The organism is Paenibacillus qinlingensis (genome assembly GCF_031455095.1).
Lineage (GTDB): Bacteria > Bacillota > Bacilli > Paenibacillales > NBRC-103111 > Paenibacillus_E > Paenibacillus_E qinlingensis_A.
The window spans coordinates 1-115,343 of sequence record NZ_JAVDSB010000005.1; the positions used below are offsets into that span (position 1 = coordinate 1).

Annotated in this window: 101 protein-coding genes and 1 riboswitch (1 of these 102 running past the window's edge); of the genes, 65 read left to right on the forward strand and 36 right to left on the reverse strand. The window is 46.7% G+C overall.

The features are described from left to right. Positions 1-237 precede the first annotated feature (237 nt). The 5 genes from J2736_RS15830 to J2736_RS15850 all read left to right on the forward strand — a co-directional run bounded on the left by J2736_RS15830 (position 238) and on the right by J2736_RS15850 (position 5,066). Entirely contained in the window at positions 238-999 is a 762-nt protein-coding gene (locus tag J2736_RS15830; protein ID WP_310499569.1) for a DeoR/GlpR family DNA-binding transcription regulator, read from the forward strand. A 182-nt stretch (positions 1,000-1,181) separates the two neighbouring features. Then, a complete protein-coding gene (locus J2736_RS15835) occupies positions 1,182-2,213 on the forward strand; it encodes a 2-hydroxyacid dehydrogenase (protein ID WP_310499570.1) in 1,032 nt (343 codons plus the stop codon). Positions 2,214-2,246: 33 nt separating this feature from the next. After that, entirely contained in the window at positions 2,247-3,716 is a 1,470-nt protein-coding gene (locus tag J2736_RS15840; RefSeq protein ID WP_310499571.1) for an FGGY-family carbohydrate kinase, read from the forward strand. A gap of 1 nt (position 3,717) precedes the next feature. Then, complete coding sequence (locus tag J2736_RS15845; protein WP_310499572.1) at positions 3,718-4,326, forward strand: histidine phosphatase family protein; 609 nt, start codon at positions 3,718-3,720, stop codon at positions 4,324-4,326. 29 nt (positions 4,327-4,355) lie between these two features. Further along, positions 4,356-5,066 (forward strand): glycerophosphodiester phosphodiesterase, encoded by a 711-nt coding sequence (locus J2736_RS15850; RefSeq protein ID WP_310499573.1) that lies wholly within the window; start codon positions 4,356-4,358, stop codon positions 5,064-5,066. 58 nt (positions 5,067-5,124) lie between these two features. Here the strand turns inward: J2736_RS15850 and J2736_RS15855 are convergent, their stop codons facing one another. Continuing rightward, positions 5,125-5,421, reverse strand: coding sequence for an AbrB/MazE/SpoVT family DNA-binding domain-containing protein (locus tag J2736_RS15855; protein WP_310499574.1), 297 nt, complete (start codon positions 5,419-5,421; stop codon positions 5,125-5,127). 312 nt (positions 5,422-5,733) lie between these two features. On the opposite strand from J2736_RS15855, the gene J2736_RS15860 reads away from it, so the two are divergent. The 9 genes from J2736_RS15860 to J2736_RS15900 all read left to right on the forward strand — a co-directional run bounded on the left by J2736_RS15860 (position 5,734) and on the right by J2736_RS15900 (position 21,406). Beyond that, positions 5,734-8,913, forward strand: a complete 3,180-nt coding sequence (locus tag J2736_RS15860) for a glycosyl hydrolase (RefSeq protein ID WP_310499575.1) — start codon at positions 5,734-5,736, stop codon at positions 8,911-8,913. Positions 8,914-9,174: 261 nt separating this feature from the next. Then, on the forward strand, positions 9,175-10,959 hold the full coding sequence (locus J2736_RS15865; RefSeq protein WP_310499576.1) for a discoidin domain-containing protein: 1,785 nt from the start codon (positions 9,175-9,177) through the stop codon (positions 10,957-10,959). A gap of 112 nt (positions 10,960-11,071) precedes the next feature. Further along, positions 11,072-11,230: a hypothetical protein gene (locus J2736_RS15870; protein WP_310499577.1), complete on the forward strand. Its 159-nt coding sequence runs from the start codon at positions 11,072-11,074 to the stop codon at positions 11,228-11,230. Further along, positions 11,227-12,918: an extracellular solute-binding protein gene (locus J2736_RS15875; protein WP_310499578.1), complete on the forward strand. Its 1,692-nt coding sequence runs from the start codon at positions 11,227-11,229 to the stop codon at positions 12,916-12,918. The genes J2736_RS15870 and J2736_RS15875 overlap by 4 nt, the downstream gene beginning before the upstream one ends. 22 nt (positions 12,919-12,940) lie before the next feature. Continuing rightward, on the forward strand, positions 12,941-13,846 hold the full coding sequence (locus J2736_RS15880; RefSeq protein ID WP_310499579.1) for an ABC transporter permease: 906 nt from the start codon (positions 12,941-12,943) through the stop codon (positions 13,844-13,846). Between the two features lie 60 nt (positions 13,847-13,906). After that, a complete protein-coding gene (locus tag J2736_RS15885; protein ID WP_310499580.1) occupies positions 13,907-14,797 on the forward strand; it encodes a carbohydrate ABC transporter permease in 891 nt (296 codons plus the stop codon). A gap of 110 nt (positions 14,798-14,907) precedes the next feature. Continuing rightward, positions 14,908-16,707, forward strand: coding sequence for a sensor histidine kinase (locus J2736_RS15890; RefSeq protein WP_310499581.1), 1,800 nt, complete (start codon positions 14,908-14,910; stop codon positions 16,705-16,707). Beyond that, a complete protein-coding gene (locus tag J2736_RS15895; protein WP_310499582.1) occupies positions 16,700-18,382 on the forward strand; it encodes a response regulator in 1,683 nt (560 codons plus the stop codon). Before J2736_RS15890 ends, J2736_RS15895 begins: the two co-directional genes overlap by 8 nt. A 39-nt stretch (positions 18,383-18,421) precedes the next feature. Then, positions 18,422-21,406, forward strand: a complete 2,985-nt coding sequence (locus tag J2736_RS15900) for a family 78 glycoside hydrolase catalytic domain (RefSeq protein ID WP_310499583.1) — start codon at positions 18,422-18,424, stop codon at positions 21,404-21,406. 43 nt (positions 21,407-21,449) lie between these two features. Here J2736_RS15900 and J2736_RS15905 read toward each other — a convergent pair whose 3' ends face one another. The 3 genes from J2736_RS15905 to J2736_RS15915 all read right to left on the reverse strand — a co-directional run bounded on the left by J2736_RS15905 (position 21,450) and on the right by J2736_RS15915 (position 24,825). Then, positions 21,450-22,406, reverse strand: coding sequence for a sugar-binding transcriptional regulator (locus J2736_RS15905; protein WP_310499584.1), 957 nt, complete (start codon positions 22,404-22,406; stop codon positions 21,450-21,452). Positions 22,407-22,528: 122 nt separating this feature from the next. Next, positions 22,529-24,196, reverse strand: coding sequence for an MORN repeat-containing protein (locus J2736_RS15910; RefSeq protein ID WP_310499585.1), 1,668 nt, complete (start codon positions 24,194-24,196; stop codon positions 22,529-22,531). 242 nt (positions 24,197-24,438) lie between these two features. Then, the gene (locus J2736_RS15915) at positions 24,439-24,825 is read right to left on the reverse strand and encodes a DUF4280 domain-containing protein (RefSeq protein ID WP_310499586.1); all 387 of its coding nucleotides are present in this window, start codon (positions 24,823-24,825) and stop codon (positions 24,439-24,441) included. Positions 24,826-25,078: 253 nt separating this feature from the next. Here J2736_RS15915 and J2736_RS15920 point away from each other — a divergent pair, with 253 nt between their 5' ends. The 10 genes from J2736_RS15920 to J2736_RS15965 all read left to right on the forward strand — a co-directional run bounded on the left by J2736_RS15920 (position 25,079) and on the right by J2736_RS15965 (position 40,612). Next, complete coding sequence (locus tag J2736_RS15920) at positions 25,079-28,384, forward strand: stalk domain-containing protein (protein WP_310499587.1); 3,306 nt, start codon at positions 25,079-25,081, stop codon at positions 28,382-28,384. Positions 28,385-28,400: 16 nt separating this feature from the next. After that, positions 28,401-31,169, forward strand: a complete 2,769-nt coding sequence (locus J2736_RS15925; RefSeq protein WP_310499588.1) for an adenylate/guanylate cyclase domain-containing protein — start codon at positions 28,401-28,403, stop codon at positions 31,167-31,169. A 15-nt stretch (positions 31,170-31,184) separates the two neighbouring features. Continuing rightward, the gene (locus J2736_RS15930; protein WP_310499589.1) at positions 31,185-31,688 is read left to right on the forward strand and encodes a GNAT family N-acetyltransferase; all 504 of its coding nucleotides are present in this window, start codon (positions 31,185-31,187) and stop codon (positions 31,686-31,688) included. 30 nt (positions 31,689-31,718) lie between these two features. Continuing rightward, positions 31,719-34,778 carry a HEAT repeat domain-containing protein gene (locus J2736_RS15935; protein WP_310499590.1) on the forward strand — a complete coding sequence of 1,020 codons (3,060 nt, stop codon included), beginning with the start codon at positions 31,719-31,721 and terminating at the stop codon, positions 34,776-34,778. A 31-nt stretch (positions 34,779-34,809) separates the two neighbouring features. After that, positions 34,810-35,226: an ATP-binding protein gene (locus J2736_RS15940; protein ID WP_310499591.1), complete on the forward strand. Its 417-nt coding sequence runs from the start codon at positions 34,810-34,812 to the stop codon at positions 35,224-35,226. Beyond that, complete coding sequence (locus tag J2736_RS15945) at positions 35,223-35,558, forward strand: STAS domain-containing protein (RefSeq protein WP_310499592.1); 336 nt, start codon at positions 35,223-35,225, stop codon at positions 35,556-35,558. Before J2736_RS15940 ends, J2736_RS15945 begins: the two co-directional genes overlap by 4 nt. Positions 35,559-35,634: 76 nt before the next feature. Then, the gene (locus tag J2736_RS15950) at positions 35,635-37,062 is read left to right on the forward strand and encodes a PP2C family protein-serine/threonine phosphatase (protein WP_310499593.1); all 1,428 of its coding nucleotides are present in this window, start codon (positions 35,635-35,637) and stop codon (positions 37,060-37,062) included. Positions 37,063-37,129: 67 nt separating this feature from the next. Continuing rightward, positions 37,130-38,092 carry an eCIS core domain-containing protein gene (locus J2736_RS15955; protein ID WP_310499594.1) on the forward strand — a complete coding sequence of 321 codons (963 nt, stop codon included), beginning with the start codon at positions 37,130-37,132 and terminating at the stop codon, positions 38,090-38,092. A 43-nt stretch (positions 38,093-38,135) separates the two neighbouring features. Then, the gene (locus tag J2736_RS15960; protein ID WP_310499595.1) at positions 38,136-40,076 is read left to right on the forward strand and encodes a hypothetical protein; all 1,941 of its coding nucleotides are present in this window, start codon (positions 38,136-38,138) and stop codon (positions 40,074-40,076) included. Between the two features lie 14 nt (positions 40,077-40,090). Then, the gene (locus tag J2736_RS15965; RefSeq protein ID WP_310499596.1) at positions 40,091-40,612 is read left to right on the forward strand and encodes a YbjN domain-containing protein; all 522 of its coding nucleotides are present in this window, start codon (positions 40,091-40,093) and stop codon (positions 40,610-40,612) included. 67 nt (positions 40,613-40,679) lie between these two features. Here the strand turns inward: J2736_RS15965 and J2736_RS15970 are convergent, their stop codons facing one another. Further along, entirely contained in the window at positions 40,680-41,363 is a 684-nt protein-coding gene (locus tag J2736_RS15970; protein WP_310499597.1) for a hypothetical protein, read from the reverse strand. A gap of 128 nt (positions 41,364-41,491) precedes the next feature. Between J2736_RS15970 and J2736_RS15975 the strand changes: the two genes are divergently transcribed. Further along, a complete protein-coding gene (locus J2736_RS15975) occupies positions 41,492-41,962 on the forward strand; it encodes a GNAT family N-acetyltransferase (protein WP_310499598.1) in 471 nt (156 codons plus the stop codon). Between the two features lie 189 nt (positions 41,963-42,151). Here J2736_RS15975 and J2736_RS15980 read toward each other — a convergent pair whose 3' ends face one another. Together J2736_RS15980 and J2736_RS15985 are read right to left on the reverse strand one after the other, a co-directional pair. Beyond that, positions 42,152-42,460 (reverse strand): DUF1330 domain-containing protein, encoded by a 309-nt coding sequence (locus J2736_RS15980; protein ID WP_310499599.1) that lies wholly within the window; start codon positions 42,458-42,460, stop codon positions 42,152-42,154. Between the two features lie 186 nt (positions 42,461-42,646). Next, entirely contained in the window at positions 42,647-43,522 is an 876-nt protein-coding gene (locus tag J2736_RS15985) for a LysR family transcriptional regulator (protein WP_310499600.1), read from the reverse strand. Between the two features lie 404 nt (positions 43,523-43,926). Here J2736_RS15985 and J2736_RS15990 point away from each other — a divergent pair, with 404 nt between their 5' ends. From J2736_RS15990 to J2736_RS16015, 6 genes are all read left to right on the forward strand, one after another. Then, positions 43,927-45,108, forward strand: coding sequence for an MFS transporter (locus J2736_RS15990; protein WP_310499601.1), 1,182 nt, complete (start codon positions 43,927-43,929; stop codon positions 45,106-45,108). A 100-nt stretch (positions 45,109-45,208) separates the two neighbouring features. Beyond that, complete coding sequence (locus tag J2736_RS15995; RefSeq protein ID WP_310499602.1) at positions 45,209-46,000, forward strand: SDR family oxidoreductase; 792 nt, start codon at positions 45,209-45,211, stop codon at positions 45,998-46,000. Between the two features lie 35 nt (positions 46,001-46,035). Beyond that, entirely contained in the window at positions 46,036-46,377 is a 342-nt protein-coding gene (locus J2736_RS16000) for a nuclear transport factor 2 family protein (protein ID WP_310499603.1), read from the forward strand. Between the two features lie 496 nt (positions 46,378-46,873). Then, the gene (locus tag J2736_RS16005) at positions 46,874-47,383 is read left to right on the forward strand and encodes a hypothetical protein (protein ID WP_310499604.1); all 510 of its coding nucleotides are present in this window, start codon (positions 46,874-46,876) and stop codon (positions 47,381-47,383) included. A 145-nt stretch (positions 47,384-47,528) separates the two neighbouring features. Further along, positions 47,529-47,789: a hypothetical protein gene (locus tag J2736_RS16010; RefSeq protein WP_310499605.1), complete on the forward strand. Its 261-nt coding sequence runs from the start codon at positions 47,529-47,531 to the stop codon at positions 47,787-47,789. Next, positions 47,786-48,004: a hypothetical protein gene (locus J2736_RS16015; RefSeq protein WP_310499606.1), complete on the forward strand. Its 219-nt coding sequence runs from the start codon at positions 47,786-47,788 to the stop codon at positions 48,002-48,004. The genes J2736_RS16010 and J2736_RS16015 overlap by 4 nt, the downstream gene beginning before the upstream one ends. Positions 48,005-48,096: 92 nt before the next feature. Here the strand turns inward: J2736_RS16015 and J2736_RS16020 are convergent, their stop codons facing one another. Next, on the reverse strand, positions 48,097-48,981 hold the full coding sequence (locus J2736_RS16020; protein WP_310499607.1) for a pentapeptide repeat-containing protein: 885 nt from the start codon (positions 48,979-48,981) through the stop codon (positions 48,097-48,099). Positions 48,982-49,110: 129 nt separating this feature from the next. On the opposite strand from J2736_RS16020, the gene J2736_RS16025 reads away from it, so the two are divergent. The 4 genes from J2736_RS16025 (at position 49,111) to J2736_RS16040 (ending at position 52,765) form a co-directional block, all read left to right on the forward strand. Beyond that, the gene (locus J2736_RS16025) at positions 49,111-49,536 is read left to right on the forward strand and encodes a GTP pyrophosphokinase (RefSeq protein ID WP_310499608.1); all 426 of its coding nucleotides are present in this window, start codon (positions 49,111-49,113) and stop codon (positions 49,534-49,536) included. A 113-nt stretch (positions 49,537-49,649) separates the two neighbouring features. Further along, on the forward strand, positions 49,650-50,870 hold the full coding sequence (locus J2736_RS16030) for an ATP-binding protein (protein ID WP_310499609.1): 1,221 nt from the start codon (positions 49,650-49,652) through the stop codon (positions 50,868-50,870). A gap of 233 nt (positions 50,871-51,103) precedes the next feature. Further along, on the forward strand, positions 51,104-52,174 hold the full coding sequence (locus tag J2736_RS16035; RefSeq protein WP_310499853.1) for a low temperature requirement protein A: 1,071 nt from the start codon (positions 51,104-51,106) through the stop codon (positions 52,172-52,174). Positions 52,175-52,216: 42 nt separating this feature from the next. Next, a complete protein-coding gene (locus J2736_RS16040) occupies positions 52,217-52,765 on the forward strand; it encodes a GNAT family N-acetyltransferase (RefSeq protein WP_310499610.1) in 549 nt (182 codons plus the stop codon). A 266-nt stretch (positions 52,766-53,031) separates the two neighbouring features. Here the strand turns inward: J2736_RS16040 and J2736_RS16045 are convergent, their stop codons facing one another. Further along, a complete protein-coding gene (locus J2736_RS16045) occupies positions 53,032-54,357 on the reverse strand; it encodes an MFS transporter (RefSeq protein WP_310499611.1) in 1,326 nt (441 codons plus the stop codon). Positions 54,358-54,525: 168 nt separating this feature from the next. Here J2736_RS16045 and J2736_RS16050 point away from each other — a divergent pair, with 168 nt between their 5' ends. Together J2736_RS16050 and J2736_RS16055 are read left to right on the forward strand one after the other, a co-directional pair. Next, positions 54,526-54,804: an autorepressor SdpR family transcription factor gene (locus J2736_RS16050; RefSeq protein WP_310499612.1), complete on the forward strand. Its 279-nt coding sequence runs from the start codon at positions 54,526-54,528 to the stop codon at positions 54,802-54,804. Further along, the gene (locus J2736_RS16055; protein ID WP_310499613.1) at positions 54,801-55,439 is read left to right on the forward strand and encodes an SdpI family protein; all 639 of its coding nucleotides are present in this window, start codon (positions 54,801-54,803) and stop codon (positions 55,437-55,439) included. The genes J2736_RS16050 and J2736_RS16055 overlap by 4 nt, the downstream gene beginning before the upstream one ends. A 68-nt stretch (positions 55,440-55,507) precedes the next feature. On the opposite strand, the gene J2736_RS16060 is transcribed toward J2736_RS16055, so the two are convergent. The 3 genes from J2736_RS16060 to hflK form a co-directional block, all read right to left on the reverse strand. Next, positions 55,508-56,491 carry a bile acid:sodium symporter family protein gene (locus tag J2736_RS16060; protein WP_310499614.1) on the reverse strand — a complete coding sequence of 328 codons (984 nt, stop codon included), beginning with the start codon at positions 56,489-56,491 and terminating at the stop codon, positions 55,508-55,510. 212 nt (positions 56,492-56,703) lie between these two features. Continuing rightward, the gene (hflC, locus tag J2736_RS16065) at positions 56,704-57,576 is read right to left on the reverse strand and encodes a protease modulator HflC (protein ID WP_310499615.1); all 873 of its coding nucleotides are present in this window, start codon (positions 57,574-57,576) and stop codon (positions 56,704-56,706) included. Then, on the reverse strand, positions 57,573-58,598 hold the full coding sequence (hflK, locus tag J2736_RS16070) for an FtsH protease activity modulator HflK (RefSeq protein WP_310499616.1): 1,026 nt from the start codon (positions 58,596-58,598) through the stop codon (positions 57,573-57,575). Before hflK ends, hflC begins: the two co-directional genes overlap by 4 nt. A 182-nt stretch (positions 58,599-58,780) precedes the next feature. Beyond that, positions 58,781-58,879: riboswitch (TPP riboswitch) on the forward strand. Between the two features lie 145 nt (positions 58,880-59,024). On the opposite strand from hflK, the gene J2736_RS16075 reads away from it, so the two are divergent. The 8 genes from J2736_RS16075 to J2736_RS16110 all read left to right on the forward strand — a co-directional run bounded on the left by J2736_RS16075 (position 59,025) and on the right by J2736_RS16110 (position 65,852). Then, positions 59,025-59,645: a thiamine phosphate synthase gene (locus J2736_RS16075; RefSeq protein ID WP_310499617.1), complete on the forward strand. Its 621-nt coding sequence runs from the start codon at positions 59,025-59,027 to the stop codon at positions 59,643-59,645. After that, positions 59,646-60,872, forward strand: coding sequence for a glycine oxidase ThiO (gene thiO, locus J2736_RS16080; RefSeq protein WP_310499618.1), 1,227 nt, complete (start codon positions 59,646-59,648; stop codon positions 60,870-60,872). Next, positions 60,856-61,059, forward strand: a complete 204-nt coding sequence (gene thiS, locus J2736_RS16085; protein WP_310499619.1) for a sulfur carrier protein ThiS — start codon at positions 60,856-60,858, stop codon at positions 61,057-61,059. Before thiO ends, thiS begins: the two co-directional genes overlap by 17 nt. Positions 61,060-61,063: 4 nt before the next feature. Beyond that, positions 61,064-61,831 (forward strand): thiazole synthase, encoded by a 768-nt coding sequence (locus J2736_RS16090; protein ID WP_056608186.1) that lies wholly within the window; start codon positions 61,064-61,066, stop codon positions 61,829-61,831. A 209-nt stretch (positions 61,832-62,040) separates the two neighbouring features. Then, positions 62,041-62,883 (forward strand): bifunctional hydroxymethylpyrimidine kinase/phosphomethylpyrimidine kinase, encoded by an 843-nt coding sequence (gene thiD / locus J2736_RS16095; protein ID WP_310499620.1) that lies wholly within the window; start codon positions 62,041-62,043, stop codon positions 62,881-62,883. After that, a complete protein-coding gene (gene thiE / locus J2736_RS16100; protein WP_310499621.1) occupies positions 62,880-63,557 on the forward strand; it encodes a thiamine phosphate synthase in 678 nt (225 codons plus the stop codon). The genes thiD and thiE overlap by 4 nt, the downstream gene beginning before the upstream one ends. Positions 63,558-64,121: 564 nt before the next feature. Further along, on the forward strand, positions 64,122-64,733 hold the full coding sequence (locus J2736_RS16105) for an ArsR/SmtB family transcription factor (protein WP_310499622.1): 612 nt from the start codon (positions 64,122-64,124) through the stop codon (positions 64,731-64,733). 3 nt (positions 64,734-64,736) lie between these two features. Then, positions 64,737-65,852 (forward strand): aminopeptidase, encoded by a 1,116-nt coding sequence (locus J2736_RS16110; protein WP_310499623.1) that lies wholly within the window; start codon positions 64,737-64,739, stop codon positions 65,850-65,852. Positions 65,853-65,923: 71 nt separating this feature from the next. On the opposite strand, the gene J2736_RS16115 is transcribed toward J2736_RS16110, so the two are convergent. Both J2736_RS16115 and J2736_RS16120 read right to left on the reverse strand, forming a co-directional pair. Continuing rightward, entirely contained in the window at positions 65,924-66,313 is a 390-nt protein-coding gene (locus tag J2736_RS16115; RefSeq protein ID WP_310499624.1) for an MmcQ/YjbR family DNA-binding protein, read from the reverse strand. Positions 66,314-66,348: 35 nt separating this feature from the next. Continuing rightward, on the reverse strand, positions 66,349-67,287 hold the full coding sequence (locus J2736_RS16120; RefSeq protein WP_310499625.1) for an AraC family transcriptional regulator: 939 nt from the start codon (positions 67,285-67,287) through the stop codon (positions 66,349-66,351). 57 nt (positions 67,288-67,344) lie between these two features. On the opposite strand from J2736_RS16120, the gene J2736_RS16125 reads away from it, so the two are divergent. Further along, the gene (locus J2736_RS16125) at positions 67,345-68,196 is read left to right on the forward strand and encodes a sugar phosphate isomerase/epimerase family protein (RefSeq protein ID WP_310499626.1); all 852 of its coding nucleotides are present in this window, start codon (positions 67,345-67,347) and stop codon (positions 68,194-68,196) included. A 345-nt stretch (positions 68,197-68,541) separates the two neighbouring features. On the opposite strand, the gene J2736_RS16130 is transcribed toward J2736_RS16125, so the two are convergent. The 12 genes from J2736_RS16130 to J2736_RS16185 all read right to left on the reverse strand — a co-directional run bounded on the left by J2736_RS16130 (position 68,542) and on the right by J2736_RS16185 (position 83,413). Further along, positions 68,542-69,270 carry a nucleoside phosphorylase gene (locus J2736_RS16130; RefSeq protein ID WP_310499627.1) on the reverse strand — a complete coding sequence of 243 codons (729 nt, stop codon included), beginning with the start codon at positions 69,268-69,270 and terminating at the stop codon, positions 68,542-68,544. Position 69,271: 1 nt separating this feature from the next. Next, the gene (locus J2736_RS16135; protein ID WP_310499628.1) at positions 69,272-69,949 is read right to left on the reverse strand and encodes a sulfite oxidase-like oxidoreductase; all 678 of its coding nucleotides are present in this window, start codon (positions 69,947-69,949) and stop codon (positions 69,272-69,274) included. A 33-nt stretch (positions 69,950-69,982) separates the two neighbouring features. Next, positions 69,983-70,906 carry an ABC transporter permease gene (locus J2736_RS16140; RefSeq protein WP_310499629.1) on the reverse strand — a complete coding sequence of 308 codons (924 nt, stop codon included), beginning with the start codon at positions 70,904-70,906 and terminating at the stop codon, positions 69,983-69,985. Beyond that, the gene (locus J2736_RS16145) at positions 70,890-71,957 is read right to left on the reverse strand and encodes an ABC transporter permease (RefSeq protein ID WP_310499630.1); all 1,068 of its coding nucleotides are present in this window, start codon (positions 71,955-71,957) and stop codon (positions 70,890-70,892) included. Before J2736_RS16145 ends, J2736_RS16140 begins: the two co-directional genes overlap by 17 nt. Next, on the reverse strand, positions 71,950-73,449 hold the full coding sequence (locus J2736_RS16150) for an ABC transporter ATP-binding protein (protein ID WP_310499631.1): 1,500 nt from the start codon (positions 73,447-73,449) through the stop codon (positions 71,950-71,952). Before J2736_RS16150 ends, J2736_RS16145 begins: the two co-directional genes overlap by 8 nt. A 91-nt stretch (positions 73,450-73,540) precedes the next feature. Further along, the gene (locus tag J2736_RS16155; protein WP_310499632.1) at positions 73,541-74,566 is read right to left on the reverse strand and encodes a BMP family lipoprotein; all 1,026 of its coding nucleotides are present in this window, start codon (positions 74,564-74,566) and stop codon (positions 73,541-73,543) included. A 258-nt stretch (positions 74,567-74,824) separates the two neighbouring features. Further along, positions 74,825-75,382: an MFS transporter gene (locus J2736_RS16160; protein WP_310499633.1), complete on the reverse strand. Its 558-nt coding sequence runs from the start codon at positions 75,380-75,382 to the stop codon at positions 74,825-74,827. Position 75,383: 1 nt separating this feature from the next. After that, positions 75,384-76,814, reverse strand: coding sequence for an FAD-binding oxidoreductase (locus J2736_RS16165; protein ID WP_310499634.1), 1,431 nt, complete (start codon positions 76,812-76,814; stop codon positions 75,384-75,386). Between the two features lie 527 nt (positions 76,815-77,341). Then, positions 77,342-78,217, reverse strand: coding sequence for a carbohydrate ABC transporter permease (locus tag J2736_RS16170; protein ID WP_310499635.1), 876 nt, complete (start codon positions 78,215-78,217; stop codon positions 77,342-77,344). An 18-nt stretch (positions 78,218-78,235) separates the two neighbouring features. Next, positions 78,236-79,204, reverse strand: coding sequence for an ABC transporter permease (locus J2736_RS16175; protein WP_310499636.1), 969 nt, complete (start codon positions 79,202-79,204; stop codon positions 78,236-78,238). 108 nt (positions 79,205-79,312) lie between these two features. Then, positions 79,313-80,953, reverse strand: coding sequence for an extracellular solute-binding protein (locus J2736_RS16180; RefSeq protein ID WP_310499637.1), 1,641 nt, complete (start codon positions 80,951-80,953; stop codon positions 79,313-79,315). A 147-nt stretch (positions 80,954-81,100) separates the two neighbouring features. After that, positions 81,101-83,413, reverse strand: coding sequence for a helix-turn-helix domain-containing protein (locus J2736_RS16185; protein ID WP_310499638.1), 2,313 nt, complete (start codon positions 83,411-83,413; stop codon positions 81,101-81,103). Between the two features lie 257 nt (positions 83,414-83,670). Between J2736_RS16185 and J2736_RS16190 the strand changes: the two genes are divergently transcribed. From J2736_RS16190 to J2736_RS16205, 4 genes are all read left to right on the forward strand, one after another. Beyond that, positions 83,671-84,336, forward strand: coding sequence for a TVP38/TMEM64 family protein (locus tag J2736_RS16190; RefSeq protein ID WP_310499639.1), 666 nt, complete (start codon positions 83,671-83,673; stop codon positions 84,334-84,336). A 43-nt stretch (positions 84,337-84,379) separates the two neighbouring features. Beyond that, entirely contained in the window at positions 84,380-85,072 is a 693-nt protein-coding gene (locus J2736_RS16195) for a phosphatase PAP2 family protein (protein WP_310499640.1), read from the forward strand. Positions 85,073-85,125: 53 nt separating this feature from the next. Further along, positions 85,126-85,821 carry a class I SAM-dependent methyltransferase gene (locus J2736_RS16200; RefSeq protein WP_310499641.1) on the forward strand — a complete coding sequence of 232 codons (696 nt, stop codon included), beginning with the start codon at positions 85,126-85,128 and terminating at the stop codon, positions 85,819-85,821. A 134-nt stretch (positions 85,822-85,955) separates the two neighbouring features. Then, the gene (locus tag J2736_RS16205; protein ID WP_310499642.1) at positions 85,956-86,987 is read left to right on the forward strand and encodes an LLM class flavin-dependent oxidoreductase; all 1,032 of its coding nucleotides are present in this window, start codon (positions 85,956-85,958) and stop codon (positions 86,985-86,987) included. Positions 86,988-86,996: 9 nt separating this feature from the next. Here J2736_RS16205 and J2736_RS16210 read toward each other — a convergent pair whose 3' ends face one another. Then, positions 86,997-87,305, reverse strand: a complete 309-nt coding sequence (locus tag J2736_RS16210; protein WP_310499643.1) for a hypothetical protein — start codon at positions 87,303-87,305, stop codon at positions 86,997-86,999. 117 nt (positions 87,306-87,422) lie between these two features. On the opposite strand from J2736_RS16210, the gene infC reads away from it, so the two are divergent. Further along, complete coding sequence (gene infC, locus J2736_RS16215) at positions 87,423-87,911, forward strand: translation initiation factor IF-3 (protein WP_310499644.1); 489 nt, start codon at positions 87,423-87,425, stop codon at positions 87,909-87,911. Between the two features lie 516 nt (positions 87,912-88,427). Here the strand turns inward: infC and J2736_RS16220 are convergent. Then, complete coding sequence (locus J2736_RS16220) at positions 88,428-89,282, reverse strand: C39 family peptidase (protein ID WP_310499645.1); 855 nt, start codon at positions 89,280-89,282, stop codon at positions 88,428-88,430. Positions 89,283-89,442: 160 nt separating this feature from the next. On the opposite strand from J2736_RS16220, the gene J2736_RS16225 reads away from it, so the two are divergent. Continuing rightward, complete coding sequence (locus J2736_RS16225; protein ID WP_310499646.1) at positions 89,443-90,690, forward strand: M48 family metallopeptidase; 1,248 nt, start codon at positions 89,443-89,445, stop codon at positions 90,688-90,690. Between the two features lie 75 nt (positions 90,691-90,765). On the opposite strand, the gene J2736_RS16230 is transcribed toward J2736_RS16225, so the two are convergent. The 4 genes from J2736_RS16230 to J2736_RS16245 form a co-directional block, all read right to left on the reverse strand. Beyond that, positions 90,766-91,908: a conserved virulence factor C family protein gene (locus tag J2736_RS16230; protein WP_310499647.1), complete on the reverse strand. Its 1,143-nt coding sequence runs from the start codon at positions 91,906-91,908 to the stop codon at positions 90,766-90,768. Between the two features lie 111 nt (positions 91,909-92,019). Beyond that, positions 92,020-92,607: a guanylate kinase gene (locus J2736_RS16235; RefSeq protein ID WP_310499648.1), complete on the reverse strand. Its 588-nt coding sequence runs from the start codon at positions 92,605-92,607 to the stop codon at positions 92,020-92,022. A gap of 155 nt (positions 92,608-92,762) precedes the next feature. Next, on the reverse strand, positions 92,763-94,844 hold the full coding sequence (locus J2736_RS16240; RefSeq protein WP_310499649.1) for a DEAD/DEAH box helicase: 2,082 nt from the start codon (positions 94,842-94,844) through the stop codon (positions 92,763-92,765). A gap of 210 nt (positions 94,845-95,054) precedes the next feature. Then, positions 95,055-95,750, reverse strand: a complete 696-nt coding sequence (locus tag J2736_RS16245; RefSeq protein WP_310499650.1) for a hypothetical protein — start codon at positions 95,748-95,750, stop codon at positions 95,055-95,057. A gap of 278 nt (positions 95,751-96,028) precedes the next feature. Here J2736_RS16245 and coxB point away from each other — a divergent pair, with 278 nt between their 5' ends. From coxB to J2736_RS16310, 13 genes are all read left to right on the forward strand, one after another. Beyond that, on the forward strand, positions 96,029-97,045 hold the full coding sequence (gene coxB / locus J2736_RS16250; protein ID WP_310499651.1) for a cytochrome c oxidase subunit II: 1,017 nt from the start codon (positions 96,029-96,031) through the stop codon (positions 97,043-97,045). Positions 97,046-97,072: 27 nt separating this feature from the next. Further along, entirely contained in the window at positions 97,073-98,947 is a 1,875-nt protein-coding gene (gene ctaD / locus J2736_RS16255; RefSeq protein WP_310499652.1) for a cytochrome c oxidase subunit I, read from the forward strand. Further along, a complete protein-coding gene (locus J2736_RS16260) occupies positions 98,944-99,558 on the forward strand; it encodes a cytochrome (ubi)quinol oxidase subunit III (RefSeq protein WP_310499653.1) in 615 nt (204 codons plus the stop codon). The genes ctaD and J2736_RS16260 overlap by 4 nt, the downstream gene beginning before the upstream one ends. Beyond that, on the forward strand, positions 99,559-99,876 hold the full coding sequence (locus J2736_RS16265; protein WP_068663240.1) for a cytochrome C oxidase subunit IV family protein: 318 nt from the start codon (positions 99,559-99,561) through the stop codon (positions 99,874-99,876). A 99-nt stretch (positions 99,877-99,975) separates the two neighbouring features. Then, on the forward strand, positions 99,976-100,833 hold the full coding sequence (locus tag J2736_RS16270) for a cytochrome c oxidase assembly protein (protein ID WP_310499654.1): 858 nt from the start codon (positions 99,976-99,978) through the stop codon (positions 100,831-100,833). 17 nt (positions 100,834-100,850) lie between these two features. After that, positions 100,851-101,306 (forward strand): DUF420 domain-containing protein, encoded by a 456-nt coding sequence (locus J2736_RS16275; protein WP_310499655.1) that lies wholly within the window; start codon positions 100,851-100,853, stop codon positions 101,304-101,306. A gap of 228 nt (positions 101,307-101,534) precedes the next feature. Continuing rightward, positions 101,535-103,151 carry an extracellular solute-binding protein gene (locus tag J2736_RS16280; protein WP_310499656.1) on the forward strand — a complete coding sequence of 539 codons (1,617 nt, stop codon included), beginning with the start codon at positions 101,535-101,537 and terminating at the stop codon, positions 103,149-103,151. Positions 103,152-103,229: 78 nt separating this feature from the next. Then, the gene (locus J2736_RS16285; protein WP_397340866.1) at positions 103,230-104,186 is read left to right on the forward strand and encodes an ABC transporter permease; all 957 of its coding nucleotides are present in this window, start codon (positions 103,230-103,232) and stop codon (positions 104,184-104,186) included. 10 nt (positions 104,187-104,196) lie between these two features. After that, positions 104,197-105,078: a carbohydrate ABC transporter permease gene (locus J2736_RS16290; protein ID WP_310499657.1), complete on the forward strand. Its 882-nt coding sequence runs from the start codon at positions 104,197-104,199 to the stop codon at positions 105,076-105,078. A 146-nt stretch (positions 105,079-105,224) separates the two neighbouring features. After that, complete coding sequence (locus tag J2736_RS16295; RefSeq protein ID WP_310499658.1) at positions 105,225-107,585, forward strand: helix-turn-helix domain-containing protein; 2,361 nt, start codon at positions 105,225-105,227, stop codon at positions 107,583-107,585. Between the two features lie 33 nt (positions 107,586-107,618). Further along, positions 107,619-109,244 carry an extracellular solute-binding protein gene (locus tag J2736_RS16300; protein WP_310499659.1) on the forward strand — a complete coding sequence of 542 codons (1,626 nt, stop codon included), beginning with the start codon at positions 107,619-107,621 and terminating at the stop codon, positions 109,242-109,244. 99 nt (positions 109,245-109,343) lie between these two features. After that, a complete protein-coding gene (locus J2736_RS16305) occupies positions 109,344-110,249 on the forward strand; it encodes an ABC transporter ATP-binding protein (protein ID WP_310499660.1) in 906 nt (301 codons plus the stop codon). Beyond that, positions 110,242-111,519 carry an ABC transporter permease gene (locus J2736_RS16310; RefSeq protein WP_310499661.1) on the forward strand — a complete coding sequence of 426 codons (1,278 nt, stop codon included), beginning with the start codon at positions 110,242-110,244 and terminating at the stop codon, positions 111,517-111,519. Before J2736_RS16305 ends, J2736_RS16310 begins: the two co-directional genes overlap by 8 nt. A gap of 143 nt (positions 111,520-111,662) precedes the next feature. Here the strand turns inward: J2736_RS16310 and J2736_RS16315 are convergent, their stop codons facing one another. The 4 genes from J2736_RS16315 to J2736_RS16330 all read right to left on the reverse strand — a co-directional run. Continuing rightward, complete coding sequence (locus J2736_RS16315; protein ID WP_310499662.1) at positions 111,663-111,863, reverse strand: hypothetical protein; 201 nt, start codon at positions 111,861-111,863, stop codon at positions 111,663-111,665. A gap of 844 nt (positions 111,864-112,707) precedes the next feature. Next, positions 112,708-113,385, reverse strand: coding sequence for a TIGR00266 family protein (locus J2736_RS16320; protein ID WP_310499663.1), 678 nt, complete (start codon positions 113,383-113,385; stop codon positions 112,708-112,710). 50 nt (positions 113,386-113,435) lie between these two features. Beyond that, the gene (locus J2736_RS16325) at positions 113,436-114,635 is read right to left on the reverse strand and encodes an MFS transporter (RefSeq protein ID WP_310499664.1); all 1,200 of its coding nucleotides are present in this window, start codon (positions 114,633-114,635) and stop codon (positions 113,436-113,438) included. Positions 114,636-114,695: 60 nt separating this feature from the next. Next, positions 114,696-115,343, reverse strand: partial view of a helix-turn-helix transcriptional regulator gene (locus J2736_RS16330; RefSeq protein ID WP_310499665.1) — the 3' portion only. It continues 243 nt past the right edge of the window; the window shows 648 of its 891 coding nt (coding positions 244-891); its start codon lies beyond the right edge, outside the window — the gene reads right to left on this strand; the stop codon is at positions 114,696-114,698.

Here is a 115,343-nt window from a genome sequence, read left to right on the forward strand (position 1 = left end):
TGCGGCACCTTCTCCGGAATAATCGGATTAGGTGCCGCATTTTTATTTTCTCGCTTGAATTTACTCAAAAACCTTAAGTTTTTCAGTGGCCTCCTCTAGGGGCAGGGCCTTGTTTGTGCTTGTTCCGTGTATCTTGACAGCATAATGATTCATCGTTAATCTAAAAGAAACAAATTTGCGCACAAATTACTGCTAAATGAGCAGATTATATAGGGATTTGTGAGGAGGGACCATCCGTTGTTAGCGGCAGAACGAAAATATCGCATCGTGGATTACGTCAAACAACATCGTGTCGCGACAATTGCTGAGCTGGCATTAGCATTTAATGTTCATGACGCGACAATTCGGCGAGATCTGGAGGAAATTGAACAGAAGGGGTTGCTCAAGCGAACACATGGCGGTGTAACCTTTGATCAGTGGACGCAGGATGAGCCTTCTTTTAATGAACGGGCCGTCCAGCAATTAGATCAAAAGATGCGGATCGGGAAGATGGCAGCAAGCCTGATTCAAGATGGGGAACACGTAATAATTGATTCCGGCACGACGACGCTTCATATTGCCAAGCATCTTGTTCATCGTTCGAATATTACCGTCGTGACCAACGACATGAACATTGCTATGGAGCTGCGCGAAGCATCGGGAGTCAAGGTCATTATGACAGGCGGGGAGCTGTATCCGTCTAGCTATATGTTCAACGGGATGTTTACCGATCATGTCCTGAAGTCGCTTCATGTGCAGAAAGCGTTCCTCGGCACGCCGGTCATCCATCCGAAGCATGGGTTGATGCATCCGGAGGCACAGTTAGTGCCGACCAAGCAAGGCATGATTGCTGCAGCTGAGCGAATTATTGTCGTTGCGGATGAGAGCAAGATCGGCAATTTGTCGCTCCATACCGTTGCGCCGATAAGCGGAGTGCATACGCTGATCACTTCTGAGGGAGCTCCGGACAAAGCCATAAATCAGTTTCGCGATAGCGGCGTCGAAGTCATGTTGGCTTAAGACGGCGCGTAGCATCGTTTGTATTGAGCGCCCTCGCGGGTGCTTTTTTTTATTTAGCTGAACTAGAAAAAATGATTGTACAGCCAAAGGTTATCTGCTACAATCCAAATAAGCAAATGAGTTATTTTTGAGCAAATGTCCATATATACGAATAACCGAATAGCAAGAAAGGATGATTGCAGATGAACATTCTTGTCACAGCCCCTTATACGGAGGAGCAATTAAAGGTCGTTGAGCAGTTCGGAAAGGTACATTTCAGACCTTGGAAATCAAACGGCAGAGCCTTCCACGCGAATGAGCTGATTGAATTGCTGCAGGAAACGAATGCGGATGCCCTCATTACCGAACATGATCACGTGGATGCTTCCGTCATTGAGGCTGTTGATCTGAAGTTTATCGGTGTCTGCAGAGGGACGCCGTCGAATGTGGATGTTGCAAGCGCAACGCGCAAAGGAATTCCTGTATTCAATACGCCGGCTCGCAACGCACAGGCTGTAGCGGAGTTGGTAGCCGGTTCGCTGATCGTATTCTTGCGGAAATTGCGTGAAGCAGAGTACTGGCTCAAGTCGAAAACATGGAAATCGGATGCGCATGAATCCTATCTTCATTTTCGAGGGCATGAGCTGCGCGGAAAAACCATCGGCATGGTAGGCTTCGGAGGTGTTGGGCAGCGAGTTGCCGAAGTATTGAGAGGTTTTACCTGTGAGATCCAATATTACGATCCCTATTTGCAAGAATCACCGAATCCAGCGTATACCGCTCGTTCCTTAGAGGACGTGTTTGCAACTAGTGACATTGTGTCGATCCATCTTCCCGTTACGGCAGATACGATCGGGATGATTGACGAACAGCTACTCAGCCTGATGAAGCCTGATGCGATACTGGTAAACAGCGCTCGCGCGGCTGTCGTGAACCGAGACGCTCTGTTCGCGGCCTTGCAAGACAAGCGTATTGGTGGAGCTGTGCTGGATGTGTTCTATCACGAACCGCCAGATGAATCGGATTATGCGTTGATTGAACTACCCAATGTGTATGCGACACCGCATATTGCTGGCGCCTCCTATCAAGTGGATGGCTATAGCATCGTTATGATGAATGAAGCGCTTGAAGCATGGTTCGGGCAGGGGAATCGACGAATCCGCCAGTTAGTTAACAAATCGATTCTGGTTGAACCGATCGAACATGAACATGCAGCCAAAGCAGTTGGCGGCTAATATGCTTGTGGTCCGTATAGAGGAGGAAAAAATGTGAACAGCAGCAAACTCGTTTTTATCGGAGCTGATATCGGTTCGCAGGGTGTGCGTGTTATGGCACTAGATGAGCAAGGGGAGCTGCTTGCCGCAGATGCGGTGACATTCGAGCTCGCCAATACGCGGGAGGAGCAGTCGCCAGCACTTTGGTGGGAGGCTTTGACGGGATGCTTGAGTCGAATCGTTCACGATTTGAAAACGTTACATGCAGGCATATCAATTGAAGCCTTATCGGTGACATCCACCTCGGGAACGATGATTCCTCTGGATGAGCGGAACGAGCCGCTGGGCCCGGCGCTGATGTACAGCGATCCTCGGTCGCAGCTGGAAGCGAAGGCTTGCACCCTTGCTGCGCAAGGTGATCCGTGCGCGTATACCACATTTCATGCCTCCTCTGGATTGCCAAAAATCATCTGGTTTGGCAACCAGTATCCGCACCTGATGGAACGGACGAAACGTTGGGTACATGCTGCTGATTATCTGATTGGCAAGCTAAGCGGTGTATGGGGAGTTACCGATTATACGAATTGCTTGAAAACGGGATATGACTTAGTTCGCGACCGTTGGCCGTCCTATATAAGTGAGAAGCTGGGCATCCCGTCCGAATGGCTGCCTACCGTTGTAGCCCCGGGCACTGTGCTCGGCACGATTAGCGTTGAAGCGTCGCAGTTGACAGGTTTGCCTGCGCAAGTTCGCATCGTTGCGGGCATGACGGATGGCTGCGCCTCACAGATCGCCTCGGGTGCGATTCGACCTGGTGAATGGAATACAACGATTGGAACGACGATGGTTGTAAAAGGTGTCACACAGCAGCCGATCCTAGATCCGCTCGGTAGATTGTATAACCATAAGCATCCGCAGGGCTTTTGGATGCCTGGCGGCGCAAGCAATACAGGAGCCGATTGGGTCTCGCGCGATTATCAAGGGGCGGATCTTGCCGTCTTGAATCAACGGGCCGGCGAGATGACGCCGACACCTTGGGTCGCCTATCCACTTCGCCAGAAGGGGGAGAGGTTCCCCTTTGTTGCTGAGGATGCCTGCGGCTTTGAGCCACAGGGGCTTACACCTGAGCAGCGATTTGCTGCTCGGATGGAAGGAGTCGCTTATTTGGAGCGGCTGTCGTATGACATTATCGAAGGATTGTCGGGGGAACGCTTGTCAGCGATTTATACAGCAGGCGGCGCGAGTAATAGCCTTGTCTGGTTACAGATTCGAAGCAGTGTGAGCGGCAGGCCCATTCAAAAGATGAAACATACCGAAGGTGCGGCAGGCGCTGCTGTTCTAGCTGCCTCCCAAACGCGGTTTTCAAACTTAGAAGAAGCGGGAAGCGCGATGATTCGCCCAGCGTTGACCGTGGAACCAGCCGCCCCTTCAGTTTGTGAGCAGTATGAGATGAGATACAAGCAGTTTGTACAGCAATTACGCGATAATGGATTTTATCATGAGGGAAAGGTTCAGGTGGGATAAAATGACTCGGTTTTATGTGATGCGTCACGGAGAAAGCGAATGGAATCGTGATGGCCGCTACTGCGGGATTTCGGAGATTCCTCTTTCAGCTGGAGGGATGAAACAGGCGGAGCAGGCGGGCGAGTTCCTTCGAGCCGTGAAGATCGATCATGTCTACGCATCCCATCTGGAGCGCGCAGCTCAAACTGCTCAGCCTGCGGCAGGCCATCGAAAGCTGCGCATTCGTCAAGATAAGCGGCTGTCGGAGATTGATTTTGGCTTATGGGAGGGGCTGCAGCTAGAGGAAATTAAGTCCCGATATTCCCAGGAGTGGCAGCGTTGGCTGGATGACCCTACCGAAGTTTTGGCTGGCGGAACAGGAGAGTCTGGACAAGTTGTGTTTGATCGGATGCATCACTTTTTTACAGAGAAAGCAGTAGAGCACCCGGGTGAGCAAATTCTTGTTACCGGGCATAGCACAGCGATCCGTATTTTCATTGCTGGCTTGCTGTCCATGCCGCTGAAAGCGTACCGAAAGCTGCCTACTGAAAATGCAGGCATTGCCGTGCTGGACGCGAAGGGCGACGATTTTCAACTGATCAGATTGAACTGCCGTTTTGATGCATTTTAAATACCTATATCGGGAAGGAATGACTGCTCATGACGATTAAAGGAATTGCACACCGTGGCTACCCTGTCAAATATATTGAAAATACGCTGCCTTCGTTTCAAGCAGCTTGTGAGTTAGGATTTTCACAGCTAGAGTTGGATGTTCACTTAAGTAAGGACGGCGTGCCTATCGTGATGCATGATAAAACGCTCGACAGGCTGAGCGATGGTAAAGGCTATATCAAGGACTATACAGCGGAGGAGCTGCGCCAATTTCGGATCAGCGGTACGGAAGTGATTCCAACGTTGGAGGAAGCACTGCTTCTGGTTAAGGATCGCTTAATTGTCAGCATCGAACTGAAACAGGAGGGCGAACTCTATACGGGGCTGGAAGAGGCAGTTCTGGAAGTTGTTCGTCGCACAGGGATGATAGAGCAGGTTTATGTGATTTCCTTTGATCATTTCTCTGTCGCTCGGATGAGAGAGCTGGATGCAGATATCCCATTAGGATTAGTGTTCCATGGCAGCATGCCTTATGTGTTCCCTTTTATGAAAGAGATCAAAGGTCAGTATTTGGCTGTTAAGCTGTCATTTCTCACGGAACGGTATGCTCGCATGATTGAAGAAGCGGGAATTCAATTGGTGGTCTGGCCGGTCGACCGTCTGGATGAGATGGAGATGGTTGCGAAGAAATATCCTTCGGCCATTATATGTACGAATGAATTGGAGCGGTGGAAGTCGTTTGTTGAGAATCGTTCATAGTAGTCCATGAACAAAGGCGGTCAGCTTAATGGCCGCCTTTAGAATTTGTTTTGGTCTCTTAGTCCAATCCGGCATTTTTCCTTGCCATCTTAATAAATTCCGCTTCATTATCAATAGAAATTGTTTCCCAAGTATCGGAATTATCAACTTCTGCAAGCCGTTGGCGATACAGCTTATAGATCTCCATATCCTCTTTTGGCACGCTCACAACAGGTGTCCCAATTAACACTCCATCGATCACTTTAAAATCGATTTCATCACCAATATCAGCATGAATTGCATCAAGTATTTCTTTTTTTATAGTAATCTGTCCCTTTTTACGTATTGTAACTTTAGATCTTACCTCGTCAGCCATAATAGCAGTCCTCCTCATGTCGGATTCTATTATTGACATTATATCCACTTCCCTTCATATTGATTCTTATTTTCCTACTTTCCTACTTTTCTACTTTCCTATTATACATCATTTAACTATCAACTTCATTGCTTGTTATTTTATTTGGAAAGAGAGGCCGTATTTTCATTGAAAAATGACACGGAAACTAGGGAATTTCCACTATGGCCGCTCGAGCGGTTTCGATAGACTTAAGGGGAGAAGACAGATGAGACGTGCTCATCTCGAAGTTGGATTTCCCTGAGATATCTACATAAAAGGAGAGAAACTAGCATGACGTTACCTGACTTGAACCAATTCGCAGATCCGCCGGCCCTGTACAAAAGCGCACCTCTTTGGGTGTGGAACGACGAGATGACGGAGGCACTCATTCGCACACAGTTGCTTGAATTAAAAGAACATGGCTTTGGCGGTGCCTTTGTCCATCCTCGTCCGGGGCTCATTACACCCTATTTATCCGAGGAATGGTTTGAGTTGTGGGCCATCGCGTTGCAAGAATCCGAAAAGTTGGAATTGAAGCTGTATATTTACGATGAAAATTCATATCCGTCTGGCTTTGCTGGAGGCCATGTGCCGTCTGAGCTGCCAGATTGTCTGGCCAACTCGGTGAATATGCGTGAGCTGGATTTAACAGACAGCAAGTCAACGCTGCCAGTCGTCTCCGGGATGCTGAATCGCCCAGGGCATCCGATCCGAGCGTTCGCCATGAAGGAAAGCGCTGAGGGGAACGGGACACTAGAAATTGCCCATGATGTCACAAACATCCCTTCTTCCGAGTGGGGACAGTATGGCGAGAAGTTTCTGTGGTTTGAAATTGGCAAGCCAGAGACAAACTCATGGCTCGGCGGTTTTGCATATACAGATTTAATGCGCCCTGAAGTGGCGCAGGTCTTCCTTGATAGCACGTATGAAGCGTATCGCAGTCGATTTGGCGACAAGTTTGGCAGCAGCATTCCTGCCATCTTCACGGATGAACCGGAAATCTCACCAGGTAATCTATTTCAAGCTGGCAACAACTTTTTGCCATTCAGTTATTGGTTTGCTGGCCGCTTTGAAGAGCGGAACGGGTATGATTTAAAGGACCACTTACCTTGCTTGTTCAAAGACGTTACTGGTCCTTCACTTCGCCGAGACGCTCAAAAGGTTCGCTACGATTATTACGACACCATTCGTGAATTGTGGGTGGAAAACTTCCTTCAACCTATTTATGAATGGTGTGCGAAGCATGGAATTGCTTGGACAGGGCATTATTTGGAGCATAACTGGCCCTATCCGTGGGGCAGAACCTCTCCAGCAGTGATGTCACTCTATGAATACATGCAGTGGCCAGGGATTGATATGCTGCGCTCCAATTTGTTGAGGAAGAAAGATCAGGAAGGCATGGAACCACTCATGCTAACGATTAGGGAAGTCCACAGCGTCGCCAATCAGTTAGACAAAGAGCGTGTTCTTTGCGAAGCTTATGGCGCTGGCGGATGGGATTCGGATTTTCGTGATTACAAACGAATTGGCGACTGGCTGGTTGTTCACGGTATTAACTTTATTAATCAACATTTAACGTTCGTTACGTTGTCGGGGGCACGTAAACGTGATCATCCCCAATCCTTCGACTGGCGTCAGCCATGGTGGGAAGAATATGGGAAGATGAACGACTACTTCGGACGCCTAACCTATATGCTTTCGCAGGGGAAGACGAACAATCGCATTCTGTTCTTAAATCCTGTGACGAGTGTTTTCATGGAATCGCCGGAATCTCAGAAGGGAGGCCTTAGTCTCCAGGCAGCTCCGCCACAGAACCCAGATATGTCTCTGCATCTGGAAGTTGTACAAGGCTTGTGCGATCGGCAGTGGAACTATGATTTCGGCGATGAGTTCATTATGGAGCGGCATGGCCAAGCTGAAGCTGGTAAGCTTCAAGTTGGCAATCGCCGATACGATGTTGTTATTTTCCCGGATAGTATGCGGAATATGAAAGCTTCGACTTTAAAGCTGCTTGAAGCCTACTTGCAGTCAGGTGGGCGTGTGATTGCGATGGCAGAGCCGTCAAGTTTTATTGATGGTGAGGCTTCGGAAGTGGCGCTCAAGCTGGCATCCTACCCAGGATGGCTGACAGCGTCGACGCTAGATGACATAGATCATTTACTACGTGAAATACTTCCGATGGATATCGAATGGGTTAACGAGACTCCGCTTCCAGTCGGCGTCCACCATTTGCGTCGGGATTACGACGATGGAAGTTCCGCTTATTTTATCGTCAATAGCAGCCCGGAGGCTGTTGTCGCTGATTTGAAGCTGCGCGGTAAGGAAGTCGAAGTTCGTGACGCTTGGAGCGGGAATGTTGTAGTACCTGCTTACGTACGGGAAGGTGAGTTCGTGCGTCTGACGATTGAACTGCCAGAAGAAGGATCACATCTATTGGTTGTCAGGAATGTAGTGAACGGAGATGCTGATCTACTTGCAGCGCAAGAGGTTACGTCTAACGCGAACACGGCTAGTTGGTGCACAGTCTCCGCACAGACGTCCGTCCAGCTGGAAACAGACAATGTGTTGACGCTGGACTACTGCGATATTCAAGTGGGCAGTAAATCGTACGAGAACATCAACACGGTTCATGGTCAGCGTCTGATCTATGAGCACCATGGCTTTGAAACGAACCCATGGGATAATGGGGTGCAGTTCAAACGCAGGCTGCTCGACCGCAATACGTTTGGAGCTGGTACTGGCTTTACAGCAACATATCGCTTCCACGCAGATACGGCAGGTTTAGTTGGCCCGATCCAGTTCATGGCGGAGCGTGGCCGTTCTTATCAGTTGTCCGTCAATGGCACTCCGATTAATTGGAATGAGGCGAGTTGGTCGCTAGATCATCATTTTGATGCTGCGGAAATTTCAGGTGCCATTGTGAACGGGGAAAATACAATCACGCTGCAAGTAACTCCATTCGATATTCGCCTAGAATTAGAAGCGGTTTACTTGTTAGGCTCATTCTCGGTCATCAGCACCGAAGGCAAATGGACAATTACTGAACCCAAAACGCTCGGTTTAGGAGCGTGGAAAGATCAGGGCTACCCGTTCTACAGCAACAGTGTGGTGTATGAAAAACAAATCCAGGTGCCATCGTTAGGCCACGCTTATCGAGTTCACCTTCCCGAGTGGGGCGGGGCTGTGGCATCGCTGCACGTGAATGGGCAATTCGCTGGCTTATTTGGTGCCGGACAAGGAGATTCCCATGAGGTCAGTCACCTTCTCCGTGAAGGAACCAATACCATTGTAGTTCGCGTTTCAGGTAACCTCAAGAACATGCTTGGTCCGCATCATGAGCCAGACGGTGTGCGGAAAAGTGCATGGCCACGCAACTTTAAAAAGGCGCCACTCTATGGTCCGCCAGCTGCCGAAAGCTACGATACGCTTGCTTTCGGATTATTAGCCGATTTTGTTGTCGAAATGAGCTGAATATTAATTTCCATTTGTTTAGAACCGTGTAGTCAGGCTACACGGTTTCTATGAATTGAGCAAATGTTCATAAATAAACAAATGATTGAAAAATCCAATACAATCAAATACAATGAAAGCGTAATCATTCTGCAGCTGACGGTTGGAGCTGCAAAATTCTTTTTAAAATCGAAAGGGGTGGTTCAGCAAGCAATTGTGCAGGTAGAAGCAAGAGATAGGCTCGATCGTCCATGCAAAACAAACTTAAAGGAGGAAATAAAATTGAAAAAGAAATATGTGTCCCTAAAGCTTTCCGTTGGTATGCTTACGCTCATGTTAATGTCTGCACCGCAAAGCGCCTTTGCCTGGGGAGGCGTAACGACAGCTGGCGCTTCGCTTACGAACAGTAACAGCTCGGGCCATGGGAAGTTAGCGACAGATGCTTATAATGATACACGTGCAGCCGCATTCAAAACGTATATGACCTCCATACCAGATACAGGTTACGGGTTGATGCAGGCAAGATTGTTAAAATATATGGCAGAAGGCGATGTGGCAGCTGAAAAGGCTTGGGTTGCTCATTTGGATGATGGGGGCGATGCCGATGTGCCTATAACGCTAGACATTGATGAAAAGGATACGAATGATGGCGTCATCCACGTAGCAGCACATGCGGTGACCAACTTGAAATATGATGCACGTCTTCATAATGCTCTTGAGATGTTGAAGCTGGCTGTGTACTGGAAAAATCAAAATCAAAAGCCAGAGCTGCAGTTTAGACTGCTGGGGAATGGGGCACATTTGTTACAAGATTATTTTGCCCATTTGAATGCCGGTAGAGATGCAGGCAATCCACATAATATTGATGCCAACCTGAAGGTGGATAACGATGGGGATGGCGTGGCAGAAACATCGGTAGGCGCCGATACGGTCATGGATAGTCTCAATTGGGATAATCATTCTGACCACAATAGCGGGCTTCCATACGATATGCGTATCCAAGACGCGTTTGAAGTGGATTTTTGGCACAAAGATACGAATTGGGCGAATAATTATCGGTATAAACAATCGGTAGAGCTAACGATTAATTATTTCAATGCTTTTATGGCCGGGACACACGCTGATTTTGAAAAAACACTGGATCAAGGGTACGTGGTCAACGGAACCACGACAACGTACATTGACTACATTAGCAAAGTAGTGATTGATAACACGAATACGTATGCCACGTATGATTCGCCATGGACGGCATCAACGAGCACTGCGGGGTATTGGGATACTGATTATGCAACGGACGGCACGAGCGGAGCAGATGCATCCACGAGATGGGCGAAATTTTCGACGCCAGATGCAAATTCTTGGTACACTTTTAAGCCGGGCAAATATAAAATTTACATGAGATGGACGGCAGGCACAAACAGGCCAGATGCTGCGCCACTAGAGATCGCGTATAACGGTGGCGTCGACACGTCTAAAACGGTAAATCAACAAGTCAATGGCAGTCAGTGGAACTATATTGGTACTTATGATTTGGCGGAAACAGGCAGCTATGTGAAGCTATTGGCGACAGATGCTGGGACTACAATAGCGGACGCCGTTATGTTTGTTAAAACGGTGGAAAGCGATCCAATCGCTAGTCTCACTGCCTCCAGTTCGCACGAGGGAAATGGTTGGACCGTTAACAATGTAAAGGATGGCTTCCGATCCTCGTTATCAGGCATACTGGGCTGGAGCAGCCAGAATAGCACGTCTACGAATCATACGGAATGGATGACAGCGGATCTTGGCAGCAGTCAATCCATCAGCCGAGTCGATCTGTATCCAAGAAACGATGGCACGAATCTGGGCAGCTGCTTCCCAATTAATTTTACCATTCAAGTATCCTCTGATAATGTGAACTGGACGACAGTGACGACCAAGACCAATTATGCCAAACCAGGTAATAAGGTGCAGAGTTTTGCATTCACTTCCCAATCAGCAAGATATGTGAAAATAACAGGAACGAGCTTAAGAACCGATTCGTCTGGTGCATATAGAATGCAATTTGCAGAAATAGAAGTGTACTAAACTTCAAAAAACAGCCTAAAAACATGTTAATCATGTAAAGGGCTGTTTTTTTCATAAACAGAAGATTCATTCAGTTGTATACTCAAGAAAGCAACGTAGAACAAGTTGAAATATGACAATGAAACTAGGGAGTTTCCCCTATGGAGCCGAAGTTGCTTTTGCTAGACTAAAAGTAACAGAAGACGTGGGCTTGGCTGCCGTGAACGGCGCCGTAAGCACGCAGCTGTCCAGCTCTGGATTGAGATTATTTACATGGAGGGGTCACATTTGAAAAGCTTAATTAGCAAAAAAAGTACGCTGTCGTTACTCATAACAACACTTACGTTAGCTTCTACGCTCTCCGCTTGCTCAACAACAACAGACACCACTACCGATAAACCGGCTTCATCCGCAGCTCCGGCAGCAACCAAGCCTGCAGGCAACGCAGCTGAGCAAAGCCCTGAGGGCAAATACGATCCACCGATTAGCGTATCCATGGTGCGTGACATGCCAGGCGGTCTTACATTTCCGCAAGGGGATTCATTAGATAGCAACGTCATGACGAAGCTATTGGAGCAAACATACGGAGTTAAAATTGAGAATAAATGGGTAACTGACGGTGTGACCTATAACGATAAGTTAAACGTGGCTATTGCGTCGGGTGACTTACCGGATATTTTCCGAGTGCAGCCCATCCAGCTGAAGCAGCTTGCAGATGCCGGCATTATCGCTGATTTAACCGATGTGTACAAGAAAAACATTACCCCGCTTGCAGATGAGAAGCTACGAACGGATAAAGGTGTGGGCCTAGCCTCAGCTACGTTAGATGGTAAGCTAATGGGGATTCCTTATGTGAATGCAGCCATTGAGGGTGCACAGATGCTGTGGGTTCGCAAAGATTGGCTAGACAATCTTGGACTAACAGAGCCGAAAACGATGGACGATGTTTACAAAATATCAAAAGCTTTTAAAAACAACGATCCTGATAAAAATGGCAAAAGCGATACGTTTGGCCTTGGCTTTTACTCAAATATTTTCGGTGGATTTGGCGGTATGACGGGCTTCTTTAACGGTTTCCATGCCTACAAAAACATGTGGGTCAAAGATCCAAAAGGCGGCAACGAGCTCGTTCAAGGTAACCTTCAGCCAGAAATGAAGCAAGCGCTTGCCAAGTTGCAGGAGTTGTACAAATCCGGTGAAATCGATAAAGAGTTTTCCGTGAAGACGGCGGACCAATTGCTGCAAGATATCGTGGCTGGGAAGATCGGTATGTTCTACGGAGCGTTCTCTGAGCCGCTGAATAAGCTTAACAAGGCTGTGACGGCTGATGCGAAGCAAGTATGGGAAATGTATCCGCTGCCTTCCGTTGATGCTAAACCTGCGTTAGCGCAAGTGACGGCGATGCCGGCGTACTACTGGGTTGTAAATAAGAAAAGTAAGAATCCAGCAGCTGCGATTAAAATGATGAATTTATATGTTGAGAAGATTTTTGGGAAAACGGCTGACTTTAAGTTCATGTATGACGGGAATTTCGCCGTGTATCAATATCAGGACGTGAAAACGTTCGGTGCTACGAAAAATCTTGATCATTTCTTAGCGATTAAGGCTGGCTTAGCAGGCGACATGAGTAAGCTGAATCCGGAAGGTAAAGGCTATTTCGATCAAGTGAAGCAGTATCAAAGCGGTGACAAGACGATGTGGCGTTATGCGAAAATTTTTGGACCTGATGGTTCGGAAAAGGTCATCAACAAGTACGTAACGGAAAATCAGTTGTACTACGATCAATTTACGGGCATCCCATCGGAGTTAATGGTTGAGAAAACCGGTACGCTTGGTGATGTGACGAACGAAACGTTCATGAAAATTTTGCTCGGCGAATCCCCTGATCTGTTTGATAAATTCGTAGCGAATTACAATAAGCTCGGCGGTACGGATATTACGAAGCAAGTGAATGATTGGTACGGTAAGCAAAAGAAATAATTAAACGCTTGGAGTGATAGCCATGTGGAGCACACGAAAATCGATTTATTCACGCTGGCCTCTACATCTCATGCTGCTGCCCGGATTGGCGCTGTTGTTCGTGTATCATTACATTCCGATGCTAGGCGTATCGTTAGCTTTTCAAAATTTTAAGCCGACGCTAGGATTGTTTGGTTCCAAGTGGGTGGGATGGGATAACTTCACCTATATGATGGCATTGCCCAATATTTATCGGGTCATTTGGAATACGTTATACATTTCCGTGCTCAAGGTGATTGCGGGGCTGGCATTTCCGATTATTATTGCATTGCTACTGAATGAAATTCGCACCGTATTCGTGAAGCGCAGCATCCAGACGCTGATTTATTTACCGCACTTTTTGTCCTGGATCATTCTAGGCGGCATTCTGATCGATGTATTATCGCCCTCAACGGGTATTGTGAATGGCGTGTTGAAAGGGCTCGGTTTCGAGCCCGTTTTCTTCCTAGGGGAACCGAAGACATTTCCCTATGTACTCGTTACGACGGATGTGTGGAAGGAATTTGGCTTTAACACCATCGTCTATTTGGCTGCAATTACGGGTATTAATCCAAATCTATATGAAGCAGCTGTTGTGGATGGAGCGAATCGTTGGAAGCAAATTCTGCACATTACGATACCGGGCATCCTCCCGGTAATCGTTCTGCTCGCAACGCTGAGCCTTGGGCATATTTTGAATGCAGGGTTCGACCAAGTGTTCAATCTATACAATAAGGCCGTCTATGAAACCGGGGATATCATCGATACACTGGTGTACCGCATGGGGATTCAGCAGGCGAAATATTCACTTGCTACGGCGGTCGGGCTATTCAAGTCAGTCGTGTCATTTATCCTTATCTCCGTATCGTATATGTTAGCCTACCGATTTGCCAATTATCGCATATTCTAAAATGACAGAAGAAGAAGCAAGCTTTCCCTCCGGAAAGCACCGAGAGGAGGCGACGATCGATTGATTCAGGATACATCTCTATCCTCTAGAATATTTACAATTTGGAACTATGCGTTTCTAATTGGGCTTTCGTTAGCTTGTGTATTTCCAATTGTGCACATATTTTCCATATCTTTAAGTTCGGATATTGCTGTTGCAGCGGGGCATGTGAAGCTGTGGCCTGTGGATTTTACAACGAATGCCTATCGCATTGTCCTTGGGAAGGTTGAATTCCTTCGCGCAATTGGCATAACGATGCAGCGAGTTTTACTCGGTGTAACGCTTAATATGCTCATGGCCATTCTGATGGCGTATCCACTCTCGAAGGAGAGTAAAGTATTTCCAATGCGAACGCTATATGCCTGGATCGTCGTAATTACGATGCTATTCCACGGCGGGCTGATTCCGACCTTTATGACCGTGAGAGCAACTGGGATTTTAGATACGATTTGGGCGCTCGTTTTGCCTAACGCGGTTCCCGTCTTTAACGTTCTGCTGCTGCTCAACTTTTTTCGCAGTCTGCCGAGAGAGCTGGAGGAGGCTTCGATGATGGATGGAGCGGGCCATCTGGTTACACTGCTTCGCGTCTACCTACCACTATCGCTTCCAGCCCTCGCGACCATCGGCTTATTTAGTACAGTCGGACACTGGAACGCTTGGTTTGACGCTATGATTTATATGAATACACCGTCGCACTATCCGTTGCAGACTTACCTTCGAACCATCGTTATTGATCTCGATCTGACCTCATTGACTGGGACGGGAGATACGCTTAAGGAATATGACAAAATCTCGGCAAGGACGGTGCGGGCCGCCCAAATTTTCTTGGGTGCATTACCGATTTTGATGATTTACCCCTTCCTGCAGCGTTACTTCACGAAGGGGATCGTAATGGGAAGCGTTAAGGAATAAATCTCGTTAGGAGCGGGGAAATCTCTTCGATCTTTAAGCAGAGCAGGAGCTTCCTTCATGTGTGTGGAAACCATAGAAAGCAATTTTTGTGGAGAAAGTTGAAGGGAGTTATGACATTGCGACACTTGCAAAAGCTGTTCAAACTGTATCCGAAGCTGATTCTGTCCTTTCTCATTGTCCTGACGCCTGTATATGCCATCAGCCTGATGATGAATAATTACGCCGAGCGTAATGTGCAGGATAAAATAGAAGAGTCTATGAAATCCAGTGTTAATTTTTATATTCGTCAACTAGAAAGCGACTTCAACCGTATCATTCGGATGCAGGAAGAATTCGTTAACGATCGAGACGTTGGTTTGTTAAGCGGCGCTGGGGAAATATTTAACGACTTTGACTGGCGAAACGCTGTCATTAATACGAGGAGTCGCTTAACTAGCTTGCGCAATTTGAATAGCTACGTACGGGAGGCAAGTATTTACTTACCTAGCGAAAAAAGATTGATTTCCTCCGCTGCCGCTTATGGGCAACTGAGCGAGGTGGAGTATGACTTGTTAAAAAGTGCGAGCCGACAAGTTGGCAACCCGTTCGTTTACGGCGATGATCGCTTGTATGTGAGCTTTCCCTTTTCTAATTTGGCGTTAATTAACGGTCGCGAACCTCGTTTTCTTGTCAGCGCCGAGATCGACGGCACTGCCGTCGGCGATGTCTTAGATACGATGAAGATCGACGGCAACGGCGGTGCGTTTGTAGTCGGGCACGATGAAAATTGGCTGCTCCACGGTAAAACAAGCAGTACAGACTTTATGCACGCCATAATGGACAGCTTGCAGCTGAGCCGTGCTGAAGGTGAAAAAGTGCTTCGTATTGATGGTCAAACCTATTGGGTTAATATTGAAAAATCGCAGAAGCTAGGCTTTTCTCTGATTATGTATATGCCTGAAACGCAAATGCTGGGAGCTTTGAAGCAGTTCCGAGTCTGGTTCTGGGTGTTGTCTGTCATTTCGGTACTGATTATCATTGTGTTCTCTTATTGGATCTTCTTGCAAATACATCAGCCTTTACGTCGATTAATTCAAGCTTTCAGAGGTCTTGAGAATGGCACTCCCGACAAAGAACTTGTTTACAAGCGATCGGATGAATTTGGTTACTTGTATCAGCAGTATAACCATTCCGTTAGCCGGATTAAAGAATTAATTCATGAAGTGTATGAACAGCAATACCGAGCCAATTTATCCGAGCTGCGACAGCTGCAATCGCAAATCAATCCGCATTTTTTATACAATAACTTTTTTATTTTATACCGTATGGCCAAAAATGAAGAAAACGATAATATTGCTCGTTTCACTTCGTACTTGGGTAAATATTTCCAGTTTATTACCAGGACGCAAAAGGGGCAGATTAGCCTGGCGGAAGAGACAGCTTTTTCACAAACCTATGTAGATATTCAATCGTTCCGTTTTGAGGATCGTATTATTGCCCGTTTTGCTGAACTGCCTGAACATTATGCCAATGTGGAAGTGCCGAAACTCATCTTGCAGCCGATCATTGAGAATGTCTACCATCACGGTTTAAGCAATACGCTGGAAGGCGGCTTGTTGGAGGTACGCTTCAAGGAAGAAGGCAATAAACTGTTCATTATTGTGGAAGATAATGGAGAAGAAATGCAGCAAGCCGACTACGACGAACTGCAACACAAACTGCAGGCATCTTCAGGATGGAGCAATGTTGAAACGACTGGCGTCATCAACGTTCACCGCAGATTGCGGCTTGAATTTGGCGAGGAAGGCGGTGTGGTTTTTAACCGCAGGCCTGGTGGAGGAAATCAGGTTATTCTATGCATTCCGCTTGTCCAGGAGCATGCCGACAAGATAGCAATCAGCGAGAAGGGCAGGGAGTCAATTCATGTATAAGCTGTTAATCGTGGACGATGAGCCGAGAATCGTAAACGGCCTGTATGAGCAGTTCTTGGATTGGGGAGATGTTGAGCTTGAGGTGTATCGCGCTTATTCAGCAGTCGAGGCTTTGCGTATTGTCAGTGCTGCGAAGATGGATATCGTTCTTTCCGATATTCATATGCCAGGGATGAGTGGGTTGCAGCTGCAGCCCAAAATTATGGAGCTGTGGCCTCGTTGCAAAATGATTTTTTTAACTGGTTATGGCGACTTTGACTATATCCAATCTGCGATGCGTCATGGCGGTGTGGATTATATTCTGAAAATAGAAGGCGACGAGCCGATCTTCGCAGCCGTGCGCAAAGCGATCGCTCGTCTGCAGGATGAATTAGAAGTAGATCGGATCATTCAAGGAGCCAAGCTTCAAGTGCGTGAATCGCTTCCCTTGCAGCGGAAGGAGCTGCTCATGGGGTTGCTGGAGGGAGAGTTCGAGCCGAGGGGGACAACCCTGACGCGGATGAGAGAGCTTGAGATACCGCTAGATTTTAAAGAAGAGGTGCTCCTTGTTGCAGGGCGGATCGATGCTTGGCGGCAAGACGTCGTCAGTTCATACGACAAATCCCTATTCGTTTATGGGGTGCAAAATATTGCTGATGAATATTTAACCCCATTAACAAAAGCATCCTGCAGTTTGCGTGGTTCGGAGTTCGTTTGGTTTATTCAGCCTGCGGCCTCAGAGCTGCACGAGGTGGAGGAGCGTTGGCGCAACTGCGAAATGTTCGTACGCGACACATTGTCGGACATTCAGGCCAGCTGCGCGAAGCTGCTCGATGTGCAGCTATCGTTCGCGGTCAGCGCGGCTTCGTGTGAATGGGAAGACCTGAGCATACAGCATCTCAAGCTGCAGCAGATGTTCCGCCAAGGACTTGGCGAGGGCAAGGAAGTGTTGTTGTTTGAGCCGAAAACGGTAATGTCCGAAGCGGGGGAAACGAGCAGAACGATAGACATAGCCGCACAAGCGGATGGAGCACTTTTGAGTCAAAAAATGAAAAAGCTCGAATGGCACCTAGAAAGTGGGCAGAAGGAAGAATTCATTCCGTTATTCGGGGACATTACTCGTACGCTTGAAGCGCTTGCTGCCACTTGTGGTGAGGGGATGCCGCTCATTATTGAATTTCGGTACGCGCTGAGCGGCATGTTCTTGACGTATCTGAATCGTCGGGGTTTATTTGCCGAAGTGTCACGACGGATGAGAACGGAACCACTGCTTAACATCTCGTTGCTCCCTGTATGGCGCGAAGCGGAAGCCTATTTAGCTGAATTGTCCGAGCTGCTATTCTCGCTGAAGCAAAGTGAGCAGAAGGATCGCGTTTCTCAAATTGTTGCCGCCGTCAACCTATACATTGAACAGCACATTAGCGAACCGTTATCGCTTGATATATTAGCGGATCACGTCTATCTGCATCCAACGTACTTGTCCAGATTATATAAAATTTCCGCTGGAATTCGAGTCACCGACCGGATTAAAGAGCTGCGCATGAAACGGGCAAAAGAACTGCTCGCGAACACGCGGCTTAAAGTCCATGAGGTCGCTGTAGATGCAGGGTTTGAGTCCGCCCATTATTTTGCCAAGGTGTTCAAAAGAGAAATGAATCTTACCCCGCAGGAATATCGCACGATGGTAACGGAGTGATTCGCGGTGTAAGGACATCAAGGGGGATAGCAAGTAAATATGGCTATATCGTCAAAGGACTGGCAGGCCTCATGGATTTGGTGTGATGGCGAAGAAAGCCCGCGCAATGAATGGCACTGTTTTCGCAGGACATTCGATGTGCCGGCGTCAGGTTGGCGGGAGGCTGACATCTCCGTCACCGCTGATTCACGCTATGCGCTTTATATAAACGGAACGTTGATCGGACGAGGACCCGTTCGCAGCTGGCCGCACGAACTAGCTTACGATACGTATGATATCCGCCCTTGGCTAAAGCCTGGTGAACCGAATTCGGTTGCACTCCTGGTGATGCATTACGGGCTTTCTACATTTTCTTATATTCGCGGGCGCGGGGGTCTGTTAGCCCAGATCGATTGGACTTCAGGTGAAGGTGAGAACCAAGATGAAGGCTGGATTGGGACGGATGGTGCTTGGAAAACGGAACGGCACAAGGGCTATCAGACGCGTTCGCCAAGGATGTCGTTGCAGCTTGCCTTTGCTGAGTGGGTTGATGTTGGGATTTGGGATGAGCAGTGGTGCCAGTCAGCTTATGACGATCGCGATTGGGCGAACGCCTTTGTGATTGGCGAGGTAGGCATGGCGCCCTGGGTGGAATTAACCCCTCGGGATATTCCATATTTAACAGAGGAACGCATATACCCGTCTAGAATTGAATCCCTACATCAAGTAACTCCGCTGCCATGGACCGCTTATTTAGATGCACGTTCAATTCTCGTAAGTGATAGCACGCATGGTAATTCTACGGTATACGCAGGGCATGTGGGTACGACCATTCGCATGTCAGAACAAGCGAGCATCACGATCGGCTTTGCGTATGTACCGCCTTTCTTACATGCGGTTTGTGTGGATGGCATTCGGTATCCGAAGTCGAGTCTCAGGGGGCAAGGCAGTCAGGATCTCTATTTGGATGTGGATCTGATAGAAGGTGAACACTTGCTGTTATTTGAGCTGGCTGGCTCAGATCATGGCAGAGGAATATTTATGGGGATTAACTGCGAGGTACCGTTTGAAGTGATTTCCCCTGTAAATGCTGGCGAGGCGTTCTCGCCTTTTATCTCCATCGGAGCTGTAGAAAACTATGAATATATTGATCATGTGGTCGATGAACAGCAAATGGCTCAGGATCGACTTATTCAAGCGTGTGCAGGTAAAGAAGATTTGGTCGCAGGGCTGGACGACAGTAGTAAACGATTATATGAAGCTTTTTGCAGCATTAGCACTTCCAGTTCAATCAATGAAATAGTTAAGCTAGGAGTCCCGATCGCACCAGCTTCGCTGGCCTTTGTCAGCCCTGAATCCGTCTACACATTGACGGCTTGGAAAAAGCATGCGATTCAGAAGCCAGTTCCTGCGAGTTTACAGCAAGCGGTCATGGCGCATGTCGGATATGCAGAAGTTCCAACCTTTGGGGAAGATGATACAGAGTTTATTATTGATTTTGGCACGGAATGGTCAGGCTATCTTTCATTTGAAGTGGAAGCAGATGCAGGGACAGTGATGGATTTCTTCGGTGTTGAATATATGCAGGAAGGTAACGTCCACTACACGCATTACTTGGACAACTCGCTGCGCTACGTCTGCCGTGAGGGTAGACAAACGTACACCTCTCAAGTACGGCGAGGCTTTCGGTATGTGATCGTTACCGTACGCAAAGCGCAGCGTCCCGTACGATTATACAGCGTGAACGTTTTGCAAAGTAACTATCCAGTAGCCGAGGTCGGACAGTTCCGCTGTTCGGATGCCAGATTGAACGAAATATGGGAAATGAGCCGCCATACCGTCAAGCTATGTATGGAGGATACGTATGTCGACTGTCCGGCATATGAACAAACGTTTTGGGTTGGAGACAGCCGCAATGAAGCGTTAATTACCTATTATTTATATGGCGCAGAGTCTTTGGTCAAGCGTTGTTTGAATCTTGTGCCTGGTTCAAGGGGGCAGACGCCTCTTTATGCAGATCAGGTACCTAGCGGCTGGAATAGTGTTATTCCGAATTGGACTTTCTTCTGGGTGATCGCCTGCCACGAATATGTGATTAGAACCGGCGATTTGGATTATGCACACGAGATATGGCCGCATGTGGCATATACGCTGGAGCACTATGAACAGTTATTGGATGTGAACGGACTGTTAACCATGCAGGCATGGAACTTCTTAGATTGGGCGCCCTTGGATCAGCCCCGTAACGGTACCGTGACCCATCAAAATATGTTCCTCGTTAAAGCTTTCCAATCCGCATCACAGCTATCAGCTTTGGCTGGGATGGCGTCAGTAGGAGAGCGATTCACACAAACAGCGGATGCGCTGCGACAAGCGATCGAGACACATCTATGGTCAGAGGAGCGACAGGCCTATCTGGACTGTGTGCATAGCGATGGACGACGTTCGGAAGTTTTCAGTATGCAAACGCAAGTCGTCGCGTATTTGTGCGATATTGCGAGCAATGAGCGTAAAGCGAATGTGGAGCGATACTTAGAGTCGCCGCCTGAAGCGTTCGTCAAGATCGGCAGCCCATTCATGTCATTTTTCTATTATGAAGCATTACTCAAAATGGGGAACATGCGTAAGCTGGTGGATGATATCCGTCTGCAATATGGGCGTATGTTGGATTATGGAGCCACGACCTGCTGGGAGACATACCCGAAAACGGATGGTCCTGATCCTACGCCAAGCCAATTAACGCGTAGTCATTGTCACGCTTGGTCGTCAGCACCTGGGTATTTCCTGGGAAGTGCCGTATTGGGAGTAACTTGTGAGCAGACAGAGCAGATAGGCTGGCGCGATGTGGTTATTCAGCCTAACCCATGTGGGCTTACATGGGCGAAGGGGAGCGTTCCGCTGCCCGAAGAAGGGCGTATCGATGTCTCTTGGAAAATTCAAAGTGATGGCCGGATTTATATTAAAGCATGGGCTCCAGCCGAACTGAACATATCGATCCTGCTTCCCGAAGGGATGGAAGGAGCAACCGAGCTGCACGTAGTGTAGCTCGGTTTGTTTATTAAATTTATGTTGGGGAGGCGAAGCTAAGTTATTCGGTTGCCAGCAGCTCGCGCGCGGTCTCTTCGGTTGTAATCAGGACATGAATAAGCTGACCCTGCAAGGCACCTTGAATCGCCTTCTTCTTGCTCACCCCATGAGCAACGCCGATGCGAAGCTCAATTTGCTGAAACTCTTCAGGGGTGGCGCCAACGACACGGCTGCTAAGACTAGGTTCGGAGAACACGCCTTTTTCATTATAAAAATGAAAGATTAGATCGCCAACGCTGGAAGCGGACAGCGCTTGACTGCCTAAACCTGGTACCAGATTTGACGTAATAATGGTGGCATCTTCACCGGTATGGCCAATTCCGACGACAGCGGCGTCTATCTTCTTAATTTCAGAAACTATTTCTTGTATGCTTGGGTCTTGTAAAAAGCTATTTTTGACTTCCACGTTAACGGCGATCGCAGGCGCGGGGAGCAAGATAGGTCTGCAGCGAAGCGATTGCGCCCATAATTGAATAACGGTTGCAGCGGGAACGAGCTCTTCTTTGGCGCCGGACCCGCCGGAAAGCTGGATCACCTTTAAGCCAGGACGCGGATCGCACAAATGCATTTGAGTGCCAACGGCATGCAAGGTTTTCCCCCAACCTAGACCGATGGAACCGTGTGTAGGAAGGATAGAATTCAAATATTGGCTAGCGAGTACCTCGAAGGAAGTGCCTGATTCGTCAGAGCGAAAAATGACACAATCCTTCATCTTGAAGCGTTTCATAAGTTGGCTTTCCAAATCTGTATGACGGCAGCCATCCAGATCGGAGCGGATTTGAAATTGCACAATCCCTCGCTCTCTGGCTTCGCTCAGGAAACGAGCTACAGAAGAACGGCCAATGTTCAATTGCTCGCAAATTTCCTGCTGACTCATTTCGAGTACGTAATACATACGGGAAATTCTCTCTAGGAAGCTTTCTTTTGACAAATGCTCGTTATTCTGTGTTTTCGTCATGAGTGAGTGGCCCCGTTTCAATTATGGACATAAGTTTCATTTCTAATCAATTGCTCGAGTTAACTGAATCATATCACAAAAACCCCGAAGTGACGATATGGGGCAAGTCACTTCGGGGTCGTTTATTTGGTGGAGCTCACCTGCAGCAGGTGAGCTTCTTTCGTTGCGTTGAAATGGGTGAGTGTAAATAGATAATCACCTTTAAAGTAACTATTCTTATAGGCGCCAGCACCAGCGCCAACCTCCAGCTCCATCACACTGTAGCCAGCTTCGTTTGGCTCAGTCAGCTTTTTGAAGGCCTCGATAGCTGGTTGCAGCAGCGCCAAAGGCTTCGAGCCCCAGATGCTAAGCGATGTGACGACCGCTTCCTTCGGGTTTGTCTTCGACGGCTCTACCAGCAGCGACAGCTGGTAGGCCGGGTAGCTCAGCAGCAGCTTCACGCCGACTGGCGCTGCTGCGCCCGCATTCGTGCCAGCACCTGCGGCTGGCACAACAACCCCGCCGGCGCCGTCAGCGGCCGGCTCTACACCGGAGGCGTCTGCGACCGCCGCCTCCTGGCCCGCGAGCATGACGCTGTCATCCTGCAGCGTCACTTCCGCCGGTTTGCCCAGCAAGTCTTCGACTTTCTTGCTGGACAAACCGATGAAGCTCGGCAGGCTGATCGCGCCGCCTGCCCAGAAGCTACGCAGCAGTGGCGCGCCGTCTGCGTCAAACAACGTGCCAAGGCCGTCATAGACGCCAGCCTTGAAATCGCCTTTATAGACGAGTTTGCCCAACTCGTCATAGGCTTCCCCGGCGCCGGTTAAGGCGCCGCTCTGGAACGCGCCCTTGAGGCGCGGTACGCCTTTTTCATCAAAAGCCACACCTTCTCCGCCATACTGGCCTACAAGGAACTGACCTTTATATTTCATCATGCCGCTAGGGTAGAACTCCGTACCATCTCCCGAATAGCTGCCATTTTTAAAGCTGCCCTCGTAAAGGAGAATGCCCTTCGCATCATACAACTTACCGGCCCCGTTATATAGACTAGCCGAGAATTCACCTTCGTATTGAGCAATGCCTCCGGAGGAGAAAAGCTTTCCTGCCCCATTGTACATGCCCCCGTTGAAGCCTCCTTCATAGAGCAAATCACCGCTCGGAGCATATAATTTGCCGGCACCGCCGAATACCCCGTTTTGAAACTCACCGATGTACACGACTTTCTGTTTTTCATTATATAGCGTACCCGCACCGTTATAGGCATCAGCGGTAAAAGCTCCTTTGTACAGGAGATGCCCTTGCTCATCATAGAGCGTACCATTTCCGGATTTCAGACCTTTTTCATAATCCCCCTCATACGCGAGAAGGCCATTGGCATGATACAGTTTACCTTTTCCTGAATAAAGACCATCCACCAGATCACCTACGTAGCGTGCTTCTTTTTTGGGATCGACAATTTTGCCATTCCCAGAAAAAGTGGTGAGCTTAGGGGTGTTTTCTTGGAGTACAGGTACACGATTAAACCATTTATTCACGATCTTAGGCGGGCGAATGAAGATGAAGAAAATAAGAACTAGAATGAACAATACGATGAAAATAAGCAGTCTCTTAGAGATGTAGTAGGAGCCGATCAATACGTAGTTTTTCAGAGAGGATTCACGAGTTTGAAGCATCACTCGCATCATTTGTTGAAATTTAATAATCGCTAACTTAGGCAGCCTTCCAACGGTTAAGATGGCTTTCATAATATGTCCGATGAAAGGTGCTACGATAGGCTTCAGCACTTTTTCAATCGTTTTGATCGGCTCCAATGCGTTCACTCCTTATTTCATTAGTGTCTCCAGCAAGTACCCGGTTGCATCAGCATCCTAGGCATATCTCATGGTTTCTTGTGAGAAAGCTCTCTCACGGCTATCCCCTTCGCTCAGTTCCGAAAGCGTCGATTCATCTCCTGAGCCAATGGGATAGTGGCCATAATGAGACTGTCGATTGGAGCAGGGGCACGTTCGGACCATCGGAGCGCACGTTAAGGCCCGGCTCGGACCTCAAATATCTACGGTACCTGAATCGTCATTTGACCAGGCTGCTGTATGGAAATAACGCCGCCCCAATTGCACATGCATTTGGAACTGTTATTTAAAGCTGGCATGTTGGCGACAAGAACAGTGGGAGATCCGGGTGCCCAAGGTGCTGCTGTGACAGGGATGCAAGGCATTGGTGTCAATACGCCAAGAGCTGCGGCTGTCGCCGCTGCAACCATTGGATTCGATGGTGAGTTGCACATACCGAACGGTAAAATATTTACCATGGGCTTATTATCCATGATGTTGGCGATAGGCATCGCGGTCATAACCATATTGGCAGGAAGTACCATTAATGAGCCAGGTGCAGCACCGAACGTGCATTGCAGCATCGCACCGCCGCATACTAGATTCCCCATTGTAGCAGCCCCTTCCTTAAAAAATTATTTCCCGTGCAATATTCGGCAAATTTCGCTTATCTCATTCTTTTATACTACTAGAAAAGGTTATAAGCGGCAATCTAATCCTATCTTCGATTATTTTCGCTATTTTTCCCTAAAGAATGGATGCGAGAGTCGTAGAGATATTGTACTATAAAGAGAGAGAAGTACGTGAGCGGAGGGGTTTATCCTGATTGGTTTAAAAATGGTGAAAATAGGGCTGGCTTGCCTGTTGGCAACATCCTCAATAATCGCTGTAAGTGTTCATGCAGAAGCCGCTGGGGTCAAGGCTTTAACCATGCGGGAGGCTATTGATCAAGGGCTTAAAAGGAATACCCAGCTTCGCGATGCCAGAACGGATGTTCTGAAGAAGCGGATTGAATTAGAGCAAGCTCAGCATACGGTAAACAATGAAGAAGCCAAAGCTTCCGGATTATTCGCCAAGCCTCATAATTTAAGTCAGGATATAAGCACGCGTTTGAAGGTGCCAGATGCGAGGTCGCAGTTGTTTATCGCGCAAGAAACATTGCGGCAGCAATCAAATACAGCGCGATATGACATCGAGAAGGGCTATTTAACGGCCTATCAAGACTCTGTGGCGGAGGAGCGTTCTCGTAAGAAATATGAAGAAGCGAGAAAAGCGGTAGATACGGTAAAGACGAAGCGGAAATATGGTCTGTCCGATGCAGCTGAACAAGACAAAGTGGACAAAGCGCTTGAGAAAGCGGCGTCCGATTACAAACAAGCGCAATTGACGGCAAAGTCGAGCCGGTTGGCTCTAGGTAAATTACTTCAGCTTGATATGGAAAATAAAGTGGATCTCTCCTTCCGGCCTGACTACGCGGATTTAAATCAAAAGAGGCTTCCTACTTACATTGCTATGGGTCAAAAATCGACCATAAGCCTCTTAAGAGATACAGAAACTCGGCGTTTGGCGGATGAAAAGCTGAACACGACTCGCAATTTATATAGCAGTAAATTTGGTCCGGCTCGCATGAGGGTGATGGATGGGTTATTCAAAGAGAAAGAAATGGATATGGAACTGTTTCAAGCGAGCTATGATGAAACGCTTGGACGAGTGAAAGAGGATTGGCAGGGCTTTTTTATGCTACTGGGGTTCATTCCAATTCCCAAGTCATTGCTGCAAGGTGAATTTGATGGACTGCGTTATTTAGATGACCTAACGAATGCGTTGCCTTTAGCGACGATGGAACAGAATAAGGCGCAGCTGCAAGAAGTCGAAAGCCGAAACGCAGTTATTGCGGATATTAGGCAATCGTTTTTAGAGGCGAAGGGAGCCGAAGAGGGCTATGCGCAAGCGCTGCGTGATCGAGATAATGCCGTTGCAAATTTGGCGAAGGCGAACCAAAAGCTCAAGCTAAGCTTAATGAAAGCAGAGGAGCTGCAGCTGTACAAGGATGCGGTTGAGCAAGCGGATCAACAGATTGTGGCTGCACAGATTGCTTATAAAATGGCGCTCGGCAAGCTCGATTTAGGAACAGGCGGAGCTGTGAATCGTACGCTTCGCGAAGGGATACTGCCGTATCGTGATATCGATGATGGCTTGTCGCCAATGAAACCGGAAAAGCCCAAAGCACCTGTAGGTACTTGGAAGTTAAAGCCAGCGGTGGGGCAATTGCTTAGCGATTTCAGCATTAGTGTAAGCAAAAAGCTGGGTGCTACGGATTACGCCATTTTTACTAAAACGGGTAAACGTGTTGGGAAACTGACTAAGATTAATAAGTCTGTTCGTAATTTAACACTGAAATTCAGTCAAATAGATCAGCTGAAGGTCGTGCTTTATAAGAAAGGAAAAGTGATTCAAACACTGCCACTGGATGGCAAAGGAAGCACCGGACAGTTGGTTGTTCCAAGCACGGAGGACGGTGCGAGCACAGGTGACGGTAGTGGGACTGTCGGTGGCGAAGGTGGTACAGGCACTACTGGAACTGACGGTCAGGCAGGAAGCGACGGAAGTACTGGAAACACAGGTATAGACGGGAATTCAGAGAATACCGGAGAAGGAGAAGGAGAAGGCGCAGATGGTGAGGAAGGTTTGGGGACAGTCATTATTGGTTCCTATAAAGTAAAGCTGGAAGCCTTAACGCCAGCAGCTTTTCAAGCAGCTACTGCTACGATGGCAACATCCGGACAAGGCATGGTGTATCAATCTGATGCACCTGGTGCTGCTTGGATCGGCATGGACGATGCGTTAGATCCTGAAGATTTAACCAACCCATCTAGTTCATCTGTCCTATCCCAAAAGGCTGTAGATGCGCTTAAGGTGACGGTTGAAATCAAGGAGCCTGGCACGATTGCATCGTTAGAGACACCTGAACAGCTGCAAGGCAAGATAGATACGTTGAAACAAGATATTGAGAAGCTAGAGGCTGCTAAGAAAGATGCTGTAGCAGCTATGAAGTTGAATGACATCGCGGATATTGCTGTGCAACTGGAGGATGCGAAAGCCCAGCTAGGCATGCTGGAGGCGCTGCTCAAAGGCGACACCAAAGCCGCACTCGCGCAGATGGCGCTCGTGAACAACCCGGACGCGCTGATCGCAGCGCTGTCCGAGGAAACATCGCCGGCTGAGCCTGGCGATGGCGGTACTGGCGGCGAAGGAACCCCCGCCGCCGGGGATCAGGCCAGCGAGGATCAGCTGGCCTCCAAAGCCGAGCTCCAGCAGCAGAAGCTGGAGCAAGCCCTCGCCGCCGGCGAGCCGGAAGCCGCTGCAGCCATGCTGCAGCAGCTTCTCGCGACGCAGGCGCAGCTCGTGGATGCGCAAGTAGGCGCATCCGAGGGTCTGGCTTCGCTCGAAGCAGCGAAGCAGAAGCTTGAGGCTGCGCTGAGCGCAGCGCAGGCGCAGCAGGACACGGAGCGGGTGGCGACGCTGACCCGCTCGCTCGAAGCCGTCGACGCAGCGAAGCTGTCGACGCAGAAGGCTGCGCTGTTCGCGAAGCTGGACGCGGTACAGGCCTTGCTGGCAGAGCTGCCAGCGGATTCGGCCGTACAAGCGCAGCTGGAACAGCAGGTCGAGAAGCTGCTAGGCGAGCTTCAGCTCCAGGAGAAGACGAAATACGCGCCTGAGGAGCTGCAAGAACTTGCAGCAGTCGCCGAAAGCTTAGCGAGCATAACATCCATCCCTGCTACGGCTGATTCGGCAGAGATTCCTGTCACGATTCAACCTCTTTCGTCAGAAAACGTGCTTTCTTCCAATATTTCTATCAAATTCACGGCTCCGCCTGTTATAATAAATGGACAAGCCTATTTACCTATACGAGCTGTTTCCGAATCGTTCGGAGCGGCGGTAGATTGGGACCCTGAGAGTTTTACAGTCACCGTGAGTACGGAATATACAACAATTACGAGTTCAATTAACCAAGTTACCGCCTATATGGATGGGCAACCTATCGTGATCGATGGGCCATCCTTGCTGCTAGATGGTAGGACCTATGTGCCATTAAGATTTATTTCCGAGTCTTTAGGCCTGGGTGTTGACTGGAACGCAGCGATGCAAATCATTCAGATTACCAATTAAGAGGAGATTACAAGCGATGAAGAAATCGATTGCGGCATTGCTGCTCGTCTTGCTGCTACTAGGTGCTGCAGGTACTTATCTGGGCACGCATCAAGAGAGCATCCAGCTGTGGCCTTGGAAAAAAAGCATGCCTTTCGATGGATTATCGAAGGCCATCTCAGACTCACAAAATAACTTATTCGTCATCGATAACGCCAAAAAAACGATTCACAAATTGAATGCCCAGGGTATTCTCCAGTTCTCCATTACAAGTGATACTGGGAAAAATGGAGAAGTGTATCGTTTTAACGATATGGCCGTTGATGATCAAGGGTATTTGTATACGATTCGTACCTTGTTAGATCCCTATGGGATCGCGGTGAAATCCGAACAGATTGTACGCTACAATCCAAATGGTGAATTTGATCGCAGTCTATTCACACAGGAGTATAGCGATTCACAGAACAAAAGATACCGACTTGGCTCTTTGCGCAATGTGCAAGTGCATGAGGGCATGGTGTACTTTTTTAACGATGAAGTGAAGAAATTATCCTTGTATGAAACAACCACAGGAAATAGTTCTACAACAGAGCCTAAGCTTATGTATACGATTGCGCTTCCTGAGAACAAGTACGTATCAGAAGCAGATGGATTTAAGTTAGGAAGCATCTATTATTCCACGCGCAGTGGTGAGATTTATCGTGCTATGAGCGATGGCCGCTCCGAGTTAATCTATCCGCTTCCCGGGGTAGATCGCACACGACGCAATTTCCCAGAAAGCTTGCACTTGGATAATCAGGGACGGCTCATTTTTATAGATTTTAATTCACGTATGATTACAAGGCTTGATCCGCAACAACCGTATGTATTAGAGGCACTTGTTGACGATGAGAAAGCCAAGGCAAGTGGTGCAGAGCTTGCTTTTGACACGACAGCTAGCAGTATTGGTCCGGATGGCAGCCTCATTATCGTAGAGTCTGCTCAAATCAATCGCCGACTGCCTGATGGTACGATCACACCTGCACTTATTGAAGCGGAGTTTAGTCAGTCTGCTCAAAACCATGCAATTCTGGTCTGGTCGATTGCTGTAGTCTTCATTTTACTGGTGCTGTATGCGATTAGAATTGTGTTTGTTCACCTGTTTAAGAGACGCTTGCCGCTTATGATGAAGCAAGTTTTCATTTTAATACCGGTCGTAGCTGTCGCCATGATTCTTCTCTCTACCGTTATTTACAACAGTTTCTCGAAGAAAATGGAAGAAGAGACGTTCAGTGAGCTGATATTGCTTGCCAAGAATGGTCAAAATCTGGTGGATGGAGATAAGTTGGAAAGCCTCACCTCTCCTCTAGACTATCGAAGCACGATTTATCAGTCGTTCCGCAAGAAGATACAATCTGTCTTCGAGAATAATGCGACTGATGATAACCAAGGATTTTACAAGGCTGTATACAAATATGAAGATGGCGTCATTTATCGTATTTTGGAAGACGATGATGGTATGCATATGTTTAATCCATTCCAGCAAACACCAGAGAATCAACAGGTTGTACTCGAAGGTAAGCCAGCAACAGGCCAATGGGAGGATTTCTCGGGAGAATGGCGCTATGCCATTGCACCAATTTTCAACTCAGCGGGTAAAATTGTTGGTGTTTTTGAAACAAGTAAGAATTTAGATGGGTTGCTAAAGCATCGCCAATCGGTCCTGAATTCGATTATTCGCAATATTGCTCTTATCTCGGTTGGTTTATTGCTGGTGCTTGTGCTAATGACGTATGTTCTTCTCTCTTCCATTCGCAAGCTGCGCAATAGCGTTGGTGAAATTGCCAAAGGAAATTGGGATACGGTTGTCCAAATCAATTCACGGGATGAGGTGTCGGACCTGGGAGACAGCGTCAATACGATGGCTGCTCGGATTCGAGATTACATCACCAAGGTTGAGAATTTCAGTCAGTCCTATTATCGATTCGTTCCACAACAGTTCTTGCGTTTCTTGAACAAAGAAAGCATTCTAGATGTCGAGCTTGGGGATCAAGTAGAACAGAACATGTCGATTTTGATTTTTAACGTTCGAGGATTTTACCAAATATCCAAAAAGCTGTCGCCAGAAGAAAATTTTAATTTTGTTAATTCCTTCCTCAAACGATTTGGTCCGTATGTCCGCAAGCACGAAGGGCTTATGAATAAATATTTGGGGGCAGGATTTATGGCTCTTTTCCCAAATCAGGCTGATGAAGCGCTGCTCGCTTGTGTGGAGATGAGGAAGGAGCTAGATACATACAACGCGCATAGAATAAAAGTGGGGTATTCGCCGATTGATTTCGGTATCGGTTTACATAAGGGGCCTCTTCGTCTTGGTATTATTGGAGAGGAACAACGATTGGAAGGAAATGTAATTTCCGATGGTGTAAACCTAGCGACCATGTTAGAGAAAATGACGGATCCGTTAGGATCATCCATTCTGATCACGGATTCCGTGATTAAGTCCTTGGTTAAGTCTTCTGACTTCCTCTATCGCGATCTTGGTTTGATACAAGTAGATGGTGTGAAAGAGCCACTTCACTTGTTTGATGTTTATCAAGGTGATGCAGATACGATACGCGCTTTGAAAGAGAAGACGAAAGCCTTGTTCGAGCAAGCGGTTATGTACTATCAGGTCGGACGTTTCTATGACGCTCGTGAAGCTTTCCTAATGGTCATTAAGCAAAATCGTCAAGACAAAGCAGCGCAATTGTATTTCTACATGTGTGATGAATACTTCCAACATGGTACGACAGGTGAATGGAATGGAACACTATCGGTTTCATAAAGAGGAGATTGTGACATGCAAGTGAGTCATTTGACTGTACATGAATTAACAACGGAGCAGGATGCTTTACGCATTACTGATTTCTATTTATCGCCAGTATCTTTTGATGATCAGCATCATACCCCAGGCGAACTGGAGCATTTCCGTCATGCGCCAATGCTAAGCTTAACCCAGCGCAATCACCGGCATTGGTTTATTGAAAATGAAGATGGTGAAATCATCGCGGTAACGAGCTGCAAAGAGAATGAACATCAGTCAGGCGGATTCCTGTGGGATTACTTGGCTGTGCATCGTGAATATCGTAGACATGGATTTGCGAAGGTGTTATTTCAAGCATTAGAGACGTTTGCCCGTGCCGCACAGGGGCGTTACATTTTAACCTACACCTGTGACTTGCCCGAATATATCCCGATTCAAAAGATGTTTAGAGCCAATGGCTTCGAATTAATTGGTACGTATCCAAATTATTACTATGAAGGTGAAGCTAGATTGGCCTTCTACAAACCACTGTCCCCTTGACAGATAGACTAATAGATTGGACCTGATGAGATGCAAGGAACCTTAAGAGGGTGGATAGGGCTGCGCACGGAAGACAGTCGGAAGCTTTGGATGATGCTGCCGATCTTTTACTTTAGCGGCATTGCAGAATCCTTGAATTACACGGCATTCATGGCACTTTTTAATCAACGCTTCGGTGTGCAATATTTGCCCTATATTTATATGGTGGAAGCCGCTATTATGCCGCTCGAAGGCTGGCTCCTAGCCAAGCTGGCGAACCGTCTGCCAAAGGCTAAGATGATGAGTACGCTATACGTCATCCTGATGGGTCTGCTCTTCCTGAATGGTGCCGTATTGCTTGGATTTAAGCTCGGAGGCATTGACTATCGCTATTACTATCCGATTCTATTCCTCACTTCAAATTTTGTCGTGAGACAACTTACTTTGCTCCTATGGAGTACTGCTTTCGACTTGTGTCCTACCCAACAGGCGAAACGACTTATGCCTGTGTTCATCGCTGCGACAACGACGGGGGGAATTACAGCAGGCTTACTCGCTCACCAGCTAGGGAAACTTCTAGGTACGGAAGCGGTGTATGCACTAGCCCCTATACTCATGGTGTTCGGTTTTGTCTTTTTCCGTCGAGCGCTTATGCGATATTTAGTCCCGTTAACCTTAAAGGAAGACAAACGACTGAATAAAGTGCAGTTGGTCTCGAGCGCAGAGGAAGAGAAGCAGCAGTCCTCCGGCTACTATGCGAAGCAAATGCTGAAAAGTCCTTTTCTGCTATGTGCCGTTGCACTCATGACACTGATGCCCGCCGTTTATTTTATGATGGAGTATCAATACTTCACAGCTGCGGAGTCGAAGTTCTCTAACGAAGGGGATTTAACCTCATTCTATGGCTTAATTACGGCCATTCAGTTTACGTTCTGTTTGTTATTACAAACGGTATCAACGCGCTTAATGAACTGGTTAGGCGCCAGTAATATGCTACTAGGCATCACACTGCTCTTCTTTGGCGGTTTTGGGCTTACAGCGTTATTCATGAATCAATCGCTTGGCTTAGTGATGGTTTCGGGATCATATGCGGTTTTCTATATTTTGTTGTATTACATTGCAGAGCCTTGTTATCAGCTTTTCTTCAAAATGATGCCGATGACCAAACGGGATGGCTACCGTTATTTCGCACAAGGGGTTGCTGCTTCTGGCGGTATACTCATTGGTTCGCTTTTCTCCGTGCTGCATTCGTTCGGTCTCCTTCAATTGTCGCCTCTTGCCTGGCTTGGTGTCGTGATCGCAGGGATATTGGTCGTTGTAGCTTGGTTCGGTAGAAATCTGTATATTCGGGAATTGGTCAAAAGCGTACAATCTTTGCATGGTGATTTATCGGAGATTGCGAGCTCTTTTATCGGGGGCATTCGCAGTTCCAAGGCTTTATCGGCAATTCTGGCCTATTTGAAGCATCCCAATGATTACGTGCGGGAGCTAGCCTTAGAAATTATTGGTAAAGCGAAGGACTCGGCATTCCTGCCTCATTTGATCCAAATGATTGGAGAAGAGAGCTCGCGGATTCGCATTGCGGTATTACGTGCGATGAACTTGCAGGGGGCGACGATTCAGGACCTCGTGCAGGTGGCTTCCTTTTTGGAAGATGAGGATCCAGAGGTTAGGGCTGAATGTGTGAAGTTAATTTCGAAAGCTTCTCATTTGAGAAGCCAATCTCATTTCTTTATCAGAGTGAAGCTGCTCGATCATCACCCGAAAGTGGTACATGAAGGCGCCAAAGCCTTGTATGCGCTGGAAAGTGAAGAGAGCTTTGCGGCCTGTGATGAAGCGATTATCAAAATGCTGGATACCGGCGGAGAATGGGCTGTCTATGGCTGCCATACCGTAGCCGATCTGAAGCTCGATTCCTATGCAGCTTGGGTCATGTCCTTACTCGATGAGGAACGTCCTGCTGTGAAGGTGGCAGCTGCGCATTGTCTAGGTAAGCTTCAACACGTCGAAAGCATTCCAGTCATGCTGGGGATGGTATCCATGGCAGATCAGGAGCTGCTCAAAGCCATTCTGCAAGCCTTCGTGGATATGGGCAAGAAAGCATTGCCTACACTACTTGAGTACAGTCACCATCCGAATCCTTTTATATGGAATGCCATAGTCACAACACTCGCTGAGCTGTTGGAGGAAGACAAATTGCGTTCCTTGCTGGTGGAACTTTGCGTGCAGCGACTGCAAGCATCGACACAAGAACGAGTGCTGCCGATTGCGCTCGAGGAGCTTGGTCTCATGGGGCTTGCTGAACTAGCGAAGGAGCGCTGTGGTGAGCTCCATGATGCGCTTATAGACGGGGCATGGTCAGTCATGGCTAAGCTCGTTGATGAGCGGATTATTATGACGCTGCGTGAAGCCATTCAAGATGCGAATGTCGAACTCCGTGAGAATGGTTTAGAAGTTCTTGCAGAAGGACTCGGCGATCGCAAATTGGCCTATGCTTTATTAGACCAATTGAAACAAGAAGGCGTGGCAGTTGTCATGGAAGAATTACAGCCGCTGGTGCTGCTTCAAGAGGCTACAACATGGTCAGACAGCTGGCTGAAGGATATTGCTATCTACGCACTAAGTGCATTGGAGCGTGCAGATATGAAGGAAGAACGTAAGTTTTTAACGATGCTGGATAAAGTGATCTTTTTGAAGCAAGTCAGCTTATTCGCGGACTTGTCCGTTGATGAGTTAGGTTTAATTGCGGGAATTGCGACAGAAGAAGTTCATGAGGATTTAACCTATTTATTGCGGCGGGGAGAACCCAATGCGGCCATGTATCTTCTCATTGAGGGCCATGTGGAATTAAGTAATGAGACGGGAGTCGGCGAGACTGCGACGATTGGCGTTTTGGGACCTAAGCAAGCGGTAGGCGAAACAACGGCCTTAGACGGTTCGCCATCGTCTGTTACGGCACAAGCGATATTTGATGAGGTACGCGTCCTCACTTTGCAAGGAGAGAGTTTGTCTCGGTTAGTGAGACTGTATCCGGAGATCGGGATCGGGATGCTTCACGCTTCAAGTGCAAGAGTACGATTGCTGGAAAACATGCTTTTGAAAATGTCGTAGGAGTGATTGTGTGAGTAAGGAGTCCATCGTATTGAGCAACGATTTACAAGAGCTAGAACGTCTAGCAGCCTTTATTCAGGGCTTAGCAGGGACCCTCGGTATGGATGAGAAGTCCCTGTTTCAAATCAATTTGGTCTGCGATGAGCTTGTAACAAACATTATTCTTTACGGCTACCCTTCTGGGTCAAATGGGATGCATACGATTCGCCTTGATGTTGGGCCAACCCCAGACGGTTGGGAGCTCTGTCTGACGGATCGTGGCATTCCTTTTAATCCTTTGTTAAAAGCGACCCCTCGCACTGATTTAAGCATTGAGGAACGCGGGATCGGCGGTCTGGGTATCCATTTCGTCAGGCAGGTGATGGACGAGCTTCATTATGAACGTTTGAATGAGGAGAATGTACTGCTAATGAGAAAAAATCGAATCCAAGAGGAGGGTGTTTCATGAACATTACCGAGCAGCAGCAAGGTGATATTATGCTAGTTAGCTTACAGGGCAGATTGGATGGCAATACATCCGCAAGTTTGGAATCTGCTTTTGCCAAGTTAGTTGAGCAAGGCAACGGTAAATTCGTATTTAATCTGCAAGGGCTGGAGTATGTCAGCAGTGCAGGCTTAAGAAGCTTGCTATCGGCTGCTAAGATGGTCAAAGTCATTCAAGGCAAGCTTGCACTAGCGCGTATGAACGAGCATGTAAAAGAAGTTTTTGATATGTCGGGTTTTAGCAGCATTTTTAAACTGTATGAGACAGAAGATGAAGCTGTTAATGCCATTAAATAATGAGTTGTGCGGTGCTCCGCGAAATCGGAATCGTTAAACTGACTAATGGATGGAATCGGGAAGGAGGCTGAGCTGGATGGAAGTTATACTAGGCATGTTGTGTTTTCTGGCTGTCATCCAGTGGCAGCAAGCGAATCGCAAACGTCAAGCAGCAGAGCTGGAGCTTCAGCGGACGATGCAGCTTTTTGATGTGAGCCTGGAAGTGAACTCAACGATTCGCAAACAAGATCTATTAGTCAAAATCATGGAAACCTCATCCCGAATCATGAATGCGGAGGCATCCTCCGTAATTCTAGTTGATGAGGAAAAGGGCGAACTGTTTTTCGACCTTGCGCTTGGTGAAAAAGGGGACGAGGTGCGTGAAATCCGCCTCAAAATCGGCGAAGGCATTGCAGGCTGGGTCGCGCAGACTGGGAAGTCGGTCAAGATTGACGATGCGGCAGGGGATGAGCGCTGGTCGTCTAAGGTCGCAAAGCGCGTTGATTATCCTACACGTAATATGCTCTGTGTTCCACTTGTCAGCAAAGGGAAGATCATTGGCGTGTTGCAGGTTCTGAACAAACGGGGCGATGCACCGTTCACGGATCGTGATTTGCAGCTACTAGAATCCATTGCTTCACCCACGGCGGCTTCGCTCGAAAATGCCATGCTGTACGATGCTTTGGAGAAGTCCATACATGCATTGAAAGTAACGACGGCAGCGAAGGAACGCATGGAGAGTGAGCTGCGGATCGCAACCGATATTCAAATGGGGTTTCTTCCTCGTAAGGGTTTAAGCTTGGCGTATCGTGGTGTGGATGCTGAGATTGGAATAGGAGGCAATGGCATGCTTCTTCATGCCCAGGCGGAGGCGCAGGCGATTATTCGACCAGCGCGCGAAGTCGGCGGTGACTTTTATGATTATTTTCGCATCGACGAGAATCGCATATTCTTTGTGCTTGGGGATGTCTCTGACAAAGGAATCCCAGCCGCTCTATTCATGGCGGTGACGATGACACTACTCAAAGGTAAAATGTCCGCTGAGTTGACGCCAGGCGATCTACTAACAGCTGTCAATCAAGAGCTCTATAAGGATGACTCCACGATGTTTGCGACGATTTTCTGTGGCGTACTGAACGTGGCGACAGGACAGCTTCTCTATAGTGACGGCGGTCATTGTCCGCCATACATCGTGAGGGCTAGCGGTGAGGTAGAGCTTTTGAAAGGGAAAAAGGGACTTCCGCTTAGCGTCATGGACGACATGGTGTATATGGATAACGAGGTGACGCTAGATCTAGGAGATCGCATCATTGTGTATACGGATGGCATTACGGAGGCGGAAGACCGACTGCAACATCAATATGGCTTTGCCCGACTCCAAGATGTATTGGTGAGGGAACAAGGCAGTAAGCCTGAACATTTGCTCGGTCAAATGGTGATGGATGTGGATCTATTCGCAGATGGCGCTGTCCAATCGGATGATATTGCCGTGCTCATTATTGATCGCAATCCGATCAAAGAGTAAACTCCGCTGAAAAGCGTTGTGATAAAGTTTTATGTTTCCATTAAAAGCTCGCTAGGAGGGTTATGCCATGCAAAAATCCCATATTAACCGGCAACCAGATTCTTCTTTGCATACGAATCAAAAAAACAATAAAACAAATTCTTCCGTATCTTCCGATCTGATGAATATTCAACGATCTATCGGCAATCGCGCCGTTGGCAATATGTTGACGATTCAAACGAAAATGACAGTTGGTCCAGCTGGGGATGCGTATGAGCAAGAAGCTGATCAGATGGGCAAACAAGCGGCTGACCATATTGCTGCGTCAGATAGTAGTGGAGCCTCGAAGCCAGATGTTCAACGCTCAGAAGGCGGCGAGTCGGAGGATGAAGAGCTGCAGATGAAGCCATCATCGGAGTCGATTCAGCGCTCAGAGGGCGGCGAATCGGAGGATGAGGAGCTGCAGATGAAGCCATCATCGGAGTCGATTCAACGCTCAGAAGGCGGCGAATCGGAAGATGAAGAGCTGCAGATGAAGCCATCATCGGAGTCGATTCAGCGCTCAGAGGGCGGCGAGTCGGAGGATGAGGAGCTGCAGATGAAGCCATCATCGGAGTCGATTCAGCGCTCAGAAGGCGGCGAGTCGGAAGATGAGGAGCTGCAGATGAAGCCATCATCGGAGTCGATTCAGCGCTCAGAGGGCGGCGAGTCGGAGGATGAAGAACTGCAGATGAAGCCATCATCGGAAGGTGGTTTTGAAGCGGATGCAGGGATTGAATCGCAGATTAAAGCGAAGCAAGGCAGCGGCAGTAAAATGGATGCAAGTATTCAAGCGAAGATGGAATCGGCCTTTAAGGCAGATTTTAGCAACGTAAATATACATAATGATTCAGAGTCATCCAAGATTAATCGATCTATAGGGGCAGAGGCTTTTGCTACTGGAAATGATGTTTTTTTCCGTGAAGGTCGATACAACCCAGACACACGTGAGGGGCAAGAATTGTTAGGTCACGAATTAACTCATGTTGTTCAACAACGAGGCGGCAAGTAGCACGAACAAGAATGATTATATGCAGTAAAGGAGTTAATCCGGGATGCCTCAAGGAAAGCAAGGTCAAACCAAACCAGCAAGCCCCTCACATCAGCATGGACAGCACATGCAAGCGGCTAACTCAAATGCGAGTCCCTCCCAAATGTCACCTATGGGGACAAACATGTTTATGCAGATGCAGCGCACGGTTGGTAATCGTGCTACACAAGTGTACGCGAATCAGATTATTCAGCGTAATCCTGCGCCGCAACCACAAGTACCAGTGCCCGTCGTGGCACCAACAGTTGCCTTCCATCGCCGCAGGTCAGGTACTGCGGCACCTCCAGTGCCTATAGTGCAAACGCCAGCGCCTACTAATGTAGTAGCACCGCAAGGGACGTCAACAGCACAAACGCCAGCGCCAACTACGGTGGTTGCACCACAGTCTACGTCTACCACCCAGACACCAGCTCCGACAACGACGAGCACAACGCAAACACCGGCGCCAACACAAACAGGGACTGTACAGACACCAGCTCCAACCGTGCAAACGCCAACGATACCTTCCGCTTCTACTTTGCATCCGACAGGTGACGATACCAAGGATAATGCAGACATGACATCTGGGGTCGGCGGAACGTTCTCTGACAGCTTTGGTAAACGTGCCGATGATTTGAAAGAATCGTACGACAAGACGAAGGATGCTGGAACGGCGCAACAGTCAGCTACGATGGGTGCAGTAGCATCAACCGCAGATCTTGTGAGTGGGCCTTTCCAAATCATGAGCGCAATTCGAGAGACGCTCGCTGTTTCAGGAGATACGAACCGAACCGGTCATAACAAACGTTGGCAGTACGCAGGTACAGGAACGTCAATGATCGAATCGACCGGTAAAATGGTCAGCGGCGGAACGGGTCTAGTGGATAAGGCTGCCAAATCAACAGGGCATACCAAAGGGATTGGCAATTCTTCCTCTGCCAGCGATTATACGGGCACAGTAGCGGAAGCGATCTCCGCAGTCAAAAATACGATTATGGCCGTTAAAGGCATTTATGATATGTACAGCAAGGCCTCCGAAAATGGCGGGCTCGATAAGGGCGAGAAAGCAAGAGGGACGCTCGAGATTATTAGTAATGCGATCCAAGCTGCGCAATCTGGTATCAAAGTGGCGAAGGGTATTATGGAGATCATGGAGACGAGTACGGCCAGTTTGACAGCTGTTATTCCAGGCGTCAGTATTGCCGTAAGCGGTGTGAAAATTGCTATCAAAACGGTTGATGTGATCAAAGCTGGTTTGAACCGCAGCGCCATGACTACAATGAAACGTGATTTCAAAGGCAAAGCAGAGTATGCCGATATTCTGAAAGAAAAACGTTGGTACACGCGAAATGCTGGTGTGGACAAAGCGAAGCTGGCTGCTAAAAAGGTGCAGTTAAATGCTGACATTGCGTCAGGTGATCCAGCTAAAGTGGCAGCAGCCAACCAACAACTTGATGAAATCGCTCAATACGAATTAGCGAAAGAAATGAAAAATATTAACGTGAAGCGAACAGATCGTGGAGCTATTCAAATTGGGCTTGAGCTTACGAAGATTGCCGCCGATATTGCGACACTCACTGGGGTAGGTGCTCAAGTAGGTACGCCGCTGAAAATCGTTGCCTCAGGTATTGGTGCAGCTATGCCAATTGCCAGAACATTGAAGCAAGCTGGGCGTGATCGCGCATCGAAAGCAGGCGCATGGGGAATTACTAAGGCAGTCTTCAACGCGGATAAATCAACCGAGAAGAAGCTGGAGAAACGTGCGCATGATACAGATCTTATCTTTGATATGTTTGCGAAGCTCCCAACGTACGACGAAACGGATGCTGCTATAGTTACTCGATATAATCAAGTAAATAGCTTTGTAGAAGCGGCTGGCATCAGTCTTTATACGTTAGAAAAGTTCAAAGGTGATCCAACTGAGTTGAAAAAAGCCATTGTTGAAGCAATGGGCAAGAGAGAATAGGAGATTGAACACATATGTTAACTGAGCTTGCACATGCTCGCCATTTGGCGCAATTAGGGCAATTGAAAGAGGTTTTGGATGAAGCAGAGCTCGCTACGAACTTATTAGAGAAATCCGAAGCGATTCCGCTTCATGTGCTTATGGCAGGATTTCAAGAGGATAAGAAAGGACGGGATCGCTTCCTTCACTTTAGTTTCTTACCATTGAATGATGAGGAAATAGTTGCGATTCAACTGTTGCAGATCTACAGTACACTGCCGTTTCATCTTCAAGCAGGTGCTCGTGAAGAGGTAGCCTCGCTCTTACTAGAAATCAATACGCGCTTACCAATCGGTCACTTTGGCGTGAATGAGGAAGGCGAAATCCACTATCGTTATGTGTATAGCCTATCAGCTTCTCGTACGTTTGAAAGTGATGAAGTACTAGAGATTCTTACTTTATTTGTGTACATGTGTGATATGTTTGCAGAGCATATTGAGCAAGTTGCCACGGGTGAAGCGAAAGCTGAGGAAGTTATCACGGCTTTGAGATCTTAGAATAAAAGAACGACCTCCAGCCCTATTAAGGTTGGAGGTCGTATTCATTTCCTCGGAAATATTCGACTTATTTCACCTTGTTTTGCAACAGCTCAACGAATTGCTTGCCGACATCTCCCATTTGACCGCCTGCAGGGCGATTGCCGCCACCGAAGCCGCCATTCTGTCCACCGCCAGCGCCATTATTTGGTTTTGGGCTGCCAGATGGCTGACCACTCGCTGTAGGCGAAGCGGAAGCATCGGGTGACTGTGCTTTGCCAGCGTCACCGGAGCCGCCATTCCGGTTAGGGCGTTGCCCATTTTGCCCAGCATTGCCTTGACCGTTTGGTCCGCCGTTGCCGCCATTACCGCGATTACCCATGCGTGATTCTGCATCTGTCAGGAAAGCCTTCTGAGCATCTGTCAGATTAGCTAGAAGCTTGGTTTTATTATCATCACTAAGCTCTTTCTTCGCGATGATATCCTCAGCGACTGGCAGCATAGCTTGCGCTTGCTCCTTTGTGATGGTCAACCCATCTGCTTTATCCAGCATCATCAGCGTTTGAAACGTACTGAAAAGCTGTCGCTGTGCAGGGTCCATCGCAGGACGATTTTGTTGGTTATTCTGTTGGCCATTACCAGCTGCCTTTTCTGTTTGCTGCCCGGATTGGGCGGTGCTAGCAGCTGCAGTTGGTTTGTCAGATTGATTCCCGCATCCAGCTAGAAGAATGGGGATTAGAATGCATATGCCTGCTAATTTTTTCATATTCATACGTGTATGTATCACTCCTATTTTTGTATTCCACGATGTTATTGTACGATGGTATTATGAAAGAATAGCGAATAAAAGCTGAAAGTCAGCTTAAAATTAGTGGATGAAATGATAGGAGGAGGCGCCAAATGGAGTACAGAACGATTGATGTGGAGAAGGATAGAGAAACAATCATCGCTTTTCGGAAAGACTCCTATGTGGTGAGCTTCGGGAGTGAAGAAGGCTTTGGGGATGAAGATGAGTATGTGAGAAGGATTGCCGATCGCGCTAGGCGCTTTCCAGAGGGGCTCGTGTTGATTGAAGATGAAGATCGGCCAGTTGGCCAATTGGAGCTTCAAATTGTGTTTTATGAGGGCAGTTACATTGGTTATGCTAACTTGTTCTACCTGATTCCATCCTACAGAGGGAAGGGATACGGGCGACAACTAATTGCTTACGCCGAAGGCTTCTTTGAGAAATATGCGGTAAAATCGTATCATTTGCGCGTGGCTCCAACGAATGCACGTGCGCTGCACTTATACGAAAACTGCGGTTTTCGCCTTTTAGAAAAGGAAGAAGATCAACCCCATCCTGTCTGGCGAATGGTGAAGGATCTCTAAGCACAATTTGAATCAATATATTGCCTAAAATCATTTGATTTTAGGTAATTTTGTTGCCGCCATTACGAATGAAATGAAACCGACATCTTCTTTGCTTTTAAATAAAAAACAAAGGAGTCGGTTTCTGTTGGTTTCTGTTATATTGACCTTAATATTTGTAGCATTGCTGTAGCTACACACCATCGATACTTACTCAGCAGACCCTACTTTCGCAAGACCCTCAACGATAATACCGCGATAAGTACCCCCTTTCAAGCGATGCTTAACAGCATCTTGGTAAGCAGGGCTATAGTACCAAGACTTCGCTTCCTCGATATCTGGAAATTCCAACATAGCTGCTCCCTCTACTTCCGGTCCTTCAATGACTTCATGCATGCCGTACATGACTAGTGGTTTCAATAAATGACCTTGAAGAGCTGACGGCGCTTTAGATGCGTAGACGTTTAATTCTTCTATATTAGTTGTCTTTTCTCTGATAAAAATGACGTAAGCTGGCACTGGAACATCAAATCCTTTCCATAATGAAGATTAAAAGGCCCCAAAATAACTTAATTGGAGACATTCGTTTTCCTCAACCAACTATACACACAGGAATCCGTATTGTATAATTTATAATTTTTATGATTTTGATTAATAAAAGTAATGAATTAGCGCCGCAAGGCTTGTTTGAGCCAAAGAAATGAATTAAGTATACTTTTCTTTTATATAGCTAACGAATTTTTGAGCAGCCGGCGATAGGAATCTGTTTTTTTTGTAGTGTAGACCAACTTCCCAAACCCAGCCTTTATCCTCAATCTTGATCCATCTTAAGCCTTTCAGTTCCAATCCAGCTGTTTTTGGTAATACAGATAGCCCTAATCCTGCCGAAACGAAGCCTGCCACAGTTGGTAGATCTTCAGCATCGTAAGTGGAGACTAAAGTGAAATTCATGTGATGAACACGGGCCAAGAGTGAATCCTTTAGGGAACAGTTTTTCTTTAAACCTACAAACGGCTCACCGGTTATCTCTTTTAGGCTAATGGATTCTCTATCAGCAAGCGGGTGCTGGGATGAGACGATAAGATACAGCGGCAGCGAGAGAATCGACAACCAGTCATACGAATCGTCAACAGGTCTTTCAGAGGTTATCATCAAATCCGAATCACCGGTCTCAATCTGACCGAGAATTAAGCCTTTGTCTCCTTGCGTCAACATAAAGGATATTTTGGGATTGGCTTGTTGATATTCACGAATGAGATGTGGGATGAAATCAACGCCTAGAATATTTAAATACGAAAGATGTATGACGCCTGAATCAGGGTTTGCGTATTCTTCAATTTCCTGTTTTCCACGCTCAACTTCTTTTAATATGGCCTCCACACGCTTCGCAAACATAGTTCCATATCGATTAATCTGTAGATTTCTGCCCTTGCGTTCAAATAAAGGTACACCAAGCTCAGCTTCTAGCTTGGATATTGAATGACTTAGAGCGGGTTGTGTAACTGATAAGGATTCTGCCGCTTTTGTTAAATGCTCCATTCGAGCAACTTCCAAGAAATATTCTAATTGTGTAAGTTCCATAAATTCCTCCTAAACTTATTCTCGATCTACTTTTAGTTAACATCATACATACCGTATTTGATTGAAGCAATAGAAGACATGATAGTGCAATACAAGTAAAGACGCAATTGGTGCGTCCTTTTTCTATTATCTAAATCGTCAAATACATGAAAATATTTAATGTAAAAGATAGATATCATGCATTAGACTGATTGAATGTATATTGTTATGATAATTCAGGTGTTGCGGACAAGCGTGTTCACATCATAGACAAGTCAACTTGGAAAGGACGATTATTCATGCAATTCTATCTAGTTTATCGTTTGTTAGCCCATTAGCGATACAAGTGTGTTCCTTGCTACCAATCAATAAGAATTTGTGCAGATGCTATGAACTTACACTTTATATATAAAAGGAGTATAAACATGTCAAACTCATTGAAAATTTTACTTCTAGCGATCGTTACCTTTTTCGTTGGAACATCTGAATATGTCATTGCTGGCTTCCTAGATATCATTGCTAAGGATACAGGAATATCTGTTGCTTCTGCGGGTCAGCTGATTTCTATCTTTTCACTCAGTTATGCAATCGGCACACCGATTCTCGTAGCATTAACAGCTAGAATGGATAGAAGAACGCTATTTATTGCGTCACTTGTTACATTTGTAATCGGTAATGCGATGGTTAATTTCTTGCCAGGATACTTACCTTTGCTCTTATCAAGAGTAGTGCTTGCACTCAGCGCGGGTATTTTCCTGACTGTAGCCATTACAATGGCTACAAAATTAGCCAAGCCTGAAAAGATCGGAAGTGCTATTTCTACAGTGGTAATGGGCTTTAGTACATCCTTTGTGATCGGGATTCCGCTTGGAAGACTGGTTGCCGCGAATATGAACTGGAAATTAAACTTTGCTGCACTGGGCATTCTTGGTTTTGTTGCTATTTTCATTTTGATGGCTGCTATTCCACGTACGGAGGGTGAAACACCTATACCGTTAGTTAAACAACTTGCATTCCTTAAAAATCCAAAAATATTGATGGCACTCGTTGTGATTTTCTTCTGGATTTTAGGTTACTCGATTGCTTTTACTTACATCACACCATTTCTCCTTAATGTGGCCAATATGAGCACAAGCACGATCAGTATCGCTTTATTCATATTTGGTTTAGCAAGTATGATTGGAGCCAAAATTGGTGGATCTGCTACGGATAAATGGGGTGTAAGAAAAACATTGCTTTCTGGACTTATTCTACACGCCATTTCTCTTGCTCTTCTTGCCCTGAGCGCCCACTCCATTGTGGCTGTACTCTTCGTCCTTGTTCTCTGGTCCTTGTCACTCTGGTCTTCTGGCCCAACCCAGCAGGTTAACCTTGTGAGTCAGGCTCCGGAAGCATCCAGTATTATGATCAGTTTGTATTCTTCCACTCATCAGCTATCCATGGCAATTGGCGTGGGTCTTGGCGGTCTTGTGCTTAAGAACATGCCAATAAGCTCAGTTGTATGGTTTGGTGCACTTGGCGTAACTATTGCTGCTATCCTTGCAATCCGCGCGATTCGCCCAGTCGTCAAAGTAGCAAACATGTTACCTATTCATGAAAATAAATAATTAAATCAATTATTATTATCAATTAGAATTATCGTTATTGCAGGGGTATGCTAATACTTGTGATCGAAAATAATTAATTTATATAAAGGAGATACAACAAATGAATTTTTCATCTTACGAACATGAGTTTCAAGGTAAACGGGCATTAATAACGGGAGGAACAAAAGGGATGGGCTATGCGATTGTAAAGCGTTTGGCCCAAGCTGGAGCCACAGTGCTTACAACAGCTCGTACAATTCCGACGGATTACGACATTCCAGGTGTTCACTTTATTCAAGCTGATATCACGAAGCCTGAAGGCACGGCGCTTCTTGTTGAGGCTGTGAAAGAAAAGTTAGGCGGTATCGACATTCTTATCAATACAGTCGGAGGTGCTTCAACGCCTCCTGGCGGTGCATTGGCCCTTACGGAGGATGATTGGTTAGAAACTTTGAACATGAATCTACTTGGATCTGTCCGATTGGACAGAAGTTTACTACCTATGATGGTAGAGCAAGGAAAAGGTGTTATCATCCATGTAAGCTCAATCCAGAGAAGGTTGCCACTGTATGAAACTACCTTAGCATACGCAGCATCCAAAGCAGCATTAACCAATTACAGCAAAGGTTTGTCTAAGGAGTTTTCTCCAAAGGGGATTCGAATCAACACGATTGCGCCAGGTTTCATTCAGACGGAAGCGGCAGATCGTATGATCGACCGTATCGCGACAGTTGCTGGTAGTCGTGAAGCCGCCTTAAAGGAGCTTATGGACTCGCTTGGAGGTATTCCAATTGGTCGTCCGGGACTACCAGAAGAAGTAGCGGAACTTGCAGCATTTTTGGCATCCGAACGCTCAGCTTCCATTACGGGAAGCGAGTACGTTATTGACGGCGGTACGATCCCGACAGTTTAAGTATTTCTGTTCCTATACAAAAGGAGGCGTTAGTTATGATTCAATTGCCAGATTCCGTAAAAACATATTTCGATGCATCCAATATGGAACATTTAGATTCATTTCTTGCTGCATTCAATGACGATGCCTACGTCTTTGACTTTAATCGGGATTTTAAGGGGATAGAAGCCATTCGAAATTGGAGTAAAACGGATATCTTTGGTGTTCATGTTCGCTTCGAAATAACGGATGCCACGGAACAGGATGGCGTGTACGCCGTTATCGCGTCGCTTGACGGAGATTTTGATAAAACTAATTTACCCAGTCCACTTTATTTAAAACATACTTTTAAGTTGGCTGGCGGTAAAATTAAGGAGTTACAAGTATCCTTGCCTTAAAATAAGAATTAGCAAAAGGAAAAGGTATGGGAACATACTCACTTTAGGATTCAATAACCAACTTCATGCTAAAGATGCTACAACAAGCTGGTTGGAAATGAGAGTAGTTCAACATGAGTTATTACGCTAAGGAAAGAACGATAGTTGAACATTCAGGGAGCAGATCGCCGCGGCCGGCAGCTGCTCCCTTTTTCTTTGAACTGATGATAAGTCGCAGTCTAATGTAGTCAACTTGATTCAAACGCAGCGAGCGGCTCCAGGTCCTGCGACACGTCAATAAAATGGGAGCTTAAGTCGTGCAACAATTGCCGGGAGGCACAAAAAACATCATTTAAAAAATGAATAATGTTCAAATTGTAGAGAAACCCATGTCTTTTACGCAGACATGGGTTTCTTTTCTGTCGCTCCCCTCAAACTGGAATTTAAGTTATAATTGGAAGAAAATGATTGTTTGTATAGTGGATGCGAATAATCATAAGTAAAGGTGGGGCAATTAATGAAAGGAATTATCTTATATATAATAAGCTTCTTTATTGGCAGTTTCCTTGTGCTGCGTTTATTTAGTCCCTGGGCGAAGACTTATTGGAAAAAGGAATTCATTATTGCCCTCATACAAGCAGTGGTTTTCACAGTCATCCTAGTCTCCATATCTCATCATAACAATAACAACACCAATAAATTTCCTTTAATCATCAATCTATTTGCAAAAAATACTACGGAATTAAATAGTGAACCAGGTATCATTCGCACTGGTATAGCAAGTGATCTTAATAAGAACTTAATAAAAGTGGGTATAGGTGCTGACCACACAAAAATAACAGACTATCGTCTAAAACAAGTCGTTGAATCTTATTTAAGTAATGCGGCGGCATTAACCAATGAACATGATTGGAAGAAATTATTGCTACCTTACACATTGATAATAGAAGACATCGGTGATACCAATAACGGTAGAATATTAGCTCAAAAAGAGTCTGGAAAGACAGATTTATTATGGTCAGAATAAATAAAAACGGTTAACCGATAGGGCAAAAACAAGAGACAGATCGCAGCTACTGGCATCTATCCCTTGTTTCATACGAATAGGCAGGATAGTTGAAACAACTTGTAGAATTTGAAAATTATTGAAAACGCTAGGGAGGGCTGTCGAAGTGATCGAAATTATTGAAAAGCAGCGGTTTTCTGTAATTGGTAAATTGGGGGAAGGACTTTCATCTGAAAGTTCGAATTGGATACCAACTCTATGGAAAGAAGCAAACACTAATTTCACAGAAATCAGTGCTCTCGCAAAAAAAGATTCCGATGGAAAAATTGTTGGCATTTGGGGAGCTATGAGTGATGCTAGCGGTAATTTTGAAAGGTGGAAAGATGGAGGCAAATATTTAGCGGATGCGAAGTTTCTGACGATGTGATACCTCCAGAGGGTTGGTGGAAGTGGACTCTCCCTGCATTTAAATATATTGTGTCAAAGTGCACGCAAGAGACATATCAAGATACCTTGAAAAACATTCTTTCGGATTACTTGCCCACAAACAATTATCAAATCGTCGGAGCAATTCAAGAGTTTTATGATCCAAATGACAATAGCGGGGAATTGTACTTATGCTTCCCGATAGAAAAAATTTAAAAATGCCGTTTCCTTGCCCTCGTGGCAAGAAGATGCTTCAAGCCTTAAAACAAGCCGCTAAAACGCGACATAAGTGCGCATAGCGGCTTATTTCATTTTGACATCTCGTTAGATGACCAGTGTGCAGGGCGTCTTAAATGCGCAGGCAGCTTCGTGTGGGTATCGCCTTTGGCAGCATTCACTTGAAACTGCGTAAGAAATAGACTGTCACTCAGATCAGCACCTCGAAGGTCAGTATCTCTAAAATCAGCACCGATGAGATCTGCTTTTCGTAGATCTGCCCCACGAAGATCTGCTGCAATTAAATAAGCCCCTCGCAAGTTGTTTGCTTGAAGATCTGCGCCTTTCAGTTTAGCTCCAATCAGATCGGCACCTCTACCATAGGATTTACGGCGCCCCTTGGTGACGGGCAGTTGTTGGAGAGCCTTTTCGCGCACGCTTTCACTTGTTTGAAGAAGCCGAATATTCACAGCAGCTCGATGTGCGGCAACATCCAGCTTAGCCAGAAGTTCTGGACTTAATCTTGTGAGACGCTCGGTTTCAGCAAGCAAGTTTACCAGCTCACGATGAAGTTCTTCCGTTGTGTGCACGTGTAGAGCTTCCGTCAAATACCACATCAGCTCCTGAAGCTGTTGCATCAGAGGAAACACCTCAAACATTTGCTTCGCGCTCTCAGGCGCATTCCGCCAATCTTGTCCGCCAAAGGTGATTTGAGATACTTTCTGGCCAGCACCGAAGCAATCATAAACCGTACAACCACGAAAGCCGATCTGCCGAAGCTGGGTATGCACACCGCAACGAAAGTCGGACTGCAGGTTCGTGCAAGGTTGTCCGGCATCTTTTTGATTAGCAAAATCTGTTGAAGCGGCAAAAGGCAGGGCAACACAACATAGGCCAAAGCAGCGCTCGCAGTCTCCTTGCAGATGTAATCGGTCACCAGCGATATTCAGGTCTGCAGTTTGTTCGTTCTCTATCATTCATCACGATCTCCTTGTCACATACTCATTTGTATATTATACAACGCAGAAGCCATATGCAAAATCGAAGAGTTATGTTATAACTGGTGAAAAAGCTACTTATACGAACTGTGTGAGAGGGAGACATCCATGAGCACATTAACGAAAGCCATTTTAATAGCAGCTAAAGCGCATGATGGTCAGGTAGACAAAGGGGGCAACCCTTACATTTTACACCCTATTCGGTTAGCCAGCAGAGCGAAAACGACCGAGCAATCCATTGTTGCCGTTTTACATGATGTTGTGGAGGATTCGAGTATTACGCTATTTGATTTGAAAAAAGAGGGCTTTAGTCTATCGATTCTGGAAGCGCTAGATTGCCTTACGAGAAGGCCGGATGAGTCCTATGAAGGATTTATTAAGAGAATTAAAGTTAATCCATTAGCGTCCTTTGTGAAGCTTCTGGACTTAGAAGATAATTGTGATCTGAGTCGCATTGAACATCCTACTCGTCAAGACTATGAAAGAATCGATAAGTACAAAAAAGCGATAGCTGAATTAAGATATGGAAGCTGACACCCTGGGTGTCAGTTTTTTTTGTCGAAAAAGACTTATGGTGAGCGGACATCAATCGACATACGAAATGAGCTTTTTGCAATATGATAAATGTATGTATACAAGCTGACTATATGAAGAAAGGGTTGATCGCCATGAACAACATAAAAATATCCTCAAAAGGTATCGAAAAAGCGCTTCGTAAGTTTGATTATTTGCAAGCTATTGCCGAATATATTTGGAATGGTTTCGACGCTGAGGCTACGGCGGTAGACATAACCCTTCATAAAAACATACTAGACGGCGTAGATCAAATCACCATTGCAGACAATGGCTACGGTATTAAGCTGAAGGATTTAGAAGGAAAGTTTACGCCTTTCTATGAATCCGAGAAGAGTGTGGACCCTGACAAACGAGGGAGAACGACTTCAGCCATGCATGGGAAAAATGGCATAGGCCGCTTAACGTTTCACCATTTTGCTTCCGAGGCGATCTGGCAAACAACCTATGAGGATGGGCTATTGCTCAAAAATACATACAGCATTAGCATTCATGCGAAGCAGTTGGATGCTTATCATGTGACGAAGCCTGATGTAACCGATAAGGATAGAGGGACGACCGTCACATTTAACCATATTATCAAAGAGTTCGTCGTTGAGGATTTTCTAGCATTTTTGAGTAGAGAATTCGGATGGTTCTTAGAATTGCACGCGGATAAGCCCTACACGATTCGAATTGATGGGGTACCGTTAGATTACGCAAGCCTGATTGCGGAAAAGGAAAGCTTCACATCTGTGCATCCCATGTCGCAGACGAAATTTCGCATCACGTATATTCGTTGGGAAGATCGGATGAATCATGAATATTCGAAGCTTTATTTTATCGACTCGAAACAGAAAGAGCAGCATAAACAACCGACAACGTTTAACAATAAAGGCGATGCCTTCTACCACAGTGTATATATTCAGAGTAAGCTGTTTGATCAGTTTGATTTTAGCTGCGAAGATCTGAGTGGACAGCAGTCGTTCACCTTCGGAGCAAGCCGAAAAAGCGATGCTTTTCAATTCCTGCTAGATGAGCTGGGTACGTTCATTAGTGAGAAAAGGCAGCCTTATCTGAGAAAATTATCCGATGCTGTCATCAAGGAATTTACGGAAGCTAAGGCGTTTCCAGCGTTTACCGGTGATCCGGAAGCGGCGGACCGCAGGGATGAACTAGAAGCTGCGATACGTGAGATGTGCCATGCGGAGCCCAAGGTATTTGCTAGATTAAATCCTGAACAAAAGAAAGTGCTCGCACACTTGATCCATTTGGTAGGGTCAGAGGAAAGGCAACGGTTGATGGCAGCACTATAAGCGGTATCGATAGCGTCGTGTAAGCAGCTGCGTCCTCAGTAGGCGTGGCTTTTTCAATTGGGAAAGACAGGATTATACAGGGCTTATCTCGAATAGTTGGATACAGCTTTTTTCTGAGAGAAACGAGAGGCGCGGATGAGAGCATGAACGGGCAAGGCAAACAGACATCATATCTAACAAAGGAGCCCCTTTTAATGAACAATCACACACCTGGGCTACACCACATCAAAGCAATGGTCGAGAAAAAGGTCACTTGGCTTGAGCTGTTTTACGATTTGCTTTTTGTAGCGGCCGTTTCTAAAGCGAGTCATGTCTTGCTGCATGTACATCACGGCACGATCCCACTGGAATATTTGAGTAAATTCGTGCTGATTCTTATACCGATTTGGTGGGCTTGGGTGGGACAGTCCGTTTTCATCAATCGGTTTGGGCGGGATAGTACCTCGCATCGTGTTTTTCTTATTCTACAATTGTTTTTTGTGCTCATTATGACCGCTAGCTTATCTGTCGATTTTGATCAGTACTTTGTGCCGTTTCTTATTGGCTATCTAGGTTTGAGAGCGATGACCGCTATTCAATATCTGGCTGTTCATCGAAAAGAAGAAGATCATCGACGGAGTACCGCGCAGTACTTAGGGAGCCGATTCTGGATCGGACTTGGGATATCGGCACTTTCCCTTTTCTTCGACTCTTGGATTCGATACGCCGTGTTGTACGCGGGAATTATGGTGGATATCCTGCTCCCCTTAATGGGGCGAAAGTACTTGGTGAGAACGCCGATTAACACGCATCATTTATTAGAGCGGTTCTCGTTATTTACGTTGATTTTGCTTGGTGAATCGGTCATTAGCATTCTCACCGTCTTGCAATCCAGTGATTGGACATGGCAATCCATCGTTTTCGCATCCCTCACCTTTCTATTGATCATCGCGATGTGGTGGCAATATTTCGAGAATGTGGAAAAGAAAGTGAACAAAGCGCTGGAAACGGCAGGGCAAACCATCATCTACGGCCATTTATTCATTTATTTATCCTTGTGTATGATTGCCGCATCCATCCAGCTGCTCTTCTTAGAGCAATTGCATTATGGCTTTATGTTAAGTTTTATTTTCGCTTCCGTCCTGTTGTACTTTTTCTCAACATCGCTAGTTTTCCACAAGTATAGACATGCACATCAACGCTTAGGCGTAGCGCATTTGGCGGTATTTCTAGGGTTGTTAGTGGTATTTCTTGGGCTAGATCTCATGTTTGAGATGCCCAACTATGTCATCATCGGTGAAATGATGTTGTTTTTTGTGGTGTAAGCGAAGGGAACAACTTAAGTTTTATTGGGAGGGGAAGATGATATGCGTATCGAAATTGACGCTGACCTTACACTCAAATCACTTGAACCAAAGGACGCAGAAGCCTTATTTGCACTAACTAACACTTGTAGAGATTACCTGAGGGAATGGTTGCCATGGGTGGATGCGACACAGCATAGCGATCACTCAAGAGCTTTCATCCAACACTGTCAAAATCAAGAGGCATCCAATAATGGCTTCAATGCAGGCATTTGGTTTAAAGGAGAGTTCGCAGGTTGCATCGGATTTCACCCGATCAATTGGGCTAATCATTACGCGAGTCTGGGTTACTGGTTAGGAGAAGGCTTCCAAGGTCATGGCATTATGACACGGGCCTGTCAATGGTTGATCGATTATTCGTTTAACGAATTAGGCTTAAATCGCGTGGAAATTAGATGTGGTGAACAAAATTTCAAAAGCCAAGCAATCCCAGAGAAATTAGGATTTACGAGGGAAGGGCAGATCCGTGATGCCGCGTGGCTTTACGATCATTACATCGACCTCGTTGTCTATGGCATGTTGAAACGTGAGTGGCGAGCAGCAGAAGAATGATTGGTATGGGGGCAGTGGGTCGAAACATCGACTTACTGCCCCCATTTGTGGTTGTTTGGAGGCTGTAAGTTGAAGAAGGAGACTGTCGATTAATTATTTTGAGGGGTCCCAATTCCGTTAAATAGCTGAGAATCGTTCTGCCAAGTCATTTCTAATCGATTAAGTATTTTTTCGGTTTGAACTAACTCATTAAAATCGATTGTAGGGCAAACGCTTGGGAATTAATCGACAGTCTCAAAATTCGAGTTACAGCGGTAAACAAGTCGTTATGCGACCTCACGCTCCGTCTTCCCCGAGAATTTGTACCATAGAAGCATCCCCACCGAACAAACCCCCACCACGATGAGCAAGCCATACACATGTTTGTACGATTGAAGCAGCGGGGTATTCTCTTGAATTTCAAGGAGTATACCGCAAATTGCTACGGACATCGCTCCACCAAAAAACTGTATCAGTTGCAGCAATCCCATGCCTGATCCGATTAGCGGTTTGGGCAGTATACGTGACGTTTCATTGTTCAATGACGATACTGTTGCGGAAAATGCAGGCGAGAAGCAAAGATAGCCAATCAGAATAACCAGTGGCGAAGCGCCAATAAGCAGCGAGAAGGCGATCATCACTAGGGTTAATAGTCCATGCCCGATAAGCAAAAACCGCATATTGCCGAATCGATCAATCCATCGACCGACGAAGCGGGTTAAGAATGCGGACAAAATAGCTCCAGGAGCAATCGTCAAACCGATGGTCATTGCCGACTGATTGAACACCTTAGCCAGGATTAATGGCATTAAGAATAAATTGCCAAGGTTCAAGACCAAGATACAGAACCCGATCACAACCAGCTTCCGGTACGCGGGATTGGCCAGCAATAAGGGGTTAATGAACGTGTCGCTGGCTCGCCGCAGATGCCACACATGGACACCGAAGGAGAGGGCACTGATGGCTAGCCACACACCAGAGATTTGTGTCACAGCGAGTAACAAGCTCGCGGCATTGACGACTGTCAACAGCGCCCCGCAAATGTCAAAACGGAACGCCACAGGCTGCTCCTTGGGGAGCAATCTTAGAAGAATAGGAAGAATGACTAAAACCAAGCAGGTAATCGCGAACAACCCATTCCAGCCCCAATATTCGCTGATGAAACCGCCAACGATCGGGCCGAGCCCGAAAGCCATGGCACTCCCCGCCGAAATCATCGCAATGGCAGAGCCTCGACGTTCAAGGGGGATGTACCGGCTGGCGAGTACGAGCCCAAGACCGGCCATGACCCCTGATCCTGCGGATTGTAGAATGCGAGCAGCCAGCAAGGTGTGGAACTCACGCGCGAACAGTCCAAAAACGGAGGAAAGTCCAAGGATGATAAGCCCCACGGTTAGCAGCTTGCGTATGGGAAGTACATCGGAGAGTCTGCTATATAGGACTGTGGATAAGGCATAGCCAATGGAATAGCTAGAGATGACCCAAGCTCCGAGATCCGCAGTGATGTGGAGATCTTGAATAATACTAGGAATGGAGACGTTGAACATCGTCGTATTCATAACAACAATGAACAAGCCTACTGTCCAAACGGGCATTACAATTTTATCGTTCATGTATATCCATCCTGACTGGCGCGAGAAGTAAGTACAACTTCTTATTATAAACCTACATCGTCCAATAGCCAAAAAAGAAGAAGGGCAGACGCCAATTGACAGGTTCGAAAATCGGAGGTATTATTTATTGTATATTTAGATAAATATCTAAATAAGGAGGGCACCCATTTGAATGAGGCGTTTAAAGCGTTAGCAGACCCAACTCGTCGTGAAATTTTACAGCTGCTTAGAGAAAAAAGTATGAATGCTGGCGATATTGCTGATCATTTTAAGATTAGTAAGCCGAGTATCTCGCATCATTTGAACCTGCTGAAACAAGCGGGGCTTGTAATGGATGAACGTCAGGGGCAACATATCATGTATACCTTGCATACTACGGTTGTTGAAGACGTCATCGGATGGATGTTTAATATACTTAACAAAAAAGATCAGGAGGAGCAGTCATGAAGAAATGGAGAGAAATTTTATTATTTGTGATTAGTCTATCCCCAGTTTTAGGCGGATTAATCCTGTATAATCGTCTTCCAGACACGATGGCAAGTCATTTTGGCGTCAATAATGAAGTAAACGGTACGATGAGCAAAGGAATGTCACTTTTCATGCTGGTACTGCTGGGTCTGCTGCCGTTGTTCATGCGAATTATGAGAGCTATTGATCCGAAGAAAGCGAATTTCGAGAAATTTCCCGCTGCTTATGAGGTTACGCGGTTCGGGGTTTCCATTCTTTTAGCTATCGTAGGTTGGGGGATCATCTTCTTTAACTTGGGGTATAACCTGGACTTTAAGAAAATGACAATGATATTACTAGGCTTGCTGTTTGCCGTGATGGGGAATTTCCTAACGCAAGTGAAGCCTAACTACACATTTGGCATACGAACCCCATGGACGCTCGCCAATGAGGAGATTTGGAGGAAAACGCATCGTTTAGGTGGTCCACTTATGATGGTGGGGGGAGTCATTTCGTTGATCGCTGCGTTCTTAACGTCATCAATCGCAATCTTCATCTTTATAGCGGCCATTGTCATTAGTTCCTGTATTCCTATTCTCTACTCTTATGTGATATTCACTAGGCTTTCGAAGTGAAAAAGGTTATTGTGAGACTGCCAGCGATACTGCTGAGCAGTCTTTTTATTACACCGGTTGATATGTCTTTACATTTGTTTAACACCATTAACGGTTAAGCTGGGGGTGTCACTTTTCAAAGCATATTTCCGATTTAGCAGAAAGCCGAAGAGGGAAGCAAGTGATTGCTGAAACAGCATGCCAAGCACAACTGGAATCGCCACGGGTGGCGGGAAGTAAGCGACAGCGAGTACCGCGCCCGCACTAATATTTCGCATACCACTGTTAAACGTAAGAGCAACCACGACATCTTGTTCCCAGCGGAACAACCTGGCGACAAGCCAACCCAGCATATAGCCTAGGGAAGCCACGAGGAGCACGAAACCTGCCAGTCCGAGCAACTTCGCGTTAAAGTCACGTAAATAAGGCGCGATTACAGAGCTATTAATGGCAACGACGACGCCCATGAAAATTTTAGAAAAGGGGCCTAATCGGCCACCCCATTGTTCCTTTATTTTGCCTCGCGTCCATTGGTTCAACAGCATGCCGATGAGAGAAGGAACGACGATCATGAAGAATAAGCCTTTCATCATAGCGAACGTATCCAGCTGTACCTTAGTACCCACAAGCAGAGAAAGCGTGTAGGGCACGACGAAAGGTGAGAGAATCGTATCCATCAGGATGATCGACAGTGTCAGCACGATATTGCCTCGATAAATCGCTACCCACACAAAGCTAGTAATACCTGTAGGAATGGCTGCCGCCAAAATAAGGCCCGTAATCGTCAACGGTTCATGACTATAAACGACATGCCCGAGACCTAGCGCGATGAGCGGCATCCCGACATGCAAAATGAATAAAGTAGTTAGCAGCGGAAGCGGTTGAACGACGACTTTGATGAACTCTTTAAAGCTGGAAGAGATGCTGCCAGAAAAGGTCATAAAAGCAAATAACCACGGCGATAGATAAGTAAATCCAGATAAGTGACTTCCGAGAAGTACCCCGATAAGAACGCTTAGGGGAGTGATGAGCGGCAAAATCTTTTCTAATTGTCGATTCAGCTGAGGCAGCATCTAGATGTACATCCTTTCGTGAACAACCTGATACGCAGGCTGCTAGGTAGAATATATGAGAAGAAAGCTTGATGAATAGTATTGGATTTCATGAAACCAACGATAAACGCATGTATGACTTGCCGTCAAGGAAAATTGCGAAGGGGTGACGGTTCATGACATAAATAAAAAGCATGCCATCCAAAGATGACATGCTCTGAGATCAAACCTATTTATTTACCAAGTAAAATTTTCGTGTATGGCGAATCGATCGGCAGCATGATGACCGGTTCCCCTTTGAATGACACCAAGTAACTATCCAACGTACGATAGAAATTGTAGAAGGCAGGGTCCTGACCATACGCAGTGTTGTAGATTTTGGCTGCTTCTTGCTCGCCTTCAGCTACGATTTTCTTCGCATCTGCTTGGGCTTGCGCGATCAACTCACTTGCCTGTCTGTCGGCTTTGGAGGTGATTTTTTTGGACTCCTCATCACCCTCGGATAAGTACTTCGCCGCGATCGATTGACGGTCAGAGATCATCCGTTTATACACGCTTTGCTTGTTGGAATCTGGAAGATCGGTACGCTTGATGCGCACATCGACGATTTGGATACCGTAGTTATCACGTTCCATTAACTCGGAAACTTCCTTCGTAATCTCATCGTTCAAATTACCACGTTGTGTGTTTTCGCTAATGATATCGCTATAATTGATCTCCGACAACTTCCGTCTGACGGTGTTGTACACAGCAGCATCAATACGCTCTTCTCCGCCGGTAATCGATTGAATCGTACGCAAGAACTGCTGCGCATCGTCGATCCGCCATACCGTATAGTTATCCACTTCAATTGGCTTTTTATCTTTGGTCAAAATGGAAGTGGGCTTACTATCATACACCATCTGATATTTAGGAAGCGTACGAACCGATTCAATGAATGGAATTTTTAGATGAATGCCAGGCTCTGTTTGGATACGAACCGCTTCTCCGAATTTGAGAACGACTCGGTATTGCCCCTCTTTGACAATAAACAGAGAGAGCAGGAAGAGAATAACGATAACTACACCAAGGATGGATCTAAGAATCCATTTACTTTGTAAGGTCATTTCGCAGCTCCTCCTTGCGTCGTGCCGGTTGCAGCGCCAGTTGCAGTACCAGGTGGGCGCAACAGCTCGTTAATTGGTAAGTATTTAACCGTTTCGCCCGTGCTGTCGCTGATGAAAATTTTGGCATTCGGCAATATTTTTTCTAACGTCTCGATGATAAGCCTGCTCTCTGTAACTGATTTATTGTTCGCATATTCGGCATACAGGGCGTTAAACTTCGCCACATCCCCCTGCGCATTCAAAATTCGAGATTTTTTCTGAGCTTCGGCATTCTCAAGCAGTGCCTGAGCGTTACCGCGCTCCCTTGGAAGGATATCATTTTCGTATTTCGTCGCCACGTTAATCTTCGTGTTTTTCTCTTCACGTGCATTGGTTACATCTTTAAAAGCATTCTGCACATCGCCAGCTGGCGGCTCGATATCTTGGAACTTCAAATCGACAATATGAATACCTGTTTGATATTTCGACTGCATCTCAATCAATCGTTCTTTGACCTTGCCTTGGACCTCGGTTTTTCCTTCCGTAATGGCAAAGTCTAGCGCCGTAGCACCGATAACCGAACGAATGGCCGCACTCGCGGAGTTACGTAGGAACAACTCAGCATTATCAATATTGTACAAGTAGTTACGCATGTCACTGATATTCCATTCCACAACGGCATCAGCGGACAAAATATTTTCATCCCCCGTAATCATCATCGCTTCTTCTTCTACGGGCGTAATTTTACCACCTGTTTCACGGAAGCCGATTTGGATTCGCTGTGTCATTTTAGCAGGAAGGACAATGACCTGTTGAATCGGAAAAGGAAGTTTAAAGTGCAGCCCTGCTTCCTTTTCAGTCGTATATTTGCCTAAAGTTAGAATGGCCGCTTTCTCATGCTCCTGTACGGTGTAGAAGGTGGAAGATCCGAAAATAAGGGCGAGAACGATTACAAGGCCGATAACAATTTTGGTCATCAAGCCTGGCGGGAGGGAAGAAGAGGGTCTTCGTCGATCGGGTTCTGGCAGTACAAATGGTTCCATGGCAAACACCCCTTAATATAAGATTTACTGATATGCTATACGGCAAGTATTGGAAATGGTTTCAGGCAGATGAGGTAATTCTCACTAAATTGAGAAAGGCTAGGCTAAATGCAAGTGAAAATGGAAAATTGGTATTTCCAAGAGTTGGCTGCCATGCTATGATGATTAGTAATTGCATACGAATGAATCCCTAGGGGCGCCGAGAGGCTGAGACAGTGTAGACTGAACCCTTTGAACCTGATCTGGTTTATGCCAGCGGAGGAAAGTGGAACGAGCTTTGGAGCCGATTTAATCGCTATTTATGATTAGGCAGCCTACAACCACTTTTCTAAGGAAAGTGGTTTTTTTGTGTTTCACGACGATGTCAGGATCGTTGCATGTAGATGAGTTATAAGTGAAATTGGCTGGAGAGGAAGTGGGGGATCGGTGTCGGAGAAAGAGTTGCATGTCATATCGGACGGGAAGCTTTCATGGTCTGCGCTGGCAACAATTGCGCTTCAGATTTACCCGTATGTCACAGCGATCCATATCCGGGAGAAGATGAAGTCCTTGGACGAAGTGTTTATCGGCGTGCAGTACTTATTGGAGCAAGGGATTCCAGCTAAGCGTGTGTACGTCAACGGTTTTCCTTCTATTGCTCTAGCCTTGCAGACAGGCGGTGTGCAGCTCCCAGGCACAACGCCATCGCTTGTTATTCAAGATGAATTATGCCGGGGGATACAACGAATTGGAGTATCTGTGCATCATGCAGACGAGGCGAAATGGCGTGAAAAAGAGGGGGCCGACTATGTCATGTTCGGTCATATCTTTGCGACAAACTCTAAGCAAGGAGTGCCGCCTAGGGGCTTGGAGCAGTTAAGACAATTAGTTAACGAGATTAACATTCCGGTTATTGCGATAGGCGGGATGACACCTGCGAGGGTACAATCCGTTCTGGATGCAGGTGCATCTGGGATCGCGGTGATGAGCGGAATATGGGACGCAGCGGATCCTCTCGGAGCCGTACTGGCCTATCAAGATGAGCTTAGACAGATTGAGGTGAGTTGAATGTCAGTAGCAAGATCCCATGTCATCATCGTTGGAGGTGGTGTTATTGGTACATCTATTGCCTATTATTTGGCGAAAAGAGGGCAAAACGTCACGCTGCTAGAGCGCAGCCAGCTAGGCACGGAAGCCTCGGCTGCCGCAGCTGGCATGCTCGGCGCGCAGTCCGAGATGGAAGACACGGGCGCCCTGTTCCAGTGGGCGCGTCAGAGCCGTGCTATGTTCCCCGAGTTGAGCGGGGAACTACGAGAACTCACGGGCATCGACATCGGTCTCGTCCGTGAGGGGCTGCTGAACGTCGCGCTCAGCGACGTTCATGAGGAGGAGCTGCGCGCGCGAGCGAAGCTCCAACGCGCAGCGGGAGAGCAGGCCCAGTGGCTCAGCGCCGCTGAAGCCACTGCCCTAGAGCCCGCGCTCAGCGCAGCGACGCGCGGAGCCCTGTACCTGCCCGGCGATGGGCAGGTCGATGCTCCGTTGCTGGCGGCGGCATTCGCGCAGGCGGCGCAGGTGCTTGGGGCGAAGGTGCAGCCATTCGCCCAGGTGCAAGGGCTGCTGACCGCGCAGGAGCGCGTCATCGGCGTGCAGACGGCCGCCGGTCCGCTCTACAGCGACCACGTGGTCGTCGCCGCAGGCACGTGGAGCGGTCAGCTGCTGGGGAGCATCGGCGTCGAGTTGCCGATGTATCCTGTGAAGGGCGAGTGCTTCTCCGTGCGGATGCCGAAGCCTTTATTAAAGAAAACCCTGTTCTCGCCAGGGTGCTATATCGTTCCGAAAGCCGGCGGACGGCTGGTGGTCGGCGCGACAGTCGTGCCGAACAGCTATGATCGCAAGGTGTCGCTCTCGGGTTTGGCCGAGCTGATGGAGCGCGCGAGGGGGCTGATGCCCGCACTCGGCGACGCAGAGTGGGAGAAGGCTTGGTCCGGGCTGCGTCCGCAGACCGCCGATGGGCTGCCTTACATCGGCAAAGTGTCGGCGGTGAAGGGTCTGTACACAGCGTGCGGGCATTACCGCAACGGGATCTTGCTGAGCCCGATCACCGGGAGCGTGATAGCGGATTGGATTGTGGGCGGAGATGTCGCAGGCGGTGAACAAGGGAAACGTGCGATAGCCCCTTGGCTGGATGCCTTCAGCCCGGATTTTTCGCCAAATACGAAGCGAGTGAGTCAGCAGGATCAGGACACATTTTCAGCGACAGGAAAGGAATGGATAAGCATTGAAACTGCACATTAATGGTCAACAGGTTGACGTGCCTGACACGATTCGTACAGTTGTGGAGTTGCTGGCACACTTCGATTTAAGCGACAAAATGCTCGTGGTCGAGCATAACACAGCCATTTTACATAAAGAGGATCACGCTGGAGCTGAGCTTGCTGAAGGACATAAAATTGAGATCGTTCATTTCGTTGGAGGAGGATAAAAATATGTTAAAAATTGGTCCATATGAGTTTCGCTCACGTTTATTGCTAGGTACGGGGAAGTTTCCTGATTTTCAAATTCAAAAACAAGCGGTGGATATCAGCGAGTCCCAGATTCTGACGTTTGCGGTACGGCGGATGAATATATTTGAGGCGAGTCAGCCAAATTTCCTATCGATGCTGGATACGTCGAATTTCACTTTGCTGCCCAATACAGCTGGTGCCAAAACAGCTGAAGAAGCTGTCCGCATCGCACGGTTAGCAAAAGCATCAGGCTTGTGTGACATGATCAAGGTTGAGGTTATTGGGGATGAAATGACGCTGTTACCCGATCCCGTGGAAACGCTGAAAGCGTCAGAAATGTTGCTGGAGGAAGGCTTTATCGTACTTCCATATACATCGGACGATGTGTTATTAGCTAAACGTTTGCAAGCACTTGGCGTACATGCGATCATGCCTGGCGCTTCACCGATAGGCACAGGTCAAGGGATCATTAATCCGCTGAATCTGAGCTTCATCATCGAACAGGCGACAGTTCCAGTCATCGTGGATGCAGGGATTGGTGCACCTTCGGATGCGTCTTTGGCGATGGAAATGGGAGCAGATGGTGTGCTGTTGAACACAGCTGTGTCCGGTGCAAAGGATCCTGTCAAAATGGCTTACGCCATGAAACTTGCGATCGAAGCGGGACGCGCTGGTTTTGAAGCGGGTCGCATTCCGAAGAAGCGTTACGCGTCGGCGAGCTCTCCGATGGACGGATTGAGCCGCGTGTAAGTTGTGACTAGTGCTCGCTGAGACGGGGGATGACTCCTACGCCCATTCATGTGGGCACTATCCCATTGGCTCAGGAAATGGTTTGACGTTAGCTGACCTGAGCCAAGGGGATAGTGGCGATATAGATATCTGATTGCGAACATAGATGGATGTAAAAGAGCTGCAGAGATGATGGGGATAGCGAGTGAGAGAGAGAGAGGGAGACTATCATGGCGATTTACAAAGCATTGACGATTGCCGGCTCGGACAGTGGCGGTGGCGCTGGCATTCAGGCTGATTTGAAAACATTTCAAGAACTCGGCGTGTACGGCATGTCCGTGATTACCGCTGTAACGGCGCAGAATACACTTGGTGTGCAAGGGGTTTACCCGATGAGCGCGGAAGCGATCGAACGCCAATTGGCGTCTATTGGGGAAGATTTGCGACCGGATGCTTTGAAAACAGGCATGCTTTTTAGCGGCGAAATTATTCGCGTTGTAGCGGCGGCAATTCAAAAATTTGGTTGGAGTCAGATCGTGGTTGATCCTGTGATGATAGCCAAGGGTGGAGCTTCGCTCTTGCAGCAAGAGGCGATAGACGCGATGATTCATGCGTTGTTGCCACTAGCTGATGTGGTGACGCCGAACATTCCTGAAGCTGAGGCGCTTAGCGGGATAGCAATTACGGATGGGGATTCTCGTCAGAAAGCAGCTATACGCATCCATGAGTACGGCTGCAAACATGTGATGATCAAAGGCGGCCATGAAGCAAATACGGAGCAAGCAACGGACTTGCTGTATGATGGAGTTTCCTTTACCGAGTTTACTTCAAAACGATTGGTTACACAGCACACACACGGAACAGGGTGTACATTTGCAGCTGCTTTGACGTCCGGATTGGCGCAAGGACACACGACGAAGGCTTCTTTACAACTGGCAAAAAGCTTCATCCAAGCTGCCATTTCGGAGCCTTTACATATCGGAAGCGGACATGGTCCGACGAATCATTGGGCCTATCAGCAGGGCATTCGGGAGGCTGACTTGAAAAATACGGCCACACGAGGTGTACGATGAGCATGGTGTTAACTGCTGAGGAGCTGCGCAAGGCGCTGCGTTTGTATTTGGTGATGGGCAGCCCGAATTGTGGCGGGGCTGACCCGTATGAAGTGCTGGAAGCCGCCATTGACGGCGGCATCACGATGTTTCAGCTGCGCGAGAAGGGCCCCGGCGCCCTGCAGGGGCCGGAGCTGCTCGCGCTGGGCGCGCGGCTGCGCCGCCTTTGCGCGCAGCGCGGGATCCCGTTCATCGTGAACGATGATGAACGGCTGGCTCTAGAGCTTGAGGCCGATGGTATTCACATCGGCCAAGAGGATGCTCCAGCCGCCGCGGTGCGGAAGCGGCTGCCGAACATGATCGTGGGCGTATCGGCCCACGATCTGGGCGAAGCCCAGTCGGCGCTGGCGGAAGGCGCCGACTATCTTGGCGTAGGCCCCCAGTACGCCACGCGCACGAAGCTCGATGCGCGTGAGGTCCAGGGGCCTGCCGTACTAACGCGGATGCGCGCTGGCGGCATCCAGCTACCGCTTGTGGGCATCGGTGGGATCGATGCCACGAATGCCGGCGCCGTCATCCGCGCTGGGGCGGACGGCGTGGCGGTGGTGAGCGCCATCGCGGGTGCGCGCTCACCGCGTGAAGCTGCGGAGTCGCTGCGTTTGCTGCTTAGCATGGCAGGATCAAACACCGACTGACAACACTTTCTCATCTCATCAAGTTACCGAATATCAACTGACAAAAATCAATATTTGTTATTTGCAATTAAGTGGATGAAGCGGTAAGAGAAGTAAGAGAAGTAAGAGAAGTAAGAGAAGTAAGAAGGTAAGGGAAATTAATAGGATGTAGCAGCAAGAAAAGTAGTGCAGATACGGATGTTTCGATGAGAACTTGTGAATAAATGCCAAATTACGAATAAACTTTGATTTTCTTGGAGACGTTTCTACCTTTATTGGTGACAGAAACGTCCCTTTTTGCTACCATAGTAGAAAGCTTAATTTCGGTAACCCTTTAAAGCGGTGAAATGTCGTATAGTCAAACGTCTGATGCTGAATCAAAAGGTATCGGAAACCGCAATTGACATAGATTCTGTTTAGCATTATGATACGGTTAAAAAGATTTGACCGTCGTTTAATTAATCTCTTTAAGAGATTAAAAGTTGACCAAGAGGCACATGTTGCAAGGCTTTGCGAGAGAAATACTCGTTCTAGCATCTGGTACATATGTCCAAATTGGAACTAGAGAGGGAGGTCGGATCCAAGATGAAACTGCAACCTGTTTATATCATTGAAGAGCTCGAACAACTCAAAACGATTAGTGATCCACTTCGTGCTAGGGTACTGCTTTATTTAATAGAGAAGGCTTACACCGGGCAACAACTGGCTAAATTGTTAGGTATGGCGCGTGCGAAGGTGCATTATCATCTGAATGAGCTGGAGCGTCATAATTTGATTTTTGTTGTTCGTACGGAGCTGAAGAATGGTATTGTGCAAAAATTCTATCGTGCCGTAGCACGCGGATTTGTGCCTGGGGAGAATTTGCTTCCGTATGTTTCTGAGGTGGAAAATTATTATCGAGAACGTACTTTAAGCGTACTTGGACATGCTAGAAACAGAGCGATTCATGCGCCTGAAGAGGCGTTTCAAATTCCATCACCCGATCGATCCCAATGGCCAATTCTCATGACGCAGGTTGAAGTCCAAATGAGTAAAGCGAAATTTACGGAATGGTTGAGGAAGTTTCGCGCACTAATTTATGAGCTTGATGCTGAACAAGAAGAGAACGGGGATTGGTTCTATTTGACCACGGTTGGCTTCCAAACGCATGAAAGGGGCTTTGACCCGATCGAACCCGCGAACGAAGAGGAGAGATAACAAATGTTGGATCCTAGACTAACAAAGCTAGCAGACGTATTGGTAAATTATTCAGTTAAGGCACAGCCAGGTGAAAATATTTTAATCGAAGCTTACGGCATTGATAATGCGCTTGTGAAGGAAATTGTGAAGAAGGTACACGCCGCTGGTGCGCATCCTTTTGTAAACCTACGTGATCATGCTGTCATTCGCCAGCTGGTGATGGAAGGTACAGAAGCGCAAATGCAGACTTGGGCTGACGCAGATGCTTTTCAAATGAAACAAATGCAAGGCTACATAGGTGTACGCGGTGGAGCTAATATCTATGAACTGTCAGATATCCCAGCAGATCGGATGAAGCTTTATAACTCGGTGTACTACCAACAAGTTCATTTCGATGTCCGCATCAAGGATACGAGATGGGTTGTTCTACGTTATCCAACGTCTTCAATGGCGCAGCTTGCTAGCATGAGCACGGATGCTTTCGAGGATTTCTATTTCAATGTCTGTACGATGGATTATGGCAAAATGTCTAAAGCGATGGATCCTTTAAAAGAACTTATGGATCGCACAGATAAAGTGCGCCTCGTCGGCCCAGGAACGGATTTAACGTTCTCCATTAAAGGTATCGGCGGCGTGAAATGCGACGGAGAGTTGAACATTCCGGATGGCGAAGTGTACTCAGCTCCAGTGCGTGATTCCGTTAACGGGGTCATTTCTTATAATACACCGTCACCGCATGACGGCTTTATCTTTGAGAATGTAGTGCTTCATTTCGAAAATGGTAAAATTGTTAAAGCGACTGCGAATGATACGGATCGCATTAATGAGATTTTTGATATGGATGAAGGTGCGCGTTATGTTGGGGAGTTCGCGATCGGCGTGAACCCATATATTCAGCATCCAATGAAAGATATTCTGTTCGATGAGAAAATCGACGGCAGCTTCCACTTCACACCTGGTAATTGCTATGATGATGCGTACAATGGCAACAAATCCTCGCTTCACTGGGATATGGTCAATATCCAACGTCCAGAGTACGGCGGCGGCGAAATTTGGTTTGACGATGTATTGATCCGTAAGGATGGCATCTTCGTATTGCCTGAACTTCTAGTGTTGAATCCAGAGAACCTGAAATAAGGTTCCCGTATATAGAAAAAGGTTGTCCATCGTCATAGACGTGGGCAACCTTTTTTTTGTTGCAGACAAGATTAGGATTTCGTGCTTTTTAATTGCTGAACAAGTTTCTTAGGTGCAGTCCGCGCATACCCTTCGACGATTAGATCTTGAATTTCGGTCCAAGGCACGAGGTCAACGTTCCAGATACTAACCCAGCCATGACGTCCGATGTAAGGCGTCTTTTGATAGGCTGTGCCTTCTTGACCTAGCAGGAATTCTTGGGTCGTAAGCTCTGTTTTGAGCGCTGTCGAGACTTGACCGTCATTCTCACCAAGCATGATGAAGGGCTTGTCCTTCACACGAAAAGTCGTATGGCCAAATTCATCTGCTTTTTCTTCGACTTCAGGAAGCTTGGTGCAAAAGTCTCGAATTCTGGCTAGATGCGCCAAACTCGATGGGGATTGAAGCTGATGGTGGGACACAAGGTTCAACTCCTATCAGGGATTTAGATGTGTGATCATATTCGGCGTTGCTGTGACTGGTACTGCCGAGGCGGCAGTCCGACGGCTTTCTTAAATGTCCGAATGAAGTTCGAGTAATCGTTGAAGCCCGCTAACTGACAAGTGTCGGTGACCGTAGAGCCTTCTCGCAGCAAATGCTTAGCCCTTGCAATACGTTTGAACAGGATGTGCTCGTGAATCGTGCTGCCTGTATGTTTTTTGAATAGTCGGCATAAGTAGGAACGATTCATGAAAACGACTTGCTCCAGAACTTCTAGCGACAGGTCCTGTTCCAAATTTTCATCAATGTAGGTAAAGAGTGAGGAGAGCTTGTCCGGCATCATGACTTGTTCTTCTTGTTTACCTTGATTTTGAAAGATTCGATTAATAAAAACGAGCAGTTCGATAAATGTGGATACGTATAAAATTTCGGAACCAGGCAGTGCCTGCGGACGGCGATGCATCTCCATGCGATCGTAGAGCTTCATGATGTCGTCAATTTGCGGCGGCGTCAGTCTCATTCGATTTTGCTCACCAAATACCCGGTTATCAAAGCAGTCCAGCAGATTAAACTGTGGAGAATTGAATTGCTGGAGAATGGCAGGATTGAAGTGAATAACGACGTTCTCGTAACGCTGTTTTTTGGACTGAAAATTAGGCCGATGAAGCTCGTTGCTATGCATAATCAGCAGGTCGCCATACTGTAAGGGATAGACTTGCTTTTCGATAAAATAATGAACGTCACCTGTAAGGAAAAAGTAGATTTCATATTGGTCCTGATGCTGGTGGAAGTCCAGTGGAATCGGATTATGGGTCACCGCGTGTCGAAAAGTCAATAACTGATGAAGATTCTTGTACATTTCCTGCATATGAAGATCTCCTTGTCTGGAGTTGGAGTCAATATAAGCAAACTTTTGCCCAATTAATGCAATGAATACGTTTTTATTATACTGCAAAATATAGGAGAGTTAAACATTTAACCTAATCTTGCTTATACCTAAGGAGGCTTATATATGAAATTATCCGTATTTACTGTAGCTACACCAGATTTGACACCAGAAGAGCTTGCTAAAGCGGCCGCTGCTGCTGGTATTACAGGCATCGAGTGGCGCTTCAAAGATATTCCTGCAGATGCGATTGGACAAAAGCCTTCCTTCTGGGGAAATAACCTATGCTCGATCGACCCAGCTGCGTCTGATGCAGAACTGGAGCGTTTTAAGCAGGCTGCATTGAACGAAAATTTAGTGAACCTGAGCATCACACCTTATTTGAATAACTGTGATGTTGCGGAAACAGAGAATGTGTTTAAAGCTGCTCAAAAGGTAGGCGTACCTTTCATCCGTGTGGGTGTACCTGGTTACGATAAAAGCAAAAACTACAATGATTTGTTCGCCAAAGCGGTGGACTACCTTCACCACGTACAAGAGCTTTCTCAACAGTATGGTGTAAAAGGGCTAGTTGAAACACACCACAATACGATTACAGCGAGTGCTGGATTGGCGCATCGTCTTGTATCTGGTTTTAAACCGGAGCACATTGGTGTCCTTCACGATGCAGGTAACATGGTGCATGAAGGCTTCGAGAACCACCGTATGGGCCTTGAATTGCTAGGACCTTACCTTGCACACGTGCATGTCAAAAATGCCGCATGGACGCTTACAGGCGAAGAACAAGACGGCATTAAGCTTTGGAAAAGTGACTGGTCACCGATTGATGCGGGCATCGTGAACTGGAAGCAAGTGCTTGGCGATTTGAAAGCAGTTGGCTACGATGGCTACCTCGGTATCGAAGACTTCAGCTGCCAATTCGGGACAGTTGAGATGCTGAATAACTTCTCAACTAAAGTGAAGCAATGGCTGGCTTAATGGCCTAAAAGAAAAACCTTCAACCACGGACATGTGGGTTGAAGGTTTTTTTTTGTTACGTTGATTGCGTTGGACGGAAGGCAAAGATGCAAAAGTGCATCTTTTTCTAGGCAAAATAGGTTAAGCCTGTTTAAGACATGCAAAAATACATCCTTTTGAATCGAAAAGTCCTGAAATGAGCTAAAATCACAGAAAATGATGCATTTTCGCATCAATTTGCTCTTTCCGAGGGGGAGAACAGGAAAATTGATGTATTTTCGCATCTTTGCTGGTAGGAGGGGGGGGGGGGGGCGGGTTGGATCACCGAGATCCGACCCAGAACCAGAACCAAGAAATCGAGCGCTACTACTCAGCCGCCCCCAGCTTCACAATCGCTCGAATCGCAGCATCAATCTCCCGCTCAATAGCTCCAGAAACGACATCCGTATGCGGATTGTATACTTCACGCAGATCAGCGTCTGCATAGCCATCCAAAGCGACGATGGCTCCCGCACGCACGCCACGCAACGTAGCGATGACATAGAGGGCAGCAATTTCCATCTCAACGGCCAAAGCGCCAGCTTGCTTGTATTTACGATGCGGGAATTCCTCGACACCTTGGAAGAAAGCATCCAAGGTAACGGTAATCCCTTGCTTTACGAGTCCATCTGTCTCAGATGCGGCTTCATACAGCGCGCGAGTAACAGCGTGATCAGCAACCGCGGGGAAGCCATGAGGCACTAACTGGCGAGTTAAGCCTTCTTCACGTACCGCAGCGGTGCTTACAACGAGGCTGCCAGGTGGAACTTCAGCTGAGTAGGAACCAGCGGTTCCGACGCGAATCAGTGTCTTCACGCCGCCTTTGATGAGCTCCTCGAAGCACACAGCAGCGCCAGGGGAACCGACACCATGGCTCACAACGGTGATGGGGACGCCATCCTTTTCGCCAACAAAGGTGCGATATTCCCGGCTGAACGATAGCTCGCGCGCGTTGTCTAGCTTGCGAGAGATAGCTTCGGCACGGAACGGATCGCCGCACACAATGGCATAGGGAGTCAAATCTTCCGAATTGACTTGTAAGATGGATAAAAACAACTTAATCGAACTCCTTTCTGACCCACTCATCTTCTGGGATGGGGATGGCTTCACCGGAGAAGCGTTGTTCTTGGAACGGATCTGCGACGTTATGGAAGCCATTGCGTTCCCAGAAGCCCTCGCGATCTTCCGCCATGAACTCGATACCGCGTATCCATTTCGCACTTTTCCAGAAATACAAATGCGGAACAACAAGTCGGAGCGGCCAGCCGTGTTTTAGCGTAAGCGGCTTGCCATCGAAACTCATTGCCAGCAAGATATCGTCACCCATCAGATCAGCGAGCGGCACATTCGTTTCGTAGTCTTGATCTGCATGCAGCATGACAAACTTTCCTTCTGGTTTCACATCGATCAGTTGAAGAAAATCTCTGAAACGCACACCTTCCCAAACCGTATCCAGCTTGGACCAACGGGTCACACAGTGAATGTCGCATTGGATTTGTGTACGAGGCATGGCCAGTATATCGTCGTAGCTGAATGTTTTCTCTTCGGCTACTTGACCAAAAACACGCAAAGACCATGTGGACATATCGTAGTTAGGCACTTCACCCTCATGTAAAATAGGGAATCGATCGGTGACCGCTTGCCCCGGTGGAATTCTACCCGCAAGCTCTTGTGGAACTTCTACAGCGGGAATCTGCATGCGCTTGATGCGCTCCGCTTTGGTGTCTTTGCTCATCTGTTAGCCTCCTAAGCTTGCTTGTTTAATCACTTATCGCGAACTGCCATTGGCTTTCTGTGCATCTGCTAGGTAGTTGTTTTTGCGGAAGAACAGCATAGCAAGCAATGTCACGATATAAGGCAGCATTTGTGTGAAATGAGTAGGTAGTGAGAATCCTTGCAGACGGATACTGAATGCATCCATTAAACCAAATAATAAACTGGAAGCCATAACGCCAAGTGGATTAGCTTGTCCTAACATCGTTGCAACAAGCGCGATGAAGCCGCGGCCTGCCGTCATGCCTTCAGTGAACATCGTCACTTGTCCCAAGGAAAGCTGAGCACCTGCTAGTCCGCAGAGAACACCACAGATCAGGACGGCGATATATTGCATCCGATTAACTTTAATGCCAAGACTTTTTGCGGCAATCGGATTTTCTCCGACGGCAATCATGCGGAAGCCTAGAACCGATTTAAATAGCAAATATTGAAGCCCGAATACGAGCGCAAAAGCAAGATAAACCAGCGGGGAATGTCCGGAAACGATCCCGCCAATAAAAGGGATATCCTGAATGAAGGGGATGTCCCACTTCGGAAGCCCGATCATATTTTTATCATAATAAGCGCCTTTTACATTAAAAATAGCTTTTAAACAAAATGCGGTTAAGCCTAGGGCTAGAAAATTGAACGAGATACCAACGACGATAACATTGGCTTGCAAGTGAATACTCATATAAGCAAATATCAGTGAAAACAGCATGGTTACGGCTATGGCGATGAGCACGGCAAGGAATACGTTGCCTGTGTAATAGTTGCCAACAATCGCCGAGAAGGCGCCAACCAAGACGAAGCCTTCCAATCCGACATTAAACAATCCGACCCGCGAACAGATCGCCCCGCCGAGTGCTGCAAGAAGAATAGGAGCGACCATGCGAAACATGGAGTTAAATAAAGATACATCAAGAAGATGCTCCATCGCTCTTGCCTCCTTTCCGACGTTTCCATAGGGTAAAGCTGAATTTAGCAGTTACAAAGAGAATGAGCAATGATTGAATGACACTGGATATCTGCAATGGAATGTCTGTATTGCGTTCTACCCCCATGCCTCCAGTCTGCAAGGCAGCAAGGAGCAAAGAGGCGATAGCCGTACCTAGCGGATGAGCCCCTGAAAGCAGAGTCGCCATAATGCCTGACCAAGCGTAGCCTGGATTGGAGATCATGCCATCCGTATAACGATACTGCATACCGAGTACCTCAATGGCTCCAGCAAGCCCGGCAAAGCCGCCGCTGGCGAACATACTTGTTAGCATGACTTTCCGTCTATTTACCCCGCCATAGGCGGCAAACAACGGGTTATAGCCCAACATCCGAATTTCATAACCGGCAACGGTATATTTAATGAACAAGAACAGGAGAATGGCTAGTCCAATGGCTATGATAAAGCCAGCATGGACGCTCATTCCTTGGAACAGCTTGGGAAGCCATACGCCTTTATCTATCATCATGGTTTGGGCGAGCGCTGCAGAACCCGACGTGTCTTTCAATGGATAAGCAACTAAATACCCTGCGAATAAAGCTGCTATGTAATTGAGCAACAAGGTTGTAATGATCAAATTCATTCGGAATTTCGCATCGAGCCAGCCTGCAAAAGCGGACCAAATGCCACCTGCCAGAATGCCGCCAAGAATAGCCGCAAGCAATTTAAATAACGGTGGTCCAGGCAGGTATAGGGCAACCATAGCGCTGGATAATGCGCCAAGAATCATTTGGCCTTCAGAACCCATGTTGAAGAATCCGGCACGAAAGGCGATTGAAACGCCTAACCCTACAAGAATGAGTGGAGTCGCGCGCGTTAACGTATTCGTGAAATAGAAGAAGTTGCCGAAAGCACCTTTCCACATTTCTGTGTATGTTTCTATGACGGATCCGCCAATGAGCACAATGGCAATCGCACCACCGAGTAAACCAATGAAAACGGCAAGCAGCGGCTGAATCCAAGCGCTTAGATTAAGTCGAGTTTTAAGCATCGGAATTTCCCCCAGCCATCCATAAACTAATTTGTTCCTCTGTTGCTTCTTCGGCCGATAGCTCCCCGACAATTCGCCCTTCGTACATAACCACAATACGGTCAGACAACTTGAGAATCTCCGTTAATTCGGAAGAGACTAATAGAATAGCTCCTTGCTCATCCCGCTTACGCAGCAGCTCTTCATGGATCAATTCCATTGCCCCAATATCCACGCCGCGCGTCGGTTCTGCCGCAATGAGGAATGGCTGCTTCTGTGCGATTTCTCTGGCCACAATTAGTTTCTGTAAGTTGCCGCCAGAAAGAAACTTCACTTGGGTATCTTGCGAACCGGTTTTAATCTGAAACTGCTGAATGAAGCGGTTAACTAGTTTGCGAAGCTCCTGCCCATGAAGTAGGCCTGAGCGGCTTGTCGTTTTATGATGGCCCATCGTGCCATTATCTAGCACAGTACCTTCTTTGGCTGCGCCCCATTGATAACGATCCTCAGGGACATGTGATAGTCCAATCTCCCTGATTTCACGAACAGAACGTCCACGAATCGGTGTTCCTAGTAGTTGAATGTCACCCTGATCAATCGGCTGAAGCCCCGAAATAGCTTGTATCAATTCGGATTGGCCATTACCTGAAATACCTGCTATGCCAACGATTTCACCAGCATTCACTTGCAAATTAACGTTATTCAGCACGGGCTTGCCTTTATCTCCATGAATGGAAATGTTATTAACTTGAAGGATCGTTTGACCTGTTTGCAAAGTCCGTTTCTGAAGCTGCTTCAGATCTCTGCCTACCATTAATTTGGACAATTCCTCAACGTTTGTTGCACCTGCATCGACGCTTCCTGTTACTTTCCCGTCCCTAAGCACGGTAACCCGGTCTGCAACTTCCATAACTTCATGCAGTTTGTGTGTGATAATAATGAAGCTTTTGCCTTGATTAGCGAGGCTTCGCATAATAACAAGCAGTTCTTTCGCTTCGAGCGGCGTAAGTACCCCGGTGGGCTCGTCCAAAATAATGATATCGGCACCTTGATATAATACTTTCAAAATTTCTACACGCTGTTGTAAACCAAGCGGACAATCAGCTACCTTCATGCGAGGATCAATGGGGAGGCGGTATTTGGCACAAAGCTCCTCTACCTGAGCGATGGCTTTTTTGCGGTCAAAAGCAACGCCGGCTCTGGGTTCATTACCGATTACAATATTTTCAGCCACGGTAAATGACGGGAAGAGCATGAAATGCTGATGAACCATCCCAATACGGTGACTGATAGCATCCGTAGGATTCGTAAACACGACTTCCTTGCCGTTCAAAAGAATCTGACCAGCCGTAGGCTGCTCCATACCGTACAAGATGCGCATTAGGGTGGTTTTGCCAGCGCCATTCTCTCCAACTAATGCATGGATCTCACCTTGACGCAGCGAGAAATCAACGCCTGAATTCGCTGTTAAAGTGCCATATGTTTTCGTAATGTGACGCATTTGAAGCAGCATAACGGTTTTTCACTCCTCTACCTAGACATGCGGAAACTGCTTACGTCTCCGTAAACAGTCCCCGGGTCAAACCTATACGATTGTCGCGCGATTATTTTACTGGATTTTCTACTTTCACTTTACCAGAAACGATATCATCACGGATAGCTTTTACCTTCGTAATAACATCTTGCCCAACGAAAGGACTTAGTGCTGATTTCGTTTCTCTTGTAACAAATGTAAGACCAACGCCATCTTCTTTCAAGCCGTAGTCAACAGCGCCGAATTTAAACGTGCCGTTAACGAAATCTTTCACGGTTTGATAAGCAACAGCATCTGTTCCTTTCAATTGGGAAAGCACGATATGCTCTGGATCTGTTACTGTACGGTCAATATCTTGTCCGGAAGTAAAGAAGCCTTTTTCTTTCGCTGCTTCAAATACGCCAAGATCGCCTACAGCCGATGCACCTGCGATGAAGTCCGCGCCTTGCGAGAATTGAGTTAATGCCAATTCCTTCGCTTTAGCTGGATCCGTGAAGCTGCCTACATAGTTAACGATGAATTTCGCATTCGGGTTCGTTGCTTTCAAACCTTCTTGGAAACCAACCGTATATTTCTTGATAAGTGGAATATCAACGGCTGCTACCATGCCGACAATGTTTTTCTTCGTAGAAAGACCTGCTGCTGCTCCTAGCAAGTAAGCTGCTTCATGTTCACGGAAAACAACGCTGCGAACATTTGGAAGGTCAACAACGGTATCGATAATCGCGAAAGATTTCTTCGGATTTTCAGTTGCTACTTTTTTAAGTGCATCTTCAGCTGTGAAAGAGCTTGTAATGATGAGATCATAGTTGTCAGCCACGGCAGCGCGCAAGTTTTGCTCGATCGCGCTCGCATCTGCGGACTCGACAGTTTTAACAGTGACGCCAAATTCTTTGCTAGCTTTCTTTACACCCTCATCCATTTGTGTGAAGAATGGGTTTACACCAATCTTCTCAGGTGTAATAAGGATAATCTTTTTATCTGATTTGCCTGCTGGCGCACCGGATGCTGCAGGTGATGCGGTGTCTGTCTTTGCTGCCCCGCAACCTGTTAATAGTACAGTTGCTGCTAGAACTGAAAATATTGCTTTTTTCATGGTGTTTCTCTCCTCTATATCTAATATGTATATGCAATGAACCAATGACTTCCCTTATATCCTACTAAAAAAGTCGGATATAGTCAAAGAGATTATTTTTCAATTCGACAAAATCAAACATTATTCTACATTTTTAAATCCCAACGGCTATTATACTCCATTGCAAGATCACAATCTATAAGAATTACTTGGCAACTGTGAATAAAGAGAAAACCTTCAAAACCATGAACTGAGGTTTTCAAGGTTTTCAATGTCATTTTAGGAAAGTGTTTGTTTCTTACCTATATCTTTCCGCATTCGCAGCGTCATCCATGCACTGAGCGCATAAATTCCTGCGCTAACATAAAACAGGACATCAATCGTCAGCCAATCAATGATATAACCTCCGATGAGCACGGCGAACCCAGAAGAGACCGATGTCCAGAAATGGTAATGGCCAAGCGTGCCGCCTCGTTTACCTCGCTCAGTCCCATCTGCGAGCAATCCGCGTTCGCTCATTTTTTGCATAGCGTTACAGAGGCCCATGAATGCTTGTAGAAGTAAGACATAGCCATAGGAAGGGATCCAAGGGAAGACGAGCATAGCTGCCATCATTCCGAGCGAACCGCCTGCCATCATGTTCACCGAGGAGCGGTCAACTAGTTTATTTAGCCAGAAGGATGAGGCAGCAGAGCTTATCGTAAAAATAGCGAAAGCGAGTCCGTAGGCCGAATAGGTGCTGCCGAGGTTTTTCAAAAATAGCAAGTAGTAAGGGTAAATCATTCCCGCTGCTAATGTCGCTAAGCTTTGGGATCGTATGAGTAGTCCGACATTCATCCTAATCCCCCCTATAATCATCGTAGAATTGGTTCATAAAAAGATGCTGTGGATCCCACTGATCTTTGGCTTGGAAAAAGCTATCCGCCTTAGGATATATCATTCGGAACTGCTCTACCGAAGGGAAGGGAGCATAGGGCAAATAATAAGAGCCATTAAAGGACATTAATTCATGAATGATTCGCTGGATGCCATGAGTCATACGAGCTTGCGCCTCGCGACTTAGCGAGGTGTTAAATAGACATACAAGAGCGAACATGTCGCTCTTCGCATAGGAGAGCAAAGCTTCTTCATCATGATTAACGTAACGTACCGTAATATTTAATAGATTTAATTGTTCTTCTTGCAGAATAGGTTTCATGTGGCTAATAAAGTCTTTAAAATGTTCCACGGGAATGAAGTATTCTTGGAGAAGATCGTTTTTGGTATCCGAGCTGTAGTCCATAAAATCAGATTCAGAGCGCATTGCGTTGTTGCGGGTTAGTATTGTGCTGCGGCCAATAAGGAAATATCGTTGTAAGTCCCAAAATTTATTTTTCGCCCAATCAAAGGAGCGATTAAGTCCAAACAGAAATTTGAGCGGCAGCACATTGCTGTCTTTCAGCTTTAATTGGTTATAGTCGGTAACGGGGAGATCCCATCGTGCCCTGTAATTCGTAGCATACATTTCGGTTAAGAATGTATCTGGCGCGACAGATATGCGTGCGAGATGCATGTGGATATCGGGATTCTTTTTAACATGGTTAAGAAAGTAGTCAGTATAGGTATCTGTAGACATAGTTTCGCTCGTCATCTCGTACACTTCATCTTCCGTCAGCGACAGGGTTACATCCAAAATGACACCGAATAATCCGTATCCACCTAACGCCAACGGGAATAGCTCAGCATTTTCAGAACGGGAAACATTTCGAGTAAGGCCGTCAGCTCCCAATAGTCGGAAGGACTCAACCGTGCTAATGAGAGAGCCATTCCGAATGTCACGGCCATGTGCATTGACGGAGATCGAGCCTCCGATGGTGAAAATATTTTGAGATTGCATGGTCTTCACAGCAAGCCCATAAGGGTTAATGTACTTCTGTACATCTGCCCAAGTGGCTCCGGATTGTACGGTTATTGTCTTAGCCATCTTGTCGAAGGCAAGAACCTTGTTAAATGGGGTCATATCCAGCACAATGCTGTCCTTGTAATACGTATGCCCGCCTTGGCTGTGACGCTGACCCGCAATAGCAATTTTGAGCCCTTTCTCCCGGGCCTCCTTCACAATCTCTTGAAGCTGCTTTATTTCTTTGGCTGGTACGACCCGCTCAATCTTCACAGGGCGAAGCTTGCTATAGTCGGAGCGTAAGAAGGGATCTTCGCCAGCCGACGAGGTTCTTACATATTGCCAGAGGCACAGCGCAGTTAATAGAAGTAGAACAACAATTTTCTTCATATGCGTATCTCCCAACTGACTTGTTGATGTGGCAACGTTTGCGGAGCATGACGCCTCTATATTTAATGACCTAAATTATTCCTATAGTGTAAATTCAAACCTTTCGATTAGTCAATTGAAATCAATTTTTTGGTGTCTTGCAAATTGATTAAAGGGAAAATAGTGGGAAACGTGTGGGGTATGGGCGAATATCGGAAGAATAAGCAAGTTTGAATTGCTTATTCTTCTTTGTATCGGGGATTCCGGGGAATAAGACCACTATGTGCATCTAGAATGCCTGATTAGCTTTTGAAAGGGAACGTGGGTGCGCTAATTATGCGATATAAAGGGAGATTGGACTTTAAGCGGAACGTAGGTACGCTATTTGATCAAATTTCGTGATTTCTGGTGAATTTCAGAAGAATAAGGTATCGTAGTTCCCTTCGCCTCCACATTTGGTGTACGTAGGCACGAATAGCGTATCCTAGTTCCCTTCGATAGCAGCTGACGACATGAGACAGCTCAATATATGATAGTTGCCGTGTCAATCAACCCTTGATCGCGCCGATCATAACGCCCTTCACGAAATACTTTTGCAGGAAAGGGTAGAGGAATAGAATAGGCGCAGTCGCTACGATAATCGTCGCGTATTTGATCGTTTCTCCGATAGGCATCTTATCGTTCCCGCTAACACCCGTCATCATCGATTCGGTACTGTTCGTGATCAATATTTCTCGCAAAATGAGCTGCAACGGGTAAAGGTCACGTGTTCGTAAATAAATCAGAGCGCTGAACCAACTGTTCCAATGAGCAACCCCATAGAAGAGAACCATCACGGCCACTACAGGCATGGAGAGTGGTAGAATGACGCGGAAAAGAATGGTGAAATCGTTAGCGCCGTCTAACTTAGCGGATTCCTCTAAACTAACAGGCACACCCTGAAAAGCAGTTCGCATAATAATCAGGTTGTACGCACTCATGGCTGAGGGGATCAGAAGTGCCCAGCGGGTATCCACCATGCCTAAGTCGTTAATGAGCAGGTAGGTTGGAATCAATCCGCCACTGAAAAACATCGTAAATACAATCATAAACATGACGGGATTCTTCCACATCAGGTTATGCCTTGAAAGTGCATATGCGCCCAGGGATGTCATCAGAATGTTTAGCGAGGTACCGAGCGTGACGTACAGGATCGTGTTCAGATAGCCGGACATGATGGCTGGGTTTTTGAAGACCATGATATAGGCTTCCCAATTGAAGCCTTTGGGGTACCAAAGCAGCCCGCGGAATTGCACGATCCAAGCAGGGTCACTGAGAGAGGCGATCAATACATACAAGAATGGATACAGCGTTGTTATAGAAAGTAAGATTAAGAATAAGGAATTGGAAAGGTCAAAAATACGTTCTCCCCAGCTTCTACTCATGATGGTTGCAGCCTCCTTTTACCAAAGCTTATTATCACTGGTGCGTCGGCTTAATGTATTGGCCAAAACGAGCAGTGTGAAGTTGATGAGAGAGTTGAAGAGCCCAACAGCGGAGCTATAGCTGAAGTTGGATTCGAGAATCCCTTTGCGATAGACGAAGGTGCCAATGACATCGGCGGTTTCATAGGTTGTTGGGTTATAAAGTAATAGGATCTTATCGGCGCCGAGAGTCATAAAGTTTCCGATTTGCAGAATAAGCAGAATTACAATAGTGGACATGATACCCGGCAGGGTGATGCTGAACGTTTGTTGCCAGCGATTGGCGCCATCCACTTTGGAAGCTTCGTACAACGAAGGATCAATGCCTGACATGGCTGATAAATAAATGATGGAGCCCCAGCCGATATTTTGCCAAATGTTCGAAGATACATAAACAGAGCGGAACCAGCCTGATTCTTGCAGGAACGTAACCGGTGTAAATCCGAACCAAGAGCTTAAGATATTGTTAATTAATCCATCACGGGCCAAGAAATCAACGAGCATACCCGATATGACGACGATAGAAATGAAATGTGGCATATACGTAATCGTTTGAACGGTACGTTTCAGAAACCGGCTGCGCAGCTCGTTAAGCAGAAGCGCCAAAATGATGGAGGCAGGGAAGGAAAACAATAAATCATAAGCGCTGATCAGCAAAGTGTTGCGTAATATCCGCCAGAAGAAATAGCTGGAAAAGAAGTCATGAAAATGTTTGAATCCAACCCACGGGCTATGAAAAATGCCAATCCCTGGCGCATAGTCTTTAAAGGCAATTTGCAGTCCATACATGGGCACGTAATAGAAAATAATGTAGTAAGCCACGACAGGCAGCAGCATGATGTACACATACTTATTCATTTTTGCATCGCGGACGAATCGGTAAGAGAACTTGCTTTTGTCGACGGCTGGTTTCACGGAGCCGGTCTGTTCGTTAAGTGCTGCGGGCATCACGGGGCCCCTCCTTCAGCTGTTGAGTCGGTAAAAATGGGTGCAAGAAGACGCCACACGGCAGGGAGTCCTTCTCCCACACCGTGAGTTTAGCGTCTGAACTTATAATTATTTACGGCTGTTGAATCGATCTAAGGCTGCTTGGCGAGCTTTAACAGCCTCTTCAATGCCCATACTCTTCATGGTTTGCACATATTTATCGAAGTTCTCAATGGGCTCAGCACCCATAACGAATTTATTGAAAAGTTCATCCCGGTATGTTTTCACATCGTTCATAATGGAAGCTGTTTTGGAGCTTTCGTCTGCTGTCAGGCTAACACCAGGCATTTGTTTGGAATGATCAGCATTGGTCCATGTCTTCTGAGCTTCACGTTGCGCAGGAATCGTATAATACTGTTCGATGTAACGTTTGTCTTGAACGAAAGGCCCACTCCAGCTTGCTTGGAAATATTTTGCCATCGCTTGAGTAACAGGTAATTTATCGGGGTTGTTCATAATGAGATCTGTATATTTCGGATAGCCGTTCTCCATTTTGTAGCTTTGGCCCTCAATACCGAAGTTCATCAGCATGGCGCCATCTTGACTGTATTTAAAATCAAGCCATTTGATGATTTCGTCCGGATTCTTAGCTTTCGCTGAGACAGCAGCTCCATAGCCTGTGAATGGCATGGTATATTGGCCTAAAGAGGCTGCAGCGCCTTCCTTCAGCTTCGGATAAGGGACGCCGGATAAGGCGAAAGTGGGATTGGTCGGTTGTACCAAGGTTAAGTAACGGCCGAGCCCAGAACCCGCGTACCCAGAATAAGCGCCGACTTGGCTGTTCGTAATCTTGGAATCTTTCAGCTTGCCATCGGTGATGCTGGCATAATCTTTATCAATTAAGCCATCTTTGTACCAGCGTGCCAGCGTAGCAAGGAACTCTTTGTATTCAGGCTGGATGGGGCCGTATTTGACTTTACCTTTGTCATTGTAGAAATCCGTTGTAATTCCCCATGCACCAACAAGCAGGTTATTCGCGTCGAAATCTCCGCCTAAATTCATATAGAACGGAATCTCATCCTTCTTGCCATTCCCATTCGGATCCTTATCACGAAATGCGGTTAAGACCGTTTCCCATTCTGGAATGGTTGTGGGAGCTTTCAAACCTAATTTATCCAGCCAATCCTGGCGGAAAATAGGGCCGTTGACTACGCTTAACAATTCATCTCCCAGTAAGAATGGCATCACATAGATATTGCCTTCATCCGTTGTAATCATTTTACGGAATTCAGGATGATCTTTCAGAATCTTCGTTAAGTTCGGGGCATTCTTTTCGATGAGTTCATTTAGACGAAGTATTTGCTTTCCTTTAATGAGGGAATCTGCGCTTTGTGGTAACGTTGCAAAGTTATACTCCACAACATCCGGTAAGCTATTCGACGCTAGCATAATATTGAATTGATCTTTCTCTTGGCCTGTAGGCGGGTGCTGGAAGTCAACCTTGGTGCCTGTTTGCTTCTCAATTTCTTTATAAGCAGCCATTTCATTGTAGTTCTTCATAACAGCTGCAGCATTACCGTTCATAGCTACCCAGTATGTAAGGGAAGCAGGATACTTCGATTCTGGGACTGCAGACGAAGTAGTGGTTGCAGGTGCGCTTGATACTGCGGGTGATGGGGTGGCTGTCTCTTTACTGCATCCTGTGATCAAGACGGAAAGTGCTGCAGCCGAGATTAAGGTCAATTTCATCGTTTTTTTATTTCTGTTCATACGTGTGTGACCCTCCTGTACATATTGGTTTTGCGGAATCGGTGCCCGCAATTTCAATATAGAAGAACAGACTTTAGGTGCCTACAATACGTTCTACTGAACGATAAACACAGCTTCAGATCAAGCGTAAACCGTATTTCAGGGAGACTAACTATCTTTCAGATGGCCCTCTCTTAGCTGCATGTCACGATACTTTCCGGGTGTAATCCCTTCCACTTTCTTGAACACACGGATAAAACCAATATCTGTTGAATAGCCCACTTGCTCGGCAACCTGCAGGATCGTCATCCCTGGGGTCTCCAAAAAACGCTTCGCTTCTTTTATCCGAACCTCAATCATGTAGTCCGTAAGATTGATCCCATACTGCTTTTTAAATAAGCCAGACAGATACTGCGGTGTCATGCCAAAATGATCAGCAATGGTTGTTAAACTAAGCGAATGATCGCTGTAATGATGATCGATATATAGTTTCATACGCTCATGCCAACGTTCACTATGTTCCGATCGAGCATCTTGTACACTACTGCAAATAAAGAAGCAGAGCTCCTTCACTTTTTTTAACATATCCTCAGCTGAAGTGCTGTTGATAATCAATTTCACAGGATCGGAGCCATCTTCCTGCCACTGCTTCTCATCTAGTTTCAGGGCATTCGTTACTTTCAGCACGGTCCCTAACAAGTTCATGAAGAGCAGCTTGCCAAGTTCGGGGGTTGTGTCGCGTGATCCCATATTATTTTGATACAGGTCGTTGAGCAGCCGTTCAACGGCTTCATATTCACCGCTTTTGAGACAATTGATGATGTGAGCTTCCATTTCCATCGGGTAGTGGTAATACGTTCGTTCTAAGAAGCGAATGTCATCGTAATGAATGACAGAATTAATGCCGTGAATAATCCGATAGTCTAAGGCATTCAGCGCTTCATTGTAGCAATGCGAGGCGTCGAGTCTCCCGAATCTTAAAGAGCTAGTCGCCACCGTTATTTTCATACGGAATCGTTCCTCAATCACGCCTTTGAGTTCAGCAATTAAGCGGTCTCGGTTAAGGAGCGTTTCCTCAGAAGCATCGGGTACATTGAGAATTAAAGCTAGTCGATTAGTATCTGTTTCTGTGACATAACCGGAATTTCCAATGAATTCACTGCTTAAATTAAATAAAATAAATCGGACGAGGGCGCGATCCCGATCGTTTTCTTCAATTCGGTAATCCCTGCTTTCATCCACTTCAAGGACGATGACACACAGATAAGGATGCGGGAATTGAACACCGATGAAGGCGAGGGAATCATCCGTTAATTCGGATGGATCCACTTCTCCTTTCAAGAGGCGGGTAAGAAAGTTAGCCCGTACAACAGGAAGGTGACCTGCTAGCTGTTGTTCGAGTGCCTTGCCCTCGGCTACAGATGCGGCAATGGAATTCCGAATGAATTCATACTCATTGGATAAACCTTGGCGTGGCACGTTGTTGCCTTTATTAATTGAAAAGACTAGATCGCGAATCGGGCTATAGCTTCGGTAGGCCATCCAATAAGCGGCAGCGCTTCCAGCAGCGACAACGAGAATAAGCAAATAAATGGCCCATGTTTTCATTTCGTTTACCCGTTCTAAGACGACACTCTTCGGAACCAGGGAAATATATTTCCAGCCACTTGCTCCTGTCGTATACGATAGCATGTGCGCCTTGCCGTCAGCCGCATAGGTTGCATAGCCATTACTGCCCGTTGTTTCTGCAAGCAAGCTGGGGGACAGTTTGTACGTGTTCGAAGTAGAGAGAATGACTTGCCCTGTATCATCTAAGATAAACATGGAGCCATTATTAACCCATTGAATGCCTTTCAATAGATGCAGGATTTGCTGCTCATTGATCAGCATGACGATTGTGCCTTTCACATTGCTTGTTTCGCCAAGAGGTAGAGAGATTGCGCTGGCAATGACGCTTTTGGTTGCAGGATCGGCTGTTGTGTTGGAAGTAGGCAAGTAGGTTAAGTAATGATAGCCGGTAAGCAGCTCGTCATGAACTTGATCTAAGCTCTTGCCAGGAAGCGGATAGAGCTTTGTGAAGAAAGTAGGGGCATCCGTTTTTAAATTAGGGGAAATCACCGTATCATCATCACGCAAATAGATGTAGAAATCCTCGATGAAAGGTGAGCTGTTGCGAATGGTTTTTAACGCGCGGACGGCCTCTTCATATTGAATGTATTTCTCGCTGTCCTTGATGGTCCATAGGGTTTGAAGCTTAGGTTGTGTGGCAATCTGAATGCCGAGCTGTTCGATCTCTTGGAGGTTGTTGTCTACGACTTGGCGAGCTTGTTCAAGCATAGCCAAATTCGATCGGTTAGCGTTATCGATCATATTTTTTTCCATATTGGTGTACAAAATGAACGTACCTGTTACGGGAATGAGAAGAATAAGGATGTAAGAGAGCCATAGCGTCAGAAAAATACTTTTACGTCGAAGCAGCATGGGTGAGCCCTCCAGTGGATGCGGGATATAGGTGCCATGGTATAGTAGAAATGAATGGATAGAATTGGAGAGAAGATGGGAGCAGTTTATCATATCCAACTGATGGCATCAATGATTTCCTTCGGAGAGAGGAGAGAAAAGGTTGTCCGTCTATCGACCTTCTACGACGAGTTGATATAGACCCCTACATTTGTGTAAGATGGAGTGGAATAATCAGCTGTAAGAATAAGGAATCAGCAGTAAGAAGGAGGCGAGCCATGGCGCGTTCAAAGCCGCTTTGGTTGCTAATTAGTTGGTTTGGGATTGCTGTGATCGGCTTATTAATTCTCAAATGGACGGGTGTTTGGAAGCATGTAGATCTGAATTGGCTCACGAGATGGCTGCGAGATCTAGGCCCGCTTGGCGGACTGTTATATATCCTTGCTTATACGTTGCGGCCATTAGTCTTATTTCCAGCAACACCGTTGACGCTTTATGGTGGTTATGTATTTGGCGCTTTTTGGGGGACGGTCTACGATATTATAGGTGCAGGCGCGGGTGCCTTATTGTCTTTCTACATTACGCGCAGATGGGGCCGCGGTAGCTTTCAGCGTATTTTAAGAAGTCCCAAACTGTTATCATTCGATCAAAAAGCGGAGGAAAAAGGCTTCATGGTCGTACTCTATATGCGGCTCATGCCTTTCTTTCCATTCGATGGTATTAGTTATGGTGCCGGATTATCCAAGATCCGCTTTTGGGATTACACGTGGGCTACGTTCATTGGCATTATTCCAGGTGCGATTGTGTATAACGTATTCGGTGCTTCCTTAAACGATATATGGTCATGGAAGTTTCTTGGAGCCGTAGCGATGTATGCTGTTTTTGCTATCGTCCCATTGATTATTAAGAAACGTCAAGGGCGCAAAGTGCGTCAAGCAGCATGAGAGAGAAGGAATGAACAATTCGCCGTGGGAGGCATGAGAAAAAATGAAGGGGAAAGTTGTCGTTAGAGATATGGCATGGAGTTTTGGGGGAGCAGGTGCTCTGCTCCTTATTTTTATTGTGCTGTCGCAGAGCTTTTCGGCGAAATGGCTGCAAGATTTTGATCAATATGTAGGCGGTTACATTCAAGAGCAGCGAGGGGATCTATTGACTGCCATTGCGAAAGTATTCACCTTCATGGGGAGTGGATCCACCGAATTCATCCTCTTTTTTCTAGTTGCTGCACTCTTAATATTTAAATATAAACATCGGTTGGAAACACTAGTCTTATTCCTTGGTGTACTGGGCGCTTGGGGGCTAAATACAGGGCTTAAGGGACTTATTGAACGTGATCGTCCATCCTCAGACGGTTGGTTAGTGGAAGTTGATGGGTTTAGCTTTCCAAGTGGTCACGCGATGGTTTCGCTTCTGTTTTACGGACTGCTTGCGTACTTGTTGTGGGTGAATGTGCGCCAGACGTGGAAATCGGCATGGTGGATACCAACGGTAGCTGGCTTTGTCATTCTATGTATTGGCGTAAGCCGGATTTATCTAGGTGTTCATTATCCCAGTGATGTGTTAGCTGGCTATATGGCTGGTGGTATTGCTCTCTTGGGTTGTACGCATGCGCTGCGGTCGATTAGGAGCAGGAAAGCGAGAACGACTGGCCGAAATGTAGGCGCAACTGGAAATGGCTAACGTAAGGTATCCTAGTAACTATTAGAGATGAATGTCTGAATGCCTATATAACGATGCTGAAAAATAAGAACTCTGAATGGGGAAATGATATGGATAACTACGTGTCTCGCTTTTTTACATATGAGGATACCAAGAATCAAGACATATTCTATTCGTTGCCTAATCATTGGTGGAGTCGACACTATGAATATATCTGGGCTGCCCATTTTGTTGAAAAAGATCACGTTGTACTAGATGCTGCCTGTGGCTTGGGTCATCCATTCAAGTATTATCTAGTCGACAAGTGTAAAGAGGTATACGCTTGTGACATGGATGAACGCATTCTAGATAGAGATGAAATCATTAAAGAGCTGGAATATTATGTGGGGAAAGCGAATATAGATCAAATTAACCTTTCCACTTTAAGTAAGCCAAATATAACAATTGCTGATATTTCAAAATTGCCATATGAAGACGCGAAGTTTGATGTTGCATTTTGTATTTCGGTTATGGAACACATCGAGGACATGAGCGTGCAATTGCGTGCTCTAGAAGAGTTTAAACGCGTTTTGAAAGATGGGGGTAAACTGATTATTACCGTTGATTATCCTGACGTACATGTGGAGAAATTTTTAAGCTTAATTGACGAAGCGGGGTTACAACTAGCTGGAGATCATGACTTTACAAAGCCAGCTAACGCCATTACTTCTGACTTTTACGGCAGGGACTTATGGTGCATTCGCTTTGTTCTAGAAAAAAATAACGTATAATTGACCACCACGGTATCAACTCGCCCAACAGGACAACGCCACTTCGGTTTGTCCTTTTTTCTTTTGTTAGCTGGGCGTTGTATAATTGACATCAGTATCATCATCGGCAGAAGACTTAGAAAGAAGGGATGACTATGCTGAAGCTAAGTATTCTTGATCAGTCACCGGTATCATCCGGCTTTACCCATAGTGAAGCATTACAACAAACCATTGCGCTCGCGCAGCTCGCTGACCGTCTCGGCTACACCCGATTCTGGGTGTCGGAGCATCATAACTCAGCAGGGCTTGCCGGTTCCTCGCCAGAGGTTTTCTTATCCACCCTAGCTGCTCGCACAAGCCGAATTCGGCTTGGCTCTGGCGGTGTGCTGCTGCCTCATTACAGCGCCTATAAGGTTGCTGAAAATTTCCGCATGCTGGAGGCGCTCTACCCTGGGCGCATCGACCTAGGGATCGGGCGTGCGCCCGGCGGCACGCCGCATACAGCCAAAGCGCTGCGTGGCGTCGGCGCGGATCTGTTCGAGGGACTGGAGCGGTTCCCCGCGCAAGTCACGGATCTGCTGCGGTTCCTCACCGACTCGGTGGAACCGGGGCACGTGTTCGAGGGCATCCGCGCCACCCCTTTGGTGGCCTCGATGCCTCAGGTGTGGCTGCTCGGCTCCACGGGGCAGAGCGGGGTCTATGCGTCGCAGGCAGGCGCAGCCTTCTGCTTCGCGCACTTCATCAACGGCGCGGGAGGCCAGCATGCGGTGCGCAGCTACCGCAGCTCGTTCCAGCCGTCCGCATTGAATGTCGTCCCGCAGGCGACGGTCTGCATCTATGCGCTGTGCGCCGAAACGACAGCAGAAGCGGAGGAACTCGCGACCTCGATCGATTTGCGTATTCTGCAAATGGAAAAAGGCGAGTTCACCGGAGTGAAATCGCCGAAAGAAGCAGCGGAATACGTGTATTCCGACTGGGATCAAACGCGTGTGAGAGACAATCGCTCACGGATGATCGTAGGTAATCCAGGAGAAGTCAGGGAACAAATCCTGCGACTCGCTGAGAGCTACGGTGTTGATGAAGTCATGGTCGTCGCTGGCGGCCACCAAGTGGAAACGAGACTCCAGACAGTGGAACTGTTGGCAGAAGCTTTTCAGTTAAGCCATCAGCACAGTTACGTCATCTAGGGGCAGGGCTTAGCGCGCGCGCTTCGGCCGCTTATCGATTTCTTGCGTCACAATGAATGCCAGCTCTTCATTGCCAAAGAGGGAAAGCACACCAAGCAATGTGTCATCCGGTACTTCGCCGGCTTCCTCTTTGGGTACCGTTAATTCAAGAGCTTTCTCTAGGGCTTCATTATTTGGCTGTTCAGGATATGCGCTGTGATAAAGTGCTGCAGGATCCAGACCATGGTTAATACACCACTGTGCAAAAACCAAAATCATCATATGCTCTTCACGTTTGTAATTCTCGATCATTTGCTCTTCTAATTGTTTATTATTCATGGGGTAATCGACATCTCCTTATATAACTTCATGGCAAAATGATGTATGAGCTAGTCCAACTTCGATCCACCTAAGGGTGGATGGGTTCATTATAGCGAAAGATTAGGTGTATTCACAATGATTATTAAGAATGAGAAAATTAAAGCCTCCGAAGTTGAGGTTACTGGGCTTCAGGGCGAAGATCTAGGTGTGATGTCCACGAAAGACGCACTAGCTCTTGCCAAAAAGCTAAAAGTTGACCTCGTCTGCACCTCGCTCATGAGCAGCCCGCCTCCTTGCAAGTTGATTGGAGCGGGAGCCGCCAAACAAGAGGCCTTGCAGGAAAAGCAGCAGGCACGGAAACAAGAGCAAGGCCCGAAGGTCAAGGAGCTTCGCTTGACAGCTAACATCGAAGACCACGATCTGGATACGAAGCGCCAGCAAGCGGAGCGTATCCTCAAGGGCGGGGACGCCGTCTTGCTGGTCGTTAAGATCTCCGGCAAGGAAGGCGCAAAAGCGAAGGAATTGCTAGAGACGCTGGTTAAGGAGCTAAGCCCCCACGGCAAGAAGCACACCGGTATTCAATTAAGCGGGAAGCAAGCGGCCGTTCAGTTGGATCCTTTGTAAAGAGTGGACAAGCAAAGCGGTGATCACCAAAAAAAGCATGGACTACCCTAGCGGGTTTTCCATACTTTTTTGGTGCGGCTATTGGGGGTCCGCGGACGAAACTTTACTAGCTCGAAAGGCGATCTCACTTCACCTGCTAGTCCCTTGATCTCACTTCCATAAACTCATCCTCTAGCGTCACTTATCACGCTTGTTCCTTGATGCCACTTCAGTCACCAGTTTTCCTTACTCAGCACCAGCCAAACGTAACTAGCACCAGCCCTCCCTCAACCAACGCCAGTTGAACATAATTAACAGGAAAAAGTACAGTTAATTTCTTCGGAATTACTCTTTATAACCAAATAACTGGAAAAAATCCATCTAATCTGATGCTTTTTCCAAGAAAACAAATTAATGCTCTAAATTAACGACATATTTTCCATTTAAATGTTAATTTTGATCCCAATGAGCAAAAATAGATGTACTATTTCCAGTTAAAATACGAAGATAGAAGCAAGGAACGAGCTAATTCCCAAACTAGGTGATGATTGTAATTGCTTGTGAGCCCATGAGCTCCCAAGCTTCTTTAAAAGCAGCCAAGGAGTAGGTCTCTTGCTCACCCGTCATCGGGTCGTTCATGTAGGCGTAATCATCGTCCCATCCTGTAAGGAGAAGGGTGTGCTCCGGCTGATACCAAGGAACGAGCTCGCCTGCTTCGTCTTCCCACTCCAAATCCAAGTATGGCGTGTCCATATGCTCAGTAGCCCAGATCATTGCTGGGCTGCCATGCGCGATAACCTCAAGCAAATCGTCAAAGGTGGTTCCTGTCAAATCGCGAATATGACCAGGCAGCCACTGATTCATCAGCTTGGCAACAGGGGCGTGATAAATGCCATAGCCGACATCAAAGGGATCGCCAACAAAGACATCTTTGGGATTGGAACCGACGAAGGCGCCGTCTTCATTTTCGTAAGGCATGTCCCCTTTGGGTAAGGCATCAGCGACCTCAGCTTTGGTTATCGGTAATCCAGCCCAATTCAGCAGCATAGTGGCAGCGACTGCCTCACAACCATTGGGCAGCTCAGGGAGCTGTGAGATGGCGGGAATGGCTTGTAGTTGGACATGATGCGCAGTGAGGGTGGGTGCTTCAGCTTCATCTGTTGTTGTTTGGTTAGTCGTAGTCGTGGATGCTACCTCGGCTGTAATCGTTTTAGCGGGTGATGGGATTTCCGTGGCCTTTTCCGATGCCAGATGCTGCTCAGGTATTTCTCCATTTGGTCTGGATAGCGTGACAAGTTGATTCGCAGCGGGATAATGGGATTTTATAAGTGGAATAAGTGTCATGCTGAACAAAACGAGCAATAGAAGTGTAAGTAATTTGAGTTTCTTCATGTAGCACATCCGTTCCTGTCAATGTTCTCATTACATCATGGGCGGATAGAGAATGCAAGATAGGATATCCAAAATATGCCTTTGACACATACGACACAGCTTTACTCGCATAGACTAGGTAAACAAGCATTGTCAAAGAAGATGACTGTGGAGGCATGGGATGAAACGTTTCTATTTATGGTGCGCAGCGGCTTTTGCTAGTTATGCCGTTCTCGTGATTGTATATTTCATGAAAGGGGATTTATTTCAAATTCCTATGTCATTAGTGGGCACTGCAGCGGATCCCAATACGTTCATGACCCATGCAGAAATTGCCAAAGCGGAGACGCTTTCGCGGATTCACTCATTAACCTTTTTCATAAGTTCTCCCTTGCAAATTGGGGTGACCGTTGCTTTATTCGGCATTGCCGTCAGCTTCCGTCAACTTGCGGAGAAAGTATTCCGAGCTTCATTCCTGCAATTACTCTTCTTTATCGTGCTTTTTACGCTCGTTATGGACGTGCTGTTTCTACCGATTGATGTATTTTTGTTTAAAATCGATCAAGCCTACGGCATCTCCAATGAGACACCTATCCTTTTTCTAAAGGATTACATGAAAACTTTTTCCATAGATATCGTGGGCACGATCGTGATGGTTGTTATTTTTAGATGGATCTCTAAGTGGAGTCCTAAGCGTTGGTGGGTTTGGCTGTGGTTGATTTCCATTCCATTGATCCTGTTTGTCACATTTATTCAGCCTGTGGTGTTGGACCCGTTGTACAATCAATTTCAACCACTTCAAAATCAAGAACTTAAGGCGCAAATTCTGGATCTCGCTGCCAAATCACAGATTCCGACTGATCAGGTTTACGAAGTTAACATGTCAGAAAGAACGAATACGATTAACGCTTACGTGAATGGCATTGGTGGCAATGCGCGTATTGTGCTGTGGGATACGATTTTGAATAAGCTGCAGCCAGCTGAAATTCTGACCGTCATGGCGCACGAGATGGGACATTATGTAGAACGTCATATTTATTGGGGAATTGCTTATGGTGTTGCCCTAAGTTTTGTAGGTTTCTGGCTGGCCTTTCATGCATACCGATTGATCTTGAAGCGATGGGGTTCGCTGTGGGGAATGCGCGGGGAGAGGGATTTAGCGTCTTTGCCGATTCTGCTAGTGCTTATTTCGCTGATGGGCTTCCTTTCGTCACCGGCACAAAATGCTTTCTCCAGGGTGATCGAACATCGGGCAGACGTCTATGCGATGAAAATGACAGGAGATGGCGATGCGGCGATTCGCGCTTTTCAGCATATTGCCAAAGAGAATCTCAGTCCAGTCACGCAGCCTAAGCTCGTACAGTGGTTCCGCGGCTCTCATCCGACGATTGAGGAGCGAATTATGTATTTCGAGCAGTTTAGGAAGTAGGGAGTTAGTAGGCAAAATCAAAAAGCACGAATGCTCACCTACATACATAGGCAGCTTTCGTGCTTTTATTAGTAATTAGTCGTTTCTACGTGTCATTTGCTGCCATACAGAGCCTTCAGCAGCATGGCCGCCTTCAATGCGCTCGAGCGCGATCTTCACTTGCATACGAACCTCAAATTCGGTGTCGTCTGCTGCTTGCTTTAGATCCTCAAGCACGCTCCGGTCGCCTACTTCATATAGGAAACGCGCAGCCCGCCAACGGACGAGCTTGTTGCGGTCTTTGAGCGCCTTGGCCATCGCCGGCATAGCGGCGGGGTCGCCGAGATCGGACAGTGTATCGCCTGCTGTCCGACGAACAGAAGGTGTATCGTCCTCGAGGGCACGATACAGATAGGGCAGTACCTCGGGTTCCTTGATATCCCCGAGGTACACCGTGGCCAGTCGCCGAAGCGACGTGTTCTCGTCCTGCAACGCAGTGACGAGAAGGGACAGCGTCTCTAGCGACGGCTGGATCTTTTGAAGCGCGGCGTAGCGCAGCTTCCAGTCACTGCTGCGCAGCCCCTCAGCGGCTGCGACAAGATCTTCTGCGGCGGCCTCCGGAGCCGCAGGGGTGTCGGAGGTCTCCTGCATCGCGCGGGAGACCAGCTCTTCCAAGCGGGCATCGTCGTAAGAAGCGTCCAGTTCCTGGACGACTTCGCCCGCGATGTCCGACAGCTCGCCGTAGCGGACGCCGAGCTCCTCGAGCTTCCGCTCTTTGATCAGGTTCGGCGAAGCCGTACCTGCGCGCACCGCGGCCTGCGTGAAGCGTTCCGGCATAGCGACGCGCGCTTCTTCTGAGCCTGCGCGTACCCTCACCTGGAGCGGAATACCGCGAAACATTTGCACGAGCACCTGCGCTTCGCCGAAAGCGGCCTCAGCCGCAGGTTGCTCGGCAGCCAATCCAGCGCTAGTCGCTCCCTGAGCTTCTCCATAAATTTCTCGCGCTTGCGCCAGGATGAACTGCCAGTCCCCCTTGGAGCTGCGATCTACCGCAATGAAATCAGCTGCGTGAAACACACTGATGACGCCGGGCACAGCAAGTAACTTCTGCACGTCCTCGGGAGCGTTAATTGCATTCTTTTTCGTATATGTTTCTCGGACGCCAGCCGGTAAGGATTCATCCATATTGAGCTTCATAGAATTCGGGCTGGGTGTTGGTTCGATAGAAATGATTTTCATTACATTCAACTCCTTAATAAGAACGGATCGACGCTGATGTTGATTCGTTAGATGAAAAGGCCCGGACGGGGAACCGTCCAGGCCTTAATCGGCAGCTAGTGCCCTTCGTTTCTAGTCTAAGTCGACTAGGTTACGATTTAAATATAGATCTAACGTTTTGGTAAGATCAAAAACCGTATGCGCCAAGTCCACATTTTCAAAAACATGATCACATTGGTCACGGTAGGCTAATTCATTTTCGTAATCAGACAAATATTTAGAGGCGATTTCTTCCGAATCTCCGCTTTCTTTCATCCGCTCTTCCAGTGTGTCTCGCTGGGCATAAATGAAAATTTGGACGACGCGGTCGCCATATAGCTTTTTGAGCGTTTCGGCGCCAAAACGATTCAAAATCAAGTAAATGCTGCCACTTTGCAGGAACATGCGCTCAATATCTGCGCTTTTGATCCCGTATAGATGGTCATTTACGGTGCTAACCTCAATAAATTCGTCGCCAGCTTGTGCCTGAACAAATTGGGCGGGGGAGATGAAGTGATAATCCTGACCATCTTCCTCTGTCGGTTTCGGAGGTCGGGTGGTGTAGGAAATCACTTGTTTCATTCCCAAGGTGGAGCCGGACATTTCGGCAACGGTTTTACGACCTGCCCCGTGCGGGCCAGTGAATACAAAAATCATTTCCTTATCCTTTAATGCGTACATGGAACATACCTCCTTCGATTGGATGGGGGGGTAAATCCTAAGTGCGTGAACGGGGTGAAACGATTTTTGCCCTGTAGAAACTTAATTAACCATACCTATAGTTTACAACGTAAGCCTTAATTGGTAAAGACTCGCATGAAATCGCTTCATTTCTTTTAGCGCTTTCCGCCGCCGCCGCGTGTGCCTCTTGGCGCACTACCGCGAGCGCCGCCTTGACCGCCGCCGCGCGGGCTGCTTGGTCTGTCGCCGCGAGGCGCGCCACCGCGTGACCCGAAGCTGTCGCCACGAGGTGCTGCGCTACGCGCACCACGCTCGTCACTGCGCCCGCGAGGGGCACCGCTCGTGCGAGCGCCGAAGCTTTCACCGCGAGGAGCACCGCCTGAGCGAGCACCGAAGCCCTCACCGCGAGGAGCACCGCCTGAGCGAGCGCCGAAGCCTTCGCCGCGAGGAGCACCGCCTGAGCGAGCGCCGAAGCCCTCGCCGCGAGGAGCACCGCCTGAGCGAGCGCCGAAGCCCTCGCCGTGAGGCGCGGCACTGCGTGCTGCGCCATCGCCACGGCCCTTGCCGCCGCGAAGCGTGCGAGATGCGCTAGCCGCGTCATCGCGACCTGCGCCAGCGTACTTGTTGTATGGCGAGTAGGACTTATCGCCATGCGGAGCTGAACGCTTGCGCTCAGTACCTTCGCCGCCGCCCTTATAGGAACCTGTTACGCGTGCTTTCGCAGCGCCCATGTTCGTGCCGCGGGCTGGGGCAGCATTCGTTGTTGTTGCTTCATGGATGACTGTTGCGCGTCCCCATGTATTCGGGCTGCGCTCCGAGTTCACCTTAGCCGGTCTTTCGCCTGGACGTCCAGCACCAGCTGAACCGCCGCGTGAACCGAATTTATCGCTTTTGCCGCCAAAGCCTGTTTTACGCTCGCTGCCGTATTGCATATTCGAACGATCGCCACGCAATTCGCGCGCGCCAGGTCTTCCAGCACGTCCGCCGCTGCTGCGTTGCTCTGGGGCACCGCTGCGGTCATTACGTCTACCACCGCGCGAAGAAGCACCAGCTCCGCCTTTACGCGCAGACCCTCTGCCATCTTGTTCAACGAAGTCCTCTGTTCTGGAACGAACGACACGTCTTTGTTGTCCATCGGCACCGCGCAATGACATTTTGATTCCTTTTTCAATGAGCTCAATCGTCGGCATATCTCTTTGTGTTGCGAAGGTCACAGCAACGCCTGACTCTCCAGCACGGCCAGTTCTGCCAATCCGATGGATATAGCTTTCGGCATCTTGTGGTACATCATAATTGAAGATATGCGTTACGCCTTCAACATCTAAACCGCGAGCTGCGATATCCGTAGCGACTAGGAGTTCGATACGACCTTCTCTAAAACGCTTCATTACTTGCTCACGTTTCGCTTGCGATAGGTCACCATGCAGCTCATCTGACATCAAACCGATTTCTTGCAAAGTTTCATTGAGCGCGATCGCTTTGGCTTTGGTCCGACAAAAAATCATCGCGAGATAAGGTCTATATTGTTTGATTGCAGCAATAAGAGCATCCGGTTTTTCACGATCAGTTGTAGGAATAAGGACCTGCTGAATTTCAGTCAAGGTAACTTGTTTACTTTGAATTTTTATTTCTTTTGCTTCCTTCATATAAGCCTTAGACAGATTGATGACCTGTTCGGGCATTGTAGCAGAGAAGAGCAGCGTTTGGCGGTAAGGAGACGTTTGGGCAATGATATCTTTAACTTCGTGCAAGAAGCCCATGTGCAGCATTTGGTCCGCTTCATCTAATACAAGGATTTTCAATTTATAGAAGTTAATAGAACCGCGGCGAAGATGATCAAGCAATCTTCCTGGTGTTCCTACTACTATATGTATGTTACCTTGCAGCTTTCTAAGCTGTTTTTCTACATCTTGCCCGCCGTAAGCGGCTAGGACCTTAGCGCCTGTAATTGGAACCAGGGTTTTTAATTCATTGCTGATTTGAATCGCTAACTCACGAGTAGGCGTAAGAATAAGCGCCTGAACGTCTGAGCTTTCTACATCAATGGTTTCTAATATAGGAAGTACAAAGGCAAGGGTTTTACCTGTACCTGTCTGAGCTTGAGCGATAACGTCCGAACCTTTCAACAAGACAGGAATGGCTTCCCGTTGAATGGGGGTCGGTTCTACGACACCTTGATTTTGCAAAACTTGAACTAATTGTTCTCTGATACCTAATGAGGCAAATCCATTTGACATGGGTAATTGGCCAGCTCCCTTTTTCCTTCTTAGTAAAGACGATTCCCTCATTGTACAGGAATGAAAGACAAATGAAAACAGGAGCTGACCCACAAGCAGAAATAAACCACTTTATTAATAGAAGTTTTACATGCTGGTTGTGCTCCAAGAGACATAGTAAGACCCCCTAAGAGAAATAAAGCTTCCTGTAGGAGGTTAGCCCTAATCTATCTAGTCATGAGGTAGAGATTGTGCCGTTCCAAACACACGAGTAACCGTCTGATTAAAATCCGTTAATAGCGGCATAAGCGAGTGGCCTTTCCAGCTTTCTTGTGCGTAGTTATTCATTTTATTGAGAAAATCTCGATTCGCCGATATATAAACGTCCATGAGATCTGGTTTTAAGACACGCAGCTTCTCTGCTATCGCCTGTTTAAAGGGATGAGAGAGTAAATCATGATGTATGGCCGTTTCATAACTATTGTAACCTTTATTTAGATCATTAGACGGTAAAGAGTCATCATAAGGGTTATCAGCGTTGTAAATTCCTTTTGTCGTTCCCTGGTTATTCGTTTCTTTGGTCCATCCTTTTGTCCCGACGGCACTGCTATCCATCATTAATGCAACATAGGCATTCTGATTCGTAATCATGACTAAAGCCGTATTGACTCCGTCCATGGTGTGCAATTGATCTGAAAGATATTGACTATACTCTAGCTTCGTATTGTTGTGCGTTACGGGACCAGAGAGTTGTTGTACTTGATAGGATCTTTCATTTTGACCAGATTTGTCGACATGAACGCCAAAATTCGAGCTTGTAGAGTCATCGCGATCGCCTCTGTACTGTTTACCGCTAGTACCACACGCAGATAATGTGAGCAGTAGGAATATGATTCCACAAATCGGAAAACCTAACTTCCTGAACATAATTAACAGACCTCCCAATACGATTTATTGTCTATAGGATGAGATGTTTCTGTCTAATTATTCGTGATCACAAATAAAGGCTTTTATGCATAAAGAGGTGGGTGTATGGAAATAACCATGAAGGGAAATATATCGCTACAGACGCTGTTTAAGAACAATTTGTGAACTCTCCTACAGCGATTGACAAAAAGTTTTCACGAATTTATAGTTATTAAAGTGAATTGACATGGGCATGGCCTTCGTGGTAAAAATATTGTTTTAAAAGTGGGGTTGATACAATGAGTCAATTGAAAAAGTTCTGGCGTCTGCTACCCCTTTTAGCGGTGATGACGTTCATGCTAACTGGGTGCGGAGACCCAACCTTATCTGCTTTAGTGCCAAAAGGTCCTGTGGCGACGGAGCAGCTTTATTTAATGAAATTAAGTCTCTTTATCATGATTTTTGTCGTAATTGTCGTATTTGCGATTTATGTGTACGTTTTAGTTCGCTTTCGCAAGCGCAAAGGTGACGAAAGCATACCTAAACAAGTCGAAGGAAGTCACGTTTTGGAGATTATCTGGACGGTAATCCCAATTCTATTACTGTTAGTACTTGCGGTGCCAACAGTGTCCTACACGTTCAAACACTCCGAGAATTACAACAAGAACAAAGACGCTATCCATGTGAAAGTCACTGCGCATCAGTTCTGGTGGCAGTTTGAATATCCAGATCTTGGTATCGCGACAGCGCAACAGCTTGTGATTCCAAAGGATAAAATCATTGCATTTGATGTTGTTTCTGCTGACGTAGCACACGCATTCTGGGTACCATCCCTTGGTGGTAAAGTCGATACGAACCCAGGTATCCGTAATACGCTTTACTTGCAAGCCGATGAAATTGCAACGTTCCAAGGTAGATGTACAGAGCTTTGTGGAGCTTCACATGCTTTGATGAACTTTACAGTGGCTTCTAAGTCTGATGCAGACTTTAATGCTTGGGTTGCCAAAATGAAAGCACCTAACACTGTGCCAGCTTCTGCTCAAAAAGGTGAAGAACTTTTCAAAGAAAATTGTATGTCTTGTCATGCTGTTAATGCTAGCGGTCCAGGGGTTGCACCTAACCTTAAAGGTTTCGCAGATCGCGACACACTTGCGGGTATCTTGGAGCACACGCCTGAGAACTTGGCATCGTGGATACATAATCCGCAAGAACTGAAACCAGGAAATAAAATGCCGGCATTTGGTCAAACAGCTGGTGGTAAATTAGATGACAATCAAATTAAAGATATTGTTACGTACTTACAAACATTGAAATAAACTCTTGATGTAAAGGAGGTTCATACGTTGGCTCACTCTCATCCAGTAAAAAAACATACCGGGCTTATGGATTGGCTTACAACCGTCGATCATAAGAAAATCGGTATCCTGTATTTACTAGCGGGCGGCTTCTTCTTCCTCGTTGGAGGACTTGAAGCCATCCTGATCCGGATACAACTCGCATATCCAGATCAACACATTTTTATCGGCGATTCTTTTAACCAATTAACAACGATGCACGGAACAACGATGATTTTCTTTGCGGCGATGCCGGTCATCTTCGCTTTCATGAATGCCATCGTTCCACTGCAAATTGGGGCAAGGGACGTTGCGTTCCCTTTCGTTAACTCACTAGGCTTCTGGTTATTTTTCGCAGGCGGCGTGCTTATGAACACAAGTTGGTTCTTAGGCGGCGCACCTGATGGTGGTTGGACGGGGTACGCACCGTTATCCTCGATCACCGACGCAAGTTGGGGACAAACGTTAGAAGGCAATTTACGAGGCACTGACTTCTACGTGCTTGGTTTGCAAATTGCAGGTATCGGGACACTAATCGGAGGGATTAACTTCCTCGTAACGATTATTAACATGCGTGCTCCTGGTCTTACATACATGCGTTTACCAATGTTCACATGGTCTGCTTTTGTAACTTCAGGTTTGATCGTTCTTGCTTTCCCGGCAATTACAGTTGCTCTAGTTCTTCTTATGTTTGACCGTGTCTTTGGCGGAGCCATCTTCGATGCAGCCAGAGGCGGAAACAACGTACTGTGGGAGCATTTATTCTGGATTTTCGGGCATCCCGAAGTTTACATTTTGATTCTTCCAGCCTTCGGTATTATTTCTGAGATCGTTTCTACTTTTTCGAAAAAACGTCTGTTCGGATACAGCTCCATGGTATTTGCAACAGTATTAATTGGTTTCCTAGGCTTCATGGTTTGGGTCCACCATATGTTTACATCAGGCTTAGGCCCAGTAGCGAACTCGATCTTCGCGATTGCAACAATGGCGATTGCCGTTCCTACAGGTGTTAAAATCTTTAACTGGTTGTTCACGCTTTGGGGTGGTCAAATCCGTTTCACAACGGCGAATATTTTCGCTACAGCTTTCATTCCAACCTTCGTAATGGGTGGAACAACTGGGGTAATGCTTGCGATTCCAGCAGCTGACTTCCAGTATCATGATACGTATTTCGTAGTAGCGCATTTCCACTACGTTATCGTTGGTGGTCTCGTACTTGGTTTGTTCGCTGGTCTTTACTACTGGTGGCCGAAAATGTTCGGTCGTATGCTAAGTGAAGGTTTAGGTAAACTTCATTTCTGGTTGTTCTTCATCGGTTTCCACTTAACATTCTTCCCGCAGCATTTCTTGGGTCTAATGGGGATGCCACGACGTGTATTTACGTATCAACCAGGGTATGGTCTCGAAACTGGTAACTTAGTTTCAACCGTTGGTGCTTTCTTAATGGGTATCGGTACGTTAGTGTTCCTTATCAACATTATTGCAACTGCAAGAAAACCAATTACAGCTCCTGCAGATCCGTGGGATGGACGCTCCTTGGAGTGGACAATTCCGTCACCTGCACCTGAATATAACTTCAAACAAACTCCGCTTGTTCGTGGTTTGGATGCTTTCTGGAAAGAAAAAATGGCTGGTAACAAACAAATGACGCCTGCTGAGCCAATTGGTTCCATTCATATGCCTTCGGCATCGATTTTGCCGCTTGTTATGTCTGTTGGGTTGTTCATTGCTGGATTTGGCTTTATGTACAAAAACTACTATGTAGCTGGAGCAGGTATCTTAGTTACATTCATTGCCATGTTCTTGCGTTCGGTATATGACGACCACGGTTGGCATATTGAACCAGAAGAACTTGAAGACGATCATAAGGGGGTAAAGGCATGAGTAGTCATCACACGGGCGCACTGCCTGCTAATCCGGAAACGGCTACCCTCGAAGGGAAAAATAAAGTTCTTGGTTTCTGGTTATTTCTTGGCGCTGAGGTTGTATTGTTCGGTTGTTTATTTGCAACTTACATTGCTCTCCGGAACTCTGTTCCGGATGGCCCAACAGCTGATGAGCTATTCAAGCTTAAAACAGTTGGTTGGTCAACATTCGTTCTCTTAACGAGCAGCTTGACGAGTGTATTTGCAATCATTGCGATGCACCGTCAAAAAGTAGGTCAATTGCTAGGTTGGTTAGCAGTTACCGTTTTGTTCGGTCTTTCCTTCTTAGGAATGGAGATCTACGAGTTTTATGAGTACGTTCATGAAGGCCATGGGTTTACAACAAGTGCATTCTCCACATCGTTCTACACACTAGTTGGTTTCCACGGTGCTCACGTAGCATTCGGTGTTTGCTGGATTACACTGTTGATTTTCCAAGGTATGAAGAAGGGTCTTACGGTTGTTACGGCACCTAAGTTCTATGTCGCTTCTCTGTACTGGCACTTTATCGACTTAGTTTGGGTATTTATCTTCACAGTCGTTTATTTGATGGGGAAGGTGGGTCACTAAATGAGCAGCAATTCTCATGATACACACGCACCTAGCAAGAGAGTGAAGCACGACTCAACACTTAATCACTATTTGACTTACATTATCTCGATTCTACTCACGATGTTGGCATTCGCTGTCGTACTTTACGGAGACTTGGATCGTTCGTTTATCTTGATTTTCATCGTATCCCTTGGGATCGTGCAGGCACTCGTTCAGTTGCTTTTCTGGATGCATGCCAAAGAGAGAGGACATTTGTTCCCTCTGATCTTTATCTTCGCAGGAGCGTTCGTTGCTCTTACCGGTGTTATCACAGCCGTATATTGGGTTTGGTGGTAGAAAAGCAAGAAGAGGCAACTTTGTCTAGACAAAGTGCCTCCTCTTTTTTTACTGGGAGTTAATTGGAAGTAGTCAGCTTGAAAGGAGATAGATGCAGGTATGAGTCAGATTGGTGGGTTTTTCGATTTGTGGAGTCCTGTTTTACTATTGATCGTCGTTGTGATCGCATATAGTTATGGTCGATTTGTCGTGAATGGAAATGGGAGCGCTGCGAAATCGGAGCCAATTTCGACGTCACAACAGCTTCTATTTTATACAGGGTTGTTCTTATTCTACGTTGGACAAGGAAGCCCTATTAACTACATCGGGCATCACTACTTGTTCAGTATGCACATGCTGCAACAAACGATTCTTTACTTGATCGTACCGATTCTCATTTGGTTAGGAACACCGGCATGGCTGCTTAGAGCAGCTATGACGAATGTCGTATTCCGCGGCCTATTTTCTTTTTTTACACGGCCTCTGATCGCATTATTCATGTTCAATATGTTATTCTCCATCTACCATATGCCTTTTATTATGGATTACTTGATGAAGAATGATGTACCGCTTTTTGCTTATCATACTGTGCTTTTAGTGACGGCTTTTATCATGTGGTTCCCTGTATTTTGCCCGCTGCCTGAGCTGAATCGCTTGAACGATTTGAAGAAAATGGCGTATATTTTCGGGAATGGCGTCTTACTGACACCGGCTTGTGCGCTTATCATTTTTGCTGATACAATTATTTATGATATGTATAGCAATGTCACGGTTCCTTTTGTTCACCTGTCGCCGCTTGATGATCAACAACTAGGTGGCGTAATCATGAAAATTTTGCAAGAGATTATCTATGGCGCCACGTTAGCTTACATTTTCTTCCGTTGGTATCGCAGAGAACGCAAGGATGAGGACGAATTGGATCCACTTCCATCACAAGAAAGCTTGAATAATCAAGGCGGGAACTGGAATCGCGCTTAGAGAAAGGATTTCGAAAGATGCACATATTACCCACAATTTCTACGATGTTTATTGTGATTAGTGCCATTTTTGTTGGGTTCGGATGGTATCATATTGTTAAAGGGAACCGAGAAACGCATGAAAAGCTGATGGTTTTGGGCGCAATATTCGCGTTAGCCTTTTTTATCATCTATATGTCCCGTACCATATTTGAAGGAAACACCTCTTTTGGTGGCCCAGAAAGTTTAGTGTTACCTTATCATTTGTTCTTGTTCTTCCATATCACACTAGCAACGATAGGTGGTATACTAGGTCTTATCACCTTGTGGTTTGCTTACAAAAAGAAATTCCTTAAACACAAGAAAATCGGAAAAGTCGCTGCGATTGTATGGCTGCTTACAGCGCCAACAGGCGTTATGGTCTATATATTGTTGTATATCCTGTATCCAGGTGGAACAACGAAGCCCGTAATTGATGCCATTTTTGGATTGTAAACCATCTTAATAGCACGGAATGATGTGAAAGTTCATCATTCTGTGCTATTTTTTTGTCTTCAAATGGGCTAATTTTGTGATTTCGTCCATTCGATTATAGAAATCAACAATTGGAGATGACGAAATGACCATGTCATTCTTCATATTGCTCATAGGTTAATTCGGTGGATTCCACTACGCTTAAGGAAGAGATGCATCTCACCATAACATGTAGTGGAGGGTCAACGAATGAAGAAAATTTTAGCTTCAACCATGATTGTCATGATGATGGGCACAGCGATTGCCTGTTCCTCGAAGACAGAGTCAACAACAACGAGTGAGTCACAAGCACCGGCAACAGCGAGTGCGACGACGTATCCGATGACAACTGATAAAACGTTGACGTACTGGGGCGAGTTGAACGGGAACTTAACAGGTGTGAAAACGACACATGCGGATGTCCCTTTTTTCCAAGAGTGGCAGAAGAAAACAGGTGTCCCGCTTAAATTCTTAGCGCCTCCTACAGGACAAGCCAAAGAAGCGCTAAACGTGATGCTTGCATCTGGGGATTTGCCAGATATGATCGAGTATAACTTCTTAAGTGATTTCCCAGGCGGACCGGAGAAAGCCATTAAAGATGGTTACATTTTGAAATTGAATGATCTGATTGATAAATACGCACCGAACCTGAAGAAATACCTCAAAGAGCATCCAGAAGTCGACAAAATGGTAAAAACGGATAATGGGAGTTACTATGCATTCCCTTTCATTCGTGGAGATGAGTACTTACAGGTATTCCAAGGACCGATGATTCGAAAAGACTGGTTGGATGAATTAGGTCTTCCTGTTCCTGAGACAATTGATGATTGGACGACGACACTGAAAGCATTTAAAGAGAAGAAAGGTGCAGCAGCACCACTATCCTTTATCAGTAAACCACGCTTCTTCAATGAATCCTATAACGGTGCATTTTTAGGCGCATTTGGCGTGAACCGAGGCTTCTATTTGGATAATGGGAAAATCAAGTTCGGACCGTCGGAAGCCGGCTTCAAAGACTATTTGAAGACTTTCCACCAATGGTATCAAGATGGCCTGTTAGATAAGAACATCGCTACGGTGGATACGAAAGCCTTGGACGGCAGCTTCGCTACGGGCGCTACAGGGGCAAGTATCGGTAATGCTGGCGGCGGCATAGGCAAATGGCAACCACTTGTACAGGCCAAAGATCCGAAAGCACAGTTGGTAGCAGCGCCATATCCAGTACTTAAAAAAGGCGATACGCCGAAATTTGGTCAAAAGGATAATCCGTATTCCTCCGGAGGGATTGTCGCGGTAACAGCTAAATCCAAGAATCCAGAATTGGCAGTCAGAATGTTGGATTATGGGTATAGTGAAGCAGGCCATATGTTCTTCAACTTCGGAACAGAGGGTACTAGCTACTCGATGGTGGATGGTTATCCCAAATATACGGATTTGCTGATGAAGAATCCCGATAAATTAGCACCTGCACAAGCGATGTCCATGTACATTCGCGGCAGCTACAACGGGCCATTCATCCAAGACAAGCGTTATGCGGAGCAATTCTTTGTACTGCCAGCGCAACGCGATGCGATCAATGTGTGGAAGAAAACCGATACAGCCAAATACAGCTTGCCACCATTAACACCAACGCCGGAAGAAAGCTCTGAATATGCCAAAATCATGGGCGACATGAACACGTTAGTGGACGAAATGACGTTGAAAATCATTTTGGGCAACGAGCCTGTAGATGGCTTTGAGAAATATGTGGATAAAATGAAGTCACTTAATCTGAGCCGCGCTATCGAGATTCAGCAAGCAGCACTTGATCGCTACAACAAGCGATAGGTTTCATTTAGCACAAGTGAGGAGGGGATCTATGATCCCCTGCTCTACAAGTAAACTGGCGAGAGGGTGAGGATGGAGATGGCGAACACACAGCCACTGGAAAGCGTAAAGCTTACGAAGCAACAGACGGGGACAAACAGATATATCCGTGATTTTATCGCTAATAAGTACTTGTACCTCATGATGGTACCAGTGCTCGCTTATTATTTGATTTTCCATTATGCACCGATGTATGGTGCTTTGATTGCTTTTAAAGAGTATTCCCCAATGAAGGGTATACTTGGTAGCGATTGGGTTGGCTTTAAGCATTTCCATGACTTTTTCAGTTCTTTTTATTTTTGGCGCATATTGAAAAATACGCTGGTCATCAGCTTGTATTCCTTGCTTTTTGAGTTTCCAGCTCCGATTATTCTAGCCCTCTTGATCAATGAGGTACGAAGTAAGACCTTTAAGCGTGTCGCTCAGACGATTACGTATATGCCTTATTTTATCTCACTCGTCGTTATTTGCGGGATTATTACGGACTTCACGAATGCGGATGGGGTGATTAATAATATCGCGATGGCCTTCGGGTATGACGGACAAGCGATGCTTCAGAAGTCGGAGTTGTTCCGGCCGATCTACATTTTATCAGAGATTTGGCAACGTATTGGCTGGGAGTCCATTATTTATATCGCTGCATTAATGAGTATCGATACCGAACAGTATGAAGCTGCACGGATGGATGGCGCTAGTCGCTGGAAACAAATGGTGTACATCACATTGCCAGGTATTATGCCGACGATTGCGATTATGTTTATTTTGCGTATGGGTAATTTGTTGAACGTGGGCTTTGAGAAAATCATTCTGCTCTATAATCCTGTCACTTATGAAACGGCGGACGTGATTTCCTCTTTCGTCTATCGCAAAGGATTACTGGAGTTTGGTTGGAGTTACAGCTCGGCTGTTGGCTTATTTAACTCCATTATCAATCTAATCCTACTCATTACAGCGAATTATATCAGTCGTAAAGTCAATGAAAGCAGCTTATGGTGAGGTGATGTTGATGAGAAAAGGACCTAGTTTTGTAGAAAGAATATTCGATATTGCTATTCATTTCATTTTGACCCTACTCGTAGTCGTAACGTTGTATCCATTACTTTACGTATTATTTGCTTCCTTCAGTAATGCGAATGAATTAGTTGCTCATAAAGGGATTTTATTTAAATCACTTGGCTTTAGTTGGGAAGCCTATAAAGGGGTCATGAAGAACCCTGGCATTCTCATCGGCTACCGCAACACGATGTTTATTGTCGTTGCTGGCGTTATCGTCAACCTTTTGATGACAGCGTTAGGTGCTTACGTACTTTCTAGAAAAAATGTGATCTGGAATAAAGCATTTATGATCATTATCGTGATCACGATGTTCTTCCACGGGGGCTTAATCCCGCTCTATTTAATCGTCAAAAATGTCGGCTTACTCGACACCCTATGGGCGACGATTATTCCATTCTCCATCTCCACATTTAATTTGATTATTATGCGAACAGCATTTATGGCGATACCAGACAGCCTAGAGGAGTCGGCCAAAATCGATGGGGCCAATCACTTTACGATTTTGTTCCGAATCATCATTCCGCTTTCCATGCCTGTCATTGCCGTTATGATTCTGTACTATGCGGTTGATAAATGGAATGGCTGGTTCTACGCATCTATTTTTATCAAAAATCGAGATCTCTTCCCTTTACAGTTGGTACTCAGGGAAATACTTATTTCTAATTCAACAGATGGCATGTCCGTGGGAGCCGATGCGGGTGATCGCTTCCAGATTGGGGAAACCATTAAGTATGCGACGATCGTCGTAGCGACATTGCCTATTCTGTGTGTTTACCCATTCGTACAACGCTTCTTTGTCAAAGGGGTTATGGTAGGCTCCTTGAAGGGCTAGACCCCGTAAGTAGGGATCTAGTAGCGCTTTTGTCAATCGGATTTGTCATTTTGGACATTCCTCCCCTTGCGAACAGAGGTATAATAGAGTGAAGGAGACAATCCCTTCAGAGGATTTTTCAAGGTGCGCAGCGGGAGGAGATCCATGTGAAGCTTCGATTATTTTGGCCGAAAAGAAAGAGTATTGTATTTACTTGGTTATTATCGTACAGCGCGGTATTATTCGTGCCAATGCTGATGAGTATTCTCATTTACTCGCAGTCTAGTCATGTACTAAAAAGCGAAATTCATCGTGCGAACGATTCCTTACTCAAACAAGTCCGTTATACGATCGACACACAGTTCGATTTGATGAAACGGTTAAATATGGAAATTACTTGGAATACAAAGCTTCAAAGTTTAATGTACACGAATATACAAACGAATGATGATCAATATCTAGCTTTTCAGCTGGTAAAAGAGTTTCGGATGTATCAAACCTCCTATGCGACAATCGATGAATTCTATGTGACTTGGGATCAGGAAGCTGCAATTCTTCGCCCGGGCAATATGCGCGATCTGCAAACAGCGTTTGATACGATCCACAATACAGGTACCCTCCGATATGAACAATGGTTGAATACGATTCATCAAGCAACGAATAACCAGTTCCTGATCCTTCCCCGCGTAGATGCAGGTCCTTCTTCCTCTTCCATCGCGTACATCACACACTTGCCTAAGGATTTGAATGGGAAACAAACAGGCACAGTCGTTGTGATGGCCGATATGGAACGGTTCGAGAAGGCAATCGAAAGCATTTCAGGGTTTAGCGGGGGACAAATCGTCATCCTTAATCATGACAATCAAGTTCTACTTTCCAATGTGCCTGTGACGGTGAATAAGAATCTCATTTTGGAGGAACTGCAGGATGAGGATAATGTTACGTACAAGCCTTCGCAGGATGGAGAATCAGAGCTTTTCTATATTCAATCTGCTGTGTCTGATCTGAAATATGTACTGATCATTCCAAGTCGCATCTATTGGGAAAAAGCGGAGTATGTCCGCAAATTTACTTATATCAGCATACTGATCAGCCTATTTGGTGCAGCGGTGCTGACCTGGTTCTTTCTGCGCCGTAATTACTCACCGATCCAACGTTTGGTTCAATCAATTTCCGATAAAAATGCGTTCGAGGAACGCGTAGATGGGAATGAGCTGCATTTCATTCAGAAAATGATCTCGCATACCCGGGATGAGAAGGATCAAATCGCACTGCAGCTGCAATCTCACCATCATGTACTCCGTTCGAATATGTTAAATCGGCTGTTGAAGGGGAGAATCGATTCACTCGTTTCGTACGAGGAAGCTTTCAAAACTTTTCATATGGATGTAATTTCGAATCATTTCGCGGTCATTCTGTTTGCGGTTGAGAATTCCGATAGCATATCTACGAATTTACCTGGTATGGATATCAGCGAACGCCGTAAATTGATGCAATTCATTATCACGAATGTCGTTGAAGAGCTCGTTGGCCATCGTCAACATGCAGGTTATGTGGCCGAGATCGATGACATGATGGTGTGTTTGGTGAACTTTGCAGAGACGGATGCAGCCGAGCGGAAGGTTGATCTGGATTGGATTGCGGCAGAAGCACAGCGGTTCCTAACGCGCTTCCATATGGATTTAACAATCTCAATCAGCGGTGTTCACCCTGCATTGGTAGGCGTTGCTGAAGCGTATAGTGAAGCACTGGATGCGATGGAGTATAAGATGGTTAGAGGCAAAAGAGAGATCATCACCTACGATGAGATTCGTATTGATACGGCCGATAAGCTGCAGATGGGCTATTATTATCCACTCCAAGTGGAGCAGCAAATTATTAATCTCATCAAAACGGGAGATTTTGATCAAGCCTCGGCTAGCATGAACGAGATTATGGGTCGCAACTTCGATAAGCCGCTGGTGTCGCTTACCTTGGCGAGATGCCTCATTTTTAACCTCGTGGGTACGATGGTGAAAGCGATGAATGAGCTTGGGGACGGAACAACGCAACCCTGGTTAGGGGACAACCCCCTATGGATGGATAAAATTATTGCGTGCGACACCATCCTCGAGATGCAGCAAGAGCTGCAGCTGCTCCTCGGAGAGGTGTGTGCGTTTGCTGGTTCTAAGATAGAAGCCAACCAGACGAAGGAACGCACGGAAACCTTGCGTGAATTAATCGCTAAAGTTACGCAATATATTGAGGAGCAGTATCAAGACGCTAATTTGAACGTGAATACGATTGGTGAGAACTTTGCCTTAAGAGGCAGCTATGTATCCAAATTGTTCAAAGATCAGACGGGTGAAGGTTTGCTCGATTACATTACGAAATACCGGATAGGGCAAGCGAAGAAGATGATCAGCTACAAGCAAGATTCGATCTCGGAGATTGCGAGGTTAGTTGGTTATAATGAAGTGGCAACCTTTATACGTGTTTTTAAGAAATACGAAGGAATAACTCCTGGGAAATATAAAGAAATGAACTGATGATTGCAAGATGACATGCTGGGAGGGAACGGAATGAGCAGACGAGCTAGCAACAAGGCATTATTACTTCTATGTATGTTCACCATGGGACTCACGGCATGCTCTTCAGTGAGTCCGACGAATTTGACGACACCGTCAGGGCAACCAACAACGGCGACTACAAATAAGGAGCCGTCTGTGCCAGCAACCACTAAACTGACCTATTGGTCAGAGTTGAATGGGAATGCCGCCAGTGTGAAAACCAAATTCAAAGATATTCCCTTTTTTCAAGAGTGGCAGAAGCGGACAGGGGTCCAGCTTTCCTTCATACAGCCGTCGGCCAATCAAGCTAAGGAAGCGATGAATGTCTTACTAGCCTCCGGCGATTTGCCTGATATGATGGAGTTCGAATGGGATAGCTTCCCTGGTGGACCTGAAAAGGCGATCAAGGATGGGTATATTTTGAGGCTGAATGAGGTCATTGATAAGTATGCGCCTAATCTAAAGAAGTACTTAAATGAGCATCCAGACATCGATAAGCAAATCCGGACAGAGGACGGCAGCTATTACGTGTTCCCCTTTATTCGTGGTGACGATAAGCTTCGTACCTATCAAGGGCCGATTATCCGGAAGGATTGGCTGAATGAGCTCGGGCTTGAGGTACCAACGACGATAGAAGAATGGCATACGGTGCTCAAGGCGTTCAAGGAAAAGAAGGGAGTTGCCGCACCTTTAACTTTCCTAGGCGTGCCGAATCCGTTGTTTGGGATTGAGGGTGGCGCTTTTGTCGGGGCTTATGGAATTCGCAAAGGGTTCTACCTGGATCAGGGTGAGGTTAAGTATGGACCAATGGAGAAGGGCTATCAGGATTTCTTAGCTACTTTCCGAGCGTGGTATAAGGAAGGTTTAATTGATAAAAACATCGCTTCCGTGGATACCAAAACGATGGATTCCAATATGGTAACAGGGCGCAGCGGGGCAACGATCTGGAATGCGGGGGCTGGTATTGGGAAGTGGCAGCCACTGGTCGAAGAGAAAAACAAGTCGGCTTTGTTTGCAGCAACCCCATACCCCGTACTTCAGAAAGGGGATAAGCCGAAATTTGGGCAAAAAAGTTATGATTATGTCGGGACTGGTGGCGTAGCGATTTCAAGTAATAGTCAACATGCAGCAGAGGCTGCTAAGTTACTTGATTACGGTTATAGCGACGAAGGACATATGCTCTTTAATTTTGGCATAGAGGGAACGAGCTACACGTTGAAAGACGGTTATCCAACGTACACAGATTGGATCTTGCGAAATCCAGATAAGTTAGCACCCTCACAAGCCTTGTCGATGTATACGAGAGCAAGCTATTTCGGACCGTTTGTTCAGGATGTTCGGTATGTGGAGCAATATTACACGCTGCCTGAGCAAAGGAATGCGATTGGTATTTGGGCAGATACGCAAGTTGAATCGTACACCCTGCCGCAAACGCCAAAGACAGAGCTGGAGAGTGCTGAGTTTTCATCAATTATGATGGATGTGATGACACTTGTTGATGAAATGTCTCTGAAGATTATTCTCGGTGTTGAGCCGCTAGAGGCATTTGATAGCTACGTTAGTAAGATGAAAGCATCCAAAATTGATAGAGCTATCGAGATCCAGAAGTTAGCCTTACATCGGTATGAGAAGCGTTGAGCGCTTCTCTTTTTTATTGCACAGAATAATTCATTAATTTTCCATTATCATGTAAAATAGTAAGCGCAATCAAATTCGTGATGAAAGGTAGGCTCATGAATGACATACCCTCTAGTTGTTGAACAGGTATCGAAGCAGTACGGAGATAAAACAGCTGTGAATCGAATTGGGCTGCGTGTGAAGCAGGGAGAAATATATGGCTTATTAGGCGCGAATGGGGCCGGCAAAACGACAACGATGCGGATGGTACTCGGTCTTATTTATCCAGATGAAGGTAATATTAGGTGGAATGGGCAAGGCTATCGGGAAGAGCTCCGCAGCTTGATGGGCTATTTACCGGAGGAGCGCGGCTTATATCCAAAAGTGAAAATTAGTGAGCAGATTTTATACTTAGCTGAGCTTCGAGGAATGAAGCGTCGTGAGGCAGATCGCAGCTTGAAGATGTGGTTGGAACAGTTTGAGGTTCCTGACTATTACAACCGTAAGGTTGAGGAGTTGTCCAAGGGAAACCAGCAGAAAATTCAATTCATTGCGGCGGTTATTCACAATCCGGAGATTCTTATTCTGGACGAAGCGTTTAGCGGACTGGATCCCGTGAATGTCGAGCTGCTGAAGAAAACGGTGAAAAGTCTCCGTGATGAGGGGAGAACAATTTTATTTTCCAGCCATCGGATGGAGCATGTAGAGGAGCTTTGTGAGAATATTTGTATGCTGCATCGCTCAAACACCATTCTGCAAGGCAATTTGAAGGAGATTAAAGCGAGCTTTCCGAAGGAAAGAGTGGTACTAGAGACAACTACTAATATTAATGGATTAGAGAGGCTTGAAGGCGTCACATCGGTGAACCAAGGGCTCCATGGGTACGAGCTTCGCATTGCGCAGCCCGAATCCGCACAGCGTATTTTGCAATATGCCATGGAACATTCCACTGTGCAGCGTTTTCAAGTCATGGAGCCAACCTTGAATGAAATTTTTATCCAGAAGGTGGGAAGCCAGCATGAATAGTATCTGGACCGTCATTAAATTTACCTACATGTCTCGCTTTCGAATCAAATCGTTTCAAGTGATGACGCTAATCTTGCTAATCCTGGTATCGCTTTTGATTCATCTTCCCACCATCATCAAACAATTCGATTCCGATGAAGCGACGAAAATAGGAATCTTTGGCACGCAGCAAGCGGTTGTGGCATCTAAACTGGGAGCCTTCTTTAAGAATCAACCGAATGCAGAGATACTAATTGTACCCCTTTCCGATCAGGGCAGTGTAGAGGCTAATGAGGCATATGGGAAGCAGCAAATGGCGGATAAGAAAATCAAGGGATACTTAGCGTTCACGGAGGGGAAACAAGGCGGATTCCCGAAGGTGATCTATAATTCCACAGGAACGATGGATTCGCCTAAAAATAAGCTGCAAACCGCGCTTCAGCTAATTAAGACGGATATCGTGCTGCAAGGAGCTGGTGTGCCAGATTCACTAAAAACGGATATCCAAACGCCAGTGTCCTTGGAAACCGTGCAAATTTCCACATCGGATCAAGCTGCTGTGGGCAAAACAGAGTCCCAAATGAGGTTGTCCTACATGTTGGTGTATATCCTACTCTTCATGCTTTACATGGGAGCCATTGGATTCGGCAATCTCGTTGCAACGGAAATCACAGCGGAGAAAAGCACGCGCGTTATGGAATTGCTTATTACAAGCGTGTCACCGCTGAAGCAGATGTTCGGTAAAATCATTGGCATTTGTTTGCTGGCGCTATCGCAAATTGCCGCTTTGATAGCTGTTGGGTTTATAAATATTCAGTTGAGTGATGCGTCGGCGATTAAGGATATGAATCTCAGTTGGAGCGATTTAGAAATATCCGTGCTCGTCTATTTCTTAATTTTCTACTTACTTGGCTTTTTCATCTATGCGACGATCTTCGCGGCGGTAGGTTCGCTTGTCAGTCGCACGGAGGATGTAGGGCCTGCCATTATGCCAGTTACCTACATCATCGTCGCGGCTTTCATGATCGCGATCTTCGGACTGAATCATCCGAATGCCCCATTCGTGGTGACGATGTCGTTCGTGCCATTCTTCTCGCCGATGATTATGTTCTTGCGGATTGGCATGACCTCTCTGCCGTTCTGGCAGATTGCCCTGTCAATAGCCATCCAGTTGCTGTCCATTGGTGCGATGGCTTGGCTTGCGGCGAAGATTTACCGCACTGGCGTGCTGATGTACGGCAAGCGGCCTAGCTTGAAGGAGCTGCGCAAGGCGATGCGGGCGTATCGGTAGATAGGCTTGGCCAAGTATATGGGGACACACCGTTGAGGCGGTTTCCAATTCAACAAAAGGCATTTCGACACTTTACAGGTGTTGAAATGCCTCTTTGTTGTGCGACAAGATTAGCAGCCTCTATCTTCGTGTAAACAACTCGTTTACTTAGGATTACTTTCTCCCGATTTATAAACTACAAGGATTGCACTACGTTGAAAACCCACGCCGCTTGGGGATGACTTCAAGATGGATCCATAGCAAACATTAACAATTTGTTCATCTTTCAATTCGGCTAGAAACTGATTAGCTCTTGTCTCCGCATAAGACGCATCCGTATCTAAAAACTCCTTTACCTGAATCACTTCAAATTCCTCCCTAAATGGATTGATGAGTATGTACAACAGATATTACAGAAGGCTTCACCTAATAGGTGTCAAATTGAACGATGGGTTCAATAGGGTGAAGACGTTTGGAAACAGATGATCGGCACTGCTGATCAGATAACTGGATTTTTGCTGTTATTGTGCCCGAAAGTAAGGGGAAATAATGAATAACTGTGTTTTATACAGTTAATTTCAGGGTTTTCTCGCGAATGGGCCCGTATCGGTCAAATAACTGGATATTTGAGACTGTCGATTAATGAATCGAGGCTTAATAAACATGCAACTTAGTGAATTCTTATAAAAATTGTTAGATTCAGAGGAAGATGTCTCTCCTTACAAAGGTTCGGTCACATGCGATTTTAAATAAAGGTGTGGCATAACGTTATTTGCTACATATGCAAGTTCTGTGAAAATATAGCATTACGAAATAACGCTATTTCGACCAAATAGAGTGGAATTTATCCATTTAGAGTGAAATAACGCTATTTTATAGCGTTATTCTTCCATATTCTCTACTAAACTAATAAATAAGATGTTTTCATAAAGCTATTCTGCGAACGAGGTTCATCTCTATGTCATGGAAGCGATAAGTTATCTCGAGTTGCAAAAGTTCCCCGTTGTTTCTCTAAATTTTAAATGATGCATATGATTATTCAAGATAAACAGTTAATTGACAGTCTCTGTTATACAGCTATTCTCCCACAACAAGGTCACCGCCTGTCGCGGTGACCTCCACAACCTGTCGCGCCCTTGCTCGCCGCGCAACAAACCAAAGAAGCATGCAAGACGTAACCGTCTTACATGCTTCTATGTCATTGCTGCCCTATCTACCCGGCAGCAGCTGTTTGATCCAACCGCCGAAGCTCTTCGGATTCCGCGTTTGGATGAGCACGACGCCTTCGCCACGGAATCGGCAGACGACGCCCTCGCCGCTTGTAAGGCTGGAAATCCAGCCTTTCGACGCTTTTTCAATCGTATAAGGCGTATAATCCGGCCAGGCAACCAGATGCCCGTTATCGATAATAACCTCTTGGCCCGGAGCCAAGTTAATCGCATGGATCGCGCCGTAGGAGGAGAGGAACACGGTGCCTCGACCGCTAATTTCGACGATGAAGAAGCCTTCGCCGGACATGAAGCCGCTCGCTAGATTCTGCATCTTGGTGTTCACCTGAATGCCCGAAGTACCGGCAAGGAAGCCATCCTTTTGGACAAAAAGCTTGTAGGTACCATCTAATTCAACGGCTTCAATATCACCGATAACAGCAGGTGCTAGGAGCACCTCGCCGGATCCTCGGCTAGGACTCAATTCCTGGAAGAAGAAGCTTTCGCCGCTGAGCATCCGTCCAAGACCGCGCATAATGCCACCGTCTGCTGTTCCTTTAAGTTCAATATTCGGGGACATGGAGACCATCGCGCCGGACTCGGCTTTAATGTTCTCACCAGCTTCAAGCTGCACGCGCAGCATCGGAAATGCGCCTTTATATAAGATTTCGTGTTTCATCGGTATCCTCCATTTAATTAGTTGTAGATTATCCTAATTTCCTTATATTTCTACGCGGTTTTGGGCTGTGTGGTTGCATCCAAGCTGCGATTCGCATACACGAACACGGCACAGATTAGCAATATACTCATCGTTACAAAGAACACAGAAGTGAAGCCGTATTCCGCTGCCAGATGACTGCCGAGCAAGGGGCCAATGAGATTCCCAAGGAACAGCGATGACGTATTGAAGCCATAAGCGGTGCCTTGAATCTCAGGTGCTGCAAGCTTCATGACTAAAGCATTCAGGGAAGGAATCATCCCGCCGATGAACAGTCCGAGCAGGAATCTGCCGACGAGCAGCGTCGTAATATTGGTGGCAAAAGCCTGCGGAATGAAAGCGACAGCCGCCATCGTGAGGGCAATGACCAGCGTCATGCGCTGCCCGATTCGGTCACCTAACCGACCCAAGGTCGGAGCTCCGAATAGATTGGCGATACCCGTAATTGCGACGATAAGCCCGGCGAAAAAGGCCAAGTGCGCCCCCGTGTATAAGGTTTTGGCATATACCGTTACAATCGGCTCGATACTCATCATACCAATTTGTGTGATTAGTGATGCGGCGAACACAGGCAGCAAGGGGCGGAATAAGCGCCACGGTGTCCGCTGTCGTATCTTTTTCGCGGTGACAGGCTTTCGCTCCTCCTTGATGAACAGCATGACGATAAGGCTGGCGCATAGCATGAGCCCTCCTGTGAAGAAGAACACGTGGTGGTAGCCCAGAAAGCTGGCTAGTACGCCGCCGATTAAAGGGCCGATGAGTGTGCCTGCGATAGCGCCTGTTTGCAAGGTGCCAAGCGACTTACCCGAATGTTCTCGGGGGGTCAGTGAGGCTTGCAAGGAAACTGCCATGGAGATGAAGCCGGAGAAGAAGCCATTTAATAATCTCAGCGACAGCAGCTGCCAGGGCGATGTAACAATGCCCATGAGGGCGGTGACGATAGCCATTCCGAAGCCGGCGCGCAGCAGCATGATTTTGCGCCCGCGTCGATCGGCAATGGCTCCCCATAGTGGCTGGGTCAAAAAGGAAGTGATGAATTGGGCAGCCACGATCCAGCCTGTCCAACGGACAATATCATCTAAGTCGTGAACCCCTAACTCCCCGATGTAGAGAGGTAAGAACGGAAGAACTAGATTCATGCCACATGTAATGGAGAAGTTCGCGCCCCAAAGTATCCATAATGACTTTTTCCAATGTAAGGGGGTTGCCATGACGTGGACTCCTTATCCTTTTTTTCTCAGTATAGCATAAATGGCTCGATCCCCAAGTATTTAGGACCGATGTGCGAACTGCTGCCGATACGAGCGGGGTGACATTCCTTCGAGCTTGGTAAAGCTTGCAGCGAAATAAGCGGCTTGTTCAAAGCCAACTTCCTGAGCAATGTGGGCAATCGGCAGCTCCGTCTGTAGAAGCAATAGTTTGGCTTGACCTACCCGTAATTTAAGCAGATAGGTAAGGGGAGAGCAGCCGTATTCTTTTTGCATGCAGCGAGCGATGTACACAGGATGGAAATTGAGTTCATCCCCCAGCTGCTTAGCGGTAACGGATTCGCGGAAATGCTGCCTTAAGTAGGAGGCGGCCTTCTCTGCGCAAGCTCTGGAAGCAGATGCGTGAGCCGTCTCTGCGGAGGCAGCCAATTGGTATAGAATGTCTTGAAATAACTGCTGCTGGGCAAAACGAACACTGTTCACGTGCGCACGAGGCTGGAGCTGCAGCAGCTGATCAAAGACTTCATACATTTTCTCAGGATGCTGGAGCGTCGTAAATTGTGGGATGCGCATGGTAAAGGGTTCCACGGCGAAAGCTTCCACCTCGGCATCCTCAGGAGCTGGATCCTCTAAAGGGACAGCTGCCACGGCGCTCGGCTTCATTAACTCCCAAGCACCGCCTACATGGAAATGCAGCCAGTAGGTGTAAGT

Excerpts from the sequence above, each read along its gene's own strand:
- J2736_RS15835 (WP_310499570.1), top strand. The coding sequence starts at position 1,182 with ATGAACATTCTTGTCACAGCCCCTTATACGGAGGAGCAATTAAAGGTC.
- J2736_RS15845 (WP_310499572.1), top strand. The coding sequence starts at position 3,718 with ATGACTCGGTTTTATGTGATGCGTCACGGAGAAAGCGAATGGAATCGT.
- J2736_RS15850 (WP_310499573.1), top strand. The coding sequence starts at position 4,356 with ATGACGATTAAAGGAATTGCACACCGTGGCTACCCTGTCAAATATATT.
- J2736_RS15855 (WP_310499574.1), bottom strand. The coding sequence starts at position 5,421 with ATGGCTGACGAGGTAAGATCTAAAGTTACAATACGTAAAAAGGGACAG.
- J2736_RS15860 (WP_310499575.1), top strand. The coding sequence starts at position 5,734 with ATGACGTTACCTGACTTGAACCAATTCGCAGATCCGCCGGCCCTGTAC.
- J2736_RS15870 (WP_310499577.1), top strand. The coding sequence starts at position 11,072 with ATGACAATGAAACTAGGGAGTTTCCCCTATGGAGCCGAAGTTGCTTTT.
- J2736_RS15880 (WP_310499579.1), top strand. The coding sequence starts at position 12,941 with ATGTGGAGCACACGAAAATCGATTTATTCACGCTGGCCTCTACATCTC.
- J2736_RS15890 (WP_310499581.1), top strand. The coding sequence starts at position 14,908 with ATGACATTGCGACACTTGCAAAAGCTGTTCAAACTGTATCCGAAGCTG.
- J2736_RS15895 (WP_310499582.1), top strand. The coding sequence starts at position 16,700 with ATGTATAAGCTGTTAATCGTGGACGATGAGCCGAGAATCGTAAACGGC.
- J2736_RS15900 (WP_310499583.1), top strand. The coding sequence starts at position 18,422 with ATGGCTATATCGTCAAAGGACTGGCAGGCCTCATGGATTTGGTGTGAT.
- J2736_RS15905 (WP_310499584.1), bottom strand. The coding sequence starts at position 22,406 with ATGACGAAAACACAGAATAACGAGCATTTGTCAAAAGAAAGCTTCCTA.
- J2736_RS15915 (WP_310499586.1), bottom strand. The coding sequence starts at position 24,825 with ATGGGGAATCTAGTATGCGGCGGTGCGATGCTGCAATGCACGTTCGGT.
- J2736_RS15925 (WP_310499588.1), top strand. The coding sequence starts at position 28,401 with ATGAAGAAATCGATTGCGGCATTGCTGCTCGTCTTGCTGCTACTAGGT.
- J2736_RS15930 (WP_310499589.1), top strand. The coding sequence starts at position 31,185 with ATGCAAGTGAGTCATTTGACTGTACATGAATTAACAACGGAGCAGGAT.
- J2736_RS15935 (WP_310499590.1), top strand. The coding sequence starts at position 31,719 with ATGCAAGGAACCTTAAGAGGGTGGATAGGGCTGCGCACGGAAGACAGT.
- J2736_RS15945 (WP_310499592.1), top strand. The coding sequence starts at position 35,223 with ATGAACATTACCGAGCAGCAGCAAGGTGATATTATGCTAGTTAGCTTA.
- J2736_RS15950 (WP_310499593.1), top strand. The coding sequence starts at position 35,635 with ATGGAAGTTATACTAGGCATGTTGTGTTTTCTGGCTGTCATCCAGTGG.
- J2736_RS15955 (WP_310499594.1), top strand. The coding sequence starts at position 37,130 with ATGCAAAAATCCCATATTAACCGGCAACCAGATTCTTCTTTGCATACG.
- J2736_RS15960 (WP_310499595.1), top strand. The coding sequence starts at position 38,136 with ATGCCTCAAGGAAAGCAAGGTCAAACCAAACCAGCAAGCCCCTCACAT.
- J2736_RS15965 (WP_310499596.1), top strand. The coding sequence starts at position 40,091 with ATGTTAACTGAGCTTGCACATGCTCGCCATTTGGCGCAATTAGGGCAA.
- J2736_RS15970 (WP_310499597.1), bottom strand. The coding sequence starts at position 41,363 with ATGAATATGAAAAAATTAGCAGGCATATGCATTCTAATCCCCATTCTT.
- J2736_RS15975 (WP_310499598.1), top strand. The coding sequence starts at position 41,492 with ATGGAGTACAGAACGATTGATGTGGAGAAGGATAGAGAAACAATCATC.
- J2736_RS15985 (WP_310499600.1), bottom strand. The coding sequence starts at position 43,522 with ATGGAACTTACACAATTAGAATATTTCTTGGAAGTTGCTCGAATGGAG.
- J2736_RS15990 (WP_310499601.1), top strand. The coding sequence starts at position 43,927 with ATGTCAAACTCATTGAAAATTTTACTTCTAGCGATCGTTACCTTTTTC.
- J2736_RS15995 (WP_310499602.1), top strand. The coding sequence starts at position 45,209 with ATGAATTTTTCATCTTACGAACATGAGTTTCAAGGTAAACGGGCATTA.
- J2736_RS16000 (WP_310499603.1), top strand. The coding sequence starts at position 46,036 with ATGATTCAATTGCCAGATTCCGTAAAAACATATTTCGATGCATCCAAT.
- J2736_RS16005 (WP_310499604.1), top strand. The coding sequence starts at position 46,874 with ATGAAAGGAATTATCTTATATATAATAAGCTTCTTTATTGGCAGTTTC.
- J2736_RS16020 (WP_310499607.1), bottom strand. The coding sequence starts at position 48,981 with ATGATAGAGAACGAACAAACTGCAGACCTGAATATCGCTGGTGACCGA.
- J2736_RS16025 (WP_310499608.1), top strand. The coding sequence starts at position 49,111 with ATGAGCACATTAACGAAAGCCATTTTAATAGCAGCTAAAGCGCATGAT.
- J2736_RS16030 (WP_310499609.1), top strand. The coding sequence starts at position 49,650 with ATGAAGAAAGGGTTGATCGCCATGAACAACATAAAAATATCCTCAAAA.
- J2736_RS16035 (WP_310499853.1), top strand. The coding sequence starts at position 51,104 with ATGGTCGAGAAAAAGGTCACTTGGCTTGAGCTGTTTTACGATTTGCTT.
- J2736_RS16040 (WP_310499610.1), top strand. The coding sequence starts at position 52,217 with ATGCGTATCGAAATTGACGCTGACCTTACACTCAAATCACTTGAACCA.
- J2736_RS16045 (WP_310499611.1), bottom strand. The coding sequence starts at position 54,357 with ATGAACGATAAAATTGTAATGCCCGTTTGGACAGTAGGCTTGTTCATT.
- J2736_RS16055 (WP_310499613.1), top strand. The coding sequence starts at position 54,801 with ATGAAGAAATGGAGAGAAATTTTATTATTTGTGATTAGTCTATCCCCA.
- J2736_RS16060 (WP_310499614.1), bottom strand. The coding sequence starts at position 56,491 with ATGCTGCCTCAGCTGAATCGACAATTAGAAAAGATTTTGCCGCTCATC.
- hflC (WP_310499615.1), bottom strand. The coding sequence starts at position 57,576 with ATGACCTTACAAAGTAAATGGATTCTTAGATCCATCCTTGGTGTAGTT.
- hflK (WP_310499616.1), bottom strand. The coding sequence starts at position 58,598 with ATGGAACCATTTGTACTGCCAGAACCCGATCGACGAAGACCCTCTTCT.
- thiO (WP_310499618.1), top strand. The coding sequence starts at position 59,646 with ATGTCAGTAGCAAGATCCCATGTCATCATCGTTGGAGGTGGTGTTATT.
- J2736_RS16090 (WP_056608186.1), top strand. The coding sequence starts at position 61,064 with ATGTTAAAAATTGGTCCATATGAGTTTCGCTCACGTTTATTGCTAGGT.
- thiD (WP_310499620.1), top strand. The coding sequence starts at position 62,041 with ATGGCGATTTACAAAGCATTGACGATTGCCGGCTCGGACAGTGGCGGT.
- thiE (WP_310499621.1), top strand. The coding sequence starts at position 62,880 with ATGAGCATGGTGTTAACTGCTGAGGAGCTGCGCAAGGCGCTGCGTTTG.
- J2736_RS16105 (WP_310499622.1), top strand. The coding sequence starts at position 64,122 with ATGAAACTGCAACCTGTTTATATCATTGAAGAGCTCGAACAACTCAAA.
- J2736_RS16110 (WP_310499623.1), top strand. The coding sequence starts at position 64,737 with ATGTTGGATCCTAGACTAACAAAGCTAGCAGACGTATTGGTAAATTAT.
- J2736_RS16125 (WP_310499626.1), top strand. The coding sequence starts at position 67,345 with ATGAAATTATCCGTATTTACTGTAGCTACACCAGATTTGACACCAGAA.
- J2736_RS16135 (WP_310499628.1), bottom strand. The coding sequence starts at position 69,949 with ATGAGCAAAGACACCAAAGCGGAGCGCATCAAGCGCATGCAGATTCCC.
- J2736_RS16140 (WP_310499629.1), bottom strand. The coding sequence starts at position 70,906 with ATGGAGCATCTTCTTGATGTATCTTTATTTAACTCCATGTTTCGCATG.
- J2736_RS16145 (WP_310499630.1), bottom strand. The coding sequence starts at position 71,957 with ATGCTTAAAACTCGACTTAATCTAAGCGCTTGGATTCAGCCGCTGCTT.
- J2736_RS16150 (WP_310499631.1), bottom strand. The coding sequence starts at position 73,449 with ATGCTGCTTCAAATGCGTCACATTACGAAAACATATGGCACTTTAACA.
- J2736_RS16155 (WP_310499632.1), bottom strand. The coding sequence starts at position 74,566 with ATGAAAAAAGCAATATTTTCAGTTCTAGCAGCAACTGTACTATTAACA.
- J2736_RS16160 (WP_310499633.1), bottom strand. The coding sequence starts at position 75,382 with ATGAATGTCGGACTACTCATACGATCCCAAAGCTTAGCGACATTAGCA.
- J2736_RS16165 (WP_310499634.1), bottom strand. The coding sequence starts at position 76,814 with ATGAAGAAAATTGTTGTTCTACTTCTATTAACTGCGCTGTGCCTCTGG.
- J2736_RS16170 (WP_310499635.1), bottom strand. The coding sequence starts at position 78,217 with ATGAGTAGAAGCTGGGGAGAACGTATTTTTGACCTTTCCAATTCCTTA.
- J2736_RS16175 (WP_310499636.1), bottom strand. The coding sequence starts at position 79,204 with ATGCCCGCAGCACTTAACGAACAGACCGGCTCCGTGAAACCAGCCGTC.
- J2736_RS16180 (WP_310499637.1), bottom strand. The coding sequence starts at position 80,953 with ATGAACAGAAATAAAAAAACGATGAAATTGACCTTAATCTCGGCTGCA.
- J2736_RS16185 (WP_310499638.1), bottom strand. The coding sequence starts at position 83,413 with ATGCTGCTTCGACGTAAAAGTATTTTTCTGACGCTATGGCTCTCTTAC.
- J2736_RS16190 (WP_310499639.1), top strand. The coding sequence starts at position 83,671 with ATGGCGCGTTCAAAGCCGCTTTGGTTGCTAATTAGTTGGTTTGGGATT.
- J2736_RS16195 (WP_310499640.1), top strand. The coding sequence starts at position 84,380 with ATGAAGGGGAAAGTTGTCGTTAGAGATATGGCATGGAGTTTTGGGGGA.
- J2736_RS16200 (WP_310499641.1), top strand. The coding sequence starts at position 85,126 with ATGCTGAAAAATAAGAACTCTGAATGGGGAAATGATATGGATAACTAC.
- J2736_RS16205 (WP_310499642.1), top strand. The coding sequence starts at position 85,956 with ATGCTGAAGCTAAGTATTCTTGATCAGTCACCGGTATCATCCGGCTTT.
- J2736_RS16210 (WP_310499643.1), bottom strand. The coding sequence starts at position 87,305 with ATGAATAATAAACAATTAGAAGAGCAAATGATCGAGAATTACAAACGT.
- infC (WP_310499644.1), top strand. The coding sequence starts at position 87,423 with ATGATTATTAAGAATGAGAAAATTAAAGCCTCCGAAGTTGAGGTTACT.
- J2736_RS16220 (WP_310499645.1), bottom strand. The coding sequence starts at position 89,282 with ATGAAGAAACTCAAATTACTTACACTTCTATTGCTCGTTTTGTTCAGC.
- J2736_RS16225 (WP_310499646.1), top strand. The coding sequence starts at position 89,443 with ATGAAACGTTTCTATTTATGGTGCGCAGCGGCTTTTGCTAGTTATGCC.
- J2736_RS16230 (WP_310499647.1), bottom strand. The coding sequence starts at position 91,908 with ATGAAAATCATTTCTATCGAACCAACACCCAGCCCGAATTCTATGAAG.
- J2736_RS16235 (WP_310499648.1), bottom strand. The coding sequence starts at position 92,607 with ATGTACGCATTAAAGGATAAGGAAATGATTTTTGTATTCACTGGCCCG.
- J2736_RS16240 (WP_310499649.1), bottom strand. The coding sequence starts at position 94,844 with ATGTCAAATGGATTTGCCTCATTAGGTATCAGAGAACAATTAGTTCAA.
- J2736_RS16245 (WP_310499650.1), bottom strand. The coding sequence starts at position 95,750 with ATGTTCAGGAAGTTAGGTTTTCCGATTTGTGGAATCATATTCCTACTG.
- coxB (WP_310499651.1), top strand. The coding sequence starts at position 96,029 with ATGAGTCAATTGAAAAAGTTCTGGCGTCTGCTACCCCTTTTAGCGGTG.
- J2736_RS16260 (WP_310499653.1), top strand. The coding sequence starts at position 98,944 with ATGAGTAGTCATCACACGGGCGCACTGCCTGCTAATCCGGAAACGGCT.
- J2736_RS16265 (WP_068663240.1), top strand. The coding sequence starts at position 99,559 with ATGAGCAGCAATTCTCATGATACACACGCACCTAGCAAGAGAGTGAAG.
- J2736_RS16270 (WP_310499654.1), top strand. The coding sequence starts at position 99,976 with ATGAGTCAGATTGGTGGGTTTTTCGATTTGTGGAGTCCTGTTTTACTA.
- J2736_RS16275 (WP_310499655.1), top strand. The coding sequence starts at position 100,851 with ATGCACATATTACCCACAATTTCTACGATGTTTATTGTGATTAGTGCC.
- J2736_RS16280 (WP_310499656.1), top strand. The coding sequence starts at position 101,535 with ATGAAGAAAATTTTAGCTTCAACCATGATTGTCATGATGATGGGCACA.
- J2736_RS16285 (WP_397340866.1), top strand. The coding sequence starts at position 103,230 with ATGGCGAACACACAGCCACTGGAAAGCGTAAAGCTTACGAAGCAACAG.
- J2736_RS16290 (WP_310499657.1), top strand. The coding sequence starts at position 104,197 with ATGAGAAAAGGACCTAGTTTTGTAGAAAGAATATTCGATATTGCTATT.
- J2736_RS16300 (WP_310499659.1), top strand. The coding sequence starts at position 107,619 with ATGAGCAGACGAGCTAGCAACAAGGCATTATTACTTCTATGTATGTTC.
- J2736_RS16305 (WP_310499660.1), top strand. The coding sequence starts at position 109,344 with ATGACATACCCTCTAGTTGTTGAACAGGTATCGAAGCAGTACGGAGAT.
- J2736_RS16310 (WP_310499661.1), top strand. The coding sequence starts at position 110,242 with ATGAATAGTATCTGGACCGTCATTAAATTTACCTACATGTCTCGCTTT.
- J2736_RS16320 (WP_310499663.1), bottom strand. The coding sequence starts at position 113,385 with ATGAAACACGAAATCTTATATAAAGGCGCATTTCCGATGCTGCGCGTG.
- J2736_RS16325 (WP_310499664.1), bottom strand. The coding sequence starts at position 114,635 with ATGGCAACCCCCTTACATTGGAAAAAGTCATTATGGATACTTTGGGGC.